At 64.2% G+C, this 112,819-nt stretch carries 106 protein-coding genes, 1 tRNA gene, 2 pseudogenes and 1 riboswitch (1 of these 110 cut by a window edge); of the genes and pseudogenes, 70 read left to right on the top strand and 39 right to left on the bottom strand.

The window, feature by feature from the left end:
• Positions 1–82 precede the first annotated feature (82 nt).
• The 6 genes from exbB (at position 83) to M1E10_RS08770 (ending at position 6,765) form a co-directional block, all read left to right on the top strand.
• Entirely contained in the window at positions 83–1,198 is a 1,116-nt protein-coding gene (gene exbB, locus M1E10_RS08795; protein ID WP_499175977.1) for a tonB-system energizer ExbB, read from the top strand.
• Between the two features lie 3 nt (positions 1,199–1,201).
• Entirely contained in the window at positions 1,202–1,690 is a 489-nt protein-coding gene (exbD, locus tag M1E10_RS08790; RefSeq protein WP_499175976.1) for an ExbD/TolR family protein, read from the top strand.
• Positions 1,687–2,622: a TonB family protein gene (locus M1E10_RS08785; protein ID WP_499175975.1), complete on the top strand. Its 936-nt coding sequence runs from the start codon at positions 1,687–1,689 to the stop codon at positions 2,620–2,622. Before exbD ends, M1E10_RS08785 begins: the two co-directional genes overlap by 4 nt.
• Before the next feature lie 513 nt (positions 2,623–3,135).
• Positions 3,136–3,759: a ribonuclease D gene (locus tag M1E10_RS08780; protein WP_499175974.1), complete on the top strand. Its 624-nt coding sequence runs from the start codon at positions 3,136–3,138 to the stop codon at positions 3,757–3,759.
• Between the two features lie 99 nt (positions 3,760–3,858).
• On the top strand, positions 3,859–4,890 hold the full coding sequence (locus M1E10_RS08775; RefSeq protein ID WP_499175973.1) for a hypothetical protein: 1,032 nt from the start codon (positions 3,859–3,861) through the stop codon (positions 4,888–4,890).
• A 216-nt stretch (positions 4,891–5,106) separates the two neighbouring features.
• Complete coding sequence (locus M1E10_RS08770; RefSeq protein WP_499175972.1) at positions 5,107–6,765, top strand: hypothetical protein; 1,659 nt, start codon at positions 5,107–5,109, stop codon at positions 6,763–6,765.
• A gap of 67 nt (positions 6,766–6,832) precedes the next feature.
• On the opposite strand, the gene rpsA is transcribed toward M1E10_RS08770, so the two are convergent.
• The 3 genes from rpsA to aroA form a co-directional block, all read right to left on the bottom strand.
• Complete coding sequence (gene rpsA / locus M1E10_RS08765; protein WP_499175970.1) at positions 6,833–8,536, bottom strand: 30S ribosomal protein S1; 1,704 nt, start codon at positions 8,534–8,536, stop codon at positions 6,833–6,835.
• A 151-nt stretch (positions 8,537–8,687) separates the two neighbouring features.
• Positions 8,688–9,323 (bottom strand): (d)CMP kinase, encoded by a 636-nt coding sequence (gene cmk, locus M1E10_RS08760; RefSeq protein ID WP_499175969.1) that lies wholly within the window; start codon positions 9,321–9,323, stop codon positions 8,688–8,690.
• A complete protein-coding gene (gene aroA / locus M1E10_RS08755) occupies positions 9,323–10,690 on the bottom strand; it encodes a 3-phosphoshikimate 1-carboxyvinyltransferase (RefSeq protein ID WP_499175968.1) in 1,368 nt (455 codons plus the stop codon). The genes cmk and aroA overlap by 1 nt, the downstream gene beginning before the upstream one ends.
• 222 nt (positions 10,691–10,912) lie before the next feature.
• Here aroA and M1E10_RS08750 point away from each other — a divergent pair, with 222 nt between their 5' ends.
• The gene (locus M1E10_RS08750) at positions 10,913–11,302 is read left to right on the top strand and encodes a TIGR02300 family protein (RefSeq protein ID WP_499175967.1); all 390 of its coding nucleotides are present in this window, start codon (positions 10,913–10,915) and stop codon (positions 11,300–11,302) included.
• Positions 11,303–11,453: 151 nt separating this feature from the next.
• Positions 11,454–11,529, top strand: a tRNA-Ala gene (locus M1E10_RS08745).
• A 22-nt stretch (positions 11,530–11,551) separates the two neighbouring features.
• Here the strand turns inward: M1E10_RS08745 and M1E10_RS08740 are convergent.
• On the bottom strand, positions 11,552–12,547 hold the full coding sequence (locus tag M1E10_RS08740; protein ID WP_499175966.1) for a COG3904 family protein: 996 nt from the start codon (positions 12,545–12,547) through the stop codon (positions 11,552–11,554).
• A gap of 113 nt (positions 12,548–12,660) precedes the next feature.
• On the opposite strand from M1E10_RS08740, the gene M1E10_RS08735 reads away from it, so the two are divergent.
• A complete protein-coding gene (locus tag M1E10_RS08735) occupies positions 12,661–13,920 on the top strand; it encodes an alpha/beta hydrolase (protein ID WP_499175965.1) in 1,260 nt (419 codons plus the stop codon).
• A 4-nt stretch (positions 13,921–13,924) separates the two neighbouring features.
• On the opposite strand, the gene M1E10_RS08730 is transcribed toward M1E10_RS08735, so the two are convergent.
• From M1E10_RS08730 to M1E10_RS08705, 6 genes are all read right to left on the bottom strand, one after another.
• The gene (locus M1E10_RS08730; RefSeq protein ID WP_499175964.1) at positions 13,925–14,929 is read right to left on the bottom strand and encodes an ABC transporter ATP-binding protein; all 1,005 of its coding nucleotides are present in this window, start codon (positions 14,927–14,929) and stop codon (positions 13,925–13,927) included.
• A gap of 28 nt (positions 14,930–14,957) precedes the next feature.
• A complete protein-coding gene (locus M1E10_RS08725) occupies positions 14,958–15,971 on the bottom strand; it encodes a Gfo/Idh/MocA family protein (protein WP_499177126.1) in 1,014 nt (337 codons plus the stop codon).
• 47 nt (positions 15,972–16,018) lie between these two features.
• Entirely contained in the window at positions 16,019–16,858 is an 840-nt protein-coding gene (locus M1E10_RS08720) for a carbohydrate ABC transporter permease (RefSeq protein WP_499175963.1), read from the bottom strand.
• 12 nt (positions 16,859–16,870) lie between these two features.
• On the bottom strand, positions 16,871–17,821 hold the full coding sequence (locus M1E10_RS08715; protein ID WP_499175962.1) for a carbohydrate ABC transporter permease: 951 nt from the start codon (positions 17,819–17,821) through the stop codon (positions 16,871–16,873).
• Positions 17,822–17,992: 171 nt separating this feature from the next.
• Positions 17,993–19,249: an ABC transporter substrate-binding protein gene (locus M1E10_RS08710; RefSeq protein WP_499175961.1), complete on the bottom strand. Its 1,257-nt coding sequence runs from the start codon at positions 19,247–19,249 to the stop codon at positions 17,993–17,995.
• 25 nt (positions 19,250–19,274) lie between these two features.
• A complete protein-coding gene (locus M1E10_RS08705; protein ID WP_499175960.1) occupies positions 19,275–20,189 on the bottom strand; it encodes an N-acetylmuramic acid 6-phosphate etherase in 915 nt (304 codons plus the stop codon).
• Positions 20,190–20,395: 206 nt separating this feature from the next.
• On the opposite strand from M1E10_RS08705, the gene M1E10_RS08700 reads away from it, so the two are divergent.
• Genes M1E10_RS08700 through nagA form a run of 4 tightly spaced genes read left to right on the top strand, consistent with a single transcriptional unit; the run spans position 20,396 to position 24,221 of the window.
• A complete protein-coding gene (locus tag M1E10_RS08700; RefSeq protein WP_499175959.1) occupies positions 20,396–21,283 on the top strand; it encodes a glucosamine kinase nucleotide-binding domain-containing protein in 888 nt (295 codons plus the stop codon).
• Positions 21,280–22,041, top strand: coding sequence for a GntR family transcriptional regulator (locus tag M1E10_RS08695; protein WP_499175958.1), 762 nt, complete (start codon positions 21,280–21,282; stop codon positions 22,039–22,041). The genes M1E10_RS08700 and M1E10_RS08695 overlap by 4 nt, the downstream gene beginning before the upstream one ends.
• A 3-nt stretch (positions 22,042–22,044) precedes the next feature.
• Entirely contained in the window at positions 22,045–23,067 is a 1,023-nt protein-coding gene (locus M1E10_RS08690; RefSeq protein WP_499175957.1) for an SIS domain-containing protein, read from the top strand.
• Positions 23,064–24,221: an N-acetylglucosamine-6-phosphate deacetylase gene (gene nagA, locus M1E10_RS08685; RefSeq protein WP_499175956.1), complete on the top strand. Its 1,158-nt coding sequence runs from the start codon at positions 23,064–23,066 to the stop codon at positions 24,219–24,221. The genes M1E10_RS08690 and nagA overlap by 4 nt, the downstream gene beginning before the upstream one ends.
• Here nagA and M1E10_RS08680 read toward each other — a convergent pair whose 3' ends face one another.
• The 3 genes from M1E10_RS08680 to M1E10_RS08670 form a co-directional block, all read right to left on the bottom strand.
• Complete coding sequence (locus M1E10_RS08680) at positions 24,222–25,622, bottom strand: sensor histidine kinase (protein ID WP_499175955.1); 1,401 nt, start codon at positions 25,620–25,622, stop codon at positions 24,222–24,224.
• Positions 25,619–26,296: a response regulator transcription factor family protein gene (locus M1E10_RS08675; RefSeq protein WP_499175954.1), complete on the bottom strand. Its 678-nt coding sequence runs from the start codon at positions 26,294–26,296 to the stop codon at positions 25,619–25,621. The genes M1E10_RS08680 and M1E10_RS08675 overlap by 4 nt, the downstream gene beginning before the upstream one ends.
• A 65-nt stretch (positions 26,297–26,361) precedes the next feature.
• Positions 26,362–26,871 carry a DUF1993 domain-containing protein gene (locus M1E10_RS08670; protein WP_499175953.1) on the bottom strand — a complete coding sequence of 170 codons (510 nt, stop codon included), beginning with the start codon at positions 26,869–26,871 and terminating at the stop codon, positions 26,362–26,364.
• Between the two features lie 128 nt (positions 26,872–26,999).
• Here M1E10_RS08670 and M1E10_RS08665 point away from each other — a divergent pair, with 128 nt between their 5' ends.
• From M1E10_RS08665 to M1E10_RS08650, 4 genes are all read left to right on the top strand, one after another.
• Positions 27,000–28,073: an ABC transporter substrate-binding protein gene (locus M1E10_RS08665; RefSeq protein ID WP_499175952.1), complete on the top strand. Its 1,074-nt coding sequence runs from the start codon at positions 27,000–27,002 to the stop codon at positions 28,071–28,073.
• Between the two features lie 205 nt (positions 28,074–28,278).
• The gene (locus tag M1E10_RS08660; protein ID WP_499175951.1) at positions 28,279–29,223 is read left to right on the top strand and encodes a Bug family tripartite tricarboxylate transporter substrate binding protein; all 945 of its coding nucleotides are present in this window, start codon (positions 28,279–28,281) and stop codon (positions 29,221–29,223) included.
• Entirely contained in the window at positions 29,220–29,714 is a 495-nt protein-coding gene (locus tag M1E10_RS08655; RefSeq protein WP_499175950.1) for a tripartite tricarboxylate transporter TctB family protein, read from the top strand. Before M1E10_RS08660 ends, M1E10_RS08655 begins: the two co-directional genes overlap by 4 nt.
• 24 nt (positions 29,715–29,738) lie before the next feature.
• Positions 29,739–31,256 (top strand): tripartite tricarboxylate transporter permease, encoded by a 1,518-nt coding sequence (locus M1E10_RS08650; protein ID WP_499175949.1) that lies wholly within the window; start codon positions 29,739–29,741, stop codon positions 31,254–31,256.
• A 70-nt stretch (positions 31,257–31,326) separates the two neighbouring features.
• Here the strand turns inward: M1E10_RS08650 and M1E10_RS08645 are convergent, their stop codons facing one another.
• The gene (locus M1E10_RS08645; protein ID WP_499175948.1) at positions 31,327–32,256 is read right to left on the bottom strand and encodes a glutaminase; all 930 of its coding nucleotides are present in this window, start codon (positions 32,254–32,256) and stop codon (positions 31,327–31,329) included.
• 207 nt (positions 32,257–32,463) lie between these two features.
• On the opposite strand from M1E10_RS08645, the gene M1E10_RS08640 reads away from it, so the two are divergent.
• The 4 genes from M1E10_RS08640 (at position 32,464) to M1E10_RS08625 (ending at position 37,230) form a co-directional block, all read left to right on the top strand.
• The gene (locus M1E10_RS08640) at positions 32,464–34,194 is read left to right on the top strand and encodes a catalase (protein WP_499175947.1); all 1,731 of its coding nucleotides are present in this window, start codon (positions 32,464–32,466) and stop codon (positions 34,192–34,194) included.
• A gap of 152 nt (positions 34,195–34,346) precedes the next feature.
• Complete coding sequence (locus M1E10_RS08635) at positions 34,347–35,558, top strand: Rossmann-fold NAD(P)-binding domain-containing protein (protein WP_499175946.1); 1,212 nt, start codon at positions 34,347–34,349, stop codon at positions 35,556–35,558.
• Between the two features lie 127 nt (positions 35,559–35,685).
• Entirely contained in the window at positions 35,686–36,405 is a 720-nt protein-coding gene (locus tag M1E10_RS08630; protein ID WP_499175945.1) for a YoaK family protein, read from the top strand.
• 33 nt (positions 36,406–36,438) lie between these two features.
• Complete coding sequence (locus tag M1E10_RS08625) at positions 36,439–37,230, top strand: YdcF family protein (RefSeq protein WP_499175944.1); 792 nt, start codon at positions 36,439–36,441, stop codon at positions 37,228–37,230.
• On the opposite strand, the gene M1E10_RS08620 is transcribed toward M1E10_RS08625, so the two are convergent.
• Positions 37,231–37,704, bottom strand: coding sequence for a hypothetical protein (locus M1E10_RS08620; RefSeq protein ID WP_499175943.1), 474 nt, complete (start codon positions 37,702–37,704; stop codon positions 37,231–37,233).
• A 118-nt stretch (positions 37,705–37,822) separates the two neighbouring features.
• Between M1E10_RS08620 and M1E10_RS08615 the strand changes: the two genes are divergently transcribed.
• Positions 37,823–38,467, top strand: coding sequence for a trimeric intracellular cation channel family protein (locus M1E10_RS08615; protein ID WP_499175942.1), 645 nt, complete (start codon positions 37,823–37,825; stop codon positions 38,465–38,467).
• A gap of 8 nt (positions 38,468–38,475) precedes the next feature.
• Here the strand turns inward: M1E10_RS08615 and irrA are convergent, their stop codons facing one another.
• On the bottom strand, positions 38,476–38,892 hold the full coding sequence (irrA, locus tag M1E10_RS08610) for a Fur family transcriptional regulator (RefSeq protein ID WP_499175941.1): 417 nt from the start codon (positions 38,890–38,892) through the stop codon (positions 38,476–38,478).
• A 282-nt stretch (positions 38,893–39,174) separates the two neighbouring features.
• Between irrA and fabA the strand changes: the two genes are divergently transcribed.
• The 3 genes from fabA to fabI are packed head-to-tail and all read left to right on the top strand — an operon-like array spanning position 39,175 to position 41,771.
• The gene (gene fabA / locus M1E10_RS08605) at positions 39,175–39,690 is read left to right on the top strand and encodes a 3-hydroxyacyl-[acyl-carrier-protein] dehydratase FabA (RefSeq protein WP_029618959.1); all 516 of its coding nucleotides are present in this window, start codon (positions 39,175–39,177) and stop codon (positions 39,688–39,690) included.
• A 44-nt stretch (positions 39,691–39,734) separates the two neighbouring features.
• Complete coding sequence (gene fabB, locus M1E10_RS08600; protein ID WP_499175940.1) at positions 39,735–40,958, top strand: beta-ketoacyl-ACP synthase I; 1,224 nt, start codon at positions 39,735–39,737, stop codon at positions 40,956–40,958.
• 6 nt (positions 40,959–40,964) lie between these two features.
• Positions 40,965–41,771: an enoyl-ACP reductase gene (gene fabI / locus M1E10_RS08595; protein WP_499175939.1), complete on the top strand. Its 807-nt coding sequence runs from the start codon at positions 40,965–40,967 to the stop codon at positions 41,769–41,771.
• A gap of 9 nt (positions 41,772–41,780) precedes the next feature.
• On the opposite strand, the gene M1E10_RS08590 is transcribed toward fabI, so the two are convergent.
• The 6 genes from M1E10_RS08590 to rbfA form a co-directional block, all read right to left on the bottom strand.
• Positions 41,781–42,839, bottom strand: a complete 1,059-nt coding sequence (locus M1E10_RS08590; RefSeq protein WP_499175938.1) for an endonuclease/exonuclease/phosphatase family protein — start codon at positions 42,837–42,839, stop codon at positions 41,781–41,783.
• An 86-nt stretch (positions 42,840–42,925) separates the two neighbouring features.
• Positions 42,926–43,933, bottom strand: a complete 1,008-nt coding sequence (locus M1E10_RS08585; RefSeq protein ID WP_499175937.1) for a class I SAM-dependent methyltransferase — start codon at positions 43,931–43,933, stop codon at positions 42,926–42,928.
• 78 nt (positions 43,934–44,011) lie between these two features.
• On the bottom strand, positions 44,012–46,144 hold the full coding sequence (pnp, locus tag M1E10_RS08580; RefSeq protein ID WP_499175936.1) for a polyribonucleotide nucleotidyltransferase: 2,133 nt from the start codon (positions 46,142–46,144) through the stop codon (positions 44,012–44,014).
• A gap of 299 nt (positions 46,145–46,443) precedes the next feature.
• Positions 46,444–46,713: a 30S ribosomal protein S15 gene (gene rpsO / locus M1E10_RS08575; protein WP_029618953.1), complete on the bottom strand. Its 270-nt coding sequence runs from the start codon at positions 46,711–46,713 to the stop codon at positions 46,444–46,446.
• A gap of 167 nt (positions 46,714–46,880) precedes the next feature.
• Positions 46,881–47,810: a tRNA pseudouridine synthase B gene (gene truB / locus M1E10_RS08570; protein WP_499175935.1), complete on the bottom strand. Its 930-nt coding sequence runs from the start codon at positions 47,808–47,810 to the stop codon at positions 46,881–46,883.
• A gap of 9 nt (positions 47,811–47,819) precedes the next feature.
• Positions 47,820–48,230, bottom strand: a complete 411-nt coding sequence (rbfA, locus tag M1E10_RS08565; RefSeq protein WP_499175934.1) for a ribosome-binding factor A — start codon at positions 48,228–48,230, stop codon at positions 47,820–47,822.
• A gap of 418 nt (positions 48,231–48,648) precedes the next feature.
• Between rbfA and M1E10_RS08560 the strand changes: the two genes are divergently transcribed.
• From M1E10_RS08560 to M1E10_RS08540, 5 genes are all read left to right on the top strand, one after another.
• A complete protein-coding gene (locus M1E10_RS08560) occupies positions 48,649–49,734 on the top strand; it encodes a DUF475 domain-containing protein (protein WP_499175933.1) in 1,086 nt (361 codons plus the stop codon).
• Positions 49,735–49,869: 135 nt separating this feature from the next.
• A complete protein-coding gene (locus M1E10_RS08555; RefSeq protein ID WP_499175932.1) occupies positions 49,870–50,526 on the top strand; it encodes a hypothetical protein in 657 nt (218 codons plus the stop codon).
• Between the two features lie 23 nt (positions 50,527–50,549).
• Entirely contained in the window at positions 50,550–51,947 is a 1,398-nt protein-coding gene (locus tag M1E10_RS08550) for an O-antigen ligase family protein (protein WP_499175931.1), read from the top strand.
• Positions 51,947–52,720 carry a metallophosphoesterase family protein gene (locus tag M1E10_RS08545; protein WP_499175930.1) on the top strand — a complete coding sequence of 258 codons (774 nt, stop codon included), beginning with the start codon at positions 51,947–51,949 and terminating at the stop codon, positions 52,718–52,720. Before M1E10_RS08550 ends, M1E10_RS08545 begins: the two co-directional genes overlap by 1 nt.
• A 108-nt stretch (positions 52,721–52,828) precedes the next feature.
• Complete coding sequence (locus M1E10_RS08540; protein WP_499175929.1) at positions 52,829–54,967, top strand: GumC family protein; 2,139 nt, start codon at positions 52,829–52,831, stop codon at positions 54,965–54,967.
• 3 nt (positions 54,968–54,970) lie between these two features.
• On the opposite strand, the gene M1E10_RS08535 is transcribed toward M1E10_RS08540, so the two are convergent.
• Positions 54,971–55,993 (bottom strand): GntR family transcriptional regulator, encoded by a 1,023-nt coding sequence (locus M1E10_RS08535; protein WP_499175928.1) that lies wholly within the window; start codon positions 55,991–55,993, stop codon positions 54,971–54,973.
• Between the two features lie 214 nt (positions 55,994–56,207).
• On the opposite strand from M1E10_RS08535, the gene M1E10_RS08530 reads away from it, so the two are divergent.
• From M1E10_RS08530 to M1E10_RS08505, 6 genes are all read left to right on the top strand, one after another.
• Entirely contained in the window at positions 56,208–56,951 is a 744-nt protein-coding gene (locus tag M1E10_RS08530) for a Rossmann-fold NAD(P)-binding domain-containing protein (protein WP_499175927.1), read from the top strand.
• The gene (locus M1E10_RS08525; protein WP_499175926.1) at positions 56,948–58,036 is read left to right on the top strand and encodes an Ldh family oxidoreductase; all 1,089 of its coding nucleotides are present in this window, start codon (positions 56,948–56,950) and stop codon (positions 58,034–58,036) included. Before M1E10_RS08530 ends, M1E10_RS08525 begins: the two co-directional genes overlap by 4 nt.
• Before the next feature lie 88 nt (positions 58,037–58,124).
• Positions 58,125–59,117: a C4-dicarboxylate TRAP transporter substrate-binding protein gene (locus M1E10_RS08520; protein WP_499175925.1), complete on the top strand. Its 993-nt coding sequence runs from the start codon at positions 58,125–58,127 to the stop codon at positions 59,115–59,117.
• 31 nt (positions 59,118–59,148) lie between these two features.
• Positions 59,149–59,634: a TRAP transporter small permease gene (locus M1E10_RS08515; RefSeq protein ID WP_499175924.1), complete on the top strand. Its 486-nt coding sequence runs from the start codon at positions 59,149–59,151 to the stop codon at positions 59,632–59,634.
• Positions 59,635–59,646: 12 nt separating this feature from the next.
• Complete coding sequence (locus tag M1E10_RS08510) at positions 59,647–60,930, top strand: TRAP transporter large permease (protein ID WP_499175923.1); 1,284 nt, start codon at positions 59,647–59,649, stop codon at positions 60,928–60,930.
• A 407-nt stretch (positions 60,931–61,337) separates the two neighbouring features.
• The gene (locus tag M1E10_RS08505; RefSeq protein ID WP_499175922.1) at positions 61,338–61,685 is read left to right on the top strand and encodes a hypothetical protein; all 348 of its coding nucleotides are present in this window, start codon (positions 61,338–61,340) and stop codon (positions 61,683–61,685) included.
• A 91-nt stretch (positions 61,686–61,776) separates the two neighbouring features.
• On the opposite strand, the gene M1E10_RS08500 is transcribed toward M1E10_RS08505, so the two are convergent.
• Together M1E10_RS08500 and M1E10_RS08495 are read right to left on the bottom strand one after the other, a co-directional pair.
• Positions 61,777–62,343: a transglutaminase-like domain-containing protein gene (locus M1E10_RS08500; RefSeq protein WP_499175921.1), complete on the bottom strand. Its 567-nt coding sequence runs from the start codon at positions 62,341–62,343 to the stop codon at positions 61,777–61,779.
• A 282-nt stretch (positions 62,344–62,625) separates the two neighbouring features.
• Complete coding sequence (locus tag M1E10_RS08495; protein WP_499175920.1) at positions 62,626–64,341, bottom strand: methyl-accepting chemotaxis protein; 1,716 nt, start codon at positions 64,339–64,341, stop codon at positions 62,626–62,628.
• Between the two features lie 325 nt (positions 64,342–64,666).
• Between M1E10_RS08495 and M1E10_RS08490 the strand changes: the two genes are divergently transcribed.
• From M1E10_RS08490 to M1E10_RS08440, 11 genes and pseudogenes are all read left to right on the top strand, one after another.
• A complete protein-coding gene (locus M1E10_RS08490; RefSeq protein WP_499175919.1) occupies positions 64,667–64,996 on the top strand; it encodes an STAS domain-containing protein in 330 nt (109 codons plus the stop codon).
• Entirely contained in the window at positions 64,993–65,361 is a 369-nt protein-coding gene (locus M1E10_RS08485; RefSeq protein ID WP_499175918.1) for a response regulator, read from the top strand. The genes M1E10_RS08490 and M1E10_RS08485 overlap by 4 nt, the downstream gene beginning before the upstream one ends.
• Positions 65,358–67,328, top strand: coding sequence for a chemotaxis protein CheA (locus tag M1E10_RS08480; protein ID WP_499175917.1), 1,971 nt, complete (start codon positions 65,358–65,360; stop codon positions 67,326–67,328). The genes M1E10_RS08485 and M1E10_RS08480 overlap by 4 nt, the downstream gene beginning before the upstream one ends.
• The gene (locus M1E10_RS08475) at positions 67,325–67,840 is read left to right on the top strand and encodes a chemotaxis protein CheW (RefSeq protein ID WP_499175916.1); all 516 of its coding nucleotides are present in this window, start codon (positions 67,325–67,327) and stop codon (positions 67,838–67,840) included. The genes M1E10_RS08480 and M1E10_RS08475 overlap by 4 nt, the downstream gene beginning before the upstream one ends.
• 17 nt (positions 67,841–67,857) lie before the next feature.
• Positions 67,858–68,292: pseudogene (locus M1E10_RS08470) on the top strand (MCP four helix bundle domain-containing protein); the annotation flags it as partial.
• Positions 68,278–69,558 (top strand): annotated as a pseudogene (locus M1E10_RS08465) (methyl-accepting chemotaxis protein); the annotation flags it as partial. The pseudogenes M1E10_RS08470 and M1E10_RS08465, both read left to right, overlap by 15 nt.
• Positions 69,559–69,712: 154 nt before the next feature.
• Positions 69,713–71,623, top strand: a complete 1,911-nt coding sequence (locus tag M1E10_RS08460; protein WP_499175915.1) for a HAMP domain-containing methyl-accepting chemotaxis protein — start codon at positions 69,713–69,715, stop codon at positions 71,621–71,623.
• 2 nt (positions 71,624–71,625) lie between these two features.
• Positions 71,626–72,117: a chemotaxis protein CheW gene (locus M1E10_RS08455; RefSeq protein ID WP_499177125.1), complete on the top strand. Its 492-nt coding sequence runs from the start codon at positions 71,626–71,628 to the stop codon at positions 72,115–72,117.
• The gene (locus M1E10_RS08450; RefSeq protein WP_499175914.1) at positions 72,068–72,988 is read left to right on the top strand and encodes a CheR family methyltransferase; all 921 of its coding nucleotides are present in this window, start codon (positions 72,068–72,070) and stop codon (positions 72,986–72,988) included. The genes M1E10_RS08455 and M1E10_RS08450 overlap by 50 nt, the downstream gene beginning before the upstream one ends.
• A 4-nt stretch (positions 72,989–72,992) precedes the next feature.
• Complete coding sequence (locus M1E10_RS08445; RefSeq protein WP_499175913.1) at positions 72,993–74,075, top strand: protein-glutamate methylesterase/protein-glutamine glutaminase; 1,083 nt, start codon at positions 72,993–72,995, stop codon at positions 74,073–74,075.
• A 115-nt stretch (positions 74,076–74,190) separates the two neighbouring features.
• A complete protein-coding gene (locus M1E10_RS08440; RefSeq protein WP_499175912.1) occupies positions 74,191–74,895 on the top strand; it encodes a ParA family partition ATPase in 705 nt (234 codons plus the stop codon).
• 4 nt (positions 74,896–74,899) lie between these two features.
• Here the strand turns inward: M1E10_RS08440 and M1E10_RS08435 are convergent, their stop codons facing one another.
• Positions 74,900–75,943: an NAD(P)-dependent alcohol dehydrogenase gene (locus M1E10_RS08435; RefSeq protein ID WP_499175911.1), complete on the bottom strand. Its 1,044-nt coding sequence runs from the start codon at positions 75,941–75,943 to the stop codon at positions 74,900–74,902.
• Positions 75,944–76,107: 164 nt separating this feature from the next.
• Here M1E10_RS08435 and M1E10_RS08430 point away from each other — a divergent pair, with 164 nt between their 5' ends.
• From M1E10_RS08430 to M1E10_RS08400, 7 genes are all read left to right on the top strand, one after another.
• The gene (locus tag M1E10_RS08430) at positions 76,108–77,640 is read left to right on the top strand and encodes an acyl-CoA carboxylase subunit beta (protein ID WP_499175910.1); all 1,533 of its coding nucleotides are present in this window, start codon (positions 76,108–76,110) and stop codon (positions 77,638–77,640) included.
• A 9-nt stretch (positions 77,641–77,649) separates the two neighbouring features.
• The gene (locus M1E10_RS08425; protein ID WP_499175909.1) at positions 77,650–77,889 is read left to right on the top strand and encodes a DUF4160 domain-containing protein; all 240 of its coding nucleotides are present in this window, start codon (positions 77,650–77,652) and stop codon (positions 77,887–77,889) included.
• Entirely contained in the window at positions 77,867–78,145 is a 279-nt protein-coding gene (locus M1E10_RS08420) for a DUF2442 domain-containing protein (RefSeq protein WP_499175908.1), read from the top strand. Before M1E10_RS08425 ends, M1E10_RS08420 begins: the two co-directional genes overlap by 23 nt.
• 107 nt (positions 78,146–78,252) lie before the next feature.
• Complete coding sequence (yghU, locus tag M1E10_RS08415; protein WP_499175907.1) at positions 78,253–79,179, top strand: thiol:disulfide oxidoreductase; 927 nt, start codon at positions 78,253–78,255, stop codon at positions 79,177–79,179.
• 11 nt (positions 79,180–79,190) lie between these two features.
• Positions 79,191–79,568: a hypothetical protein gene (locus M1E10_RS08410; protein ID WP_499175906.1), complete on the top strand. Its 378-nt coding sequence runs from the start codon at positions 79,191–79,193 to the stop codon at positions 79,566–79,568.
• A 4-nt stretch (positions 79,569–79,572) separates the two neighbouring features.
• Complete coding sequence (locus tag M1E10_RS08405; RefSeq protein ID WP_499175905.1) at positions 79,573–79,986, top strand: hypothetical protein; 414 nt, start codon at positions 79,573–79,575, stop codon at positions 79,984–79,986.
• Between the two features lie 36 nt (positions 79,987–80,022).
• Complete coding sequence (locus M1E10_RS08400; protein ID WP_499175904.1) at positions 80,023–82,050, top strand: acetyl-CoA carboxylase biotin carboxylase subunit; 2,028 nt, start codon at positions 80,023–80,025, stop codon at positions 82,048–82,050.
• A gap of 46 nt (positions 82,051–82,096) precedes the next feature.
• On the opposite strand, the gene M1E10_RS08395 is transcribed toward M1E10_RS08400, so the two are convergent.
• Together M1E10_RS08395 and M1E10_RS08390 are read right to left on the bottom strand one after the other, a co-directional pair.
• Positions 82,097–82,450, bottom strand: coding sequence for a type II toxin-antitoxin system RelE/ParE family toxin (locus M1E10_RS08395; RefSeq protein ID WP_499175903.1), 354 nt, complete (start codon positions 82,448–82,450; stop codon positions 82,097–82,099).
• Entirely contained in the window at positions 82,440–82,709 is a 270-nt protein-coding gene (locus M1E10_RS08390) for a ribbon-helix-helix domain-containing protein (RefSeq protein ID WP_499175902.1), read from the bottom strand. Before M1E10_RS08390 ends, M1E10_RS08395 begins: the two co-directional genes overlap by 11 nt.
• A 728-nt stretch (positions 82,710–83,437) precedes the next feature.
• Between M1E10_RS08390 and scpA the strand changes: the two genes are divergently transcribed.
• Positions 83,438–85,573: a methylmalonyl-CoA mutase gene (scpA, locus tag M1E10_RS08385; protein WP_499175901.1), complete on the top strand. Its 2,136-nt coding sequence runs from the start codon at positions 83,438–83,440 to the stop codon at positions 85,571–85,573.
• Positions 85,574–85,614: 41 nt separating this feature from the next.
• Here the strand turns inward: scpA and M1E10_RS08380 are convergent, their stop codons facing one another.
• A complete protein-coding gene (locus tag M1E10_RS08380; protein ID WP_499175900.1) occupies positions 85,615–86,007 on the bottom strand; it encodes a hypothetical protein in 393 nt (130 codons plus the stop codon).
• Between the two features lie 64 nt (positions 86,008–86,071).
• Positions 86,072–87,178 (bottom strand): NAD(P)/FAD-dependent oxidoreductase, encoded by a 1,107-nt coding sequence (locus M1E10_RS08375; RefSeq protein WP_499175899.1) that lies wholly within the window; start codon positions 87,176–87,178, stop codon positions 86,072–86,074.
• Between the two features lie 214 nt (positions 87,179–87,392).
• On the opposite strand from M1E10_RS08375, the gene M1E10_RS08370 reads away from it, so the two are divergent.
• The gene (locus tag M1E10_RS08370) at positions 87,393–89,537 is read left to right on the top strand and encodes a DUF294 nucleotidyltransferase-like domain-containing protein (RefSeq protein WP_499175898.1); all 2,145 of its coding nucleotides are present in this window, start codon (positions 87,393–87,395) and stop codon (positions 89,535–89,537) included.
• A gap of 41 nt (positions 89,538–89,578) precedes the next feature.
• Here the strand turns inward: M1E10_RS08370 and M1E10_RS08365 are convergent, their stop codons facing one another.
• From M1E10_RS08365 to M1E10_RS08335, 7 genes are all read right to left on the bottom strand, one after another.
• Entirely contained in the window at positions 89,579–90,580 is a 1,002-nt protein-coding gene (locus M1E10_RS08365) for a TRAP transporter substrate-binding protein (RefSeq protein ID WP_499175897.1), read from the bottom strand.
• 9 nt (positions 90,581–90,589) lie between these two features.
• A complete protein-coding gene (locus tag M1E10_RS08360; protein WP_499177124.1) occupies positions 90,590–92,413 on the bottom strand; it encodes a TRAP transporter large permease subunit in 1,824 nt (607 codons plus the stop codon).
• A gap of 62 nt (positions 92,414–92,475) precedes the next feature.
• A complete protein-coding gene (locus M1E10_RS08355) occupies positions 92,476–93,420 on the bottom strand; it encodes a type 2 periplasmic-binding domain-containing protein (protein ID WP_499175896.1) in 945 nt (314 codons plus the stop codon).
• A complete protein-coding gene (locus M1E10_RS08350) occupies positions 93,417–94,199 on the bottom strand; it encodes an ABC transporter permease (RefSeq protein ID WP_499175895.1) in 783 nt (260 codons plus the stop codon). Before M1E10_RS08350 ends, M1E10_RS08355 begins: the two co-directional genes overlap by 4 nt.
• Positions 94,200–94,337: 138 nt before the next feature.
• A riboswitch (TPP riboswitch) is annotated at positions 94,338–94,441 on the bottom strand.
• An 89-nt stretch (positions 94,442–94,530) separates the two neighbouring features.
• On the bottom strand, positions 94,531–95,034 hold the full coding sequence (locus M1E10_RS08345) for a DUF4142 domain-containing protein (protein WP_499175894.1): 504 nt from the start codon (positions 95,032–95,034) through the stop codon (positions 94,531–94,533).
• Positions 95,035–95,160: 126 nt separating this feature from the next.
• Positions 95,161–95,376, bottom strand: a complete 216-nt coding sequence (locus M1E10_RS08340) for a hypothetical protein (RefSeq protein ID WP_499175893.1) — start codon at positions 95,374–95,376, stop codon at positions 95,161–95,163.
• 86 nt (positions 95,377–95,462) lie between these two features.
• Positions 95,463–95,882 carry a DUF4174 domain-containing protein gene (locus tag M1E10_RS08335; protein WP_499175892.1) on the bottom strand — a complete coding sequence of 140 codons (420 nt, stop codon included), beginning with the start codon at positions 95,880–95,882 and terminating at the stop codon, positions 95,463–95,465.
• Positions 95,883–96,081: 199 nt separating this feature from the next.
• Here M1E10_RS08335 and M1E10_RS08330 point away from each other — a divergent pair, with 199 nt between their 5' ends.
• The 8 genes from M1E10_RS08330 (at position 96,082) to M1E10_RS08295 (ending at position 104,564) form a co-directional block, all read left to right on the top strand.
• Positions 96,082–96,873, top strand: coding sequence for a DeoR/GlpR family DNA-binding transcription regulator (locus M1E10_RS08330; protein WP_499175891.1), 792 nt, complete (start codon positions 96,082–96,084; stop codon positions 96,871–96,873).
• 80 nt (positions 96,874–96,953) lie between these two features.
• Positions 96,954–98,468, top strand: coding sequence for a glycerol-3-phosphate dehydrogenase (gene glpD / locus M1E10_RS08325; protein WP_499175890.1), 1,515 nt, complete (start codon positions 96,954–96,956; stop codon positions 98,466–98,468).
• A gap of 40 nt (positions 98,469–98,508) precedes the next feature.
• Positions 98,509–99,588: an ABC transporter ATP-binding protein gene (locus tag M1E10_RS08320; protein WP_499175889.1), complete on the top strand. Its 1,080-nt coding sequence runs from the start codon at positions 98,509–98,511 to the stop codon at positions 99,586–99,588.
• On the top strand, positions 99,588–100,664 hold the full coding sequence (locus tag M1E10_RS08315; protein ID WP_499175888.1) for an ABC transporter ATP-binding protein: 1,077 nt from the start codon (positions 99,588–99,590) through the stop codon (positions 100,662–100,664). The genes M1E10_RS08320 and M1E10_RS08315 overlap by 1 nt, the downstream gene beginning before the upstream one ends.
• Positions 100,661–101,527, top strand: coding sequence for a carbohydrate ABC transporter permease (locus tag M1E10_RS08310; RefSeq protein ID WP_499175887.1), 867 nt, complete (start codon positions 100,661–100,663; stop codon positions 101,525–101,527). Before M1E10_RS08315 ends, M1E10_RS08310 begins: the two co-directional genes overlap by 4 nt.
• A 9-nt stretch (positions 101,528–101,536) precedes the next feature.
• On the top strand, positions 101,537–102,355 hold the full coding sequence (locus M1E10_RS08305) for a carbohydrate ABC transporter permease (protein WP_499175886.1): 819 nt from the start codon (positions 101,537–101,539) through the stop codon (positions 102,353–102,355).
• Positions 102,355–102,774: a DUF2160 domain-containing protein gene (locus M1E10_RS08300; protein ID WP_499175885.1), complete on the top strand. Its 420-nt coding sequence runs from the start codon at positions 102,355–102,357 to the stop codon at positions 102,772–102,774. The genes M1E10_RS08305 and M1E10_RS08300 overlap by 1 nt, the downstream gene beginning before the upstream one ends.
• A 65-nt stretch (positions 102,775–102,839) precedes the next feature.
• Positions 102,840–104,564: an ABC transporter substrate-binding protein gene (locus M1E10_RS08295; protein WP_499175884.1), complete on the top strand. Its 1,725-nt coding sequence runs from the start codon at positions 102,840–102,842 to the stop codon at positions 104,562–104,564.
• 116 nt (positions 104,565–104,680) lie between these two features.
• Here M1E10_RS08295 and M1E10_RS08290 read toward each other — a convergent pair whose 3' ends face one another.
• On the bottom strand, positions 104,681–104,899 hold the full coding sequence (locus tag M1E10_RS08290; RefSeq protein WP_499175883.1) for a hypothetical protein: 219 nt from the start codon (positions 104,897–104,899) through the stop codon (positions 104,681–104,683).
• 387 nt (positions 104,900–105,286) lie between these two features.
• Here M1E10_RS08290 and M1E10_RS08285 point away from each other — a divergent pair, with 387 nt between their 5' ends.
• A complete protein-coding gene (locus M1E10_RS08285; RefSeq protein ID WP_499175881.1) occupies positions 105,287–106,180 on the top strand; it encodes a helix-turn-helix domain-containing protein in 894 nt (297 codons plus the stop codon).
• A gap of 51 nt (positions 106,181–106,231) precedes the next feature.
• On the opposite strand, the gene M1E10_RS08280 is transcribed toward M1E10_RS08285, so the two are convergent.
• A complete protein-coding gene (locus M1E10_RS08280) occupies positions 106,232–108,346 on the bottom strand; it encodes a TonB-dependent siderophore receptor (RefSeq protein ID WP_499175880.1) in 2,115 nt (704 codons plus the stop codon).
• Between the two features lie 364 nt (positions 108,347–108,710).
• On the opposite strand from M1E10_RS08280, the gene M1E10_RS08275 reads away from it, so the two are divergent.
• The 5 genes from M1E10_RS08275 to M1E10_RS08255 all read left to right on the top strand — a co-directional run.
• Positions 108,711–109,679, top strand: coding sequence for an iron-siderophore ABC transporter substrate-binding protein (locus M1E10_RS08275; RefSeq protein ID WP_499177123.1), 969 nt, complete (start codon positions 108,711–108,713; stop codon positions 109,677–109,679).
• Positions 109,676–110,719 (top strand): FecCD family ABC transporter permease, encoded by a 1,044-nt coding sequence (locus M1E10_RS08270; RefSeq protein ID WP_499175879.1) that lies wholly within the window; start codon positions 109,676–109,678, stop codon positions 110,717–110,719. Before M1E10_RS08275 ends, M1E10_RS08270 begins: the two co-directional genes overlap by 4 nt.
• Positions 110,720–110,721: 2 nt before the next feature.
• The gene (locus M1E10_RS08265) at positions 110,722–111,759 is read left to right on the top strand and encodes a FecCD family ABC transporter permease (protein ID WP_499175878.1); all 1,038 of its coding nucleotides are present in this window, start codon (positions 110,722–110,724) and stop codon (positions 111,757–111,759) included.
• Positions 111,756–112,577, top strand: coding sequence for an ABC transporter ATP-binding protein (locus M1E10_RS08260; RefSeq protein WP_499175877.1), 822 nt, complete (start codon positions 111,756–111,758; stop codon positions 112,575–112,577). Before M1E10_RS08265 ends, M1E10_RS08260 begins: the two co-directional genes overlap by 4 nt.
• Before the next feature lie 64 nt (positions 112,578–112,641).
• A protein-coding gene (locus M1E10_RS08255; RefSeq protein ID WP_499175876.1) for a DUF2218 domain-containing protein crosses the window boundary here: on the top strand, positions 112,642–112,819 show its 5' end (the start). It continues 893 nt past the right edge of the window; only the first 178 of its 1,071 coding nucleotides appear in the window; its start codon is at positions 112,642–112,644; the stop codon falls past the right edge of the window.

The following is a 112,819-nucleotide window of genomic DNA, read 5'->3' as shown; positions in this document are numbered from 1 at the left end:
CCGGGAGCAATCCGGCTGCGACAGTCGTCGGAGCTTTCCGCTTGATAGGTGGCAAAGCTCGCGCATCCGGAGAGCCGCAACCATGCCGACCGCCACCGCCCCCACCTTCTACCTGCGTTGCCGCTCCCTCTCTCTCGCCGCCCCTCTTGCCGCGGTGATGTTGAGTGCGCTGGCCACGGCGCCCGGGATGGCATTCGCCCAACAGCCAGCCCCAGCCGGGGTCCCTGCACCGCAAGCCCAGACCGGTGGCGCGCCCACAGCAGCACAGCCAGCCCAGCCTGCGCCGGCACCAGAGGTTCCCGGCGCAGTCGCCCCCATTGCCCCAGTTGTACAGCCGGACACATTGGAGGCGCCCGCAGAGCCGGTGGCGCCCACGATCACGCAGGCCGCGCCGGAGCAGCCGGTCCCGGACGAACCGGCCACAGAAGAGCCGACCATGCTGGAGCAGCTGCTGCCGTCCGGCCAGCGTACCGACATTCCACATGACCTGTCGCCCTGGGGCATGTTCATGGCCGCGGACTGGGTGGTCAAGGGGGTGATGATCGGTCTCGCCATCGCCTCGCTCATCACCTGGACGGTCTGGCTGGCGAAGACACTCGAGCTTGCCGGCGCCCGTGCCCGTGTCGGCCGCACGCTGAAGGTGATCCGCAATTCCGCAACACTCTCCGAGGCTGTCGGCGGCATCGGCCAGCGCAGCGGGCCGGCGGCGCTGATGCTGCGCTCTGCCGCCGACGAGGTGCGCCTCTCGGAAGCCGCTCTCGATCACGCCGACAACGGCGGCGTCAAGGAGCGGGTCTCCTCCGCCCTCGGCCGCATCGAGTCGGCTGCCGGCCGCCGCATGTCGCGCGGCACCGGGATGCTTGCCACCATCGGCTCGACGGCACCCTTCGTCGGCCTGTTCGGCACCGTCTGGGGTATCATGAATTCCTTCATCGGGATTTCGGAATCCCAGTCCACCAGCCTCGCCGTCGTGGCACCGGGGATCGCGGAAGCGTTGCTTGCCACTGCCATCGGCCTGGTAGCGGCCATTCCGGCTGTCGTCATCTACAACGTCTTTGCCCGCTCCATCACCGGCTATCGCCAGTTGCTGGCCGATGCCGCAGCCGGCGTCGAGCGGCTGGTCAGCCGAGATCTGGACTTTCGCAAGGTGCCCCCGGGCAGCCGCAAGGCACCCGTATCCCTCGTCGCGGGAGAATGATCCATGGCCGGCGGTATTCGCGAAAATTCCGGTGACGAGCTCTCCGAGAACCACGAGATCAACGTCACGCCCTTCATCGACGTGATGCTGGTGCTGCTGATCATCTTCATGGTCGCGGCGCCACTTGCCACCGTGGATGTGAACGTCGACCTTCCCGCCTCCACCGCCCAGCCGGCAGAGCGCCCCGACGAGCCTCTCTACCTCACCGTGACGGAGGACCTCGGCATCAACCTCGGCAACGACCCGATCGACCGGGCGCAGCTGCCGTCCACCCTGGAGCGTGTGACGGAAGGCAACAAGGATACCAGGATCTTCCTGCGTGCCGACAAGGCCATCGAATACGGCCAGTTCATGGAGGTCATGAATCTCCTGCGGGACTCGGGATACCTGAAGATCGCGCTTGTTGGGCTCGAAGGCGTGCCTGCCGCCCCTGCTGCGGCCCCGGCCGCCGGCGCGGCTACCACCGGTCCTGCCGCCGGGAGTAGTCCATGACCTTCACGACACCCCGATCCAGCCGTGCCGGCCGGTTCGGCGAAATGGCGCTATGGTCCACGGCCGGCATCGTCGTGCTGACGGCCCATCTCGCCGCGGCCGCGGTGCTGTTGAAGCAGGAGCCCTCTGCGCCAGCCGACCAAGGACCGCCCGCCGCCATCATGATCGATCTTGCTGCCGAACCGGTGGCCGAGAACACCGAGGAAGATCAGGTATCGACGGAGGAGGTGGAGTCGCAGGAGATCGCCAGTCGGCAGATCGAGCCCGTGGAAGACCCGCTTCCGGAGCCGCTGCCCGAGCCGGTCGAGCCTCCGCCACCGGAAGACGTCGCGGAGCCGGATCCCGTTGAACCGGAGCCCGAGATTGTCGAGCCTGAACCGATCGAACAGCCGGAGCCGGAAGTGACCGAGTCCATTCCCGAGCCAGCCCCGGAACCCGTGGAAGAGATCGATCCGATTGAGCAGCAGATGATCGCGGCGCTCGACAACGTCGAGGTGCCGCTGCCGATCATGCGTCCTCCGCCGCCGCCGGAGCCGAAGAAGGAGCCGCCCAATCGGGCGAAACCGCAGCCGCAGGCGGCCAAGGCGTCGCAGAAGGCGAAGCTGCAGACGCAGAAGGCGGATCGTACGGCGGCAACGCAGACGTCACAGGGAACCTCCACGCCTTCGGTTTCGCCGGCCCGATGGAAGTCCAAGGTGCAGGCCAAGATTGCCCGCAATGCCCGCCGCTGCCCGGGTAACGACACCGGCCTGGCGGCCGTTCGCTTCAGCTTCGATGGCAACGGCAATATCACCAATGTGTCGCTGTCCCGGTCTTCGGGAAATTCGGCGATCGACAGCTACATCGTCTCCGCCGTGAAGCGGGCGTCACCGATCCCGGCGCCGCCTGCCGGTGCACCCAGGTATTTGGATCAAGGCCTGAGATGTGAATGAGCCGGACGACCATGCCGGAGAGTTACGGAAAACCGCTCTTTTAGGCCCATCATCACTGCGGCGGCGATGCAAGTTGTGTGACTGATTGATTCATCGCTGAACAGGACGGGTGCGGCCCGAAGCGGGCTAGCGATGGCGTACGCTCGCCATCTCGGGCCAATCACGCCAGAAGCAGCCGCGACTATCGACAGATTCAGCGTAAAGGACAACAGGCCCCAGAACGGAAAAAGCCCGACGCGGGAGGAGGTGCGTCGGGCTTTAAACTTGATCGGCAATTGGGAGGAGGAGGAGATTGCCGATCTCATCTCACGACGCTGGGAGGAGGAGTGCGTCGCTTCGATGAGACAGATATATGCCCCACCCATCCGGTTGCCAAGAGGACCTGTTGCAATGCAGCAATGCGCGGGGCGCAAAGCTTCATCTATGTCATCGTGAATTTGCCGCTTTCATCGCCGTGCTTGCCGCGAAGCGGGCTCTGTGTCATGCCGTCACCGACAAACAAAGAGGCAGACGATGAGCAGCATTCGCTACCACGAAGGTGATATTTCCCAGGCAGACGCCGCCCGCTACACCGGGGCGATCGCCATCGATACCGAGACGCTGGGACTTGTCCCGCGCCGTGACCGACTCTGCGTCGTGCAGCTTTCGCCGGGCGACGGCACGGCCGACGTGATCCGCATTGCCGCCGGGCAGAAGGAGGCGCCAAACCTCGTGGCGCTGCTGGCAGACACATCGCGCAGCAAGATCTTTCATTACGGCCGGTTCGACATCGCCGTTCTCTTCCATACCTTCGGCGTCACCACCACGCCGGTCTTCTGCACGAAGATTGCATCGCGTCTGGCGCGCACCTATACCGACCGGCACGGACTGAAGGACAATCTGAAGGAAATGCTCGACATCGACGTTTCCAAGGCGCAGCAGCAATCGGACTGGGCGGCGGCGATCCTGTCCCCGGCGCAGCTGGAATATGCGGCCTCGGACGTGCTTCACCTGCATGCGCTTTCCGCCCGTCTCACCGAGCGCCTGAAGCGCGACGGTCGCATGGAGATGGCCACCGCCTGCTTCGAGTTCCTGCCGACCCGCGCCAAGCTCGACCTTCTCGGCTGGGAAGAAACCGATATCTTCGCCCACAGCTGACCACAGATCCGGGGCAGTGGCATCCTGCCGCTCCGGGTTAACGTCCGATTAAGCGGCTCCCCTTAGGCTTCGACGCGAATGTCTGGGGTGGGCGAGACCATGGTACTTCCGACGCAGGCGGCTTTCGGGCTGGCCGCAATCAACCTGATGCAATCGGCCCTCGATACCATCGAGGACCGGCGCAAGCAGGATGAGGAAAAGGCCACCGGAACCAAGAAGGATCCGGTCGCCGAGGCGCGCATGAGCGCCAGCGCGGAAGCCAAGCGGTCCGAGGGCAAGATTGCCGAGGCGCTGTTCAGCATCAACAACGTCGACCCCAACGAATTGAAGATGCAGCTGATCGAACGGCTGGCCGCGAAGCTTGGCATCGACCTGGACGAAAAGCGGTCGAACTACTCGCTCGGCAAGGCCCTCGAGGAGGCGGCCAAGAGCCTCGACAGCACGCAAATCAAGCAGCTTGAGGAAGACCTCGGATTGGAAGCTGCCGGCGTGTCGCTCGCCACCGTGATCGCCGCAATCAAGAACCCCTACGGCGATGACAATGTCCGGCTGATGGACGGTCTAACCAAGGTCGCCAATGGCGGCAAGGCGGGCTTCGACGTTGATCGCGTCATTCAGCGCCTCGAGAACGTGGCGGACCCGAAGACGCTGGAAGAGCTGAAGCTCGGTCCGCAGGGCTATGATCCCGCGCGCGTCGAGGACGCCGAGACTCGTGCCGAGCGCAGGGACGATATCCAGGCGCTGGAGGCGGCCGGAAAGCTCGAGGACGTCCAGGAGATGCAGGACGCGGTCAAGGAGAACAACGACAAGGCGGTCAAGGGTGCGATCCCCGAGGGAACGTCTGCCTCCGACACTGCCGGGGCTGACATGATCCTGCTTCTCGGCGCGACCGTCGAGCAGGCCAGGGACACGGAAGCCGTCACCGGGGGTACGGCAGCGGTCGAGCCTGACGATATTCCAGCATCCGGCGATGTCGCACCCGGCGATGGGGAGGACATCACAGAGGTGAACGCCGAGGCCACGGAAGAGATGGCGGCCGAGGCGCTGGCGGAGGGCGAGATGCCTATCCTGGCCATTTCCGTCGACGACATCGGGCTCTACGAGTTGCTCAAGCAAAAGCTCGCAGCCTGATGCCTGGGTTGGCGGCGAGGCCCCGGCCTGAGCACCCACGCCCCGTTTCCTCCGACTGACAACCCGTCTTAGCGGTTTGTTAACCTTTGTCGGGCAACCTAACCAATCATTCGGCATTTGTGACGCCATGAGGCGTCGCGGTGGCAGCGCGAAACGCTGGGAGCTCCAACCGCTGTAGCCGGACTGTCTTGCCAACGCGAAGACATGGAGCAGGTCATGCTGCCGCCCCTCAGCGCCGTTTCGGGCGCTTCCATCGATTACCAGACAGCCGCACGGCCGGCTGTTCCGGCGCAAGTCGCCCTGGGCATCGCCAACAGCAACCCCTCGCTTCCACTGCCGACGAACCTCCTGAGCGGCGGGCGGATCGACATCCTCTCGCTGTCGGGTCAAATGCAGCTGGCTCAGGGATTGTCCGTCTTCGCCGAAGCGGTCGGCGGCTATTTGAAGATCAGCCGGCGGGAAGGCGAGAGCCTGGTCGACTACGCCCACCGGCTCGCCGAGGCCCTGAAGTCGCTGACCGCCTCGCAGCGGGCGGTGCTGGAGCAGAGCCTCGCCCAGCTCGTTCGCGGGATCACGCTGCGGATGCTGACGGACATCCTGAATAACCCGCTCGGCGCCGAAGCCTCCCGTCTCAATGCCTACCTCGAGACGGCGCAATTGACGGGTCGCGATCCGGCAGCGCGCGCCGTCGTCAGCTCCTATCGCCAGAATGCCGCCGCCGATCTGGTGACGGCGCCCCCGGCAGCCTCAGCGTCGGGAACACCGGGCGCTGCTGACACGCAACACCGCGGCGTGCCGGACAAGACAGGCAGCAACCTTGCGTCCAGCGCCGCTGGCACCCCTCCAGATGCCGCCGGAGGCCGGTCGATTTCCTCGCAGGCGCAGACGCAAGGCACCGCGACCCTTGCCGCTGAGAATATCGCTGAGCCCGCAGTCCCCGGCAGCGTTGCAGACGAAGCCGCAACAACGCACGCTCCAGGGTCGGCGCCGCGGTCGGACGGCGCGGCGCAAGGCCAGGACGCCGCCAAACCTCCCGCACAGCCGGGCGGCCTGTCGTCCCTGGAGCCCATGGCAGATGATGCCTTGGAGCACCTTTCAAAAGCGGCAAACACCGAGGCACGGGGCGCCACGAAGCCTGATTCAACCGGGGCGCCCGGTTCCTCAACTGTCGGCGCACGGGCTGCGGCAGCGGCCGGTCTTGCAGGTGCTGCCGTGATCTACGATGCCACTGCCCTGATCCGAATGGCGCAGCGGGTTCCGGAAGAGGCCGGCAACAGATTCGTGCAGGAGGTTCTCTATCGGACCGCCCATGCGGCGGACCCCGCCGGAACCGCGCCTCCCCTTGCGACAGAAGACGGACCGGGCAGTCTCGCGGCTGCCCCGGTAGCGGTCGAGGCGGAAGACGCCTTGCCTGCGGTCCTGCGGACAGATGCGATGCGGACGACAGCGGGTCTCGAGGGGCTGCAAGCAACACGGGCATCCATGGCGGCCGGCGCGGACACTCTCCCTCCCCTGCCAACGGCCGAAGCCGGCGAAGCGGGCACGCGATCCCCTCTTGCCCAAGCGCCGCTTGAAGCGGCAGCCTTTGTTGCGGCGGCGCCGATGATGGCCCGCGAGGGACTGGTTCAGGCCTTCGTCGCCTATCCGCCGGTGCAGCCGCCGGCGAAGGAAGAGGAGCGCGACGTGGAACGGGTTTCGGCCATCGATGAAGATGGCGGCAACCGGCCTTCGCAACAGGATGCCCAGGGAGACGATCAGGGGGCCGAGGACGACGAGGCGTCTGGCAGCGGCGAAGGGGATGCAGCCGGCGGGGACCATGACGGCCACGCCGACCACGCCGAAAATCTCTACTGGCGCATGGCCGACCTGGCATAATCGAAACCGCGCACGAAAAAGGCCGCCGGATTATCCATCCGGCGGCCTTTATTGTCAGCAACAGCGATTAGTCGGTGTTGCGGTTCTTCAGAGCCGCACCGAGGATGTCGCCGAGCGATGCGCCAGAGTCGGACGAACCGAACTGAGCAACGGCTTCCTTCTCTTCTGCGATCTCGAGAGCCTTGATCGACAGCATGACCTTGCGATCCTTCTTGGAGAAGTTCGTGACGCGGGCGTCAAAAACCTGACCAACCGAGAAACGCTCCGGACGCTGATCGTCGCGATCGCGTGCCAGGTCGTTGCGGCGGATGAAGGAGGTGATGTCGTCGTGAGCGACGAGCTTCACTTCAAGGCCACCGTCGTTGACGGCCGTGACTTCGCACGAGACGACAGCGTTCTTGCGCAGTTCGCCCGAAGCTGCAGCGTCGCCGAGAGCGTCCTTGCCGAGCTGCTTGATGCCGAGCGAGATGCGTTCCTTTTCGACGTCCACATCGAGAACGACGGCCTTGACCATGTCGCCCTTGTTGTATTCCTCGATGACCTGTTCGCCTGGACGGTTCCAGTCGAGGTCGGAGAGGTGGACCATGCCGTCGACGTCGCCTTCGAGGCCGATGAACAGGCCGAACTCGGTCTTGTTCTTGACTTCGCCTTCGACTTCAGTGCCGGCCGGATGGCTGAAGGCAAATGCCTGCCACGGGTTCTCGAGGGTCTGCTTGAGACCGAGCGAGATACGGCGTTTGGACGGATCGACTTCGAGAACGACAACATCGACGTCCTGCGTGGTCGACAGGATCTTGCCGGGGTGTACGTTCTTCTTGGTCCAGGACATTTCCGAGATGTGGATCAGGCCTTCGATGCCAGGCTCCAGCTCGACGAATGCACCGTAGTCGGTGATGTTCGTGACGGTACCGGAGATCTTCTTGCCGATCGGGTACTTGGCCGAGATGCCATCCCACGGATCCGACTCGAGCTGCTTCATGCCGAGCGAGATGCGGTGGGTTTCCTGGTTGATGCGGATGATCTGAACCTTGACCGACTGGCCGATGGACAGGATTTCCGACGGATGGTTGACGCGGCGCCAGGCCATGTCGGTGACGTGCAGCAGACCATCGATGCCGCCGAGGTCGACGAACGCACCGTAGTCGGTGATGTTCTTGACGACGCCGTCGACAACTTGGCCTTCTTCGAGGTTCTGAACGATTTCAGAGCGCTGCTCGGCACGGGACTCTTCGAGCACCGTACGGCGCGAAACGACGATGTTGCCGCGGCGCTTGTCCATCTTGAGGATTTCGAAGGGCTGCGGGTTGTGCATCAGCGGGGTGACGTCGCGGATCGGACGGATGTCGACCTGCGAACGCGGAAGGAAGGCAACGGCGCCATCCAGATCGACGGTGAAGCCACCCTTGACCTGGTTGAAGATAACGCCTTCGACGCGCTCGCCGGCTTCGAACTTGACTTCGAGCTTGACCCAGCTTTCCTCGCGGCGAGCCTTCTCGCGCGACAGAACAGCTTCGCCCAGCGCGTTTTCGATGCGCTCGACATAGACCTCGACTTCGTCGCCGACGTTGAGCAAGCCGTCCTTGCCCTTGGCGCCGAATTCCTTCAGCGGCACGCGGCCTTCGACCTTGAGGCCGACGTCGATGACGGCCATGTCCTTCTCGATGCCGGTGACGATGCCCTTCGTGACATAGCCTTCGGCCAGATCCGTATGACCAAAGGATTCTTCGAGAAGAGCTGCGAAGTCATCCCGCGTTGGGTTAGATAGTGACATGAAATCTCCTGAGAGTGCCCTTGCGGACACGTATGCGCCGGTGGTTCGCGTTAAAGATGCTCGAAGCCAAGCCCGCCTCATCTTTGGAGGCTATCCGGCGCTAGGACTGGCTTACGAGATAGGATGACGCCCGGACAAAACCGGAAGGCCATCAAGCTTTCTTCAGGGCAGCGTCGATGATGGTCTTCGCGCCTTGAAACGCGGCCTCTATACTCATTTCCGAGGTATCTAGCAAGTGTGCATCGGCCGCCGGTTTCAAGGGGCTGTCGGCGCGGCCCATGTCGCGCTCGTCGCGCTTGCGCACATCGGCGAAAATGGCCTCGAAATCCGCCTCCTTGCCGCCTTCGACGATCTCGTCGTAGCGCCGTCGCGCCCGCACCTCGGGAGAGGCCGTGACATAGAGTTTCACCGGCGATGACGGGCAGACGACGGTGCCGATATCGCGGCCGTCGAGGACGGTGCCCGGCTCGCGCTCTGAGAATGCCCGCTGCGCCTCCACCAGGGCGCGCCGCACCGCGGGCATGACGGCGATCCGCGACGCCGCCTCGCCGATCTCGTGGCGCGACAGCACCGACCGGTCGAGCCCGCCGAGATCGACCTCGCGGGCCATCTTCTCGGCCACGTCCTCATCATCCAGCGGCAGGCCGGCGTCGAGCAGCGCCTTGGCGGTCGCCCGATAGGTCAGTCCGGTGTCGAGATGGTGGAAGCCGTAGGTCTCGGCGATCTGCCGAGACAGGGTACCCTTTCCCGCCGCGGCGGGTCCGTCGATGGCGATGACGAATCCCATCAGGCCGCCCTGCTCTCGACCGCCTCGATCCGGGCGCCGAGGCCGGCCATCAGATCCATGAACTCGGGGAAGCTGGTGGCGATGATGCCGGCGTCGTCGACCGTCACCGGATGTTCCGACACCAGGCCGAGCACCAGGAAGCTCATGGCGATGCGGTGATCGAGGTGGGTGGCGACCGCCTCTCCCGCCGCATTGCCGTAACCCTTGCCGCCCGGGCGGCCGCGCACGGTGAGCCTATCCTCGCTCTCGTCGCAATCGACGCCGTTCAGCTTCAGGCCCTCGGCGGTGGCCGACAGCCGGTCGGATTCCTTGACGCGCAGTTCCTCGACACCGAGCATGGTGGTCGTGCCTTCCGCAAAGGCGGCGGCGACGGCCAGCACCGGATATTCGTCGATCATCGAGGGTGCCCGTTCGGCCGGAACGGTGACGCCCTTCAATTGCGAATGGCGGACCCGCAGGTCGGCCACGTCCTCGCCGCCGGCGAGCCGCGCGTTCAGCACCTCGATGTCGGCGCCCATCTCCTGGAGCGTCAGGATCAGGCCCGTGCGGGTCGGGTTCATCAGCACGTTCTCGATCGTCACCTCCGAGCCCGGCACCAGCAGGGCCGAGACCAGCGGGAAGGCCGTGGACGACGGATCGCCCGGCACGTCGATCACCTGCCCCCTCAGTCTTCCGCGGCCCTGCAGGCGGATGGTGCGCACGCCGTCCGCGTCCGTCTCCACCGTCAGGTCGGCGCCGAAACCCTGCAGCATCTTTTCGGTGTGGTCGCGGGTCATCACCGGCTCGATCACCGTCGTGGTGCCGGGCGTGTTGAGACCGGCGAGCAGCACCGCGGATTTCACCTGGGCGGAGGCCATGGGAACCCGGTAGGTGATCGGGTTCGGCGTTGCCGGTCCGCGCAGCGTCACCGGCAGGCGGTCGCCTTCGGCGGCCGTGACCTGCACGCCCATCTCGCGCAGCGGCGCGAGCACGCGGCCCATCGGGCGCTTGGAAAGCGAGGCATCGCCGATGAAGGTGGAATCGAAGTCATAGACGCCGACGAGGCCCATGGTCAGGCGGCAGCCGGTGCCGGCATTGCCGAAATCAAGCGGCGCCTGCGGCGCCAGCAGCGCGCCGTTGCCAGTGCCCTGGATGATCCATTCGGCGCCGACCTTCTCGATCTTGGCGCCCATGGCCTGCATGGCCTTGCCGGTGTTGATGACGTCCTCGCCTTCCAGGAGGCCGGTGATGCGGGTTTCGCCGGAGGCCAGGCCCCCGAACATGAAGGAGCGGTGCGAAATCGACTTGTCGCCCGGAATGCGGACGGTGCCCTTCAGATCGGCGGATTTCAGCGAGCGGGCCGGCTTCAACGCAACACCATGCGACATGGCTTGTCCTTCTGTCTCTTGTCCTGAATTTGCGGGCGTGGTTATCATAAAGGCGCAAGCCGGTCATCCAGCTAATTTCGCCCTCTGCTCTAACGGTCAAGTTTACCTTTGACAGGAAAGGGCGCAGGCCTTAAGGGGACCGGCTAGTTTTCATTACCCGTTGACAGCCGCTCCGGCGGCGGCAAGCCGACCTTGATCGGCCAGACTCACGAGGCTTTCACAGTGGCAAAAGCGGAACTCGGCACCAAGCGCACCGACCCCGATAACGGCAAGAAGTTCTACGACCTCAACCGTAACCCGGTTGTCTCGCCCTATTCCGGCAAATCCTGGCCGCTCTCCTTCTTCGAGGAGAACACGACCCAGAAGAAGATGGAACAGGCAGAAGAGGAAGAGGTCCAGGAAGTCGACGCCGAGAACCCGGAGGTCGAACTGACGACCACCGACGACAGCGACGATTCCAGCGGCGACGATCTGCCGGACATGGGCGACGACGACGTCGAGATCGAAGGCGATGACGACGACGACGACACCTTCCTGGAAGCGGACGAAGACGACGACAACGACGATGTGAGCGGCATCATCGGCGTGACCGGCGACGACGACGAAGTCTGATCCACAATTCCCACGCCCGGCGGACGAGAAAATTCGCCGGGCCATCAAATATGGCTTGCACTCTCCCCAAACCGGAAGTATCAAGCCGCCACTCCGGGCGACACGCTTGGAGTTTCCCAGGACCGGAACGATTTTCCCGGACCACCCTGATGGGGCTATAGCTCAGCTGGGAGAGCGCTTGCATGGCATGCAAGAGGTCAGCGGTTCGATCCCGCTTAGCTCCACCAAATTTTTCCACCCAACGTTTCTTTACGGATTTGCGCTTCTTTCAAGGACCTTTCCGTTCTCTGCTATTATTTTGTAGCCAGCACCCACGCGAAGATAATACTCGAAGGTTGCACTCCCTTTTGCAGATTTTTTCCGGCTGGTATCCAACACAGCCCAGTCATATACGCCCGTGATCCGACAGATGTCTTGAGTGCACGACGACTGGATAGTGGCGGGCCTTGCCGTTGAAGCTCTCATGGGCCAGCGCTCGACATACTTGTATTTGTCCGCCAGAACTTCCTCCTTGGTGACATCCTTTCCGTAGAAATTCACGTTGTCGGCGTAGATGTTGGTGGCCACACCGATCAGTTCGTCACGCGGCAACGATCCGGCCATTATCACTCCAAGTATGAAGGCCTCTGCCATCTTTTCTTGGTTGGCAAAATTTGTAGTTGGCGGATGAGTGGGCACTTGGGTCTCTGACTTCGGTTCCAGAGTGCGGATGAGTCCTAAACTCGCAACTTCGGCATCTGAAAAGACATACATGTCATCCGGTGATGTCCGTAGCATCCGGGTGATGACCGGCTGCGGCACGTCGTACTTCGCGAGGACCTCAAGGATATCTGACAGGTTAAGCTGCGCCTCCTGCAGGTCTCCACCGCCAGATATTTGATGGACCCCCAAGCTTCCTTCAACAATCCGCTGCTGACCAGCGAAGAAGATCAACGAGCAGGCTGAGAGGCACTGCATCTCGGGCAGGATGAGCGTGGCCAGCTTTCGTTCGAACACTTCCTCGGCAATCAGCAGCGCCGCTTGTACGGAGCCCCCGTCACTGCTCAAGACCAAGGTATCGACCTGCGGTCTCGCCGCAAGCGCACGGCGAAAAGCCAAGGGAGCCCGGAAGTTAATCTCGCCGTTGAGAGCTATGACGTTCGGCACCTCGTCCAGAAGAAGGAACGGTGCGTAGTCAGCATCCGTCTGAGCAGCGGCGCTACTTGCAAACAACCAAAGCGAACACGCAATAATCGACTTCCACATTGCCAAGCCCCTCCCCTTATTGCTTTATCCTGCCATAGATACAGCCTTTCACAACCTGCAATTCCCCCACCCCCCAGCATTGACATCCGCCCCCATTCCCGCTGAATACCCCCATGAACACCGGCGCCGCTCCTCACCCACGCCGCCTGCTGGCGCTTCTCCCTCTGCTTCTTGCGGTGAGCCTTTCGGGCTGCGCGGGGCGGCCGGAAGGGGTTTTGATCCCGACGGCGGCGGCAGCGACGGCGCCGGGGGAGCAGGTGGATATCCTGGTGGCCACCACGCGTCAGCCGTCGAAGGATCCGGGTATCCTGTTTTCCGGCGAGCGCGGCCGGGACCTCGAAGCGACCGACATTGCCGTCTCCATTCCGCCCGCAGCCAACCGCGAGGTAGGCGAAGTGCAGTGGCCGAAGCGGCTGCCGGCGAATCCGTCAAAGGAATTCGCCACCGTCCGCGTCGCGCCAGTGAAGGGCGAGGCCGAGGCGGGCCGATGGCTGTCGCAGCACCTGCCGCCGAGCAAGCGGGTCTTCGTCTTCGTGCACGGCTTCAACAACCGGTACGAGGAGGCCGTCTACCGCTTCGCGCAGATCGTCCATGATTCCGGCACCGAGGCGGCGCCCGTGCTCTTCACCTGGCCGTCGCGCGCCTCGATCTTCGACTACAATTACGACAAGGAAAGCGCCAACTACTCCCGCGACGGGCTGGAGGATGTGCTGGACCAGATCGCCGACAATCCGCAGGTCAAGGACATCGTGATCATGGCCCATTCGATGGGCTCCTGGCTGACGGTGGAGGCGCTGCGGCAGATGGCGATCCGCGACGGGCGCGTGGCGCCGAAGATCAGCAACGTCATCCTCGCCTCGCCGGATCTCGACGTCGACGTGTTCGGCCAGCAGCTCGACACCATCGGCAAGCCCGGCCCCAACTTCACGCTGTTCGTCTCGCGCGACGACCGGGCGCTGCAGCTGTCGCGACGCATTTCCGGCAGCATCGACCGGCTGGGCCAGGTCGACCCGACGGTGGAACCCTATCGCACGGAGTTCGAGAAGGCCGGGATCACGGTGCTCGACCTCACCGCGCTGAAGAGCGGCGATACGCTGAACCACGGCAAGTTCGCGCAGAGCCCGCAGGTGGTGCAACTGATCGGATCGCGGCTGCTCGCCGGCCAGGAGATCACCACCTCGGATGTGGCACTCGGCGACCGGCTCGGCGCCATTGCGCTCGGCACCGCGCAGACGGTCGGCGGCGTGGCCAGCGCCACGGTCAGCGCGCCGATCGCGGTCTTCGATCCCAACACGCGGCGGACCTATGGCGAACAGATCAACCGCGTCGGCCGGTCGCTGGAAAACACCATCATCTCGACCGTCGCGGAATAGGGTATCAGCCGCGGATCGCCCTGCCGCCCTCGTCGAAGCGGTGGAGGCTTGCCGTGTCGGGCGTGGCGAAGACCGTGTCGTCGGGCGCGTAGGCGTGTTCGCCGAAGAGGCGCACCGTCAGAAGCCCGGTCTTTTCCGTCTCGATGTAGACGATGGTATCGGCCCCCAGGTGCTCAACGTGCTCGACCCTGCCCTGCCAGGTGCCGCTGTCGCGCGACAGCGCGATGTGCTCCGGGCGGATGCCGACCGTCTTCGCACCCGCCTCGCCGAGGCGCCCCGCCTCGATCAAATTCATCTGCGGCGAGCCGATGAAGCCCGCGACGAAGAGGTTGGCCGGCCGATTGTAGAGCTCCATCGGCGAGCCGATCTGCTCGATGGCGCCGGCGTTCAGCACGACGATCTTGTCGGCAAGCGTCATGGCCTCCACCTGGTCGTGGGTGACGTAGATCATCGTCGCCTTGAGGCGCCGGTGCAGGGCTGCAATCTCCAGCCGCGTCTGCACGCGCAGCGCCGCGTCGAGGTTGGACAGCGGCTCGTCGAACAGGAAAAGCTTCGGCTCGCGGACGATGGCGCGGCCGATCGCGACGCGCTGGCGCTGGCCACCGGAAAGTTCGGAGGGGCGGCGGGCGAGATAGGGATCGAGCGACAGCATGCCCGACGCTTTGGCAACGCGCGCCTCGATGACGCTCTTCTCCTCGCCCGCCTGCTTCAGGCCAAGGCCCATGTTGTCCTTCACCGTCAAGTGCGGATAGAGCGCGTAGGACTGGAACACCATGGCGATGCCGCGCTTGGCGGGCGGTGTGTTGATGACCTCGGCGCCGTCGATCCGGACGCTGCCGGAGGTGGCATCCTCCAGTCCCGCGATCACCCGCAGCAGCGTCGACTTCCCGCAGCCGGAGGGTCCGACGAAGATCACGAACTCGCCGTCCTTGACGTCGAGATCGATCCCCTTCAGCACCTCATGGGTGCCGAAGGCCTTGCGGATGGAGGTCAGTTGCAGCGAACCCAAGGGCGTCTTCCTTCAAACTGTGACCGGCTTACAGAATGACCGGCGCGCCGGTGCGCACGCTCTGGTCCGCCGCCAGGCAGATGCGCAGCGACTGGACGGCATCGTCCATGTGGCGGTCTAGATCGATATCCTCGCGGATGGCTTTGAGCACATAAGCCTGCTCCAGATCGCAGAGGTCCTGGTGCCCTGGCTCGCCGGCCATGGCCAGATCCTCGTCCGGGCGCAGGAACTTGCCGTTTGGGCCGGTCTCGGCGGTGTGGAGGCGGATCACCGAGGTCTTGGTGTGGGTGTCGATGTCGTCGGACTTGGCGTTGGGATCCATGACGATCGAGACGGAGCCCTTCGGCGACATGACATCCTTCACGAAGAAGGCGGTCTCGGAAATCATCGGGCCCCAGCCGGCCTCGTACCAGCCGACGGAGCCGTCGTCGAACATCACCTGCAGATGGCCGTAGTTGTACATGTCGGGTGCCACCTCGTCGGAGAGGCGCAGGCCCATCCCGCGCACCTGCACGGGCCTGGCGTCGGTGATCTGGCACATGACGTCGACATAGTGGACGCCGCAATCGACGATCGGCGAGGTTGTCTGCATCAGCGCCTTGTGGGTCTCCCAGGTGGGGCCCGAGGACTGCTGGTTGAGGTTCATGCGGAAGACGTAAGGCGGCCCGAGCTTGCGGGCCTCCTCGATCAGCCGCATCCAGGACGGGTGATGGCGCAGGATATAGCCGATCACCAGCTTTCGGTCGGCTGCCTTCGCGGCTGCCACGACGCGCTCGGCATCGGCCACCGTGGTTGCCAGCGGTTTTTCCACGAAGACATGGCAGCCGGCCTCGAAGGCGGCAACCGCATAGTCGGCATGGCTGTCGGAATAGGTGCAGATCGAGCAGAGGTCGGGCTTCAGCGCCGCCAGTGCCTCGGGAAAAGTGGGATGGATCGTGTAGCCCTGCAGTTCCTCCGGCAGCGTCACCTCGGACCGGTTGACGAGGCCGACGATCTGAAAGCCCGGATCGTTGTGGTAGGCCAGCGCATGGCTGCGGCCCATGTTGCCGAGGCCGGCGACGAGGACGCGGACGGGTTTGTCTGAAGAACTCACTTCACTGCTCCGGAGGTAATGCCGCGGATCAACTGCCGCGAGAAGATGACGTAGAGGACGAGCACCGGCAGGATCGCCAGCGACAAGGCCGAGAGCACGGCGTTCCAGTTGGTGACGTACTGGCCGATGAACATCTGGGCGCCGAGCGTGATCGTCTTCGTTTCCTCACCCGGTGCCAGGATCAGCGGGAACCAGAGGTCGTTCCAGATCGGGATCATGGTGAAGACGGCGACCGTCGCCATGGCCGGGCGCACCAAGGGCAGCACGAGGCGGAAGAAGATCGCGTATTCCGACAGCCCGTCGATACGGCCGGCGCTTTTCAGGTCGTCGGAGACGGTGCGCATGAACTCCGAGAGGATGAAGATGGCGAGCGGCAGGCCCTGCGCCGTGTAGACGAGGATCAGAGCGGTCAGCGTGTTGACGAGCCCCGTCGCCACCATGCCCTGCAGGATGGCGACCGTGCCGAGGCGGATCGGGATCATGATGCCGAGCGCCAGGTAGAGGCCCAGCAGCGTGTTGCCCCGGAAGCGGTATTCGGACAGCGCGAAGGCCGCCATGGCACCAAACAGAAGCACCAGCGCGATGGAGACCACCGTGACGACCATGCTGTTCTGGAAATAGCCGAGGAAGTCGCCCTGGCTCAACACCGTCTCATAGCCGACGAGGCTGAAGGTCGTGGGCGTCGGCAGCGCCATGGGCTCGCGGAAGATCGCATTGCGGCTCTTCAGCGAGTTCACCAGCGTCAGGAACACCGGAAACAGCGCGATCAGCGTGTAGCTGATCAATGCCAGATGGATGAGGCTGCTGCGGAACGGCGAGGAGCGGGCTTTCGACATCGGCGGCTCCTTCTAGAACTGATAGCGGCGGATGCGCCGCTGGATGACGAAGAGATAGAGCGAGACACCGGCGAGGATGATCAGGAACATCACGGTCGCAATGGTTGCCCCCATCGGCCGGTTGCCCATCTGGTTCTGGAAGCCGAAGAAGGTGCGGTAGAGCAGCGTGCCGAGGATGTCGGTGGCGCCATCGGGTCCGCCGAGCGCGCCCTGCACCGTGTAGATCAGGTCGAAGGCGTTGAAATTGCCGACGAAGGTGAGTACCGAAATAATGCCGATCGAGGGCAGGATCAGCGGCAGCTTGATCTTCCAGAACTGGCTCCAGCCGGTGATTCCGTCGCATTCGGCAGCTTCCAGCACCTCATCGGGAATATTGATGAGGGCGGCATAGATCAGCATCATCGGGATGCCGACATACTGCCAGACGGAGATCAGCGAGACGGCGATCAGCGCGCTCTCCGGCTTGCCGAGCCAGGGGCCGAACAGGAATTTCAGGCCGACGAGATCCATCAGGCCCGGCGCGATGCCCCAGATCGGCGAGAGAATGAGCTTCCAGATGAAGCCGACGATGACGAAGGAGAGAAGCGTCGGCACGAAGATGGCGCTGCGGTAGAAGGCGGCAAAGCGCAGGCCCGGCAGCGACAGCATGGCGGCTAGCGCAATCCCGATCGGGTTCTGCACGGCCATGTGGATGAGGAAGAAGATCGTGTTGTTCCAGAGCGCGTTCCAAAAATCTGCGGCCAGCCGCGGATCGCCGAACAGCCGCCGGAAATTGGCGAGTCCGACGAAACCCATCGTGCCGTCGACGACATTGAAGAGCGACAGCCGCAGCGTCTCGATCAGCGGCAGGATCATCACCGCCGTGTAGACGAGGAAGGCCGGCGCCAGGAACACGAAAATGTGCCAGCGCACGGGGCGCTTCGGCGGAGCGATCGAAGGATCGGCGGTGTCGATGTCGCTCATGTTCGGGTTCCGGATAAGGTCGGTTTGATGGGTAAAGGCTGCCCCTCACCCTAGCCCTCTCCCCGCACGCGGGGAGAGGGGATGCTCGAGATCGCGGCAATTCCCTTCTCCCCGATGTGACGGGGAGAAGGTGCCCGGCAGGGCGGATGAGGGGCTGCCTCTAGAGCAGGTTCAGTTTGCCGGCTTGTACCAGCTGTCGAGACCCTTCTGGGTTTCCTCGGCGGCCTGTTCCGGTGTCATCGTGCCGTTGATGACATTGGCCGACACCCGCCACATCTCCAGGTCGAGGTTCGGTTCGCCGCGACCGACGATCGCCGCGCTCGGGCGGATCGTCGTTTCGCAGTTCTGGCGCCAGGAGACGAATTCCTGGGCGAGCTCATCCTGCATCACGACCGGGGTCGTGTTCAGGCTGAAGAAGCCAGGTGCCGAGTTCGCATAGAGATCGGCAAATTCCGCCGAGGCGACCCAGGTCAGGAAGGTCTTGGCGGCTTCAGCATTACCGCTCTTGGCGTTGAGGCCGATGCCGATGTCGTTGTGGTCGGAGATGTAGCACTGGTCGCCTGCGGCCTTCACCGGCGGCGGGAAGGCGCCCATCTCGAAGTCGGCCTGGCTCTTGAACGGTGCGATCTCCCAGGAACCGGCCGGATAGATGGCGGCGCGGCCGAGCGTGAAGAGGTTCTGGCTGTCTGGATAGGTCTGCGCCTCGAAGCCGTCGCCGAGGTAGTCCTTCCACTTGGCAAGCGTCGCATAGGGCGCGACCCACTGGGCGTCCGTCAGCTTCTGCGTGCCCGCGATCAGAGCCTTGCGGCCTTCCTCGCCTTTCCAGGCGTTCGGGCCGATGTTGTAGTAGCCCATGGTCGCGGCTTCCCACTGGTCCTTGGTGCCCATGGCCAGCGGGATGTAGTTGCCGTCTTCCTTGAACTTCTCCAGCACGGCGAAGAACTCGTCTTCGGTCTTCGGCACCTCGACGCCGACTTCCTCGAAGGCGGCCTTGTTGTATATGAAGCCGTGGATGACGGAGGCCATCGGCACGCAGAAGGTTGTGGCACCATCGTCCGTGGTCCAGGCGGACTTGGCGACGTCGGAGAAGTTCTCCATGCCCGGCAGGTCGTTCAGCGGCGCAAGCTGGCCCTTCTCGAACATGGCGAGCGTCAGGTCGAACGGCCGGCAGGTGATCAGGTCACCGGCGGTGCCGGCCTCGAGCTTTGCATTGACAGCCGAATTGTACTCGGTCGGCGCCATCGGTGCGAAGGTCACCTTGATGTCGGGATGCTTGGCTTCGAAGGCAGGAATGATCTTCTCCTGCCAGATCGGCAGGTCGTCGTTACGCCAGCTCTCGATGGTGAGCGTCGTCTCCTGCGCCCATGCCATGCCGGCCGGGGCCAGCACGGTGGTGGCAAAGAGCATGCCTTTCAGTATGCGGGTCATGTCGTTCTCCCTCTTGTTCGCGCTTTCAGGCGCGTTTGTGGAACTCTTGTGTCTCGTCGAACTCGGCCAGGGCCGGCCTCAGGGCCTCGCCCGACCGGGCAAGTGCAGCGCGGGCGGCATCGGCATCCGGCGCGCCGGAGGCCAGCAGCACCGCCACCTTGACGGAGCCGCCAGCCGTATCCAGCAACTGCGCCGCCCTGCCCTCGTCGACGCCGGCGATTTCCGCCACCATGCGCGCGGCCCGCGCCTGCAGCTTCTCGTTGTCGGGATAAAGATTGACCATGTGGCCATCATGCACATGCCCGAGCTTGATGCCGGCCAGCGTCGAGAGCATGTTGAAGGCGATCTTCTGCGCCGTGCCGGCGCCCATGCGCGTCGAGCCGGCAATCACTTCGGGCGGCGTCTGCAGGAGGATCGAGACGTCCGCCTGCGCAAAAAGCCTGGCGCCCGGATTGTTGGCGAGGGCGACGACCTTGGCACCGCGCCGGCGCGCTTCCTCTGCAATGGCCAGAGCCGAAGGCGTCGAGCCGCTGGCGGAGACGCAGATGACGCAATCACCGGGCTCGACGATCGCCGCATCCCGGCGCGCCTGCTCAACATCGTCCTCGGGTGCACCCGCCAGATCGGTAAGGCTCGACACGCCGCCGGCGAGCAGGATGACGATCTTATCCTTGGCGATGCCGTAGGTGCCGGGCAGCTCGAGGGCATCAGCCATGGCCATCAGACCGGAGCTGCCGGCGCCGGCATAAACGAGCTTGCCGCCGGAGCGAATGGTCTGGGCGACAAGTTCCGCGCCTGCCTCTATGTCGGGAATGGCTGCATCGACGGCCGCGGCGGCAGCCTGCTGGCCGGATGCGAGAAGCGCCAGAATCTCATGGGGAGGCCGGGCATCCAGCCCTACCGCTTCCTCGTGCCTGGCTTCGGTGGCAGTTCTGCTCATCCGTTTCTCCCTCTGGCAAAATGATGCCAAAAAAATACCAATTGTCCAGCTACAAAATTAACATTTATGAAGAAGCGGCTAAGGCCGGTCCTGACGAGGCAAATTCCGCTATTTCTATCAGAGACTTGCCTTCATTAACCAGCTGCGACTCCTATTCGGTATTGGTAATTGGTATTTTTTTGGTATCCTGCCGCCGGAGGTCGATGATGACGGATTACTTTATCGGGATCGATGGTGGCGGCACGAGTTGCCGGGCAGCCGTGGCGGGACGCGACGGACGCATCCTTGGCCGTGGGCGCAGCGGCGCCTCCAATATCCTGACCGATCCCGACACTGCCCTTCGCCATATCGAGGAGGCGGCGCGGCTGGCGCTGGTGGAGGCCGGCCTTGCACCTGATCTCCTGTCGACATGTTCGGCGCTGCTCGGGGTTGCCGGCAACAATGTCGGCGATGCCGTCTCCTACGTCTCCACACGATTGCCCTTCCAGCAGGCGCAGATCGTGTCGGACGGACTGATCGCCCTGCAGGGCGCGGTGGGCGACGCCGATGGCGCCATCGCCATTGTCGGCACCGGCACGATCTTCATCGCCCGCCGTCATGGCATTCTCCACTATCTCGGCGGCTGGGGTTTCCAGGTCGGCGATCTTGGCGGCGGTGCGCGCATCGGCCATGCGGCCCTTCAGGAGAGCCTGCTGGCGCATGACGGGATCCGCCCGACAAGCGCACTCACCACCTCGATCCTCGACGAATTCAGCCACGATCCGACCAAGGTGGTCGATTTCGCGCGATCCGCGCATCCGGGCGAATTCGGTCGCTATGCGCCCCGCGTGGTGCAATTCGCCGCCGACGGCGATCCGACGGCGCTGCGGCTGATGGGCGAGGCGGCAAAGCATGTGGACGACGCGCTGGACGCCGTCGTGGACCTGACGGGCGGCGAAGGGCGGCTCTGCCTGCTCGGCGGTCTGTCGCACATTTATCCGGCCTATCTCGCAGACCGTCATCGCAGCCGTCTCGCCGAACCGCTGGCGGATGCGCTGACCGGCGCCGTGGCCCTTGCCGTGCAGGCCTTCCAGCGGGAGGCTGTCGATCCATGAGCGAGACCCTTTCCGCTATCCTGCCGCTCGCCAGCCTGCAGTCCGCAAGCGCCGGGCCACTCTACCTCAAGCTCCGTCAGACGCTGGAAGAGGCGATCAGTTCCGGCCGGCTCGGCCATGGCGCGGCGCTTCCCGCCGAACGGGATCTCGCCGAATACGCCAGCGTCAGCCGCGTCACCGTCCGCAAGGCGGTGGACGACCTTGTCCGCGACGGGCTTTTGATGCGCCGCCAGGGCTCCGGCACCTTCGTCGTGAAGCCTGTTGCGCGCGTGCAGCAGCCGCTCTCGCAGCTCACCTCGTTCACCGAGGACATGGCGCGCCGCGGCCTCGTGACGCGATCGGAATGGCTGGAGCGAGGCCTCTTCCCGCCGTCGCCGGAGGAGACGATGATGCTTGGCCTGACGGCCGGCACCATGGTGGCGCGGATCGGCCGGCTTCGCATTGCCAACGATCTGCCGCTGGCGATCGAACGGGCAAGCCTCTCGGCTGAATTCCTGCCGGATCCGGATGCGGTCACCTCGTCGCTCTACGCGCAACTGCAGAAGAAGGATGCCCGCCCGGTGCGGGCGATCCAGCGAATTTCCGCCTGCAACCTGAAGGACCCGGACGCCGGGCTGCTGGCCGTGCCTATCGGTGCCGCGGGCCTTTCCATCGAACGCATCTCCTACCTCGCCTCCGGGCGCGTGGTGGAGTTCACGCGGTCCCTTTACCGCGGCGATGCCTATGATTTCGTCGCCGAGCTCACGCTGGGAGAATAAGCAATGCAGACCCATATGCGCCAGGAGATCAACGAGATACCGGAGGCGGTAGCACGGCTGCTCGACCAGTCCGGTGCCGAACTGGCGGCTGCCGGGCGCGCCCTTAGGGAGCGCGATCCCGCCTTCCTCGTCACCATTGCCCGCGGCTCCTCCGACCACGCGGCCACCTTCATCAAATATGCGATCGAACTGACCACCGGCCGGCCGGTCGCCTCGCTCGGGCCGTCGCTCGCTTCCATCTACCACGCGCCGATGAAGCTGGCCGGCGGCGCCGCCATCGCCATCTCGCAGTCGGGCAAGAGCCCGGATATCGTCGCTATGGCGCAGGCGGCCACCGATGCCGGCGCGCTCAGCATCGCGCTCACCAACACGCTGCAATCGCCGATCGCCGATGCCTCCAGCCATGCGATCGACATCCAGGCCGGGCCGGAACTCGCGGTGGCAGCGACGAAATCCTATTTCAATTCGATCGTCGCCGGTCTTGCCGTCCTGGCGGAATGGGTGGATGACGATGCGCTGCGGTCGGCGCTCCGAGATCTTCCCACCGTCTGCCGCAAGGCGGTGGCGCTGGAATGGAACGATCTTGCCGGCCAGCTCGGCGACGCGGAGTCCCTCTTCATGCTCGGCCGCGGTCCGGCCCTTGCGATCGCCAGCGAGGCGGCACTGAAGTTCAAGGAAACCTCCAACATGCATGCGGAGGCCTATTCCTCGGCCGAAGTCCTTCACGGACCCGTGGCGCTCGTGGACTACCGCTTCCCCATCGTCGCCTTCGCCGCGCGCGACGCAGCCGAAGGCTCAGTCGTCGAGATCGCCGACGGCCTTGTCGAGAAGGGAGCGCTGGCCTTCGTCACCTCGAACAATGCCGGCAAGGCGAATGCGCTTCCCTTCGTGGCAACGGGACACCCGCTGACGGACGCGCTCTGCCTCATCCTGCCGTTCTACGGCTTCGTGGAGGCGTGGTCGCGTTCGCGCGGCTTCAACCCCGACGCCCCTGCGGCACTCAAGAAGGTGACGGAGACGAAATGACCCTTTCGGCAATACGCGGCGCGCGCATCTTCGACGGCGAGACTTGGCACGAGGACGCAGCGCTCGTCGTATCCGGTGGCCAGGTGGCGTCCATCGGTCCGGAAACGGACATTCCTGCCGGCGCCGAGATCGTTTCCTGTGAGGGCGGCATCGTCGTACCAGGCTTCGTCGACCTGCAGGTCAACGGCGGCGGCGGCGTGATGCTGAACGACGAGCCGACCGTCGAGGGCCTGCGCACCATCTGCAGCGCCCATGCCCGCTTCGGCACCACCGCCCTCCTGCCGACGCTGATCACGGACACGCCCGAGACGACAGCGGCCGTCATCACCGCCGGACGGCAGGCCGTTGCAGAGAACATGCCGGGCTTTGCCGGCTTGCATCTGGAAGGCCCGCATCTCTCGCTGGCGCGCAAGGGCGCCCATGACCCGGCGCTGATCCGCCCGATGGACACTGCGGACCTCGATCTTCTCCTGTCGTGCCGGGACGTCTTCCCTGCGATGATGATCACGGTTGCGCCGGAGAGCGTCACCGAGGCGCAGGTGTCCCGGCTTGCCGCCGCCGGCTTCATCGTCAGCCTCGGCCATACCGACGCCGGCTTCGACACCGTCGAGCGCTATGCGAAGGCCGGCGCCAGCACGGTGACCCATCTCTTCAACGCCATGAGCCCGCTCGGGCACCGCGAGCCGGGGATGGTCGGGGCAGCGCTCGACAACGGGCACCTACACGCCGGGCTGATCGCCGACGGTATCCACGTCCATCCGGCGGCCATGGGACTTGCGCTGCGAGCAAAGCAGGGGCCTGGCCGGATCTTCGTCGTCACCGACGCGATGTCGCCGATCGGTACCGACCTTACGAGCTTCATGCTCAACGGGCGCGAGATCCTGCGCCGCGACGGTCGGTTGACACTTGCGGACGGCACGCTGGCCGGCGCCGACATCGACATGCTCGCCTCGGTCCGTTTCCTGCACCGGACGCTGGCGCTGCCGCTGGAGGAGGCATTGCGAATGGTCTCGGCCTATCCCGCCGAAGCGGCGCGCCTCGATCAGCGCAAGGGTGCCCTGAAGCCCGGCTCAGATGCCGACTTCGTGCTGCTGACCAACGATCTTGCGATGAAAGGCACCTGGATCGGCGGTGCCGTCGTGCATCGGGCCTAGCTAGGCAGATGCAGCAAAGCGGAGCCTGACCACCAGACCGCGACCAGCCGGTGCGTCGAGCAGCACCAGGCTTGCCCCGTGGAGACGGGCGATCTCCTCGACGATCGGCAGCCCCAGCCCGGAGCCTGCGGCATCACTGCGGTCGCCGCGATCAAAGCGCCTCAGCGCCGCATCGCGCCTGTCCGGCGGGATGCCGGGACCATTGTCCTCGACCTCGAGGACGACCGCGCCTGCGTGTCGCGCCACCCGGACCGTGACCTCTGCACCGCGGCCCGCATAAAGCAGGCTGTTGGTGATCAGGTTCTTCAACAACTCGCCGATCAGGAGCGGTTCGGCCAGCACATGCGCCGCATCCTGCCCTTCGAAACCGAGGTCGATGCCGGCTTCCGCGGCGAGCGGCACATGGTCTGCCGTCAGCGACTGAGCCAGGGCAGAGAGATCCGTGTCCTGCAGCGACGCGGCGCGGGTTGCCGCGTCGATCCTCGCCATCAGCAGCAGTTGCCCCAGGATGCGCTCGCCATCGGCGACGGCGGCATCCGCCTTTGCCACCGCCTCCCTTTCAGCCTGCGGGTCCGGGGCGCGGGCGGCGATCGCCAGTTGCGTGCGGACGATCGCGAGCGGCGTGCGGAGCTGGTGGCTGGCGTTGCCGGTGAAATGGCGCAGTGCCTCGAGCGCCGATTCCAGCCGCACCATGAAGGAGTTGACGGTATCGACGAGCCCCTGCACCTCGCTTGGCACCCGCTCGACGATCGGATGGAGGTCGTCGGGGCTGCGCTGGGCGATCGCCTCGCTGAAGCGGTAGAGCGGCCGCAGCGACACGGTGACCGCCACCCAGACGATCACCGCCGCACCGAGGATCATGAACAGCAGCCTGACCGCCGAGCGGATGAGGATCGTCTGCATCAGCTGCTGACGGGCAATCGTCGTTTCGGCGACCGTCACGAGGAAGGGCACCGAGTTGATACCCGTCGAGGCCGAGCGCGCCAGCGCCGCGACGCGGATCGGCTCGCCGCGGAAGGTGGCGTCTCGAAAGGCGGTCTCCTGTCCCTCCGCGCGCGGTATCGACGGAAGGTTCTGGTAGCCGGTGATGAAGGTGCCCGGCGGTCCATCGACGCGGTAGAAGACCCGGTCCTGAGCGGCCGAGGTCAGCATCTCCAGCGCCACATAGGGAATGTCGACCTCCAGGTCGCCGTTTTCAGAGACGATCACCCGTTCGGCGATCGCCAGCGCCGAGCCCATCAGCACCCGGTCGGACACCTCGTTTGCGGTCTTCACCGCCTCGCGCCAGGTATCGGTGAGCGCCAGCATGCCGATCACGGCGGTGGACAGGAGCAGCCAGGCGAGCAGCCGCCGGCGCAGCGAATAGGCCTGTACTGCGAGAGGCGTCGCCAGTGCGGTCATGACGCGGGCGTGACCGTTTCGAGATAATATCCGATCCCGCGCGCGGTCTTGACCGTCAGCCCGTGCAGGCTGAGGCGGCGACGCAGGCGGCTGACATATTGCTCGATGGCGTTTGCCGAAAGATCATCGCCGAAGCCGGTCAGCGACTGGACGATGGCATCCTTGGAGACGACCTTGCCGGCGCGCAGGAACAGGAGCTCCAGGAGGGCCACTTCGCGCGCCGGGATGTCGAGCGGCACGCCGTCGCTGCTGAAGGTGCGCGACGCGAGATCGAGGGTGACGCCGCCGTGCTGGATGATGGAGGAACGCAGGCCCGCCTGTCGCCGCAGCAGGACGCGGATGCGTGCCTCGAACTCGGCGATATCGAAGGGCTTGATCATGTAGTCGTCGGCGCCGAGGTCGAGACCCCGCACCCGTTCCTCGGGGGTGCCGCGGGCGGTGAGGATCATCACCGCCGCCTTGTTGTGGCGCGCGCGCATGGAGCGCAGCACGTCGAGGCCGTCCATCTCGGGAAGGTTGAGGTCGAGGATCACCAGGTCATAGACCTCGGCGGCGGCGACGGCCTCCGCCGAGGCGCCGTCGGCCACGGCATCGACCGCATAGCCGCTGCCGCGCAGGATCGTCGAGAGACCCTCCGCCAGCGCCTGGTTATCCTCGACTAGAAGTATCCGCACGATCGCTCCCCACTGGTGTCATTCTACCGGGGAGCGCCGGCTCTGTCACGACGTGGCAGCACGCTCTACGAGGTGCGGCCGAGATAGTCCATCTTGCCGATCGGAACGCCCTTGTGCCGCAGCAGGGCGTAGGCCGTAGTGACATGGAAGTAGAAGTTCGGAATGGCAAAGCCGAGGAGATAGTCGCGGCCCGTGAAGGTTCTGGAGCTGTCGCGGCTTTTCAGCACCACCTCAATCTCGTCCTTGCCATCCATGGCATCCGACGGCAGCGAACGCAGAAGAGCGACTGTCTTCTCGATCCGCGCCTGCAGATCCGCAAAACTCGTCTCGTTGTCCTCCATCGGCACATTGTCGATGCCGCCGAGGCGGACGGCGACGAATTTTGCCGTATCGCTGACGCGCTGGATCTGCGCCGTCAGCGGCGCCATGTCGGGAACCAGACGGGCCTCCAGCAGGTCCGAATGGGAAATCGCGTTCTCGTCGGCGAAGGCCTCGCCCTTCTTCAGGATTTCGGAAAGGTTCTGGAAGGCGCGCAGGAAGACGGGGATGCTGACGTCATAGAGCGAGAGCGACATGGGGAGGTCCTTGTTAAAAAAGGCAGCGAGGCTGCGGGACCGGTGACAGGTAATGAGGGCGGCAGCGAAAACAAGCGCCCTGCTGACCCCTTCTTGTCTCGGATACCCTACTGGTGCATGGTCGCGGCATGCCGTTGCTGCTCTTCATCATGGCCCTCTTGGGATTTCTGGACGCTCGTACGGCACAGGCGACGGTGACCGTCTACCCGGCTCTGTCCGGTCGCGGCGATGCCCAAATTCTCGTCGTCTATTCCTCGCTCGACGAGCCGCTGGCCAAGCCGATGATCGCCGGCTTCCAGTCCGCCAACCGGGATGTGGCGGTGCATTACGAGGAAATGCTGACGGGCGAGATCTACGACCGTATCGTGCGGGAAACCGATGCCGGGAAGAAGAGCGCCGATTTCGCCTTCTCGTCGGCGATGGACCTGCAGGTAAAGCTCGCCAACGACGGCTACGCGCAGCGGAGCGAGCTGCCGATGAGCGACCGCTGGCCCGCCTGGGCCAACTGGCGCGACACCGCCTATGCGCTGACCTTCGAACCGGCCGTCTTCGTGTATCACAAGCCGAGCTTCGTGGATGAGGCGCCGCCGTCGACCCGCGCGGAGTTCGTCGAATTCCTCAACCGCCGGGGCGACGCCGTCTATGGCCGGATCGGCACCTACGACATCGAGCGTTCCGGGGTCGGCTTTCTCTTCATGTCGCGCGACCAGGAGCAGTTCGGCGACATCTGGTCGGTGATCCGCACCATGGGCGCGGCCGGCGTCAAGCTCTACTCCACCAGTCAGGCGATCCTGGAAAGGGTAGCCGACGGGCGCTTCGTCCTCGGCTACAATATCCTCGGCTCCTATGCCGCCGACTGGGCCTCGCGCCACCCCGATGTCGGCATCGTGCTGCCGAAGGACTACACCGTGGTGATGTCGCGCATCGGTCTGGTGCCGCAGGCGGCGTCTTCGCCGGAGCTCGGACGCCGCTACCTGGAGTTCTTCATGTCGAAGGAAGGCCAGACGATCATGGCGCGCGAGCTGCAGATCCCGGCGGTCAGCCCGGAGGTTTCCGGCAACAATACCGCCACCACAATGCGCGAGATGCTCGGAGGGCAGCTAAAGCCGGTTCCGGTGAGCCTCGGCCTGATGGTCTATCTCGACCAGGTGAAGCGGGCACGGCTGATTTCGCGCTGGAACGAGGTCCTGCGCCTGCAGTAATGCCCGCTCTGCAGACCTCAGGGGCGAATCGGCTGTCCGATGTCAGGTAGATGTCAGCTAGATGTGATGGCTTAGGTCATTCGGCGTCCGTGGAGGCGGTGCGTCGATGCGATGGGAGGAAGGCCGCGCCATGATCAGGCGACGGAGAGACATCCCTTCGCATAATCAAACTTTCGCGCCCTGAGCGCCTATGGAGGATACACCCTTGAAACAATTCTTTCTCGCATCGATTCTTGCGGGCGCGCTCGCGCTGCCTGCCTATGCCGCCGACTATACCATCATGGCACCGGCAGCCCCCGGCGGCGGCTGGGACCAGACGGCCCGCTCGCTGCAGGCCGCCCTGCAGGAAGAAGGCATCTCCGGCAATGTTCAGGTCGTCAACGTCCCGGGCGCCGGCGGCACCATCGGCATCGCCCAGTTCGCCAGCCAGCAGAAGGGCAATCCGAACGCTCTGATCGTCGGCGGCTACGTCATGGTCGGCGCGATCCTGACGAACCAGGCGCCTGTTACTCTGAAAGATGTCACCCCGATTGCCCGCCTGACCGGCGAATACGAGGCGATCGTCGTTCCGGCATCGTCCGAGATCCAGTCCATCGACCAGCTCGTCGAGGCGCTGAAGGCTGATCCGGGCGCGGTCTCCTGGGCTGGCGGCTCCGCCGGCGGCACCGACCACATCGCTGTCGGCCTGCTGGCCAAGGCTGCCGGCGTTGATCCGACGAAGATCAACTACATCGCCTATTCCGGTGGCGGTGAAGCGCTTGCCGCCATCCTCGGCAGCCAGGTCACGGCCGGCATCTCCAGCTATGGCGAGTTCCAGTCGCAGGTCGAGTCCGGCGCGCTTCGCCTGCTCGCCATCTCCAGCGAAGAGCGCATCAACGGCGTCGACGCGCCGACGCTGAAGGAATCGGGCTACGACGTGGTGCTGCAGAACTGGCGCATGGTTGCCGCCCCTCCCGGCCTCACGGACGAGCAGAAGGCTGCCGTTCTCGCCGACGTCGAAAAGCTTGCCAAGTCCGCAACCTGGCAGGAAACGCTGAAGACCAAGGGCTGGGCCGATACCTATCTCGCAGGCGACGCCTTCGAAGAGCAGCTCGCCAAGGACATCAGCGCTACGGAAACGATCCTGAAGGACATCGGGCTGGTCAAATGAGCTTGGACCATCCTGAAACATCCACCGAAAAGCGTCGCCCTGATTGGGCGGCGTTTGCCATTGCCGCGGTGCTTGCGGTGATTGCGGCCGTGATCTTCTTCGACGTCGCGCGCGTCAAAGGCACGGCGGGCTATTCCCAGGTGGGCCCGGCAACGGTTCCCGAGTGGATCGCTTTTGCCCTGATCGGCCTTGCGGTCTGGACGGCGATCGAAGGCTATCGTGGCGATTTCCCCAAGCGCGATCGGCAGGAGTTCGGGCCGGTGGTCTGGGTCGTTGCCGGACTTGCGGCGCAGATGCTGCTCCTCAAGACCGCCGGTTTCTCCATTGCCACCGGTGTCCTCTTTGCCCTCGTTGCGGCAGGCTTCGGTCGCCGCAAGCTTTGGCTGACGGTGCCGATCGGCATCGCCTTCTGTCTCGTCATCTGGCTGATCTTTGCCGGACTCCTGCAGCTTTCCCTTCCGGCGGGACCCCTGGAACGCCTGTTCCTATGATCGTCGACGCCACGAAAGTCCGCTATGAGCACCTTTGAATTCCTTCTCCAGGGACTGGTTTCGGCATCGCAGCCGATGAACCTGGTCTATGCCCTGATCGGGGTGACGCTTGGCACGGCCGTCGGCGTCCTGCCCGGCATCGGCCCGGCGCTGACGGTGGCCCTGCTTTTGCCGGTCACCTATCGCCTCGACCCCACAGGCTCGCTGATCATGTTCGCCGGCATCTACTACGGCGGCATGTACGGCGGCTCGACGACCTCGATCCTGCTCAACACGCCGGGCGAGAGCGCCTCCATCGTGACCGCCCTGGAGGGCAACAAGATGGCGCGTGCCGGGCGCGGCGGGCCGGCACTGGCGACATCGGCGATCGGCTCCTTCGTGGCTGGTCTCATCGCCACACTGCTCCTCGCCTTCCTCGCCCCTTTCGTGGTGAAGTTTGCCATCCAGTTCGGCCCGCGCGAGTATTTTGCGCTGATGTTGCTGGCCTTCGTGACGGTCTCCTCGGCATTCGGGGATTCGACGCTACGGGGACTGACGGCTCTCTTCGTGGGCCTTGCTTTTTCCGTCGTCGGCATCGACCAGCTGACCGGCCAGGCCCGGCTTTCCTTCGGTGTCCCCGACCTGCTCGACGGCATCGAGGTGACGACCATGGCCGTTGCCATGTTCGCGATTGGCGAAACGCTGTTCATCGCGGCGCAGGGCTTTCGCGGTCCGGAGATCGTCCAGGCGGTCAAGGGATCGGTGTGGATGAACCGTGAGGACTGGGCCCGTTCCTGGAAGCCCTGGCTGCGCGGTACCTTCATCGGGTTCCCGATCGGCGCCATGCCAGCCGGCGGCGCCGAAATCGGCACCTTCCTCTCCTATGCGGCGGAGCAACGGCTAACCAAGCATCCGGAAGAGTTCGGCCATGGCGCCATCGAAGGCGTTGCCGGCCCGGAAGCGGCCAACAACGCGTCGGCCGCAGGCACGCTCGTTCCGCTCCTAACGCTTGGCCTGCCGACGACGGCGACCGCCGCGATCATGCTCGCCGGTTTCCAGCAGTACGGCCTGCAGCCCGGTCCGCTGCTGTTTGCCACCAACCCGCAGCTGGTCTGGGGCCTGATCGCCTCGCTTCTGATCGCCAACGGCATGCTGCTGATCCTGAACCTGCCGCTGATCGGCCTCTGGGTGAAGCTCCTGACGATCCCGAAGCCCTGGCTCTATTCCGGCATCCTCGTGTTTGCGACGCTCGGCACCATCGGCGCCAATCCTTCGGTCTTCGAGCTCGGCATGCTGCTGGCCTTCGGCCTGCTCGGCTACGTCATGCGGGTGTTCGGCTATCCGATCGCGCCGGTCGTCGTCGGGCTGATCCTCGGGCCGCTGGCCGAACAGCAGCTCCGCCGGGCGCTGGCCATCAGCCAGGGTGACGTCACCTACCTCTTCACATCGCCGATTGCCGTCGTGCTCTTCGTCGTTGCGGCCCTTGCCTTCATCGTGCCGCTGATCATGCGCGCCCGCGGCCGCGGCGAGGTTCTGTCGCAGATGGCAGCGAACGAAGACTGAGATAGTCCTCCCAGGACGGAAAGGGGGCGCGGCTTCGGTCGCGCTCCCTTTTTTTTGTGCGCCGACAGGGTCAGGGGCCGAACACGGACCAGCCGGTGCGATGCGCCAGCATCTCCAGTGCCAGGGAGCCGAGCAGCGAGTTGCCGTTGTGGTTCAGCCCCGGGGACCAGACGGCCATCGAGGCCTTGCCCGGCGCCACGGCCAGGATGCCGCCGCCGACACCGCTCTTGCCCGGCAGACCGACGCGATAGGCGAAATCGCCCGAGCCATCGTAGTGGCCGCAGGTCAGCATCAGCGCGTTGATGCGCCGCGCCCGCTCTCGCGACACCACCGTGTGGCCGGTCAGCGGATTGCGCCCGGCAGCGGCGAGGAAGAGGCCGGCATGGGCGAGCTGCGTGCAGGTCATCGCCAGCGCGCAGTGGTGGAAATAGACCCCAACCACATGGTCCACCGGGTGATCGAGCCTGCCGAAGCTGCGCATGAAGTTGGCAAGCGCTATGTTGCGGTAGCCGGTGGCAAGCTCGGATTTGGCCACAGCCGGATCGATCGCGATCTGTTCGTCATTGGCGAGATACTGCACGAAGCGGACGATCTCGCCGATTGCTTCGCGCGGCGTATGGCCAGCCAGCACCAGGTCGCTGATGGCGATGGCGCCGGCGTTGATGAAGGGATTGCGCGGCTTGCCCTCCTCGTTCTCCAGCTGAACGATCGAGTTGAAGGAGGAGCCAGAAGGCTCGCGGCCGACGCGCCGCCAGACATTTTCGCCGTGTTTTCCGAGCGCCAACGTCAGCGTGAACACCTTGGACACGCTCTGGATGGAAAAGGCCTCATCGCAGTCCCCCGCCTTGTAGACGGAGCCGTCGACATCGACGACGGCGAGGCCAAGTTTTCGCGGGTCGACATGCGCCAGCTGCGGGATGTAGTCGGCAACCCTGCCCTCGCCCAGCCGCGGGGTCAGCGCTTCGTAAATCTCGTCGACTACGCCCTGCAGATCCGCCATTCCAGCTCCATCGGCAACCGGCGCGACAGACCGTGCAAGGTCCCGCATCCCGTCTTTTCCGTCAGCACAACTACGAAGCGTCCATGCGATTGTCAAAGGGCGCAGTTCCTGGAACTGTTCGCGATCCCACTGGTTTCTCTCCCGACGGGGTGCGTGCGACGCGCTCGCCCCAAGCCACGGCCAATCCGAGATCTAGGAGCGAACACGATGGACAAGAACAACATGTCTCAGGGCGGCAGCGACATGCGCCCCGGCACCGAGGACCGGGTCCTGACCAACCGCCAGGGCCATCCGGTCAGCAACAACCAGTCCCAGCGCACCGTGGGGTCGCGCGGACCGGCGACGCTGGAGAACTACCAGTTCCTGGAGAAGATCACCCATTTCGACCGCGAGCGCATTCCTGAGCGTGTGGTGCATGCCCGCGGCTTCGTCTGTTACGGCGAGCTGGAGGTCACCGGCAAGATCGGCGACGAGCCGGCCTCCACCTACACGCGCGCGAAGCTCTTCCAGCAGGCGGGCAAGAAGACGCCGCTCGCAATCCGCTTCTCGACCGTCATCGGCGGCCGCGATTCGTCGGAGACCGCCCGCGACCCGCGCGGCTTTGCCGTGAAGTTCTATACCGAAGACGGCAACTGGGATCTCGTCGGCAACAATCTCGCCGTCTTCTTCATTCGCGACGCCATCAAGTTCCCCGACGTCATCCACTCGCTGAAGCCCGATCCGGTCACCTTCCGCCAGGAGCCGAACCGGATCTTCGACTTCATGAGCCAGACGCCCGAATCCATGCACATGCTGACGCATCTGTTTTCGCCGCGCGGCATTCCGGCGAGCTACCGGCACATGGAAGGCTTCGGCGTCAACACCTACAAGATGGTCAACGAGAAGGGCGACACCTTCCTGGTGAAGTATCACTTCCACCCGCGCGCCGGGCTCGCCAGCCTGACGGCCGAGGAAGCCGCCAAGGTACAGGGCCAGGACTTCGGCTCGGCCTCCAAGGACCTCTTCACCGCCATCGAGCGCGGCGAATATCCGCAGTGGGACATGTTCGTGCAGATCATGGAGGATCACGATCATCCCGAGCTCGAGTGGGATCCCCTCGACGACACGAAGATCTGGCCGGAGAAGGATTTTCCGCTGCGCCACGTCGGGACGATGACGCTGAACCGCAACGTCGAGGATTTCTTCAACGAGAACGAGCAGATCGCCATGGGCACGGGCGTCCTCGTCGACGGCCTCGACTTCTCCGACGACAAGATGCTGGTCGGTCGGACGTTCTCCTACTCCGACACGCAGCGCTACCGCGTCGGCACCAACTATCTGCAGCTGCCGGTCAATCAGCCGAAGAGCGCCAAGGTCTCGACCAATCTCTCGGGCGGCCAGATGAGCTTTCAGCGTGATCTTGCGCCGGGTCAGAACCCGCATGTGAACTACGAGCCGTCGATCCATGACGGCCTCCAGGAAAGCCCGGTCGAACAGCCCAACAATCCGCCGGAGATCAAGGGGCAGCTGACCCGCAGCGTCATCGAGCGGCGCAACGACTATGTGCAGGCGCGCGGCCGCTTCTGCACGATGATGGACTGGGAACGCGACGACCTGATCTTCAACATGGGCGATCTGCTCGGCCAGTGCGAGCGCGACGTGCAGGAACGCATGGTCTGGCACTTCTTCCTGGTCCATGACGACTACGGCCGGCGCGTTGGCGAGAAGCTCGGCATCTCCGCCGCCGACGTGGCGAAACTCGGCCCATTGTCGAAGCAGGTGTTGACCGAGGAAGACCAGCGCCGCCTGCAGAACCTCGGCAGCAACGGCGACACGATCGATCCGTCGATCTGGGGCCAGTGGACGAGCTCGGTGAAGAACCACAAGGCGTCCGCCGAAGAGGTGCTGATGGGCAAGCTGCCGCGTGAAAACGCGGCGCAGAGCCAGGCGGCCGAATAAGAAACCACCTGGGCCGGCATCACCAAGGTGCCGGCCCTTCCTCCTACTGCCTACTGCCCATTACCTGCCCCCTCTCCCCTTCCCCTTGCCGACAAAACCACCTGCCATCGTCCCGCGGCCCGTGATAGGCAGGCGCGACGAAGGGTTTGGACATGAGTGGAAACAGGATCGCGATCATTGGCGGCGGACCGGCAGGACTGATGGCCGCCGAAGTGCTTGCCGCGGCAGGTCATGCCGTAAGCGTCTACGAGGCGATGCCGACGCTCGGCCGCAAGTTCCTGCTCGCCGGCAAGTCCGGACTCAACATTACCCATTCCGAAGATTTCGACACCTTCCGCACCCGTTTCTTCGCTGCGTCCAAACGGCTGGGGCCGGTGCTCGATGCCTTCACACCGGACCACGTCCGAGCGTGGACCGCAGAACTCGGGACCGAAACCTTCGTGGGCTCCTCCGGCCGCGTCTTTCCAACCGCCATGAAGGCCTCGCCGCTCCTGCGTGCCTGGCTTGGCCGGCTCGAGAGCATGGGTGTCCAGCTCCTGAAGCGTCACCGATGGACAGGCTTCGAGGACGACGGCCTCGCGTTCGATGCCCCGGAAGGCCGTCTCGTCATCCGTCCGGATGCGACGCTGCTGGCGCTGGGCGGCGCCAGCTGGCCGCGGCTTGGCTCCGACGCCGCCTGGGTGCCGTGGCTCCACGACAAGGGCGTCGAGATCAACCCGTTCAGACCCGCCAACTGCGGCTTCGACGTCGCCTGGAGCGACAGCTTTCGCGAGCGGTTTGCAGGCGCGCCGCTGAAGTCTGTTGTCACCGGCTCCCCGGCCGGCATCTTTCAGGGTGAATTCGTCATCTCGCAGCACGGGATCGAGGGAAGCCTCGTCTATGCCCATTCGGCGGCGCTGCGGGAGGAGCTTTCCCGTCATGGACAGGCAGCACTCCTGGTCGACCTTACCCCCGGCCGCAGCGAGGAGAGGCTCGCGCGAGACCTGGCCCGCCAGGGCAGCAAGACGAGCTTCTCCAACCGGCTGCGCAAGGGTGCGGGACTTGAGGGCGTCAAGGCCGCACTGCTGCGGGAACTGCTGCCGGAGGCCCCGCGCATGACGTGGGACGCGCTGGCAAAGACGATCAAGTCCCTGCCGATCCCGCTCCTGCGGCCGCGGCCGATCGCGGAGGCCATCTCGTCGGCCGGCGGCATCGCGTGGCCGGAGATCGACGCCCGTTTCATGCTGACGCGCATGCCGGGTGTCTTCGTCGCCGGCGAGATGATCGACTGGGAGGCGCCGACCGGCGGCTATCTGCTTACCGCCTGCCTTGCGACCGGACAGGCTGCGGGCAAGGGCATGAGTGACTGGCTTTCCAGGCGCTGATTGCACCGCCCGGCCCGCGACAAGACGTCATACCTTGGAATGGCTTTCAAACCAGGCTGATCCCTGTCTAGAGTGGCTCGGGCGGCAACCGAATTCTGCGTTGCCGTACCCGGGGGGACGACAACGCATGACCCTTGCCAGACGACGACACCTGGTTCGCAGGCGGCGCACCGTGACGGGGCTCGTCCTGGTCGCGGCCATTTCCTTCGTCGCCGGCATGACCGATGCTGTCGGACTGCTGCTTTCCGGCGACTTCGTGTCCTTCATGACCGGCAATACCACGCGGGCGGCGCTGTTCTTCGCGGAAGGCGACTATGGCCATGCGCTGATCCTGTTCCTCGCGCTCTGGGTCTTCGTCATCGGCAATGCACTGGGCATCATCCTGGCCTATACACTCTCCAGCCGCCGGACATTCGTGGTCCTGACCGGTGTCGCCCTGACCATCGCCCTGGCCGCGCTGGTGCCGGGCGAGGGATATCCCCGCGTGCAATTCTATCTCATCGTCCTCGCCATGGGGATGATCAACGCCACTGTCGAGCATATCGAGGGGCTGCCGATCGGCCTCACCTACATCACCGGCGCGCTGTCGCGCTTCGGTCGCGGCATCGGGCGGTGGTTCATGGGCGACCGCAACCCGACGGGCTGGGTGATCCAGACGGTGCCCTGGACCGGCATGGCCTGCGGGGCGGTGACCGGCGCCTTCCTGACGAACGCGCTCGGCAGGGACGCGCTCTGGGTGGTGGCGCTGTCGATCGTCGGCGTTGCGGTTGCCACGGTCTTCCTGCCGCGCCCGCTGCATCTGCATTTCCAGCAACGGATCGATACGGGCGCGCCACGCCGGCGTTGACAGGCGCCGCGGATTGTTGCGACAGGGTGCGGCATGTTCCTTCTCTCAAAGATCTTCTGGCTGGCGGCACAGCCGCTCTCGCTCGCCTTCCTGCTCTGCGTGCTTGGGGCACTCGTCGCCTTTTCTGGCTGGCGCCGCACCGGCGCGGCTTTCTCCGGTCTTGCGGCCCTGCTCCTCTTCGTCGTGCTCTATACGACGGCAGGCGGCGTGGCGCTGCAGGTGCTGGAAGCGCGGTTCGCCAAGCCTGCCAATGATCCCGGCGAGATCTCCTGCATCATCGTGCTCGGCGGTGCTTTGGAAAACGAGGTGACAACGAGCCGCGGCGGCATCGAGCTCAACCAGGCCGGCGAGCGGTTTCTCGAAACCCTCCGCCTGGCGATCCGGCATCCGAACGCCCGCATCGTCGTCTCCGGCGGCGACGGCTCGATCACCGGCGACTACGAAGGCGAGGCCGTGGCGTCGGAACGATTTTTCACCGCCTTCGGCGTTTCTCCCGAGCGGCTTGTGAAGGAGAACGCCTCCCGTACGACCTATGAGAACTCGCTCCAGACGAAGGATGTTCTGGCCCGCGAAGGCCTGACCGACTGCCTGCTCGTCACCTCCGCCTTTCACATGCCGCGTTCGATGGGGCTGTTTCGGAAGGCCGGCATTCCGGTCACCCCCTGGCCGGTCGATTACCGGACGAGCGGCATCCTCAGCCTCGGCGTCGATTTCAGCCAACCGACGTCCAATGCACAGATCACCTCGACGGCGGTGCGCGAATGGATCGGCCTCGTCGCCTATTATCTCACCGGCCGGATCGACACCGTTTTTCCGGTCGATTGACTATTTCGAGGAGATGGTAACGAAACGCCCGCCGCGCACGCGCACCGTCGTCTCGCATGGCTTCTCGTCGGTCCGCTCGCAGAAGCGCGGGTGCATCTTCAGCACGAAAACCATGTTGCCGAAGCGCTTGATGAAGTCGTAGCCATAGATGCGGGCGGTGGCGATCATGAAGTAGCCGCCCTCCTTGACCCGCAGGTAGAAATTGTAGGGGCAGCCGTCCTCGTTGCAGTCCTTGCCGCGCACGCCGTTGCAGGTGAGTTCGCCATGGTTGGTCAAGGCATCGACGATTCCGTCATTGTTGATGTCGAGGCGGGTGAGGAAGCCGCTGCCGAACTGCGCGGTCGTGCATTGCTTGCGGAAATGATCCTTCTCGTAGATCTCCGGATCGTTCAGCAGCTCCTGCTGGGCCGATGCGGCGGCAGGCAGCAGGGCCAGAATGAGGATTTGGGCGGCGATCAGCAGGTATTTTTTCATGGCGACAGCTCCTTGACCCTCTTCGCCTCAGTCGACAGCACGCGTAAGAAGGCAAATTCTAATCTGCAGGCTAGCACCCCGCACTTGCGCGACGCTGGTGGCCTGAAGCCGTTCGGAGGTGGAAGTGCTGACTGTCCTCAACTACGCAGGCGTCGTCGTGTTTGCGGCGACCGGCGCGCTGGCCGCGTCGCGCAAGCAACTAGACCTCATCGGCTTCCTGTTTCTCGCCGCCGTCACCGGCGTCGGTGGCGGGACGCTGCGGGACCTGCTGCTTGGCCAGGGGCCTGTCTTCTGGGTCGCCGAGCCTGACTATATCGTCGTCTGCGTCGCGACGGCCGTGGTGGTATTCTTCACCGCACATCTGATCGAATGGAGATACCGGCTGCTGATCTGGCTGGATGCGATAGGACTGGCCGCCTATTGCGTGATGGGTGCAGCACTCGGCCTGGCCGCCACCGGATCGCCGACAATCGCCATGGTCACGGGAACGCTGACGGCCACCTGCGGGGGTGTGCTGCGCGATCTTCTGGCCGAAGAGCCTTCTGTGCTGCTGCGGCCCGAAATCTACATCTCGGCGGCGCTTGCCGGCGCCGGCGCCTTCACGGCGGCCGATGCGCTGGGGCTTCCCGCCCATGTCAGTTCTGCGGTAGGGTTTGCCGTGGCGCTTGCCCTGCGCGGTGGCGCGATCCACTACGGATGGACGATCCCGCGCTATAGGCCGCGGCCCGGTCGGGATCCCGACGATGCCTTGAAGAAACGATGAAGGCCGCTTCAGGCCTTCTTTTCGCGCAACCGGATCACGACATCCACGTGGGCGATTTCCATCCCCTCCGGCGCGTCCGGCAGATTGCCGATCTCGATATTGTTGACCGGGATGTCGAGCACCTCGTTTCGGCCTTCGACAAAGAAGTGATGGTGGTCGGAGACATTGGTGTCGAAATAGGTGCGTGCGCCTTCCACGGCGAGAACGCGGATCAGGCCGGCCTCCGTGAACTGGTGCAGCGTGTTGTAGACGGTGGCAAGCGATACGGGGACATCGGCACCGATGGCCTCGTCGTGCAGTTCCTCCACGGTCAGATGACGGTCGCCCTTGGCGAAGAGAAGATCGGCAAGCGCCACGCGCTGACGGGTCGGCCGCAGGCCGCAGTCGCGCAATCTCGTCTCGATGCTGATCATGGCATCTGCCATCTTGCCGTTATGCCCCACGTCTGTCCGCCATACGCTATCTTGACTAGCGGATATAACTTTTGCGGGCGCAGCTTTCAATAGCCTGCGAGGGCAGCAAAAAATGCATAATTGACGCGGAGCCTCTGGTTTGGCCTGCAGGCTTCCTATATGCGAACGAAAGATCGCGGCCTGTCGCGCTCGCATCCCTGCGAGAACCGTTGGCCGCGGAACGATCGTTGTGCTTCAATTTCTGCCGATTTTGCAATAAAGGTCGCACATCGGCATGAGGGGGACCTGATTTACATGACAGAGAGACAGTCGAGCTTCAGCTACGAAGAGATCCTTGCCTGCGGACGCGGCGAGCTGTTCGGTCAAGGCAATGCGCAGCTTCCGCTGCCGCCGATGCTGATGGTCCACCGCATCACAGATATTTCCGAGACCGGTGGTGCTTTCGACAAGGGCTATATCCGCGCCGAATACGACGTTCGTCCGGACGACTGGTATTTCCCCTGCCATTTCCAGGGCAATCCGATCATGCCCGGCTGCCTCGGCCTCGACGGCATGTGGCAGCTGACCGGCTTCTTCCTTGGCTGGCTCGGCGAGCCGGGCCGCGGCATGGCGCTTTCCACCGGAGAAGTGAAGTTCAAGGGCATGGTTCGCCCCGAGACCAAGCTTTTGGAATACGGCATCGACTTCAAGCGCGTCATGCGCGGCCGCCTGGTGCTCGGCACCGCGGACGGCTGGCTGAAGGCGGACGGAGAAACGATCTATCAAGCATCCGACCTGCGCGTCGGTCTGTCAAAAGACAAAGACGCCTGAGCGTCCCTGCGCCATGGTTCTAGCAAGCAGAAAAGGTCCATAAGATGAGACGGGTTGTAGTCACGGGTCTTGGCATCGTGTCCTCCATTGGAAACGACGCCTCCGAAGTCACCGAATCTCTTCGCCAGGCAAAGTCCGGCATCTCCTTTGCGCCGGATTTCGCCGAGCACGGGTTCCGCTGCCAGGTCTGGGGCAAGCCTGACCTCGACCCGACGGATCTCGTCGACCGGCGCGCCATGCGCTTCCTGAGCCAAGGCGGAGCCTGGAACCACGTTGCCATGAAGCAGGCTCTGGCGGATTCGGGACTGGAGGAGAAGGACTACAGCGAGAACGAGCGCACCGGCATCATCATGGGCTCGGGCGGCCCCTCCACCCGCACCCTCATCGAAGCCGCCGACATCACCATCAAGAACGGCAGCCCGAAGCGCATCGGACCGTTCGCCGTGCCGAAGGCCATGTCGTCCACGGCGTCCGCGACACTCGCCACCTGGTTCAAGATCCACGGCGTCAACTATTCGATCTCGTCGGCCTGCTCGACGTCTGCGCATTGCATCGGCAATGCCGCCGAGATGATCCAGTGGGGCAAGCAGGACGTGATGTTTGCCGGCGGCCATGAGGATCTCGACTGGACGATGTCGAACCTGTTCGACGCCATGGGCGCCATGTCCTCGAAGTACAATGACACGCCCGCGACCGCATCGCGCGCCTATGACGTCTCGCGCGATGGCTTCGTCATCGCCGGCGGTGCCGGTGTGCTCGTCCTCGAGGAGCTTGAGCATGCCAAGGCCCGCGGCGCCAAGATCTACGCCGAGATCGTCGGCTATGGCGCCACCTCCGACGGCTACGACATGGTCGCCCCCTCGGGCGAAGGTGCCATGCGCTGCATGCGCCAGGCGCTCGCCACGGTGAAGGGCGACGTCGACTACATCAACACCCACGGCACCTCCACGCCGGTCGGCGACAGCAAGGAAATTGGCGCCATCCGCCAGGTGTTCGGCGACAAGATCCCGCACATCCAGTCGACGAAGTCGCTGACGGGGCATTCGCTCGGCGCCGCCGGGGTGCAGGAATCGATCTATGGCCTCCTGATGATGCAGGAAAAGTTCATCGGCGAAAGCGCCCACATCGAGACGCTGGATCCGGAGTTCGACGGCGTGCCGATCGTGCGCAAGCGCATCGATGACGCCAAGATCGACACCGTACTCTCCAATTCCTTCGGCTTCGGCGGCACCAATGCCACGCTCGTCTTCCAGCGCATGAACGGATAAGATTTGATGACGGGTATCATGCAGGGAAAGCGCGGCCTGATCATGGGGGTCGCCAACAACCACTCTATCGCCTGGGGTATTTCCAAGGCGCTCGCCGCCCAGGGGGCGGAACTGGCATTCACCTATCAGGGCGAAGCCCTGGGCAAGCGGGTCAAGCCGCTCGCCGCCGAGCTCCAGTCGGACTTCCTGCTGCCTTGCGACGTGGAAGACCTGGCCACCGTCGACGCCGCATTCGACGCCATCAAGGAGCGCTGGGGCAAGCTCGACTTCGTCGTTCATGCCATCGGCTTTTCCGACAAGAACGAGCTGAAGGGCCTCTACGCCGATACGTCCCGCGAGAACTTTTCGCGGACCATGGTCATCTCGTGCTTCTCCTTCACGGAGATCGCCAAGCGCGCCGCCGGCCTGATGACCGATGGCGGAGCCATGCTGACCCTGACCTATGGCGGCTCGACCCGGGTGATCCCGAACTACAACGTCATGGGTGTTGCCAAGGCAGCGCTGGAATCCTCCGTGCGCTACCTGGCGGCCGACTACGGCCCGCAGGACATTCGCGTCAACGCCATCTCCGCAGGCCCGGTCCGGACGCTTGCCGGCGCCGGCATTTCGGATGCCCGCGCCATGTACTCCTGGAACAAGCAGAACGCGCCGCTGCGGCGCACGGCGACGATCGAGGACATCGGCGGATCGGCGCTCTACCTGCTCTCCGACCTGTCGCGCGGCGTCACCGGCGAGATCCACTATGTCGACGCCGGCTACAACATCACCTCGCTGCCGATCCTCGAGCGCCTGCGCAAGGCAGACGTCGAGTAACCGCGGCCATCAGTTTGGTGCGTCGTCGACGATCGCCTCGGCCTCTGCCTTGATCGGCTTGTACTTGAAGGTAGCACAGACGATACCGTGATCGTTCGTGCCGCTTTCCTTGTGGTCGTCGTAGTGCAGGTGGTCGTTGTTGATCGTCAGCCCGTCGAACATCCAGATCCGGCGCCGGCTGTTGTCGTAGAATTCCTCGCTGACGAAGATGTGGTCGAGAGATTCCATCGCATCCTGATAGATGTGCGTGTAATAGATGTCGCGGGTGCTCCGATACTCCTGCAGCGTCTGCGCCGTGTAGAGGGAAACATCGCCTCCCCCCAGCGAATCGCCGACCAGGAAGCGCGGCTGGCCGGTCAGGATATTGGCCGTATTGCTGAGCTGCCCGTCGTTGACGTCTCCCAGGACAATGACACCGGTTCTCGTGCCCTTCATCTGCTCCGTCAGCATGAAGCGCAATGCAGCCGCTTCGGCCGTGCGCCGGATCGTGGAGATTGCCGAGCCCAGCGCCGTGGCGTGCTTGCTGTAGGCCGGATTGTCCTTGAACCAGTCTTCCCGGCCGACCTGCGTCGGTGCCTTGGACTTGAAATGGCAGACGTAGACATGGACATCGCTGTGTTCGTCGCGCGGCCGTATCGTTAGATGCAGCACCGGTCGAGAAAAACTGTCGATGCTGACGCTGATGGCGGGCGTCTGCGCGTCATCGCCGGAACTCTGCAGCACGAAATCCTCGGGGAACTGCACGATCCAGTCGGGCTGACCCGACATCAGCCCCTTGCGGACAAGTGCGGCACAGACGATGCGCCCGCCATCGGCATCTGGCGGAACGACGAGATCATAGTCGGCCTTGAGACCTGATGCCTCGAGGGCGTCCGACAGCGCCTGCGCGTGCCAGAGCTCCTGGAAGCCGAAGACATCCGCCCGCAGCTGCCGGATCGCCCGCTGCGTCCAGTCGATCTTCAGGTCGTACTGGTCCTGGGTCCAGCCTTTGCCGGTATAGATCGGCAGGCCGGGCTGGTTGAGATTGTAGAGATTGAACGTCGCGATGCGCAGCTGTTTCAACTTCATGGGCTTGTCCTCCCGCACCCTCTTCCACTTCTGCGGGAGAATGCTGTCAGAGAACGTCTACACCCGTGTGACAGCTTTCACCGGGTCTACTTGCGTGCCTGCAGGATCTTGAAGCGGGCATTGCGGCAGAGCTCGCCGCTCTCCTTGAACACCTCTGCCATGACGGACTCATAGGGCAAGCCGCGGTTTGCAACCAGCATCAGCCGGCCACCGCTGCGCAAGGCCCCGGCTGCCGCCCGGATCATAGCCTTGCCGAGTTCCGGATCGGCCGCCTGCGCCTCGTGGAACGGCGGGTTCATGATCACCAGGTCGTATTTTTCCTTCGGCGGCTCGCTGCTCAGATCCTGCCAGAAGAAGCGGGCCTGCAACTGCGGGCAATTGCGGGCCATGTTGACCTTGGCGAACTCCAGCGCCCGGTAATCGGCCTCGAAGAGATCGATGCGGTTGACGCGCGGCGAGACCTTGGCCAAGGCGACCGACAGGTAACCCCAGCCGGCGCCGAAATCGGCGGCATTGCCGTCGAAATCGGTCGGCAGACGACTCACCAGGAGCTCGGAGCCCGGATCGATCCGGTCGTGCGAGAACATGCCGGGCGCGGCCTCGAAGCGGCCCTCGATCTGAACATTCGGCTTCGTCAATGCCGTCATTGCGGCCTCGACGTGCTTTGGCCGCGCAAACCAGATCGCGACACCGTGGTATTTCGGCGTGTAGTCGAGATCGATCTCCAGTTTCAGCAGCGTCGTGCGCAGCGTCTGGATACCGTCTTCCTTGCCGCCGGCGATGACGATCATGCCGCCTTCGGCCACACGCTGCAGCGCCTCGGCGACGCGCGCCTCGTTCTCGCCGCGGTGCTTGCCGCACAGCACCAGCGCCATGTCGTAGCCCTCGCCTTCGGCCAAGGGTACTGCTCCCTCGCCCAGGGTCCGAAACAGCGGCCGGAAGGGCTGTACGGCAGAGACGGCTCCGGCGAAGCCCTCCGGCAGCGGGTGGCCGCCTTCGGCGCCGAGGAACAACACGCGGTCGCCTTCGGCCGGCACGGGAACCGTGCCGGTTGCGAAAGGATGGAACAGGGTCTTCAGGGCGTCACGGCTCATCGCGGCTGGCTTTCAATGGATAGATACAGAAAAGGCGCGGAAATTCTCCCGCGCCTCCAGGGTTGGAAACGAGACGCCTTACTCGGCAGCTTCGCCTTCAGCCTTCTTGATTTCCTGGCCGGTGGCCTGGTCAACGACCTTCATGGACAGGCGAACCTTGCCGCGCTCGTCGAAGCCCATCAGCTTGACCCAGACCTTCTGGCCTTCCTTGACCACGTCCTGGGTCTTGGCGACACGATCGGAGGCGAGCTGCGAGATGTGCACGAGACCGTCACGGGCGCCGAAGAAGTTGACGAAGGCGCCGAAGTCGGCCGTCTTCACAACCGTGCCTTCATAGATGGCGCCGACTTCAGGCTCGGCCACGATCGAGTGGATCCACTTGCGGGCTGCTTCGATCTCCTTGGCCGAGGAGGAGGCGATCTTGATGGTGCCCTCGTCGTCGATGTTGATCTTGGCGCCGGTCTTCTCGACGATCTCGCGGATGACCTTGCCGCCGGATCCGATGACTTCACGGATCTTGTCGACCGGGATCTGCATGACTTCGATGCGTGGCGCGAATTCGCCGAGCTGGCCGCGGCTCTCGGTGATGGCATTGGCCATTTCATCGAGGATGTACTTGCGGCCGCCCTGTGCCTGGCCGAGTGCGACCTTCATGATCTCTTCGGTGATACCGGCGATCTTGATGTCCATCTGCAGCGACGTGATGCCGTCAGCGGTACCGGCAACCTTGAAGTCCATGTCGCCGAGGTGATCTTCGTCGCCGAGGATGTCGGAGAGAACCGCAAAGCGCTCGCCTTCAAGGATGAGGCCCATGGCAATGCCGGCAACCGGCTTGGCCAGCGGAACGCCGGCGTCCATCAGTGCAAGCGAGGTGCCGCAGACGGTGGCCATCGAGGACGAGCCGTTCGACTCGGTGATCTCGGAGACGACACGCAGCGTGTAGGGGAACTGCTCCGGCGTCGGCAGCATCGGACGAATGGCGCGCCATGCAAGCTTGCCGTGGCCGATTTCGCGGCGACCCGGGGAGCCCATGCGGCCGGTCTCACCGACCGAATAGGGAGGGAAGTTGTAATGCAGAAGGAAGCGTTCCTTGTACATGCCGGTCAGGCTGTCGACGTACTGCTCGTCTTCGCCGGTGCCGAGGGTGGCGACGACGATCGCCTGGGTCTCGCCGCGGGTAAAGAGGGCCGAACCGTGGGTGCGCGGCAGGATGCCGACTTCCGAGACGATGGCGCGGACCGTATCGAGGTCACGACCGTCGATGCGGCTCTTGGTGTCGAGGATGTTCCAGCGAACGATCTTCGCCTGCAGGTGCTTGAAGACGGCGCCGATCACTTCGCTCGGATACTTCGGCTCTACACCTTCCGGGAAGAAGTGAGCCTTGACCTTCGCCTTGACGGCGTCGACGGCGGCATAGCGCTCTGCCTTCTGCGTGTTCTTGTAGGCAGCGCGCAGTTCGGTTTCAAAGTGCTGCAGCATTTCTGCTTCGAGCGCGGAATGATCTTCCGGTTCGAATTCGCGCGGCTCCTTGGCTGCCACTTCGGCAAGCTTGATGATCGCGTCGATCACCGGCTGGAAGCCGCGGTGGCCGAACATGACGGCGCCGAGCATGATGTCTTCGTTGAGTTCCTTGGCTTCCGATTCCACCATCAAAACCGCATCGCCAGTGCCGGCAACGACCAGGTCGAGGGTCGATTCATCCATCTCGTCGAGATGCGGGTTCAGAACATATTCGCCGTTGATGTAGCCGACGCGCGCGCCGCCGATCGGGCCCATGAAGGGAACGCCCGAGAGGGTGAGCGCTGCCGAAGCGGCAACCATCGACAGGACGTCGGGATCGTTCTCGAGGTCATGCTGGACGACGGTGACGACGACCTGGGTCTCGTTCTTGTAGCCGTCCGGGAAGAGCGGGCGGATCGGACGGTCGATCAGGCGGGAAACCAGCGTTTCCTTTTCCGACGGACGACCTTCGCGCTTGAAGTAGCCGCCCGGGATCTTGCCGGCAGCATAGGTCTTTTCCTGGTAGTTGACGGTCAGCGGGAAGAAATCCTGGCCGGGCTTGGCGGACTTGGCCGACACGACGGTGGCCAGAACGACGGTTTCGCCGTAGGTGGCGAGAACGGCGCCATCAGCCTGACGGGCGATCTTGCCGGTTTCCAGCTTCAGCGGGCGGCCTGCCCACTCGATTTCAACGGAATGCGAATTGAACATATCTTGTCCTCTAAGACGCTGCCGATGCCACAAACACGGCACGGCGCGCAGTGTTGACGCGACACGGGCAAGACAACGGGAGGCTTTCTGCAGATGGAGGCTCGAGGCGCATCCAATCATCGGCGCCAGGCAGAGCCTGGCGAAAGCATCCGGCAATCCTGCCCCATGGCAGGTCAGCGGTTGATTTGGCGAAGCCGGCCCATCCGGTTCTCGCCAGTCGTGGCCTCTGGGGCCACCCTCCGGTTTCCCGAAGATCGAGAAAGGCGGGCGCCTTTTGAAGAGGCGCCCGCCAGAAATCGTTAGCGGCGAATACCGAGGCTACCAATCAGCTTGGTGTAACGGCCTTCGTCCTTCTTCTTGAGGTAGTCAAGAAGCGAGCGACGGCTGGACACCATCGCGAGCAGGCCGCGACGGGAGTGGTTGTCCTTCTTGTGGCCCTTGAAGTGTTCGGTCAGGTTGTTGATGCGCTCGGTGAGGATCGCAACCTGGACTTCCGGCGAACCGGTGTCGCCTTCGACAGTTCCATATTCCTTGATCAGCGCAGTCTTGCGCTCAGCAGTAATCGACATCGGAAGGTCCTTTCTTAATGAGGATCATAGGGTCGCCAAGGGCCGGGATGTCGTCCAGCCGTGGCCGTGGAAGCAAAGGGAAATGCCATGGGCTTGTGGCCCGGGCACGCCATGCTGGCGCTGCCTATACTCCATTAACCCCCGGAATGGAAGGGGCCAGCGGCAGTTCAGCCGAAGACCCGCTTCGGGCGGAATTCGCCCTGGCCGATCTCGCCGATCGCAATCAGCCGGCCGCGCGCCGTCGCATAGGCGTCGGCCTCCTCGAGCGGCGCATCACGCCCGCGCACGATGATCGGATTGCCCATGCGCAGCCGATGGGCCTGATCGTCGGTGATGGGAAGATGCGGCAGGCTGGAGAGCGCTTCCGCGGTATCGATGAGATAGGTGTCGAGAGCCGCCAGGCGCTCGTCGCGGTCCTCGATCTCCTCGAGCGCCACGAGATCGGCGAGCGGCACCATGCGCTCTTCCGAAAAGGGTGCGACAAAGGTCCGGCGCAGCTGCGAAACATGGCCGTAGCAGCCGAGATCGCGGCCGAAATCGCGCGCCAGCGAACGGACATAGGTGCCCTTGCCGCATTCGACCTCGAACAGGGCACGGTCCGTATCCGCCTTCAGCAGCGTGATGCGATGGATCTCGACCTCGCGGGAGGGGATCTCGACGGTCTCGCCGTCGCGGGCCAGATCATAGGCGCGCTCGCCGGCAATCTTGATCGCCGAAAACTGCGGCGGCACCTGGTTGATCGCGCCGGTGTAATTGGGGAGCAGCGCGTTGATCTCCGCTTCGGTCGGGCGCTTGTCGGAGGTGAGCGTCGCTTCGCCCTCGAGATCGTCCGTCGTGCGCTCCTCACCCCAGCTGACGGCGAACTCATAGACCTTGCGGCCGTCCATCACGTAGGGAACGGTCTTGGTCGCATCGCCGAGCGCAATCGGCAGCATGCCGGAGGCCAGCGGGTCGAGCGTGCCGGCATGACCGCACTTTTGGGCGTTGAACAGCCACTTGATCTTGGAAACGGCTTCCGTCGAGCCGAAGTCTTCGGGCTTGTCGAGGATCAGCCATCCCGAGACGGGGCGGCCCTTGGGTTTGCGCGGCTTGGACATCTTGTCTTCTTATTCTTCGTCTTCGGAGGTCGTGCCATCGAGGTCGCGTCGGACCTCGGGCGACCGCAGCAACTGGTCGATCTTCTGGTAGTTATCGAAGCTGGTGTCGTCGCGGAAGCGAACCTCTGGCATGTACTTCATCTGTCGCAGCTGGCCGGAGAGCCGGCCACGAATGAACTTGGCATTTTTGTTCAACGCTGCGATCACGGCCTTGTGATCAGGAATACCCAGCGGCGTAACATAGGCGGTGGCGACCCTCAGGTCCGTCGACATGCGCACCTCGGAGACGGAAATGACCGTCTTTTCCAGGAGATCGTCGCGAACCTCGCCGCGCTGCAGCACCTGCGTGATAGCGGCTCTTACCTGCTCGCCAACACGAAGCATGCGCTGGGATGGCGCCGAGGAGGTGGCTTTGGTCATTGTAATTCTCTTCCGGAGCGATTTCGCGGTGCCCAGCCCGAAGGCGGCACAACGCTCATGTCAAGTAAAGGCGTCAATGACTCGTGGCGGGGCAAAGGTCAAGGACGGTCTGTCATCCAAATGTCATTCCGCCGCTCAAAAGCCATGACTTGCCCCACCTGCATCTGCTGCCATCTTGACGACCGGCCGGAAATGGACAAGTACAGCATCGTCTCCGTGCCTTAAATCGCGTGGATCAGACTATGGTGCCGGGCCCCTCTGGCGAGAGTTTTACGGCGCTCTCGCGATGTCGGTACCGCCTGCAATAAGCCGGCGGACTTAAAATCATGAAAAGCAATTCTCTGCTCTGCAGCACAGCCAATGGCGGCGTTGCTGCATCCTTCTTCTCGTATCGGTCCTTCACCGGGGAGGCACAGGCATGAGCCAGCCGCATTCCCACACCTCGATCTATGGCTACTTCAAATGGTCGTTCATCGTGACCGTCGTCGGCCTCCTGCTGGGAGCCCTGCTCGGATGGCAGTCCACCGGCACCATCGGCGGCATGCTGACGATCTTCTTCATCTGCGCCGTGCTGGCCGTCCTGGAAATCTCGCTTTCCTTCGACAATGCCATCGTCAACGCCAACAAGCTGAAGGACATGACCCCCGTCTGGCAGCAACGCTTTCTGACCTGGGGCATCCTGATTGCCGTCTTCGGCATGCGGATCGTGTTCCCCCTGCTGATCGTCGTGGTTGCCGCGGGAATTGGCCCCGTCGATGCCCTCGTTCTCGCCGCAAGCCGGCCGGACGAATACGCCCGCATCATGAATGATGCGCATCTGCCCATCGCCGCCTTTGGCGGCACCTTCCTGATGATGGTCGGCCTCACCTATTTCTTCAACCACGAGAAGGACATCCACTGGATCACCGTCATCGAGAAGCACATGTCACGCTACTCGACGATCAAAGGTATCGAGATCGCCTTTGTCCTGCTGCTTGTTCTGCTCTTCTCCAGAATGCTCGACGGCGACGACGCGTCGACCTTCGTGATGTCTGCAATCTATGGTCTTCTCACCTTCCTGGCGGTGGAAGTGGTCGGCGGCCTGCTGGATGCCTCTCAGAAAACCATGACTGAAGCGGCACGCGGAGGCCTGGGCGCCTTCATCTACCTTGAGGTTCTCGACGCCAGCTTCTCCTTCGACGGCGTCATCGGGGCCTTTGCCCTGACACAGAACCTGTTCGTGATCGCGATCGGTCTTGGAATCGGCGCCATGTACGTCCGGTCGATGACCATCATGCTGGTGGAGAAAGAGACGCTGACGCACTATCGCTACCTGGAGCACGGCGCCTTTTACGCGATCCTGATCCTGTCGGTGATCATGTATGTGCAGACGCTCTACCATATTCCGGAAGTCATCACCGGTCTTGGTGGCGCCACCCTCATCGGCATCTCGCTGTGGTCCTCGCTTCGCTACAACAAGCAGGAGCGACAAAGGGAAACAGATCTTGCCCGCGGCCAGATCTGACGGTTATACGAATGTTTGACGATAAGAAGGGGTCCTCGGGCCCCTTCTTACTGTCTTGACTTGACAAACATTATTCAAAAGCTTTGCTGATCTGAGACAGGTCTTGAGAGAAGCGAAGCCGGTCACGGAGGCTGGATGCGTCGACTGAAACTGTTGTCTATGTCGTTTGCCTGCCTCCTTGCAGCGCTTGCCAGCGTATCGCTTCTTCTCCAGGAAGTCCGGGTGCTGTTTCAGCCGCAACGGGCAGAAGCCGGGTTTTACGACCACATCGCTTCGGGCAGCATGCAGTATGCGCCTTCCAGCTATTCGCGAAAACTGGTGCTCGGCGACTGCAGCTTCGCCCTCCTCAACATGTCACGCGCCGGCGGGGTGAACCAGCAATCGGCCCTGGCGCGGACGTGCGAGAACATCAGCCGCGAGATCGCCGGCGTGATGCCGACGAATTCGCAGGCGTGGTACGTCAACGCCCTGGCCCATGCGCGGCTTGGAGACGTAGGCAATTTCCGGGCGAGCTACAGGCGTTCGCGGGAAACCGGACCCAACGAACAATGGATCGCGGAAAACCGCGCGCGGCTGGCGGAAGACATGTTTGCTGAGCTCGACGCCGATAGTCTCGCCTATCACGAGGCAGACCTGACGATGCTTGCCAGCAGCCGCCGCGGCACCCGAACGCTCGCAGAGCGCTACGCTTCGGACGAGGATTTCCGAGAGCGGATCATCAATGTCGTCTCAAGGATGCCGCCCGAGAGACAAAGAGCCTTTTTGAACAACGTGCGGCGCGTCGTCCGGTAAGAACTGCCACGGGGATTGAAGGAATGAGGGGAACTGCCAGTTCGACCTTGCGCTACCGGCTCAACAACTGGAGCGCTGGCGTTGTTGCCGCCGTCGTCCTGCTGACGCCCGTCGCACTGGGCGGCAACCGACCGGCGATCTGGGCGCTGTCGGCGCTTTGCCTCTTCGCCTGGAGCATGGTCTATTTCGCGCGGCTCGGGTTTGCAGAAGCAAACCTGAGGGCAACGGCATCGCTCTATGCGGTCCTTGCCTGGCTCTTCTGGATACTGGCGGGCTACATGGTGTTGCAGTTTCTGCCGATTGCAGACCTTCTCCCCCAATCCTGGCTCTACCTTCCCGGTGGCGTCGACGCGGGCACGCGGATCTCGCTCACCCCCGGAGACACCCTGCTCGGCCTGCTTCGCTGGCTGAGCTATGGCCTGATGTTTTATCTCTGCCTCCAGATCGCCGCCAACAGTTCTCGATCGACCGCCTTCCTGAAGGTGCTGTTCTGGATCGTCGTCGCGCATGCGGCCTTCGGGCTTCTGCTGTTCTTCGAGTTCGAGGACGCCATCCTGTTCATCCAGAAATGGGCCTACCGCGGATCGGCCACCGGCGGCTTCGTCAATCGCAACTCCTATGCCACCTTTCTAGCCATCGGTGCGGTGATCGGTGCCAGCCTGCTGGGCAACACCCTGTTTTCGCCACGGGAGGCGGGGCGCCAGAACCGGCTGCTCGAAATCATCGAGGGAAAGAACGGGGTCATCCTGACGGTCGCGGGATGCCTCGTCATCGGCGTCACCCTTGCCCTCACCACATCTCGCATGGGGTTTGCAGCGGCCGTCTGCGGTGTCGCCGTCGTCCTGCTTCTCAGCGCCTGGCAGGGCCAGCGGCATCTCACCATAGGGGCGCTCTGCATCGGCGCGGTCGCTATCGCCGCCCTGCTGGCAGCCCTTCTCTTCCTCTATGGCGGGAGCCTGGTGGAGCGCCTGGATTCGGTGGAGTCCTCGGCAAACGTCCGGGCAGACCTCTATTGGCAGATCTGGTCGATGATCGGCGACAGGCCGCTTCTCGGCTTCGGCGGCAGTAGCTTCGAATACGCCTATCCGCTCTATCATCAGGCGCCGGTCAACTTCGACATGGTCTGGGACAAGACCCACTCGACCTATCTGGCGCTCTGGACAGGCTACGGTCTGTTGTTTGGCAGCATTCCGCTGGTAATGGTCGGCTGGTGCCTGTTCCAGCTCATCGGCATCCTCCGGCGCCGCCTTGTGGAGGATCCGGGGACGGTGGCAGCCTTCGGTGCCGTCGTCGTGGCAGCCGTTCATTCCATCGTCGACTTCAGCCTGGAGATCCAGGGCGTCACCTACCTCTTCGTCGCCGTGCTCGCCGCCGGCCTTGGCCCACTGGCGCGCCGCAGCCGGATCGCGGAGAGCGCCTGATGGTCCGCAGATTGCTGGAAAGCTTGGCACGCTGGCGTTCCCGTCCCTTCGAGGAAAGTCGGCCCCGGCTCTTCTTCGATGAGGCCCCCGAAGTGGTCTATGCCGTCGGCGACATCCATGGATGCTACCAGCTGCTGCGTAAGATGGAGACGCGGATCGCCGAAGATGCCGCCGCAATCACGGGCGAAAAATGGATCGTCCTCCTTGGCGACTATCTGGACCGCGGCCCACAGAGCGCCGATGTGCTGGATCACCTTCTTCTGCCGCCGCCGGCTGGCTTCACACGGCATTGCTTGGCGGGCAACCATGAGGAGCTGATGCTGTCCTACCTGAGCGAGCCGGACGCGGGCCACATGTGGCTCGGGTTAGGCGGTCAGGACACCTTGCGCTCCTACGGGCTGGACGAGACCGCCGCGAAGCGGTCGTCGGCGAAAGCACTCCTGGCAAGCCATATCCCCCTGGAACACATCGACTTCCTGCGCCAGGCGCCCTCGCTCGTCTCCATCCCGGGGTTCGTTTTCGTTCATGCTGGCTTGCGCTCGGGCGTGCCGCTTCGGCAGCAGTCGGACCAGGACCTGATGTGGATCCGGCCGGACGACAGCAACAATCCTCCCTCGCCCGATTTCGTCACGGTCCATGGCCATACGCCGGTTCCCAGCGTGGAATCCCGGCCCGGCAGAATCAATGTCGACACCGGCGCCTTTGCAACCGGAATATTATCATGCGTAAGAATTGACCGAAGAGGCAAGATTGTTAAGCTTGCCGTGCGATAGATAAGGGGCTGACAATAATGAAGATACTCTCGTTTTCCTGCACCTATCAGGGCTCCGATCAATAAATAGCCTGCCGACAGAAGTTTGAACGGATCCTCGAGGAATAGTATGGAAAGCGAAATTGACCTCCGCAGCCTGCTCGGCATGGTGCGCCGCCAGATCTGGCTGATCCTGTCCCTGGTGATCAGCCTTACCGCCATCACCGCCATCGTCACCTATTCCCTGGAGCCGCGGTATTCGGCTTCCGCTCTTGTGTTCGTCGATACCTCTACTCAAAACATCCTCGAGTCCGACGCCGCCGCGCAAAACGGCAGCACCGACAATGCGCGCGTCGAGAGCGAGGTGGCAATCCTGCGATCGAACGGCGTGCTTGTCGATGTGGTCAACAGCCAGAACCTCGTGGCGGACGATGAGTTCGGGGTGAAGGTCGGAATGCTGGACCGGATCCTGCAGATGATTCGGCTGAAGACGGTCGAACCACCGGATCCATCCGAGGCGGTTGCCGGTGTGCTCAACAACTTTCGCGATGCGATCGCGATCAGCCGGGATGGCCCGACCTACCTGATCAGCGTGACCGTCACCTCCAAGAGCCGGGAAAAGGCAGCTCGGCTCGCGAATGCCTTGACCGAAACCTACATCCGTCGGCAGGTCGATTCGAAGGTTGCAGCCACGGTGGCCTCGCGCGACACGCTGCAGAAGCAGGTCGACAACGCCCGCTCCACCATTGCCGCCAGTGCCCGCAACGTGGATGAATTCATCCTCAGCAACATCAACGACCTGAGGGAGCAGGGCTCCTCCAGTGTCGGTACCCTCTACGACCAGTTGACCAGCATTCAGCAGGAACGTCGCGCCGGACTGTCGCGGGTCGAGACGATCGACGAGACGCTGAAGCGCAACGATCTGGCCACCCTGGTGCAGAATCTGGAGAGCCAGGCGGCCCAGGAGCTTGCACGACAGCGCGAGGCGCTTTCAGCTCAGTTGAGCTCCGCCTCGCCGGACACCACCGCGGCCTTCGACCTGCGGGAAGAACTGCAGAGACTGGACGAGGCGATTGCAGAAGAGGGGCGCCGGGCACTCAGTTCGCTGCGCTCGGACGTTCGCAACTTCGAACAGCAGGAATCATCGGTCAGTACCAACCTGATCAATGCCGTTCTGGAGAGCGATCTGCCGGACGAAACGCTCTCGGCCATCTACGGCCTGCGACAGACGGCCGAGGGGGCAAGACGCGAATTCGACGACCTTTCCGCGCGCCTGCAACGGCTCGACACGCTGGCGGCGCTGCAGATGGCCGACAGCCGAGTCGTCTCAGAGGCGCTTGCGCCGCGCACACCGTCCTACCCGAAAAAGCAGCTGATCCTGCCGCTGGCCGCCATCATGGCCCTGGCATTAGGGGTGGGGCTTGCCTTCGTGCGCGAACATTTCGTCGGCGGCTTCACCAACGAGGACCAGGTGTCGACGGTCCTGCGCCTTCCTCTGGCCTCGATCACGCCTAGGGAGACGGATGAGCCCGCGCGCAAGGAAGATGGCGGACAAAGCCTTTCCGACATCGTCATCCGCTCACCGCTATCGATGTTTGCGGAATCGGTGCGCCGCATCCGGGTGGCAATCGACCGCCATCTCTATAAGACGCATGGCATCCCCGGAGAGGGCAGCGGCGGCACCGTCATCATGGTTTCCTCCGCCTTGCCGAACGAGGGGAAGTCGACGATCGCCCTGTCGCTGGCCCGGACCTACGCCCTCTCGGGCAAACGCACCCTGATCATCGACTGCGACCTGCGCAAGCCGAGCCTGCACCGCCATCTGGGGCTGGAACCCAGCACCGGCTTCGTCGACTTCCTCCGCGGCTCCGACACGGCCGCGACGCTGCCCAAGCTGACGGTGACCGATGTGCCGACAGGGCTGACCGTCCTGCTCGCCGGACGGCGCGGCAACTTTGCGACCGACGAGCTGTTCATGGGGTCCGAAATGGCGAAGATGATCGCGGTCGCCCGCCGCAACTTCGACTATGTGGTTCTCGACACGCCGCCGGTGGAGCCGGTCGTCGACGGGCTTTATCTTGCACGTTACGCCGACGTCATCGCCTTTGTGGTGAAATGGGCGGTGACGCCGCAGACGAGCGCCAAACGCGCCGTGGCAGCCTTGCAGGAAAGCGCGCCGGACGGCACGCCGATCATCGCGGTGCTCAACCAGCAGGAGCGCGCCAAGCTGTTTGGCTACTCCTCCTATTCGGGCTACTACGTGGAATAGGCCTCAATCGAGCTTGTCGAGATAGGGAAGGTTTTCGGGCTGGACCTCCCGCGTCACCCGCTGAATGCGATCGATGGCGCGGTCTCGGGAAATCTGCAGGTGCAGGCGCAATGCGTCTGCCGCCTCGTCTGTCTTTCCCGCCTCCAGCTTTTCGATGATGTCCATGTGTTCGGGCAGGAAGGGCTCGGTTCCATAGAGCCTCGGCATCCATCGGTAGAGGAACCGGTGGGCCACCAGGAGCGCCTGCGGCAGGCTGATCGCCTGCATCAGCGAGCTGTTGCCGCAGTGTCCCAGGAGCGTGATGTGCAGATCCTCTTCCAGATGGTCGAGGTCGGGGCCCGTCAGAACCCCTGCCTGGGCAATTGCGGTCTCCAGCCGGCAGCGTATCGCCGGCAGCAGATCCTCGGGAAGCCGCGACGCCGCCTTCTGAAGGGCGGCCGGTTCCAGGAGCCAGCGCAACTCGTAGAGCTCGCCGACATGATCGGGTGTCATCGCCGGTGCGATCCAGCGTGAACGCTCGTCTTTTCGCACCAGTCCTCGCTGCTGCAGGCGCGCGACCACGTCACGGGCAACGGTGCGGCTGACATCGTAGTAGCGGGCCAGTTCGGTCTCGTTGACGCGCCATCCGGCAAAGGAGGTTCGGGCTGCAATTTCGCTTTCGACCTCACCATAGATGCGCGACCATGTGGAAAGCTGCTTGAGCCGGAGGTCCATTTCGGGAACGACCCCCGCGACCACCCCCGTCGACGCCGTCCCCTTCTGGCGTTTCACCTGATAGCCGCGGCCGCTGCCTTTGTTGAGCAGACCCATGCGCTCCAGCTCCGCCAGCGCCTGGCGCGCCGGGGCGCGGCTGATCCCGAACTGCTCGGCAACCCCCGATTCGCTGAGACGAACGCCTTCCTGCAGAACCCCTTGCGCAATCTGCGCCGCCACAATCTCGAAGACCTGCTGGTAAAGCCGCGGCACCGTTCCGCCCGGACTTCTCACAGTAGATGGGTCCAGCCCAGCCTTGGCACCCGGTGTCATCCTGCCTCCGATCCCTGCAATCCGGCTCCTTTGGATCGTCCAAGGTCCAGTTGCTCGCCCCTTGCCCAACTTAACAGGTTGGCCCTAGGCCTTCAAACACCTCGGGTGATTTTCCGACGCGTTATTCGGAGACGAGAAAGAGACTTGTCAAAGCCATTTTATCGCATAGTGTACACACAAGACGTTGTGCAGCTGGCCTCGGGAGGATGGACGGATGGGAGGACGCCTGACGGATAGACGTGCCTTCGTGACAGGCGCCGGTCAAGGCATCGGTCGCGCCATCGCCCTTGCCATGGCAGCCGAAGGTGCGCACGTCGTGGCCACCAGCCGCACGCTTTCCAAATTGGAAGATCTTCCTCGATTGTCATCTCAGATCCGCATCGCGGAGCTCGATGTGACGGACGGCGACATGATCCGAAAGCGGATTTCAGACGCCGGTCGGCTCGATATCCTCGTCAACTGCGCCGGCTGGGTGCACAACGGCTCTATCCTCACCTGCGAGGAGGAAGACTGGCACAAGAGCCTTGAGCAGAACGCCACCTCGGCCTTCCGGACGATGAAGGCCGTCCTGCCGCAGATGGTCGAGCGCGGGCGCGGCGCGATCGTCAATGTCGCCTCGGTGGCGTCCAGCATCACCGGCGTTGCGGACCGGCTCGGCTACGGTGCCAGCAAGGCGGCGATGATCGGCCTGACCAAGGCCGCCGCCCGTGACCTGATCCGCACCGGCGTTCGCGTCAACGCGCTGTGCCCCGGCACAACCCTCTCTCCCTCACTGCAGGGCCGCATCGACGCCAGCCCCGACCCCGAGGAGATGCAGCGCACCTTCATCTCCCGCCAGCCGATGGGACGGCTCGGCACGGTCGAGGAGATGGCCGCAGCGGCCGTCTATCTCGCCAGCGACGAGACCGCTTTCATGACCGGACAGATCTTGATCATCGATGGAGGCCAGACTTTATGAATGCATCCCCTACCCCACCAGCCGGCGAACCGGTCGTCCATGCGTCCATCGAGGCGGTGGACCGCTTCTGCCGCGCCGTCTTTGCCGCGACAGGTGCGGACGAAGCGACGGCGGATGCCGCCACCCGCGCCATGATGCATGGCTCGCGCCTCGGCGTGGACAGCCATGGGGTTCGGCTGCTCGGGCATTACGTCAAGGTGATGGAAGGCGGACGCGTCAACCGCACGCCAAATATCCGCATCGTCCAGTCCTTGGGAGCGGTCGCCTCGCTCGATACCGACGACGGCCACGGTGCACTTGGGGCCTATCGCGCCATGGAGCACGCCGTAGACTTGGCCGACCAGTTCGGGATCGGCGCGGTCTCCATCCGCAACAGCTCGCATTTCGGTCCGGCCGGCGCCTATGCGATGGCCGCCGCCGCCCGCGGCTTCGTCGGCTTTGCCGTCTGCAACTCCGACAGCTTCGTGCGCCTGCACGACGGCGCCATGCGCTTCCACGGCACCAATCCGATCGCCTTTGCCGTGCCGGTGGACGGTGACGACCCCTGGTTGCTCGACATGGCGACCAGCGCCGTTCCCTACAACCGGGTACAGCTCTACCGCAGCCTCGGCGTGCAGCTTCCGGAGGGCGTGGCCTCGGAGGCGGACGGTCGCGACACGCGCGATCCCTCTCTGGTCGAAATGCTGGCGCCGGTGGGCGGCGAGTTCGGTTTCAAGGGGGCGGGCCTGGCTGGGCTTGCCGAGATCCTGAGTGCGGTGTTTTCTGGCATGAAGCTCAGCTTCGACATCCTGCCGATGAACGGGCCGGATCTTTCCACGCCGCGCGGGCTCGGCGCCTTCGTAATGGCGTTGAAGCCCGGCGCCTTCGTCAGCCAGGAGACCTTCCAGGCCGGCATGCAGCGCTACGTCGAAGTGCTGCGGGCATCGCCTGCCCGTGACGGGCTGACGGTGATGGCACCCGGCGACCGGGAATGGAAGGTTGCGCGGGAGCGCGAACGGATCGGTGTGCCCCTCGATCCGGCGACGCGTGAGGCCTTTGCCACGCTCGCTGAACGCCACGGCCTGACGCCGCCGTTCGACCTTTAGACGGATACCGGCAGGCTCCTGCCGACCGCAGATCCCGCCCTTGGAAGCGGCGGGGACATGTCGAAACCGACAACAAGAGGAGGAGAGCATGCGCAAGTTCATAAAGAGACTGCTGCCCTTGCTGGCGGCCGCCAGTATTGCCGTGGTGGCCGGGCAGACGGCAAAGGCCCAGGACACCTACACGCTACGCTTCAACCATGTTCTGGGACCGGGCGAGCCCTTCCACGAGGGCTTCATGAACTGGGCAAAGCGCGTCGAGGAACGCACCGACGGCGGCTTAAAGATGGAGGTCTACCACAGTGCCCAGCTCGGCGTGGAGGAGGACATCATCGAGCAGATCCGGCAGGGTGCCAATGTCGGACAGAATACCGACTCCGCCCGCCTCGGCAACTACGTGCCCGGCATCGCCGCCTTGAATGGTCCCTACCTGGTGGATTCGCTGGACGAGGTCTGGAAGCTGTCGGACTCCCCGACCGTCCAGGGCTGGGAGGAGGAGCTCGCGACCCAGCATGGGCTCAAGGTGGTCTGCTTCGACTGGGTGCAGGGCTTCCGCCACTTCTTCACCAACACGCCGATTCGCAGCCCCGAGGATCTTGCGGGCCTGCGCATCCGCACCCCGCCCGCACCGATCTGGCAGGAATCGATCCGGTCGCTGGGCGCGGCCCCGACAGCCATGGCCTTCGGCGACATGTATCCGGCCCTGCAGCAGCAGGCGATCGACGGGGTTGAACTCGTCTATGCCAACATCCCCGGCGGCCGCTTCTACGAAGTGCTGAAATACGCCAACGAAACGAAGCACATCATGCTGATCAACTTCCAGGTGGTGAGCGCGCAGTGGTTCGACAGGCTGCCGGCGGATTATCAGACGGCGCTGACCGAGGAATGCCGGGCCGCTGGCCGCGAGACCTCGCAGAAGATCCAGGACATGGCAGAGACGATCAAGGCTGATCTGCAGTCGAAGGGCATGGAAGTCGTCACCGACGTCGATCTGGAGGCCTTCAGGACGGCCGGTCAAAAGGCCTATGAGGCGCTCGGCATCACCGAAGCGAAGAACGCCATCCAGGCTGAACTCGGCAAGTAATCCAACGACGTCCCGGCCGCAGGAAACACCGATGCGCAAGATCTACGACATGATAGGCAAGCTTGAGGCGGTGGTGGCCGGGATCTTCCTGATCCTGATGGTGTTGCTGATCTTTGCGGGTGGGCTTGCGCGCCTGGCGGCCCACCCGCTCAACTGGACGATCGATTTCGCCACCTGCTTCTTCGCCTGGGCCTGCTTCATCTGTGCCGATATCGCCTGGCGGCGTGACGGACTGATGTCCATCGACCTGCTGACCGACCGGTTGCCGGCGCGCGCCCAGCGTGCGCTCACCTCTCTGAACTACGTGATCCTCATGGCCTTCCTGCTGTTCATCGTCATCTACGGGACGCAGCTGGCATGGACGAGCCGGGCGCGCAGCTTCCAGGGGATTTCCTGGATCAGCTATTCCTGGGTCACCGCCAGCCTTCCCTTCGGAGCCCTGCTCCTGACGATGACGACGATCGTCAAGTTCATCGACCTTCGCCGCGGCGGCCATGCCGCCGGCACGACCGCTTGAGGGACAACTCCGATGCTTCTCGTCACCATCGCCTTCATCGTCCTGATGCTGATCGGCATGCCGGTGGCTTTCGCGATCGGAATCTCCGGTGTCGTCTTCTTCCTGCAGCATCCGGAACTGCCGATCACGATCCCGCTGCAGCAGACGATCTCGACGACCCAGAACTTCGCCCTGCTGGCGATCCCGCTCTTCATCATGGCCGGCAACCTGATGAATGCCTCCGGCATCACCGAACGGCTGCTTGATCTCGCCTCGGTGATCGCCGGACGCATGAAGGGCGGCCTGGCGCAGATGTCGCTCGCATTGTCGGCGCTGATGGGCGGCGTGTCCGGCTCGGCGATCGCCGATGCGGCCATGCAGAGCCGCATGCTCGGCAACGAGATGATCGGCCGCGGCATGTCGAAAGGGTTTACGGCCGGCGTGCTGTCCTTCGGGGCGATCCTGACGCCGATCATCCCGCCGGGCCTCGGCTTCATCATCTACGGCACGATCGGTCAGGTATCGATCGGACGCCTGTTTGCAGCCGGCTTCGTTCCCGCCTTCCTGCTCTGGGCAGCCCTCGCCTTCACCGTCGCCATGGTCTCCAGGAGACGGAACTATCCCGCGGCGCGCAGCACCAGGGCTTCCGCACCGGAGGTTGCCGGAGCGCTCCGCGGCGGCATCTGGGCCATCCTGTTTCCGATCATCCTGCTTGCCGGATTGCGCTTCGGCATCTTCACCCCGTCCGAAATCGGTGCCTTCGCCGTCATCTACGCGGTGCTCGTCGGCACGCTCGCCTATCGCAAGCTGAAGCTCACCTCGTTTCGCGACGCGCTCGAGGGCAGCCTCTCTGATGTGGGGGCGGTAATGTTCCTGATCGCGCTGTCGGCGATCTTCAGCTACGGCATTGTCCTGGAGAGGGTGCCCGAACTAATCTCCGGCGCCATTCTTTCCATTACCGACAGTTTCTACGGCGTGCTGACGCTCATCGTGCTGTTCATCGTCGCCTGCGGCTTCTTCATCGATGCGACGGTGCTGATCATCATGCTGACGCCGATATTCCTGCCGCTGATCCGCAACGTCGGTGGCGATCCGGTCCATTTCGGCGTGGTCTTCGTAGTTGCGGCAACCATCGGCAACTTCACGCCGCCGGTGGGCGCCGCCATGTATGCCGTCTGCTCTATCCTGAAGGTGAAGATCGGCGAATACACACGCGAATCGCTGCCTCTTTTCGTCGCGGTCAGCCTTGTCACGCTTCTCTTGGTCTTCGTTCCACAGCTTGTCTTGTTTCTGCCCAACCTGCTGTTTCTTCGTTAGATTATGCTTATGATCGAATACGATGCATTCATATGCGCCGCAAGTCTCGCATTAGCGCCTCTACTTTCCGACCTTCTATCGGAAAACTGTCGCCTGCGATCCTGCCCGTATATATTTTCGTGCCGACAGTAGAGTATTGATTTCTACTAAGGAATGTGCGATTAGCTATGTTAATTAGTGATTAACGCAGGAACAACTTGATTTCCCCTTCGTTATCATGTGTCCATCAAGTGCGCGGCTTCGCATCCCGGAAGCCCCCCCTTACCGAGGAATGTCGAACATGAATGCATTCACGAAAACACGTCTTGCTCTCTCCACGGCCGCCCTTGGCGGCGTGCTGATGTTTGCACCTCTTGCTCACGCCCAGGAGCCAAGCACGCCTGCAGCCGTTGAAGCAGCTGTCGCCGATGCGGTCGCTGACGGTGCCTCTTCTGCGGAGATTGCTGCCATCGTCCAGGCCGCAGTGGCAAGAAACCCGGCTGCTGCCGCGGCTATTGCCGCCGCCGCAGCCGCTGTTGCGCCAGGTGCTGCCGCGCAGGTTGCCGCTGCCGCTGCAGCTGCCGCCCCAGCGGCTGCTGCCGAGATTGCGGCAGCCGTTTCCGCTGCGGCTCCATCCGCTGATGCCGATGAGGTCGCTTCGGCCGCGGCCGCAGGCGCTACTGGTGGCGGCGGTGGAACCGCAGCCGGTGGTGCTGGCGCAGGCGGTGGTGCTGGTGCAGGCGGTGGCGCAGGTGCTGGTGACGGCGGTGGCGTGAACGGAGAAGCCAGCGAAACGCCTTCCGACCCCGAGTTCTCGTCACCAACCTGATCTCAGCGCCTTTGCTGCCTCGTGTCCGGCCGTCAGATCTAGATCTCGCGGCCGGATTTTGCGTTCTGCCAGACGGCAGGATTGCTTGTTGCAATGGTCAGGAAGCGATATCCGGATTGCGCGCGAGTGACGATGCTGGTGCGGATATTGTCCAGCACAAAGTCACCCTTGTCCGTCTTGACGACAAGCACCGCATGAAGCTCGCCCTTGCGTGTCCGTGCCGTTGCCATGCGCAGCGCACCAGCGGGGATACCAGCACTGATGAGACGCTTGCGCTTCGTCAGCGCATAATCCTCGCAATCACCGGCAGACACGCCGACCTTCCAGACTTCGCCTTTGTCTGAACGGTAGCTGACGGACCGATTGACCTGATCGTTGACCCGACGCAGCAGCGCAGCCGTCTTGGATGAATAGGATACGGACGAAACTTCGCTACTGCGGCACTCCCCTTTGAAACGGAGGCAAAAGATCTGGTATCCCACCGGCGCAGCCAGTGTCTGCGAAGCCTTCGGCTTCAGGGCCCGCGTTGCGCCGAGATTGATGGCATCTGCGGAAGTGGCCATGGCAGCAAGGGCTGCGAATGTGAATGCAATCTTCCTGAACATGTTGCTTGTCCTGCCTGTTGAGCTGTTTCTTGTTGTTGGACCGGCTCATCCGGCAGTTATGGCGTCATGCCCTGAGGTAACTCCTCAGCTGTGAACCATCATATCGAATGCTCATCTTCAGCGGCTTAAACTGAACCGTAAAATTGCATGCAACTGCGCGTTTTTGGGTCATCCGGGCAAATACCCGCCAGCATTCCGTAGACGCGCGAGCGGACCGCCGCGCGTGCCGCTTCACTTCCAGCCGCTCCGTGGACGCTTCTTTGGTAGGGCCGAGAGGTGTGATCAGAACAGCGCGTCCATCAGGTCATCGTCGAGGTCATCGGCGACCTTGGGGGCAGCGGGCTCGCTACCGGCGCCGAAGATCTTGGCATGCAGTTCGCGCTCGGCAGCCATGGTGTAGAGCTTCAGGATGCGTTGCCCGACGGTAGCAAAGCCGTTGTTGCCGCCCAGGAAGACAAGCGACCTGCTATTGACGGCCAGGATTTCGACGCAGCTGCGCAGCACATCGCCCAGTTCGGCATCGAAATCCAGACGGGCCAGATGGTCACCGGTTTCCGATTGCGCCGTTTCGCTCTGGGCCGTCAGGCGCAGCAGGCCGTCTTCCATCTTCTCTGCCGCCTCGCGAATAGAGGCCAGCGCACTGGAAAGACGATGGTCCAGCGACGCTCCGTCAGCCTCTTGCGGGGTAACAAGCTCCCCTGCCGCCGTCTCCAGCTCCCGCAGGGCGACCAGAACCCGCTCCGCCGTCTCATCCAGTTGGGCCGCAAAATTGCGCAGCTCCGCCGCAACCACGTTGATAGCCTTGCCGTCCTCGCCGATACGGCTGCAGCGAAGGTTCGTGTTAAGCGCCATGTAATGAATATCGGTGCGCACCAGCTGGATCATGCCGATGCCCGCGGCCAGTTCGGCAACCGTGTCGGCAGTGCTGCGGCTCAATTGGGATGCTTCAAGCGTCACAGCCTCCACTTGCTGGACGGCTGTCCGGGCTGCATCGACTGCAAGTTCCAGGGCTCTTAGCACGCTGTCGCCGTCCCCGTCGCCGCTCATCAGCCGGCGCAGGGCGCCGATCTCCTCAAGATCCGAGCGGAAGCTTGCGACCGTTGCGACGATCTTCTTCGTGTCCCGTGCGAAGTCGCGCGTTGCCTGGTCGAGCTGCAGCGAAACCAGCTGTCGCACCGCAGTGGCCAGCTGCTGCCGTTCGTCTGCGTGCAGATCGGGAGAGGCGAGAGCCTCTTCCAGAATCCCCAGGCTTGCCTGGCAGTGCTCGATCCGCTGGCGCGTCGCGTCGCCGATCTGCATGGCCGAGAGGGCGGAGCCAAGCTTCGTCTGGATCCGTGCGGCGACCGCCTTCACGCTCGCGGCATGCGCGGCAAGCTGCAGGTGGTGATGGGAAATTCGGCCGACGCCTTCCGTGAGACTTGAGACGATCGCCGGGATCGAGCCGCGGTAGCTCTGCAGGATGGTCTGGCCCCGGGTGATCACCGGCCCGAGCCCCTTGCCCAATAGGTCGAGCTTGCCCGACAGGTCGTCGACCTGAACGCGGCCGTCCTGGATCCGCTGCAGGATCTCTTCGGCAAATCCGGAGAATTCGGGAACGCTGGCGCCGGTGATCTTGGCCGTCACCGCGAAGGTGCGCAGGTAACGCAGGGTTTCCTGCATCCGACCGACCTCCGGGCGGAGTTCCTTCTGCGAGTCCAGGATGACCTGGAAACTCTCCTGCCGCGCCGATTCCAGATCAGTGAGTTCCGCCAGTCTGTGCGCGGTTCTCTCAAGTTCATCGGCCGTCTGCTCGGCGGTTTGGGTATCGAGCGAGGTGGTCAGGTGATCGAGCGACTGCACCAGCGCCGTCAGCACGTCCATGATGGACAGCACGGCATTGCCGCCATCCAGGAACCTCTCCTCGATCCGGCCGCGGGCATTTTCGAGGTGCTGAACCAGGAGTGCCAGGTCCGGATCCGGGATGGCCTCGATCGTGATTTGTTGTGCAGTCGCTGCCACTGTGTCCTCGCATCGGCAGCGAGCGCTGCCATCTTGAAATGGGACGGTTTTGACTGTCTGCCTGCGCCTCGGATCAGCCGCAGCGAGACGTAGACCTGCCCCAGAGTTGTGCAGCACGTTTCACCGACGAGAGTTAATTCCTCGACAACCCCGAAGTGGAACCGGCCTGGGTGGTTAACGACTCCATGGCGCCGCAGTGCGAGATGCCACAGGCCATTAGTACATCCCAAGAAGTGAGCCCTGCGACTTAGCATTCCCTTAAGGCTGCCGAAGCGAGTGTGGCCGCAGATCTGCAAGCTGCCATTCACGGCGATCGGAAACAAAGATGTCGTCCCCAGAACCTCTCCCCAACCGCCTTTCGCTCCCCGAAAATCTCACGGTGCGAAGTGCAGGTGACGTGAAGGATCGGATCCTTCTTTCCCTGGCTGGTCATCCCTCCACGGAACTCGAGATCTCAGGCGGTGCCACCGTCGATCTGAGTTTCGTGCAGATCATCGAGGCGGCGCGCCTGCATGCCGACCAGTCCGGAAAGCATCTCTCTCTTTCCCGAAGGGCCGATGGCGCGTTGCTCGGCGTCTTGGACCGTGGCGGCTTCATGGAAGGCATGTCTGCGGACGACAAACAGTTTTGGCTCCACCAGGGAGAAACACAGTGACTGCCAGCATTCTCACAGTAGACGATTCCGCCAGCATCCGGCTGACAACCCGCGTGGCGCTCAGCAATGCCGGCTACACGGTGACGGAAGCCGTCGATGGCAAGGACGGGTTGGCCAAGCTCAACGGCGGACAGTTCGACATCATCGTCACCGATCTCAACATGCCCAACATGGACGGGCTGACCATGATCCGGGAGCTTCGCAAGCTGCCGGCGCACACCGGCGTGCCGGTCATCTTCCTGACGACGGAATCCGATGCGGAGATCAAGCAGCAGGCGAAGGCCGCCGGCGCGACCGGATGGCTCACCAAGCCCTTCGACCCGGAAAGCCTGGTCAAGATCGTCCGCAAGGTTCTCGGCCGATGAGCTTTCCCGATCCGATTGCCGTCTTCCGTATCGAGGCCGCCGAACTCCTCGAACTGATCGAGGCGGGCCTTCTGGATCTCAATGTGAACCTCGGCGACAAGGATCAGGTCGATACCGTCTTCCGCAGCCTGCACACGCTGAAGGGCTCCGGCGCCATGTTCGGCTTCGATGCGCTCGCTGCCTTCACCCATCACTGCGAAACGGCCTTCGACCGGGTGCGCAAGGGCGAGGTTCCGGCCACTCACGATCTCGTGGGTGCCGTTCTGGAAGCCAAGGACCATATGCGCCTGCTCGTCGATGTCCCGGTCGGCGACCATGAGGCGGCCAGCGAAGCACTGCTGGCCAATCTTCGACGGGCCGTGGACGGCGCCGGCACCCCGGCAACCCAGGCTGATCCCGGCACGACCCATTATACCATCCGGTTCTCGCTGCCGCAGGACGCCATGGCGAACGGCACCAATCCGCTCGGGCTGCTCGATGAGCTGCGCGACCTCGGAGACTGCCGGATCGTCGTCGATCGGTCCGCCATCCCCGCGCTCGACCAGCTCAACCCGGTCGATCTTCACCTGTCCTGGACGGTGGAGCTGACCACTTCGGAGCCAAGGTCGGCCATCGACGACGTCTTCATCTTCGTGATGGACGACATGCAGCTTGTGGTGACCGCAGTCCAGGACGAACCGCAGGCCGCGCCCGCCAAGGCCGAGGCCGTGGTCATGGCAAGCGAACAGACTGCCCCTGCCCCCAAAGCCCTTGCGAAGGGTCCCGCGACGGTCGACGCAAAGGCCGCCAAGGCCGCCGAGAACGTTCGCGTACCGGCCGAACGGCTCGACGAGCTGATGGACCGCGTCGGCGAACTGGTGATCGCCCAGTCGCGCCTCAGTCAGCTGGCCGGCGGTAGCGGCGATCTTCAGCTGCGGGCGGTCTCGGAGGACGTGGAGCGCCTGTCGGGTGAGCTGCGCGACACGATGATGGTCCTGCGCATGGTTCCGGTGACGCAGCTTTTCGGCCGCTTCCGGCGGCTGGTGCATGACCTTGCCAATGAAACCGGCAAGATGATCGAACTGGTCACCGAAGGCGAGACCACCGAAGTCGACAAGAGCGTCATCGAACGTCTCGCCGACCCGATGATCCATCTCGTGCGCAATTCCTGCGACCACGGGTTGGAAACCGCCGAGGAACGATTGGCTGCCGGCAAGCCGGCTGCGGGCAAGATCTTCCTCTCCGCCCGCCAGCAGGCCGGCGAAGTGATCATCACCATCAAGGACGACGGTCGCGGCATCGACAAGGAGCGGGTTCGCGCCAAGGCCGAGTCCTCGGGCCTGATCGCGGCCAATGCAAGCCTGTCGGACCAGGACCTCTACCAGCTGATCTTCCAGCCGGGCTTTTCCACGGCGCAGCAGGTGACCAATCTCTCCGGGCGCGGCGTCGGCATGGACGTCGTCAAGCGCACCATCGATGCCCTGCGCGGCACGATCAATGTCGTCAGCCGTCCGGGCCAGGGCTCCGAGATCTCGCTGGCAATCCCGCTGACGCTCGCCATCATCGACGGGCTTCTCGTGCGGGTGGGCTCCGGCCGCTACGTGATCCCGCTGTCGGCGGTCGAGGAATGCCTCGAGCTGTCGATCGAGGAGGACATGCGCTCGCGGGGACGCAGCTTCATCTCGCTGCGCGACAGTCTCGTACCCTTCATCCGGCTGCGGGATCTCTTCCGCACCGGCACGACGCCCGATCCCTTCCAGAAGGTGGTGGTGATCTCGACCGGCTCCGAGCGGGTCGGTCTCGTCGTCGACCAGATCATCGGCGACCACCAGACGGTGATCAAGAGCATGTCGAAGCTCCACCAGGACGTCGGAACCTTTTCCGGCGCGACCATCCTCGGGGACGGCAACGTCGCCCTTATTCTCGACGTCGGCCATCTGGTCTCCGAAGGACAGCAACAGGAGGCGCAATTGCGCGCAGCAGGATGAGCGAAGCAGTCAGAACACTTCCCGACGCGCTCTGGGATGGGCGCGACGAGATTGAGGTGGTCACCTTCGATATAGCCGGAGAGGTCTTCGCGCTCGAAGCCGCGGCTGTTCAGGAAATCCTCGATCTCCTGCCGGAAACCTCTGTCCCCGGCGCCAAGGCCTTCGTCGGCAGCGTCATCAATTTCCGCGGCAAGGTCATTCCGCTGGCGGACATCCGGCTTGCCTTCGGCATGGAGGCCACGCAGCCCACGATCGACAGCCGGATCGTCGTCATCGAACTCGACATCGAAGGCGAGCCGACCCTCACCGGGATCCGGACCGACAAGGTTCACGAGGTTACGACCCTGGTGCGCAGCGCCGGTGAACCGCCCCCAAGCGTCGGCATGCGCTGGCGGCCCGATTTCATCGATTGCCTGGTCAAGCGGGGAAGCGACTTCATCATCCTTCCCAACCTCCAGGCCATTTTCTTTGCCAATCACGAGCACCGGAAATCCGGCTCCAGCACCAATTAAGTCGAAGAGGCACTGCAATGCGCGCGACGATCAAATTCAAACTGGGAGCCGCCTTCGGCTTCGTCATCCTGATGCTGCTGGCTACGGCGGGCTATGGCATTTTCAGCCTGAGCAACCTCAATCAAACGCTCGAATCCGTGATCCAGGGGCCCGCCGAGCGACTGAAACTTGCCCAGGAGCTCAGCAACGAGCAGCTTCAGCAGATCCGCCACCAGAAGAACCTGCTGCTGGCAAGCAATAGTCAGGAGATGCGTGACAGCATCGCCAAGGGGGACGATGCCCGCAGCAAGTTTGACGAGAGCTTTTCTGCCGTCACGTTGCTCGCAACCGAACAGGGCAAGCTGCTCTGGGGCAAGCTGGACGGCTTCACCACGGAGTTCCGCAAGCAGGACGACCAGATCCGTTCGCTGATGCTGGCCGGCAATACGGCGATGGCGATGCAGATCTCCAGCAATGAGGCCCGCGCCGTTACCAATGAGATCGACGCGCTCCTCAACGAGGTGGTGGCCCTCGAAGGAACACGGCTCCGGGATGCCGACCTGAGTGCGGACGAGGATTATGCCCAGACCCGCCTGGTGATGATCGCCGTTGCTGCCACAGCCCTTCTGATCGCCCTGGCTGCCGCCTTCTGGATCGCCATCAGCATCAACCGGGGCCTGCGCACCGCCACCCAGGCCGTTCAGAACGTGGCCGACGGCGATCTCACCCGCTTTGCCGACATCACCAGCCGTGACGAGATCGGCGACATGCTGGGCTACGTCAACACGATGATCGAACGACTACGCGGCGTCGTCGGCGACGCGCTTGCGGCGTCCGACAACGTCTCTTCCGGCAGCCAGGAACTCTCGGCCAGCTCCGAAACCCTGTCGCAGGGCGCCACGGAGCAGGCCTCGTCCGCTGAAGAGGCCTCCGCCTCGATGGAGGAGATGGCCTCCAACATCAAGCAGAACGCCGACAATGCCGCCCAGACCGAGAAGATCGCCCGTCAGTCGTCGCTCGATGCACAGGCCTCCGGCCAGGCCGTCAACCGCGCCGTCGGTGCCATGCGCACGATCGCCGAGAAGATCTCCATCGTTCAGGAGATCGCCCGTCAGACCGACCTGCTGGCGCTCAATGCCGCCGTCGAGGCAGCGCGTGCCGGCGAACACGGCAAGGGCTTTGCGGTCGTTGCCTCGGAAGTCCGCAAGCTGGCCGAACGCTCACAGGCCGCCGCTGCCGAAATCAGCGCGCTGTCGGGCGAGACGGTGACGGTTGCGACCGAAGCCGGCGAGATGCTGAACCGGCTGGTGCCGGATATCCAGAAGACCGCCGAACTGGTCTCGGAGATCTCTGCCGCCTGCCGCGAGCAGGACATTGGCGCCTCGCAGATCAACGAGGCGATCCAGCAGCTCGACAAGGTGACCCAGCAGAACGCCGGCGCTTCGGAAGAAATGTCGGCGACATCGGAAGAGCTTGCTTCGCAGGCGGAGGAACTGCAGGCCTCGATCGCCTTCTTCCGCGTCGATGCGACGGGCGGAAAGGCTGCGAAGACCGCCACGGCGACACAGGTCAGGGCGCCTGCCCAACCCATGTCGCGGCAAGTCGCTCGTCCGGCGCCCAAGGTCCAGAGGCCCGGCCAGTCGGTGACGGCCCAGCAGTCGCGTGCCAAGGGCTTCGCGCTCGACATGTCGATGGGTGGACCCGATGCCGACGACGCCCACTTCCGCGAAAGCGCCTGAGACTTCTGCCGGGCCCTGAGCGGCCCGGCAACCCTCCGCCGCATGTAGCGGCGGATCATCCCTTCGGGGAGCCGCTGGCTGGTGAATGGAGTCGCCCGTCAAGGCATATCATTTCAAGCACCTGGTTTGTCAGAAGACACCAGAGGAGGGCTCCATGCGCTTTACCATCAAGCTGAAACTCGGCCTGGCTTTCGGCCTCCTGATCCTCCTGAGCTGCGGCTCGGCGGCATTCGGAATTCTGGGTGTCCGGGACATCAACGCCGTCCGCAATGCGATGATCGAAGGTCCGGTTCATCAGGATGACTACGCCAACGACCTTGCCGCCGCATTCGACGGGATAGCCCTTGCGGAAGCGGACCTGCTGATGGCCACGACGCTCGAGCGCTCCAACAAGGCGCGCAGTGTGATCGCGGAGGAGAAGCATGCCTTCGAACAGGCGCTGAATGACGGACAGAACCACGCGCCGGACACCTTCAAAGCCGAATGGCAGAAGATCCGGGATTTCAGCGAGGACTATTTCGCCATCAGTGACCGCATCGTGACATTGGCCCTCAACGGCCAGAGGGAACTGGCAACGGAGCTTTACATGACCGAGGGTCATGAGGCGGCCAGTCAGATGGACAGCCTGTCGGAAACCATGGCCGAACTGACGGAAGCTGCCATCAAGGCGTCCGACGCCACGGCCGACGCCGATTATGAAGCGACCTTTGCCGCCCTGTCCGCCCTGGCCATCGGCTCACTGGTGATTGCGGTCGCCGCAGCGCTCTGGATCGCGCTCGGCATCAACCGGGGCCTCGGCAAGATTGGGACAGCCGTTCAGGCCGTCTCCATCGGCGACCTGGACCAGAAGATCGAGATCCGCACCAACGACGAGATCAAGGATCTCGTCGACAGGATCAACATCATGACCGGCAACCTGCGCGACACGGCAGAGATGGCCGACCGCATCGCGGAGGGTGATCTTTCCGTGGAGCCGAAGCCGCTGTCCGACAAGGACAAGCTCGGCATCTCGATGCGCAGCATGGTGATGAACCTGCGCGAGACTTCGGTCATCGCCGACAGGATTGCCGGCGGCGACCTGATGGTGACACCGAAGCCACGCTCCGACCGCGACACCCTCGGGCTTGCGTTGCAGAGCATGGTCGAGCGCCTTCGCACCGTGGTCGCCGACGCACTGGCCGCATCCGACAACGTGTCGATCGGCAGCCAGGAGCTCTCGTCGAGTTCGGAAACCCTGTCCCAGGGTGCGACCGAACAGGCGTCCGCCGCCGAGGAGGCTTCCGCCTCGATGGAGCAGATGGCCGCCAACATCAAGCAGAACGCCGATAACGCCGCCCAGACGGAGAAGATCGCTCGCCAGTCGTCGCGCGACGCAGAAACCTCCGGCCAGGCCGTCAACCGTGCCGTCTCCGCCATGCGCACGATCGCCCAGAAGATCTCTATCGTCCAGGAAATCGCCCGCCAGACGGACCTGCTCGCCCTCAATGCCGCGGTGGAAGCCGCCCGCGCCGGCGAGCACGGCAAGGGCTTTGCGGTCGTCGCCTCGGAGGTCCGCAAGCTGGCGGAACGCTCGCAGGCCGCCGCTGCCGAGATCAGCACCCTGTCGGGCGAAACCGTGCAGGTTGCGACCGAAGCCGGTGAAATGCTGGGCCGGCTGGTGCCGGACATCCAGAAGACCGCCGAACTGGTCTCGGAGATCTCCGCGGCCTGCCGCGAGCAGGACATCGGTGCATCGCAGATCAACGAGGCGATCCAGCAGCTCGACAAGGTGACCCAGCAGAACGCCGGCGCCTCGGAAGAGATGTCCTCCACCTCCGAAGAGCTCGCGGCCCAGGCCGAGGAACTGCAGGCCTCGATCGCCTTCTTCCGGGTGGATACCGGCAGCATGAGGAGCCAGCGTCAGACGGGGGCCCAGGCGCCCGCCGGGAAGGCTCGTCCGGCAGCGGCGGCGAGATCATCCGCCCACAGCGTCACGGCGCAGCAGTCGCGCGCCAAGGGATTTGCGCTCGACATGTCGATGGGCGGCCCTGATGCGGACGACGCAGACTTCAGGGAGAGCGCATGACCATGACCGCACCATCTGCAGAACTCCAATTCGTCACCTTCAGTCTCGGCGAGGAACTCTTCGCCGTGCCTGTCGGGGTGGTTCGGGAAATCCTCGATCACGAGGAGGCCTTCAAGATCCCGCACGGGCCGGACTATCTGCTCGGGCTGCGCGACGTGCGCGGCCAGGGCGTGCCGGTGATCGACCTGCGCCTGCGGCTCGGGATGAGCGCGACGGTGAAGACCCCGCACACCCGCATCCTCGTCCTCGACGTGCCGATCGGCGACCGCGTCCTGGCGCTCGGTCTCGTTGCCGACCGGGTCTACGAGGTCGTGCCGTTCCGGCAGGAGCAGATCGAGCCGGCGCCCGACATCGGCATCCGCTGGCGTTCCGACTACATTGCCGGGGTCGTGCGGCGCGACCAGAGCTTCGTTGTCATCGTCGATCTTGCGCGGCTGTTCTCCGATGCCGGACCCGCCCTGTCCGGTGTCGCACCAGCTGCCCGCGTGGCCTGATCGGAGCCTCTGCTTGAGTACCGCATTGAAGAGCCAGCCTCTCGACGACCGCCTGAGCCAGCGGAATTTCAATCGACTGGCGAAATACATCTACGACTACAGCGGCATCAAGATGCCGCCCAACAAGGTGACGATGCTGGAGGGCCGGTTGCGCCGGCGCCTGCGTGTGACCGGATTCGACAACTTCGACGCCTATTGCGATCATCTCTTCGAAGGCGACGGTCTGGCGAGTGAATCGCTGCATCTGATCGATTCGGTCACCACCAACAAGACCGACTTCTTTCGCGAGCCGAAGCATTTCGACTATCTGTTGGAAACCGGCCTGCCCGACCTCCTCAAAAGCTTTGCCGACCGGCGGATCCGGACCTGGAGCTCGGCCTGCTCGACGGGTGCCGAGCCCTACACCATGGCGATGGTGCTCTCCGATTTCCTGGCGGCTTCGGCGCCGGAGCGCGATTTCTTCGTGCTGGCGACCGACCTCTCCACGGAAGTCCTGCAGAAGGCGCACAAGGGCATCTATACCGCCGACCTGCTGCAACCGGTGCCGCCGGCCATGATGCAGAAATACGTCATGCGCTCGTCGAACCGACAGCGCAACGAGGTGCGGATCGCGCCGCAGCTGCGCTCACGGGTCGGCTTTGCCCGGCTCAACCTGATGGATGCCTCCTATCCGGTCGGCGACCTGATGCACGTGATCTTCTGCCGCAACGTGATGATCTATTTCGACAAGCCGACGCAGCAGCGGGTGCTGTCGCGGCTCTGCGACTGCCTGTTGCCAGGGGGCTATCTGCTGATCGGCCACTCCGAAACGGTCTCTGGTCTTGACCTGCCGCTTCGACAGGTCGCCAATACCATCTTCAAGCGCGTGTGAGTTCATGATCAAGAAGATCCGGGTCCTCATCGTCGACGATTCCGCCAGCGTCCGGCAGACGCTGACGGCGGTTCTGTCCGCGGATCCGGAGATCGAGGTGATCGGGACGGCCAACGACCCCTTCATGGCCGCCCGCAAGATCCGCGACGACGTCCCCGACGTGATCACGCTCGATGTCGAGATGCCGCAGATGGACGGCATCACCTTCCTGCGCAAGCTGATGAGCCAGCACCCCATTCCGGTGGTCATGTGCTCCTCGCTGACCGAAGCCGGCTCGCAAACGCTGATGCAGGCGCTCGAAGCGGGTGCGGTCGACGTCATCCTGAAGCCGAAGATCGGTGCGGCCGACCATCTGGCCGAATCGGGCGAACGCATCCGCACCGTGGTCAAATCGGCGGCGCGGGCACAGGTCGGCAAGCTGCGGCGCTACAAGCCGGCCGAGGTCTCCAGCGCCAGACTGACCGCCGATGCGGTGCTGCCGCCGCCGAGAGCCGGCGCCATGGCGAAAACCACCGAGATGGTCGTCTGCGTCGGCGCCTCCACCGGCGGCACGGAGGCGCTGCGGGAAATGCTGGAGGCGCTGCCGGCCAATGCGCCCGGCATGGTCATCGTCCAGCACATGCCGGAGAAGTTCACGGCCGCCTTCGCCAACCGGCTGAACGGCCTCTGTGCCGTGGAGATCAAGGAAGCCGCCGACGGAGACCCGGTCTTGCGCGGCCATGTGCTGATCGCTCCCGGGGGCGAGAAGCATACGCTGCTCGAGCGTCGCGGCGCCCGCTATCAGGTCTCGGTGCGGACCGGCCCGCTCGTCAGCCGCCATCGCCCCTCGGTCGACGTGCTGTTCCGATCCGCCGCACGCGCCGCCGGCGGCAATGCCGTCGGGGTGATCATGACCGGCATGGGAGACGACGGCGCCCGCGGCATGCTCGAGATGCATGAAGCCGGTGCCTTCACCCTCGCCCAGGACGAGGCCAGCTCCGTCGTCTTCGGCATGCCGAAGGAGGCGATCGCGCGCGGCGGCGTCGATCGGGTCGTGCCGCTGGAGCAGATTGCCCGCGAAATCCTCGCTGCCGACCGTCGGCATTAGCCTCAACATCCGACCCTTCATGCTTTGTTAACCATGTTCTGGAACATTGCGTTCAACGGCGTCATGAGGGTGCCCGCTCGGAGCATGAGGCTCGGGATCGCCTCTGGGGACCGAAATGCCAGTCATAACCTTTGCCAACACCAAGGGTGGCGCCGGTAAGACCACCGCCGTGCTGCTGCTCGCGACCGAACTTGCGCAACAAGGTTATCGCGTCACTATTCTCGACGCTGACCCGCAGCAGTGGATCACCCGCTGGCACAAGCTGTCGCCGCCCAACGGCCTGATCACCGTCATCCCCTACGTGAACACCAGCACCATCGAGCGCACCATCGTCGATGGTCGCGAGACGACGGACTATTTCATCATCGACCTGCCGGGCGCGCGCACCTCGCTGCTGGCCACCGCCATCGGCCTTTCCGACCATGTGCTGATTCCGATCCAGGGCTGCGCCATGGATGCCCAGGGCGGCGCCAATGTTCTGGAACTGCTGCAGTACCTGGAACGCCGGGCCGGCATCAAGGTCGCCCATTCGGTGGTGCTGACGCGGGTCAACCCGATGGTCACCACCCGGGCGCTTCTCGCCGTAAAAGGTCTTCTGGCGCAACGTCAGGTCAATGTGCTGAACACCCCGATCGTCGAACGCGCCGCCTTCCGCGATGTCTTCGACTGCGGCGGCTCGCTGCACACGATGGACGAGACACAGGTCAGCAACCTCGACAAGGCGCGCGAGAACGCCCGGATGTTTGCTGACGAGATGGTGCTGCGCGTGCCCCTGCCCGTACGGCAGGCCAAGCCCCGCCGCAGCCGCCGCGCGGCCTGAGGCCTCAGGTCCGCTCGCCGACCCTGATCTGCAGCTTCACGTCGGAGGGATCGCCCCGGGCGGCGCGCTCGAAGGCTTCGATCGAGCGGTCGAAGTCGAAGGTCCCCGTGATCAGCGGCTTCAGGTCCACCTTGCCCGAAGCGATCAGTTCGAGCGCCCGGTCGAACATGTTGGAGTAGCGGAAGACGGTCTCGATGCGCACCTCCTTGGAGATCGCAGCGGCCACGTCGAACTCCACCTTGTGGACCGGCAGGCCGACCAGCACCACCGCGCCGCCTGGCCGCACCAGGCCGAACAGCCCGTCGAAGGCCCGAGGGCTGCCGCTTGCCTCGAACACCACGTCCGCCCCCCAGCCGCCGGTTGCCTCGGTGAGAACCTCGGCGAAGGGGCGCTCGGTGATGTTGACCGGGACGATCCCCGGATACTGGCCGGCGATCGAAAGCTTCTCGGCGCTCAAATCGGAGATGAAGACGCGGGCGCAGCCGCCGGCGAGTGCCGCCAGCGCCACCATGATGCCGATCGGGCCGCAGCCGATGACGGCCGCCACGTCGCCCGGCTTGATGCGCGCGCGCGCAGCCGCCTGCATGCCGATGGCGAAGGGCTCGACCATCGCTCCTTCGGCGAAGGAAACGGTATCGGGCAGTTTGTAGGTGAAGGCGGCGGGATGGACGGCGTAGGGCGCCAGCACGCCGTGGATCGGCGGCGTCGCCCAGAAGCGCACGTCGGGATCGACATTGTAGAGCCCGAGCTTGGTCGCCCGCGAGGACATGTTGGGAATGCCGGGCTCCATGCAGACGCGGTCGCCGACCTTCAGGTCCCTCACCTCGGCGCCGACCTCGACCACCGTCCCAGCCGCCTCATGGCCGAGCACCATCGGTTCGCGCAGCACGAAGGGGCCGATGGCGCCGTGGGTGTAGTAATGCACGTCGCTGCCGCAGACGCCGACGGTGTGGATGGCGATCTTCACGTCCCCCGGCCCGACGGCAAGCGGCAGATCGATCTCCCGCAGCGAGAGCACACCCTTTTCTTCCAGAACCAGCGCCTGCATGTCGTAAACTCTCCTTGTCTTGCGCTTTCACAATTAATCCCTGCCTGCGTCGATACCAAGGTAGCGGATGCGAAGTGGCGACAAATATTCATACTCCCGGCAGGGATAAGTTTGCGCCGGCGCCGCAAGCGGATACAAAAGAAAAAAGACATTCGGGAGGACGCATGCGCGCAGTGATGCAGGAGTTGGAACGGCGCCGGGCGGAGGCAAGGCTCGGCGGCGGCGACGCACGGATCGCCGCCCAGCACGGCAAGGGCAAGCTGACGGCCCGCGAGCGCATCGATGTCCTGCTCGACGAGGACTCCTTCGAGGAGTTCGACATGTATGTCACCCACCGGGCAGTCGATTTCGGCATGGACGGCCAGAAGATCGCCGGCGACGGCGTCGTCACCGGCTGGGGCACCATCAACGGCCGCCAGGTCTATGTCTTCTCCCAGGACTTCACCGTGCTCGGCGGCTCGCTGTCGGAGACGCACGCCCAGAAGATCTGCAAGATCATGGACATGGCCGTGCGGGTCGGGGCGCCGGTGATCGGCCTCAATGATTCCGGCGGCGCGCGCATCCAGGAAGGCGTCGCCTCGCTCGCCGGCTATGCGGAGGTCTTCCGGCGCAATGCCGAGGCGTCCGGCGTCATCCCGCAGATCTCCGTCATCATGGGCCCCTGCGCCGGTGGCGCCGTCTATTCGCCGGCGATGACCGACTTCATCTTCATGGTGCGCGATAGCTCCTACATGTTCGTGACCGGCCCGGACGTGGTGAAGACCGTCACCAACGAGATCGTCACCGCGGAAGAACTCGGCGGCGCCTCGACCCATACGAAGAAATCCTCCGTCGCCGACGCTGCCTTCGAGAACGATGTCGAGGCGCTGGAGGCGGTGCGGCTGCTCTTCGACTTCCTGCCCTTGAACAACCGCGAGAAGGCGCCGGTCAGGCCCTTCCACGACGATCCGTCGCGGCTCGAAATGCGGCTCGACAGCCTGATCCCCGACAGCGCCGCGACGCCCTACGACATGAAGGAGCTGATCGCTGCGATCGCCGACGAGGGCGATTTCTTCGAGATCCAGGGGGCCTATGCCAAGAACATCATCACCGGCTTCATCCGGATCGAGGGCCAGAGCGTCGGCGTCGTCGCCAACCAGCCGATGGTGCTGGCCGGCTGCCTCGACATCGATTCGTCACGGAAGGCTGCCCGTTTCGTGCGCTTCTGCGACGCCTTTTCCATCCCGATCCTGACGCTCGTCGACGTGCCGGGCTTCCTGCCGGGCGTGGCGCAGGAGCATAGTGGCGTCATCAAGCACGGCGCCAAGCTCCTGTTTGCCTATTCTGAGGCGACCGTGCCGATGGTGACGCTGATCACCCGCAAGGCCTATGGCGGCGCCTATGACGTGATGGCGTCGAAGCACATCGGCGCCGACATCAACTACGCCTGGCCGACGGCCGAGATCGCGGTGATGGGCGCCAAGGGCGCGACGGAAATCCTCTACCGCTCCGAGCTCGGCGACGCGGAGAAGATTGCGGGACGTACGGAGGAATACGAGGCGCGCTTCGCCAATCCCTTCGTCGCCGCCGAGCGCGGCTTCATCGACGAGGTGATCATGCCGCATTCGTCCCGCCGCCGCATCGCCCGCGCCTTCGCCTCGCTCAGGAACAAGCAGGTGACGACGCACTGGAAAAAGCATGACACGATCCCGCTCTAGGGGGCGACGATGCCAAAGGTGTTCGAGTGGCGAGGTTGGAGATTTGAATTCTACAGTCTTGATCGTGATGAACCCCCTCACGTACATATCCGCAAGGATCGCAAGGAAACCAAGATCTGGATTGAACGACTTGCGATCGCGCGGAATAAGCGTTGTACCGATCAGGAACTCAACGATCTCCTCAGGGTCGTAAAGGATCATCAGCAGGAATTTCTGGAGAAGTGGAATGAGCACTTTGGAAATCGATGACGATCTGCTGGAGCCGAAGGGCGCCCACTGCACGGCCACCGAGCTCGTCGTGGAACTTGTCGATGGAGCCGTCTTGTCGACGCCGCTGTGGTGGTACCCGCCGCTCCTTGCTGCAACACCGGAGCAGCGAAACAGGATCGAGCTGTCTCCCTATGGTGTCCACTGGCCCGATCTCGACGAAGATCTGAGTATCGAGGGGATGCTGAAGGGAAAGAAATACCCGGGCGCCAAGCCGCCGGCGGAGGCGGCTGAATAATTTGAACGAAGCATCAAAAGCATTTCAGCCTGCGGCAGGGTGCAGCCACCCTACCTATATTCTCTCCGTCACCCGCTGACGCCCCCGATCAGAAGGACACATTTTTCATGACCGACACCAAATTCCCCCCTGAAAATAACCTTCCCGCCGGCTATGTGCCGCCCAAGGTCTGGACCTGGGACAGCGAGAGCGGCGGCACCTTCGCCAGCATCAACCGGCCGATCGCCGGCCCGACGCGCGAGAAGGAACTGCCGGTCGGCAAACACCCGCTGCAGCTCTATTCGCTCGGCACGCCGAACGGCGTCAAGGTGACGATTATGCTCGAGGAGCTGCTCGCCGCCGGCCATTCCGACGCCGACTACGATGCCTGGCTGATCCGGATCGGCGATGGCGACCAGTTCGGTTCGGGCTTCGTCGAGATCAACCCGAATTCCAAGATCCCGGCGCTGATGGACCATGCGCCGAAGGACGGCGGCAAGCCTCTGCGCCTCTTTGAATCCGGTTCCATCCTCGTCTATCTTGCGGAAAAATTCGGTGCCTTCCTGCCGGCCGATCTGCGCGGTCGCACCGAAGCGATGAACTGGCTGTTCTGGCAGATGGGCTCGGCGCCCTTCCTCGGCGGCGGCTTCGGCCATTTCTACGCCTATGCGCCGATGAAGATCGAATATGCGATCAACCGCTACGCCATGGAGGTGAAGCGCCAGATGGATGTGCTCAACCGGCATCTGGCGGAGAACGAATATATGGCCGGCGCCGACTACACGGTGGCCGACATGGCGATCTGGCCCTGGTACGGCCGGCTTGCGCAGAAGGACGCCTATAACGACGCGGGCGACTTCCTCTCCGTCGACGAGTATGCGCATGTGCAGCGCTGGACGAAGCAGGTCGGCGAACGGCGCGGCGTGCAGCGCGGCGCCATGGTCAACCGCACCTCCGGCGATCCTTCCACCCAATTGCACGAGCGCCACGACGCCGCCGATTTCGACACCAAGACGCAGGACAAGATCGGCCAGAACATGGCCGGCAAGGCCTGAGGAGCATACGCATGGCAACCCTGCCCGACATGACCAAACACCGCGGCTTTCCATCCGGCATGCCGGGCACAGGCGTGCAGTTCACGATCCGCCGCGCCAATCCGAAGGGGGTGACGCCGATCAAGGCGCTGCCGCGGCACGCCCATACGGGCACCGCCGAGCGCAGGATCGATGCCGCCTTCCTGCATGCGCTCTGGCACCATTTCGGCGACGAACCCTTCGAGCGCGGCAATCTCGACGCCGCCCGCCTCAATCTGCTGTTCGGCCGCGAAGTGATCGCGGCCGAGAAGAACTTCGATCCGCAATCCTATGAAGCCATGCTGATGATCGACGAAAAGGTGGCGCGCCAGAACTTTCCGGAATCCTTCGAAGACGTGTTCGAGGTGTGATGCGATGGCAAAAGATCCGATCATGCCCAAGCATCAGGGCTTTCCGCCGGGCCTGCCCGGAACGCAATGGCAATACACGCTGCGCCGGCCAAACCCCAAGGTGACGCCGCTTACCAACTGGCCTCGTCATCGCACCATGGACCCGACGGTCGCGCTGGCCGACCTCGGCTTCGTTCAGGCGCTCTGGCAGTTCTTCGGCACGGAAGCCTTCGAGCGCGGAAATCTGGATGGCGAACGCCTCTGCCGCCTGTTCGGGCGCGAAATCATCGCGGCCGAACGCGGCTTCGATCCGCAATCCTATTTCGCCAAGCTGAAGCTGAACGAAGGGCTCGCCCGCAAGAATTTTCCTGAAGCGTTTGGTGAGGTGAACAACGAGCAGAGCGTGGCGAAGGGCCTGAGAAAAGCGGCCAGGGAATAGCGGCTAAGGGAGTGGGATCGCTGGGAGTGAATTCACATGATACGTAAAATCCTCATCGCCAACCGTGGCGAAATTGCCTGCCGGGTGATCAGGACGGCGAAGGCGATGGGCATTGCGACCGTCGCGGTCTATTCCGATGCCGACGCCACTGCGCTGCATGTGCGCATGGCCGACGAAGCGGTGCATATCGGGCCTGCCCCCTCCTCGCAGTCCTATATCGTCATCGAGAAGATCCTCGACGCCATCCGAAAGACCGGCGCCGATGCGGTGCATCCGGGCTACGGCTTCCTCTCGGAAAACCCGCTGTTTGCCGAGGCGCTCGAGAAGGAAGGCATCATCTTCATCGGCCCGCCGGTCAACGCCATCCAGGCGATGGGCGACAAGATCACCTCCAAGAAGCTTGCGGCGGAAGCGGGCGTTTCTACCGTGCCCGGCCACATGGGGCTGATCGCGGATGCCGAGGAGGCGGTGACGATTTCCAGCCAGATCGGCTATCCGGTGATGATCAAGGCGTCAGCCGGCGGCGGCGGCAAGGGCATGCGGATCGCCTGGAACGATGCCGAGGCCCGCGAGGGCTTCCAGTCGTCGAAGAACGAGGCGAAAAGCTCGTTCGGCGACGACCGCATCTTCATCGAGAAGTTCGTCACCGATCCGCGCCACATCGAGATCCAGGTGCTCGGCGACACGCATGGGACCGTGCTCTATCTCGGCGAGCGGGAATGCTCCATCCAGCGCCGCAACCAGAAGGTCATCGAGGAAGCCCCCTCGCCTTTCCTCGACGAGGCCACGCGCCGCGCCATGGGCGAGCAGGCCGTCGCTCTGGCCAAGGCGGTCGGCTACCATTCGGCCGGCACGGTGGAATTCATCGTCGATGGCGCACGCAATTTCTATTTTCTCGAAATGAACACCCGTCTGCAGGTAGAGCACCCGGTCACCGAACTGGTCACCGGCATCGATCTCGTCGAACAGATGATCCGCGTCGCGGCCGGCGAACGACTGTCGTTTGGCCAGGAGGACGTGACGCTGAACGGCTGGGCCCTCGAAAGCCGGCTCTATGCGGAAGACCCCTATCGCAACTTCCTGCCGTCGATCGGGCGCCTCAGCCGCTACCGGCCGCCGGCGGAGGGCGAGCGCGGCGACGGCACCATCGTCCGCAACGATACCGGCGTCTTCGAGGGCGGCGAGATCTCGATGTATTACGACCCGATGATCGCCAAGCTCTGCACCTGGGGCAAGGACCGCGACACGGCCATCGCGGCGATGGGCGACGCGCTCGACGGTTTCGAGGTCGAGGGCATCGGCCACAACCTGCCGTTCCTGTCGGCGGTGATGGCGCACCCACGCTTCCGCTCCGGCAAGATCACCACGGCCTTCATCGCGGAGGAATTTCCCGAGGGCTTCTCCGGCGTCGCGCCCGACGAGGCGGCGCTGCACCAGCTGGCCGCCATCGCCATGGTGATCCACCAGACGCTGCAGCAGCGTGCCTCGCAGATCTCCGGCACGATCGGCAACCATCGTCGCGTCGTCGGAAAGGACTGGGTGGTGACGCTCGCAGGCGCCGAAATCGCCGGCTCCATCGAGACTGTTGCCAAGGGCACGGCCGGAAGAACAGCACAGGGCTCCAGGGTGCGTCTTGCCGAGGGCGAGCCGCTGTCGGTGGAGACCGACTGGCTGCCTGGGCAGACGCTTTCGCATTTCCACGTCGGCGGCCAGGCCATGGGCGTCAAGGTCGAGCTCAGCGGCACAGCGATCCGGCTGCGCTGGCGCGGCATGGACGTGACCGCCCGGGTGCGCAGCCCCCGCGTCGCCTCGCTGGCGCGGCTGATGCCGGTGAAACTGCCGCCCGATACCTCCCGCATGCTGCTCTGCCCGATGCCGGGCGTGATCACCTCCGTGCTGGTGAAGGAGGGCGACGCCGTCGAGGCCGGCCAGACGCTGGCGAGCGTCGAGGCCATGAAGATGGAGAACGTCCTGAAGGCGGAGCGCAAGGGCGTCGTCAAACGCGTCGCCGCCACCGCCGGCCAGAGCCTTGCCGTCGACGAGCTGATCATGGAGTTCGAATGATGCTTCGCTCCATGATGCGCCTTGCGCGAATGCTGCGTTTCTATCGCTATCGTTTCCCAGGCGCCAGTCGTGCCAGCATGTGGCGGTGATGATCTTGCCCACCGAAGAAGACGGCAAGCACGTGGACGACTCTTCCGGCATCATTCACGTGGAAGTAGAAGATAGCCCGGTTCTTTGTCACGTGGCGCAGCCCAGGCAGGATCTCCGGGTCGAGGTTCCCCTTGTGGGGCATTCGCGCCAGGGCATCCATGTCGGATCTGATCAGGTTCAATCTCTGAGCCGCGCGTTCGAACGCCACCGCAGCCGGCTCCCCGAGCGCAATATAGGATTGGAGAAGATGGTCGAAGATCAGATCGAGATCCTGTGTGACTCCAGCCGCGCGGCGAATGTCATAGGCCAAGATCAGCCTTCTTCTTTGCGATCATCGCATCGATCCGTCGGTCGCTCTCTTCCATGGTCAGGAATTCGCCGGCCATACGCTCGTCGATCAGTGCCTTCAACGCAGCATGGTCGGGGCTCTCCAGCTCCGTCTCCTCGCGCAGCAGTTCCAGCCCATGCTGCACCACCGCACTCAGGCTGGCGTATCGACCATCTTCCACCAGCGTGCGGGCGAAGGCATCCTGCTGTTCGGTGATTGAGACAGACGTTTTCACGGACATGGGACGTCCCTCCATGTCTTGAGAATAATCCTGGGCAGGATCAGGGTCAACGGCAGGGATGACCTCCGGCATTTGCAGGATGATCCGGTTCGAAACGCGAGGAAGCAAGCGACACTCAAATTGCGGGGAAGACTTTCTGCAGCGGATTCAGGAAAATCAACGGCTTGAGAAAAATCAATGTCGAAATTTTCCACACCGTCAGATTGTGAGGCAGACTGGTGCCGTTCCGCTCTCGGATACACCGGCAGGCGTGCCGGCGAGGCGGGGCCGGCGCCGATGGTGGAGAAACGACGTAAGTCTCCATCCTCGGGGTTCGCGGAAAATGGTCTCCCTCCGGCGACACGGGGAGAGGCGCGGGTTTCGGACCGGACCCTCGTCTCTTGAAGCCCGAAAGAGCGCGCCGGGCGTGCCTGTGCGGCACACAGGGGGGTCTCGGGGATTGGTGTCGCCGGATGAATACGTCCGTCGCGACAGCGAGCGTTCGGCGAAGGTGCCTTAGGTGTTGGCGGTAAATCGGTCCGCCCGTGCTTTTGGCAACCAGACGAACACCATTCCCGAAGACCCTTGCAGAGGGACCGAAGTCGCGGGCAATAACCGCCGAACGGGGTGCTGAGAGGTGCCACATAAAATATAACTTACGAGGCAGCTTTCAGCGCCCCGTCCGAACACTAGCTTTAAGCCACGGCGGAGATCTCCGCGCGTGAACACCGGCGTATGAGGGAGATCCGATGTCCGAGAAGACCCTGAAGGATTGGGAGCAGCTGGCCGAGAAGGAGCTGAAGGCGCCGCCGGAGACGCTCCTCTGGCGCACCGTCGAGGGCATCGACGTCAAGCCGCTCTATACGGCGCAGGATCTCGAAGGGGTCAACCACCTCGACAGCCTGCCGGGATTTGCCCCCTTCGTGCGCGGCCCGCGCGCCACCATGTATGCCGGGCGCCCCTGGACGATCCGCCAATATGCCGGCTTCTCGACGGCGGAAGCCTCCAATGCCTTCTACCGCCGCAATCTCGCCGCCGGCCAGAAAGGCCTCTCCGTTGCCTTCGATCTCGCCACCCACCGCGGCTATGACAGCGACCACCCGCGCGTCGAGGGCGATGTCGGCAAGGCGGGTGTGGCGATCGACAGCGTCGAGGACATGAAGATCCTGTTCGACGGCATTCCCCTGAAGGAGATGTCCGTCTCGATGACGATGAACGGCGCGGTGATCCCGATCCTCGCCTCCTTCATCGTCGCCGGCGAGGAACAGGGCTGCTCGCGCGCCGAACTGTCGGGCACGATCCAGAACGACATCCTCAAGGAGTTCATGGTCCGCAACACCTATATCTATCCGCCCGAACCCTCGATGCGGATCGTCGCCGACATCATCGCATACACGGCGAGGGAAATGCCGCGCTTCAACTCGATCTCGATCTCCGGCTACCACATGCAGGAAGCGGGCGCGACGCTGGTGCAGGAGCTTGCCTTCACGCTGGCCGACGGTCGAGAATATGTTCGCGCCGCGCTCGCCAAGGGCCTCAACGTCGACGAGTTCGCCGGACGCCTCTCCTTCTTCTTCGCCATCGGCATGAACTTCTTCATGGAGATTGCCAAGCTGCGCGCTGCACGCCTGCTCTGGTCGTCGATCATGCAGGAGTTCAAGCCGCAGAAGCCCGGCTCGCTGATGCTGCGCACCCATTGCCAGACCTCGGGCGTCTCGCTGCAGGAGCAGGATCCCTACAACAACGTCATCCGCACGGCTTACGAGGCGATGTCGGCCGTGCTCGGCGGCACGCAGTCGCTGCACACCAATGCGCTGGACGAGGCCATGGCGCTGCCGACGGAGTTCTCCGCCCGCATCGCCCGCAACACGCAGCTCATCCTTTCCCACGAGACCGGCGTCACCAAGGTCGTCGATCCGCTCGCCGGCTCCTACTACATCGAGAGCCTGACCAATGAGCTGGCGGAAAAGGCCTGGGCGCTGATCGAGGAGGTGGAAAAGCTCGGCGGCATGACGAAGGCCGTGGCCGACGGCCTGCCGAAGCGGCTGATCGAAGAGGCCGCCACCAAGCGGCAGGCGGCCGTCGACCGCGGCGAGGAGGTCATCGTCGGCGTCAACCGGTTCCGGCTGGAGACCGAGGAAGACATCGACATCCTGGCGATCGACAATTCCGCCGTCCGCACCTCGCAGATCAAGCGGCTCGAAACCGTCCGTCGCCAGCGCGATCCGAAGGCGGTCGAGGAGACACTCGCCTCCCTCACCGAGATCGCCCGCTCCGGCGATGGCAATCTGCTTGCCGCCGCCGTCGAGGCGGCCCGGGCGCGTGCCACCGTCGGCGAGATTTCGGACGCCATGCGCGCCGTCTTCGGTGACCACACGGCGGTGCCGGAGGTGGTTTCCGACATCTACGGCGCGGCCTATGCGGACGACCCGGAGTACAAGACGCTCGCTAATCGCTTAGCCGGCTATTCAAATGCCTCGGGCGCACCGAAGATCATGGTCGCCAAGCTCGGTCAGGACGGCCACGACCGGGGCGCCAAGGTGATCGCATCGGCCTTCGGTGACATCGGCTTTACGGTGCTGGCCGGGCCGCTGTTCCAGACGCCCGAGGAGGCCGCCGATCTGGCGGTCGCGGAAAAGGTGCAGGTGGTCGGCATGTCGTCGCTTGCCGCCGGCCACCGGACGCTGGCGCCGCAGCTCGTGCAGGCGCTGAAGGCCAAGGGTGCGGAAAACGTCATCGTCGTCGTCGGCGGCGTCGTGCCGCGACAGGACTACGACTATCTGCTGGAGAACGGCGTTGCCGCCGTCTTCGGCCCCGGCACCAATGTGCTCGAGGCGGCCAACAGGCTTCTCGATCTTCTGGAGGGCAAGCGCCGCAATATCTGACGCGGGTCGCCGCCTCAGGCACGGCGGCGCGCAGCTTCGGCTCAGCGATCGCGGAAGTCGCGTCCCCGATCGTCGTCGCGTCTCCGGTCATCATCGCGGCCGCGGCGGTCGTCGGAGCGCTCCACGGCGCGATCTGGGCCCTGCAACCGGTCGAGGACCTGCAGGAGAAGATCGGCGCAGTCCTGCGCGGGCTCTCCATCGGGGCAGCGGAAGGAGATCTTCATCCGGCCGTTCTGGATCCGGTAATGCGCGCCCCGCTCCCGGCGGTCGCCACGACCGGCCATAGGGCGGTCGCGGTGACGGTCGGGACCCGGCATGTGCGCCGCCGGCGGCCCGGCATCCCGGCCCCCCAGGTCGGTGATGGACTGCGCGGTCGCGACCTGCGGCAGGGACAGCGCGAGCGTGGCGGCGGCCATCGCGATCAGACGTCTCATGGTTAACACTCCGTTCTTCGAGGGAAGAACAGCAGGGTGACGGGTTTGTTCCGGTGTAAGGCCCTCAGCCGGTCAAGACCATCGCCGCGACATGGTCGCCGATTGCCAGGCAGGCGGTGAGGCCGGGCGATTCGATGCCGAACAGGTTGACGAGCCCCGCGACACCATGGTTCCGCGGCCCCTGGATACAAAAATCCTGGGCGGCGATCTCCGGCGGCACGATCTTCGGGCGGATGCCGGAATAGGCCGGGATCAGCGCGCCCTCCGCAAGACCCGGATAGTAACGGCGGATGCCGCGGTAGAAGCTCTCCGCCCTTTGCGGGTCCACCGCATACTGCAGCCCGTCGACCCATTCGACGTCCGGGCCGAAGCGCGCCTGTCCGGCCATGTCGAGCGTCAGGTGAATGCCGAGCCCGCCCTTGACCGGCACCGGATAGATCAGCCGCGAAAAGGGTGTCCGGCCGGTCATGGAGAAATAGCTGCCCTTGGCGAAATAGGCCTGCGGAACCTGCCCGGGCGGCATGCCGGAAATGGCGCGGGCAAGCCCGGGTGCGCCGTGGCCGGCGGCGTTCACCAGCAGCCGGGTCCGCAGCGTCATCGGCGCCTCGCCACCGACGTCGATCTCGATCCCCGCGGAGGTCGCCCGGCCCGAGACGACCGGGGCCCTGACGGCGAGCAGTGCACCATGGTTCTCGGCATCGCCAAGAAGCGCGGTCATCAGCGCATGGCTATCGATGATGCCGGTGGAGGGCGACAGCAGCGCGCCGGTCGCAGACAATGCCGGCTCGAGCTCCAGCGCTTCTTCCGCCGAAATCTGCCGCAGGTCCGAGACGCCGTTGGCCACCGCCCGTGCGGCGATCCCCGGCAGCATGGCAAGCTCGTCTGCCGAGGTGGCGACGATCAGCTTGCCGCAGTTGCGGTGCGACAGCCCGCGCTCCCCGCAGTAGCGATAGAGGGCCACCCTGCCGTGCACGCAGAGTTCCGCCATCAGGCTGCCGGCCGGATAGTAGATGCCGGCGTGGATGACCTCGCTGTTGCGGGCCGAGGTCTGGGTGCCGATCGCCTCCTCGGCCTCGAGGATCATCACCTCTCGGCCCTCAAGGCTCAAGGCCCGGGCAATGGCGAGCCCGACCACACCCGCACCGACGACCACGCAATCGACGTCATCCACGTCTCTCTCCCCTCTGCTACACTCGGCTCAACAGATAGCGGACGCTGAAGGAAGGACAAAGCATGCATGTGAGATCGAGTGGCGCTGCCTGCGCCTTAAGTCTACTTGCCGAAGCTCTTGATCCGGCCGAACCTGCACCCGAAAGCATGATTCCGCGTGCCGTCACTCCAGGCGCGGCCAGGGATCTGGGAGGCAGGATGGAGACCATGGCGTGATGCCGCGAACTTCAGGGGACGCGGCGGCGGGAGCGAGTGCGCCGCTGATCGCGCTCGATGTCGTCGTCCTCGACACCGAAACCACCGGCCTCGACGTGCGCCAGGACCGGATCATCCAGATCGGCGCGGTGCGCATGCATGGCGCCGATATCCTGGAGAGCCAGGTCTTCGACGTGATCGTCGATCCCGGCATCCCGATCCCGGCCGGATCGAGCCGGGTGCACGGGCTTTTGGATACGGACGTCGCCGGCAAGCCGCGCTTCGCGGAGGTTGCCGGTGACCTCCTCGACTTCATCGGCCATGCGGTCGTCGTCGGGCATTCCATCAATTTCGACCTCGCCGTTTTGCGTAACGAGGCGCACCGCCATGGCGTGGCGTGGAAGGAACCGCGCTGGCTCGACGTGGCGCTGATGTCGGTGGCAATCACGCCCGGGCTCGTCAGCCCGTCGCTGGACAATCTGGCGCTCACCTATGGCGTGACGATCGAGGGGCGTCATACGGCGCTCGGCGACGCCCGCGCCACCGCCGGCGTCTACGCTGCCATGCAGCCGCGGCTTCTGGAAAAAGGCGTGCGGACGCTCGGAGAGGCGGAAAACCTCGGCCGGGCCGCGACCGCGCTCGTCGCCCAGCAGCAGGGCGTCGGCTGGTTCGAGCGGCCAGCGGGCAAGGCGGAGTTCGAGCCGGCGGCAATCCAGACCGGCAGCCGCAGGGCGATCGACAGCTTTCTCTACCGGCAGCGGCTGGAAGACGTGATGAGCAGCCCGCCGATCTGCATCGACGCCGACTGTTCGCTGCGCGAGGCGTCGCGGCTGATGGTGGAGAAGGGCATCGGCTGCGCGATCGTTACCGGCGCCGACGGCAACCATGGCATTCTCAGCGAGCGCGACATCCTGCGGGCGCTGGCCGACAAGGGCGCGAAGGCGAGTACCGTTGCCGCAGGGACGGTCATGACCGTGCCGGTGATCGCCGCCCCCGGAGACACCTTCCTGTACCGGGCGCTCGGGCTGATGGCACGCAAGAACCTGCGCTACCTCGGCGTCACCGGCGCCTCGGGAGAGCTTGTCGGCGTCTTCACGCTGCGCACGCTGTTGCGCGAGCGGGCGCTGGCTACCCTGACGCTCGGCGACGAGATCGCCGCCGCCAGCCGGCCCCGCGAGCTTGCCCGCGTCCAGGCCGAGCTTCCCTCGCTGGCCGCCGGCCTCCTCAGCGACGGGCTCGACGCGCGCGCCGTGGCGGCCGTCATCTCTGCCGAACGGCGCGCCATGGCGACACGAGCGGCCGAGATCGCCGAAGGCGAGTTGATCGCGGCCGGGCATGGCGCGGCACCGGCGGACTACGCACTGCTGGTGCTCGGATCGGCGGGCCGGGGCGAAAGCCTGCTGGCGCCGGACCAGGACAATGCGCTGGTGATCGCCGACGGCTACCGGGGCGACCTCGGATCGGCTGACGACTGGTTCACCCGCCTTGCCACAAGGGTCAACGAGATCCTCGACCGCGCCGGCATTCCCTATTGCGACAACGGGGTGATGGCCCGCAACCGGATCTGGCGCCGGCGCCTGTCGGAGTGGCTGGACGAGGTGCGCGGCTGGGGGGAGCATCCGACGCCGAAGGTGCTCGAGAATGTCGATATCTTCTTCGACTTAACGCCGGTGCATGTGTCTTCCACGGCCGGCGCGCGCCTGGCCGAAACGCTGCGCACCGAGGCCTCCGCGATCGTACGGGCGGCGCCCGCGCTCCTGACGGCGATGAGCGACGGGGCCAGTGGCCGCAATGCAGCGCTCGGCCTGTTCGGTCGCATCCGCAAGGACGGGTCCGGCCGCACCGACCTGAAGGCCGCCATGCTGCCGATCGTCGCCGGCGCCCGCACCGCCGTACTCAGACGGGGAATCGGCAGCCTGCCGACCGCACAGAGGATCCGCGAGGTGGCAGCGGCGGCCGGCTATCCGGAGGCTGACGCCGCCCTGCTCCTCGACATTCACGGCTTCCTGATGCGGCTGATCCTTACCCAGCAGATCGCCGACATCGAGGCCGGGGTGAAGCCGAGCAACCGGGTGGATCTCAACATCCTGCGGCGCCAGGATCGCGAGCGCCTGCACGACGCGCTGCACCGCGTCGGCATGATCCGCGAACTGCTGCAGACATGAGCGTCGGGGCCCGGCGGAGCGGGCCACACTGCTCGGCCGGATCAGCCGGTCTGGCGGATGGCGTCGATGACGTCGCGGCCACCGACCACATCCTCGAACTGCGACCAGACGGACTGGGCGCCCCTCTGCCATTCCACCAGTGCGTCCGGTTCCAGCACCTGTCCGCCGTGCGTCCGGGCGACCTCCAGGGAGGCTGCCTCGTCCGCCTGCATCAGGCCGTTGAAGTAACCGGCTGCGTCACCCGAAATCTCCGTCAGCACCGCCTTCTCCTCGTCTCCGAGGCCATCCCAGAAGCTGCCCGCGTAGAAGATCACGCCAGAGGAGCGGATGTGGGCGGTGCGGGTGAGGTAAGGCACCACCTCGTAGAGCTTGAACCCAGCATAGGCGGAAGCGGTGAGATCCATGGCATCGGCGACGCCGGTCGACAGTGCATTGTAGGTCTCGGTGATCGGGATGCCGACCGGCACGGCGCCGAAGGCGCTCCACAGGCTGGTGTGCAGCCGGCTCTGGATGACGCGCATGGTCTTGCCGGCCAGTTGCTCCGGCCGCGTGATTGCCTCGCGGGCAAGGAGATGACGGGCGCCATAGTCGATGAACCCGCCGACGACGAACCCTTCGCCGGCAAGGCGGGCCTTCAGGTCTTCACCCAGCGGTCCCGAAACCACGCGGCTCAGGTGGTCGGCGTCGCGAAACAGGAACGGCAGGTCGAGCACCTGGAGTTCCGGCACCCAGGCCGACAGGGTCGAGACGGTCGAGAGGCTGGCCTGGATCGATCCGAGGCGGGCGCCGTCGGCGACCTCCTTCTCGCCGCCGAGTGCTGCATTGGGGACTATCCGCAGCCGGAAACGTCCCGGCAGGCGCTCCTCCAGCCTGTCCGCAATCCAGTGCCAGACCTGGGTCTCGGGCTTGTCCTCGCCGAGCAGCGAGGCGACCGTCAGCACCGAGGTGCGGGCAAAGGCTGGCCGGACAAGGGCGGGTGCTGCAAGGGCCGGCGCGAGCGCTGCGGCGGCGGCGATGAAGGTGCGGCGGGTGAAGGGGGGCATGGAAACCTCTCAGACAGTGAGTGCGACAAGGCAGAGGACAAGAAGCGCCACGAGCAGCGCGGCGAGATAGGGCAGGACGGCCCGAAACAGATGGGCGGCATCGACCCCGGTGAGGCCGCTGACCACCAGCACGAGCATGCCGACCGGCGGTGTCAGGCCGCCGATCATCAGGTTGACGACGATGATGACGCCGAAGACAACCGGATCGATGCCGGCAGCAACGGCGGCCGGCAGCAGGATCGGGGCGAGCAGCAGGATGGCGGCGCCGATATCGAGCACCAGCCCCGCGCCGAGCAGGACGAGGTTGCAGAGCAGCAGCACCTGAAGTGGATGATTGCCGAAGCCGGTGACGAGAGCGGTGACCGTTCCGGCCACATCATCGACCGCCAGAAGGAAGGCGATGGGTGCGGCGGCGCCGATCAGCAGTCCGATGGCGGCGGCCTCGCCGGCGGCCTGACGGAAGGCGGCGGCGATAGTGCCGAGACTTGGGCGGCGGGCGAGCGCCAGCAGCAGGGCATAGCCTGCGGCAAGGGCTGCGGCTTCCGTGGTGGTGACGATGCCGATCCGGATGCCGGTGACGACGACCACCACCAAGCCAAGCGCCGGAAGCGCCGCGACCAGCGCCTGCCGGCGCTGTCGCCAGCGCGCGGCTGGCATGGGCGGCGTGTGGCGATGGACGAGGTGGATGGCAAAGCCGAGGCAAAGCGCCATCAGCAGGCCGGCATAGGCACCCCCGACGAGCAGCGCTCCGACGGAAAGATCGGTTGCGGCGGCCAGCAGCAGGAAGGCGATCGAGGGCGGGATGACGTTGTCGAGGACCGAGGTCGCGGCAATCAGGGCACCGGCATCCGCCCGCCGGTAGCCGTGGCGGAGAAGCTGCGGGAAGAAGGTGCTGGCGCCGAAGGCGGCATTGGCGACGGAGGAGCCGGAGGCGCCGGAGAAGAGGACGCTGGTGAGCAGCGTCGTCTGGGCAAGGCCGGCGGGCCGGTGGCCGACGAGACTTGCGGCCAGCCGCACCAGCCGCTCCGCCGCACCGGAGAGGGTGAGCAGCACGCCGGTCAGCAGGAAGAAGGGAATGGCGAGCAGCAGGAAGCGCGACAGGCCGCTCGCCGCCGTCGCGACGATGGCAGGCTCAGGGAGGCTGCTGCCGAAGGGAACGGCAAGCGCTGCCCCGGCGAGGAGACAATGGGCCAGGGGCGCGCCGAGCAGCAGGCCAAAGCCGGCGATCAGCAGCGCGAGCAGACCCGGGGGCCAGAGACCGGGGGACCAGAGGCTCTCGAGGATGATCTCTGCCGGCAGAAGATGAACCGCAAGGCCGAGGAGGCAGGACAACAGGGCCGACGTGCCCTTCCCTTCGACGATGCGGCGAAGGACCAGCAGGACCAGCAGCAATCCGGCGCCTGTGCTCAGGGCTGCCGGCCGCAGCCAGTCCGGCAGGCCGAGCACGACGGAGGTGGAGCCCATCATGCCGGCGGCGGCAGCGCCGCCGCTGACGAAAGCGAGTGCGGCGACGACCGTGACGGCATCGGCCGCCAGATGCAGCGCCGGGCCAAGGGCCGCGGGCGCTGCACGGCGTGCGAGATCAAGGCGCATGGCCAGCGCGCCCGACAGGGTGAGCGGCAGGCCCAGTGCGACCAGCAGCAGGAAGAGCCACAGCGCCGCCTCCTCCGCACCGACCATGCCGGTCGAGAAGAGGTAGCGCAGGACGACCGAGGCCAGCACCAGCGCAAGAAGGATCGCCAAGACGACCGCTGCTATGCTCGAGAGCGCCGCTTCGATGGCTTCCGCAGCGCGCCCGCTCTTCTGCTGCCGACCGCCAGCACGAGGCGGCAGTAGTGGCGGGGCGGCGCCAGCCTTCGCTTGCGGCGGCAACGGGCCTCTTCCCTCGCCTCGTCTCACCGCAGTTCGACGGCCAGATCGTCGACGGCCGGGGCGCTGTCGATCAGCCCGCTTTCGGCCATGAAGGCGCCGAAGCGCTCGTAGCGGCCACGGTCGAGGGCCGCAGGGCGCTTGGCAAAGCGCGGCAGCGTGTCGGTGAAGGCCTGGCGGTTCAGCGCATCGTCGAGGTCCGGATAGGCCTTGATGAAGAGCTCCCAGGCTTCCTGCGGGTGGTTGGTGAGGAAGATGGCGGCATCCTCGACGGCCTTCAGGAAGCGGGGAAGCCGATCGTCGCCGGCCATGTCCCTGTGGGCGACGAAGATCAGTTCGTCGTAGACCGGAACGCCGTGCTCTTCGGGGAAGAAGGCGCGGGGCTCGCCGCCTTCGAGACGGATCTGGGTCAGCTCGAAGTTGCGGAAGCCGCCGACGGTCGCATCCACCTGGCCGCCGAGCAGCGAGGCGGTCAGCGCGAAGTTGACGTTGACGAGCTCCACGTCATCGAGCGACAGGCCTTCCGCCTCCAGGATGCGCTTCAGCATGGCATCCTCGAAACCGGACACCGAAAAGCCGATCTTCCTGCCCTTCAGGTCGGCCAAGGACTTGATCGGGCCATCGGCGAGAACCGTGATCGTGTTGAGCGGCGTCTCGACGAGCGTGCCGAAGCGAACGAGCGGCAGGCCGGCGGCGTGATCGAGATAGAGGTTCGGCTGGTAATGCACGCCGATGTCGGCCTGACCGGCGGCGACGAGCCGCGGCACGGACGACGGGTCGGCCGGCGGCAGCAGTTCGACCTCGAGGCCCTGCTCGGCAAAGAGGCCCCGCTCCTGGGCGACCACCATGGTTGCGTGATCCGGATTCACGAACCATTCGAGCATCACGGTCAGCTTGTCGGCGGCCTGCGCTGGCAGGGGAAGCGCCAGGAGGGCAAGGGCTCCGAGGAGGGGGAGCAGGCGTCTAATCATGAGTTAATTCTCCGGCTAATTAAATTGACGGGGCGGGGTTCGGATTCCGGGGCCCAGGGGACGAGCGGCGCGGTGAGGCGGTCCACGGCGGCGCGCAGAAGGAGCGTCATGGCCGCAAGAAGCGCCATGGCGGCAAAGACGGTGTCGGTCTGCATGCGGGCATTCGCCTGCACCATGACGAAGCCGAGGCCTGCCGAGGCGCCGACCCATTCGCCGACCACGGCGCCGATCGGCGCCAGCGGCGCGGCGACGCGCAGGCCGGAGACGAGCGCCGGCAGCGCCAGCGGCAGGCGGATGTGGCGCAGCACCTGCCAGTGGCTGGCCCTGGTGAGCGCGGCGGCATCGAGCAGGACGGGATCGGTGCGGCGCAGGCCATCGGCGAAGGCCGAGGCGACCGGAAAGAAGATGATGATCGTTGCCATCACCGCCTTGGAGGCCATGCCGAAGCCGAACCAGAGGACGAGAATGGGGGCAAGGACGAAGACCGGCAGCGCCTGCAGGACCAGCAGCATCGGCCAGGCGAGGCGCCCGAGCCGCGGAAACGCCGCCATCGACAGGGCGGCGGCAAAGCCCAGCAGCGTGCCGCAGGCGAGACCGACGAGGATCTCCGACAGGGTGATCAGCCCGTTGCGCAGCAGGAACTCCGGCTGGCGGACCAGTGCTGCCGCCACCTGCAGCGGCGCGGGCAAAATGTAGCGGGGAACCGCGACCAGCCAGACGACGGCCTGCCAGAGGGCGATCAGACCCAGGAGGCCCGGTCCCATGTGCTTCAACGACATGGCGGGGTGCTACCGCGCCGGAGCCCGGTCGCGACGCGACCGCGTTCTGTCACGGATACTGGTGCTGGATGCCATCAAACGATCTCCCGACGGTTACATCACGGAGATCCAGGTAAAGCGGAGAAGAGAATTGGCGCCTGATATGGCCGTTTCCGTTCCTACGCCGGTATGACCCGGATCAGGTTCAAGGGTCCGGCTCACCGCCATCTCAGCACCGTTACGATGCCCCCCTCGGAATTTCGTCATGTTTTGCGCAGACCCGCGTCAATGTCAATCGCCCTTGAGCGGGCGCAAGGCCGACAGAGGCGGCGGGTCGCTCAAGCGGACCGCATCACGGAACCGACAGGTCCTGGGCGCGAAGGTAAAGCGTGCGGGTGCCGCCGATGTGATTGGTGGCGAATGTCTTCAGCGAACCTTCCGGGCCGGTTTCGGCGTAATCCTTCATCAGCTGGATCATGCTTTCCAGGGCGATTACCTGGGCGGAGAAATAGGCGTTGTCGAACTGGTTCGGGATCGCCGTCTCCAGCGCCTGAAGCGCGTTGCGATCCTGCTCGCTCAGGTCCGCCGCCGGATCCACGCCCTCCTCGACGAGCGCCTCTCTCAACTCCGCCACAAACCGGCGCTGGTTCTCCGTCACCGTCTCGGCGAAGGCGCGCACAGACTCCTCCTGCCCACGGGAAAGCGCCAGCTCCGCCGATTCCACGAGGAAGTGGCTCAGGCTGGCCAACCGCCCGGAGAAGGACTGCCTTAGGTCCTCCTGCGCTGCGGACTGCAAGGCGCTGAGTGGCAAGAGCAGGATCGCAAGCATGAGTATCCGGGATGCTGATCTGGCCATGGGGGATCCTTTCCTGCTGGCAAACGGCCGTATGCGCGAGACGGCGGCGCCTGAGCGGCGCTTCCTCGCCTCGAACCGCAGATCTTTGTCGAAGTTCCCGCTGCCGCGCCGAAAGGGGGAAGGACACTACTGCGCAGGCTCGCTTGGCTCGTCGACGAGGGCGGGATGGCTCGTCTGATCCTCCACGCCGCCCGGTGGCGCTTCGTCCGTGCGCAGGTAGGGCTCCTCGACGACCACAGTCGAGGTCGAGGCAAGATTCTGGACAAAGATGAAGAAGCCCCCCACGACCACGACGATCACCGCCGCGGCGATGACCATGAATTTTTTGGTGCGACTATCCATGCCTCGCTCCATTTGCTGTGGATTTCTCCAACCATAGAACGCTGAGGAAGTTTCAAGGTATTTCTCCGTAGCGGCTTCTCCGAGGATCAGTCTTGCTCGGCGCGACGCATGGGCATGCGGTCGATGAGGCCAAACAGGGCCTGGCTGTCGACGAACTCGCCGCTCTTCAGTTTCGCGCCTCCGTCCTTGCCGATCAGAACCACCTGAAACTCGCCGGGCGCCACGCCCGCCCGCCGTCGAAGCGCGTCAGCGTCGAGGTTGCCGATGCTGCCATAGACGGCTTTCGCGGAATCTTCCGTCACCCCCACGACAACCATGTCGCGATCGGCGAGTGCCTCATTGGAGCGCGTGAACTCCGCCAGCTGCCGCTGCAGCCGCGTCTCGCCCGCTGCGCCGAAGACGAGGGCGATGCGGTTCTTCCAGGTGAGCTGCGACAGGCTATCCATGGCGGAAACCTGTAGCGGAACCAGCAGGACCAGCGCGGCCGCCAGCTTGAAACTGCGCATCTGCATCTCCCATCGGCTCTCGACCTTGTCCTTCTGGCGGTGTGTGCGTCGGTCTTTCAACGCCGGTTCTGCCGACAAGGTTCACCTGGTCGGAAAAAGTTGCAGGACCGGTCACGCCGGGCCACCGTAGTCTGGCTTTCGTTCTTATTCTCCTTCATGCTGTCGCGGCAGGCATCGAAAGCAGAACGAAAGGCACCAGATGTTTCTTACGTCCCGGCAGTCGGAGATCGTCGAGCTGGCGAAGTCGCATGGTCGCGTTCTGGTGGAAGAGCTGGCGGGCCGGTTCGCGGTCTCGCCGCAGACGATCCGCAAGGACCTGAACGACCTTTGCGACCAGCGGCTGCTCAACCGCATCCATGGCGGTGCGACGTTTCCGAGCAGCACGGAAAACATGCAGTACGAGGCGCGCCGGCAGATTGCGGCACAGGAGAAGCAGGCGATCGGACTGGCCGCTGCCCGGCTGATCCCCAACAACGCCTCCCTCTTCATCAACATCGGCACCACGACGGAAGCCGTCGGCGAGGCTCTGGTCGATCATCACGAAATGATGGTGATCACCAACAACATCAATGTCGCCAATCGCTTGCGCCTTCTGCCCGCGATGGAGGTGGTGATCGCGGGCGGCGTCGTGCGCGCTTCCGACGGCGGCATCGTCGGCGAGGCCGCTGTCGATTTCATCCGCCAGTTCAAGGTCGATTTCGCCGTGATCGGCACCTCGGCCATCGATGCGGACGGCGCCCTGCTGGATTTCGATTTTCGCGAAGTGAAGGTGGCGCAGGCCATCATCGCCAATGCGCGCCACGTCATTCTGGTGGCGGATTCCACCAAGTTCGAGCGCACGGCGCCGGTGCGGATCGCCCAGATCTCGCAGGTCCACAGCTTCATCACCGATCACTGCCCGCTGCCGTCGTTCCGGCGGATCTGCGCCGACAACAATGTCGAGCTTATCGAAACCGACATGGCAGTTGATGACGCAGAAGCTTTCGTTTGACATTCATTTCATCTTCGGATCAACTCGCCAATGTTCCGGCATCGGATTTATCAATACCATCCGAAGCATGCGAGGTGACTGTGACTGAGCCCGACATCGACATTTTCGTCATCGGCGGCGGCATCAACGGATGCGGCATCGCGCGTGACGCTGCGGGACGGGGATACAGGGTTGCGCTGGCAGAGATGAACGACTTCGGCTCCGGCACCTCGTCCGGATCGACCAAGCTGATCCATGGCGGACTTCGCTATCTCGAACACTATGAATTCCGCCTCGTGAGAGAGGCGCTGATGGAGCGCGAAGTGCTCTGGGCGATGGCGCCGCACATCATCTGGCCGATGCGCTTCGTGCTGCCGTTCCAGAAGGGCGGCGTGCGCCCGGCATGGCTGATCCGCCTCGGCCTGTTTCTCTACGACCACCTCGGCGGCCGCAAGCTGCTGCCGCCGACAAAGAGCCTCGACATGCGGAGCGACCCGGCGGGCAAGCCGTTGAAGCCGATCTTCACCAAGGCCTTCGAGTATTCGGACGGCTGGGTGGACGATGCGCGCCTGGTGGTGCTGAACGCGCGCGACGCCGCCGGACGCGGCGCGCAGATCCTGGCGCGCACCAAGGTGATCCGGGCAGAACACCGCGACGGCTGCTGGTCGATCGAGCTCGAGGACACCCGCAGCGGCGCCCGCCGCACGGTGACGGCGCGCATGCTGGTGAATGCGGCCGGCCCCTGGGTGGATCAGGTTCTGTCGCGGGCGATGGGGCACAACGGCCGGGCGAAGGTCCGCCTGGTGCAGGGCAGCCATATCGTCGTGAAGAAGAAGTTCGACGACCCGCGGGCCTATTTCTTCCAGAATCCGGACAACCGGATCATCTTTGCCATTCCCTACCAGCAGGACTACACGCTGATCGGCACCACCGATCGCGACTTCGGCAGCGATCCGACGAATATCCATATCAGCCAGGAAGAAACCGATTACCTCTGCTCTGCCGCCAGCGAATATTTCCGCGAGCCGGTCCGGCCGGAAGACATCGTCTGGACCTATTCCGCCGTGCGCCCCCTGTACGACGATGGCGCTTCGAAGGCGCAGGAGGCGACGCGCGACTACGTGCTGAAGACGGACGAGACCGAAGGGGCACCGCTGCTCAACGTCTTCGGCGGCAAGCTGACCACCTATCGCCGGCTTGCCGAACACGCGCTGGAGAAGATCGGCGACGCCATCGGCGTCAAGGGAAGCCCCTGGACCGCCGGCAGCCACCTGCCGGGCGGCGATTTTCCGCCCACCGGCTACGAGGCGCTTGTCGCCCGGCTTCTGGGGCGTTTTCCATTTCTCATGGATGCCCATGCCCGGCGCCTGGTCCGCGCCTATGGCACCGACACCTTCGAGATGCTGGCGGGCGCCGCATCGCCGGCTGATCTGGGCGCTCTCTTCGGCGGCGATCTCTATGCCCGCGAGGTCGACTGGCTGATTGCCCGCGAATGGGCCCATGGGGCAGACGATATTCTGTGGCGCAGGACGAAACAGGGCCTGCGCCTTACGACAGATCAAGCACATGCACTGGAGGAGTACATGGCGGCTATCCCAGCGAGGTCGGTGGGATAGCGCATGTGGTCCCCGCGGAGGAGGAGGCCCGGGAACCTGAATGCTGGAATTGCGAAACATCGAAAAGCTTGTCGGGGAGGAGCATCACATCCACCCCACCAGCCTCGTGCTTGAACGGGGAACGTTGAACGTCCTTCTGGGACCGACGCTTTCCGGCAAGACGTCGCTGATGCGGCTGATGGCGGGGCTCGACGTGCCGACCGCCGGCTCCATCCATTTCGATGGCCAGGACGTCACCGGCGTCCGGGTGCAGGATCGCCATATCGCGATGGTCTACCAGCAGTTCATCAACTACCCGGCCATGACGGTCTACGAGAACATCGCGTCGCCGATGCGGGTTGCCGGCAAGGACAAGGCGACGATCGACCGGGAGGTGCGCAAGGCCGCAGAACTCCTGAAGCTGACGCCCTATCTCGACCGGACACCCCTCAACCTCTCCGGCGGGCAGCAGCAGCGGACGGCGCTCGCACGGGCGCTCGTCAAGAACGCCAGCCTCGTCCTCCTGGACGAGCCGTTGGCCAATCTCGACTACAAGCTGCGGGAAGAACTGCGCGAGGAGTTGCCGCGGATCTTCTCCCAGTCGGGCGCCGTCTTCGTCTATGCCACCACAGAACCGACGGAGGCACTGCTTCTGGGCGGCCGGACCGCAACGCTGAGCCAGGGGCGGGTGACGCAGTACGGCGAGACGATCGCGGTCTACCGGCGGCCGGCCGATCTGCTGACGGCGAAAACATTCGCCGATCCGCCGCTCAACACGATCGCAATGACGAAGACGGGGCACGGGCTTCACGTCGACGCGCAGCAGGCGATTCCGGTGCCGCCGCATCTCGTTTCAGTGCCGGATGGCCCGGTGACGATCGCCTTCCATCCGCATCACCTGTCGGTGCAACCGGTGTCTGACGCAGCCGCCCGGCTTTCCGTCCAGGCGCTGATCTCCGAGATCGCCGGCTCCGAGAGCTTCGTCCACATCGACTATCGCGGCAACCGCTGGGTGATGCTGCAGCACGGCGTGCACGAGGTCGAACCGGATACCATGATCGACGTCCATCTCGATACGCGCCACCTGATGGCGTTCGGCCACGACGGTCGGTCCCTCCATGCCATGACGGGAGATGCATGATGGCCCGGATCACGCTCGACCACATCCGTCATGCCTACGGGGCAAAGCCATCGGCGGACAAGGACTATGCGCTGAAGGAAGTGCATCACGAGTGGGACGACGGCGGCGCCTACGCGCTTCTGGGGCCATCCGGCTGCGGCAAGACCACCCTGCTCAACATCATCTCGGGCCTGCTCACGCCGTCGGAAGGAAAGATCCTCTTCGACGGCACCGACGTCACCCAGCTGCCGACCGAGAAGCGCAACATCGCGCAGGTCTTCCAGTTTCCGGTGATCTACGACACGATGACAGTCTACGACAACCTCGCCTTCCCGTTGCGCAACCGCAAACTGCCGGAGGCCGAGGTGGACAAGCGCGTGCGCGATATCCTGTCGATGATCGACCTTTCCGACTGGGCCGGCCGCAAGGCGCAGGGGTTGACCGCCGACCAGAAGCAGAAGATCTCGCTCGGCCGGGGGCTGGTGCGCAGCGACGTCAACGCGATTCTCTTCGACGAGCCGCTGACGGTGATCGACCCGCACATGAAGTGGGTGCTGCGCTCGCAGCTGAAGCGGCTTCACCGACGCTCCGGCTTCACTATGGTCTATGTGACCCACGACCAGACCGAGGCGCTCACCTTCGCCGACAAGGTGGTGGTCATGTACGAGGGCGAGATCGTCCAGATCGGCACGCCGGTGGAGCTCTTCGAGCGGCCACGCCATACCTTCGTCGGCTATTTCATCGGCTCGCCGGGCATGAACTTCCTGCCGGCAGCGCTTGCAGGCTCGATCATCACCGTGGGCCACCAGCAGATCGCGCTGGCGCACCGACCGGAGATCGCGCCGAATGCGAAGCTCGAGCTCGGCATCCGGCCGGAATTCGTGAAGCTGTCGCGGGAGGGGATGCCGATCTCGATCTCCAAGGTGGAGGACGTGGGCCGCCAGAAGATCGTGCGTGCCACCTTCCAGGGCCATCCGCTCTCCGCCGTCGTGCCGGAGGACACGGAGATCCCGGCCGACCCTCGCGTGGCGTTTGAGCCGGGCGCCCTCAACCTCTATGCCAATTCGTGGCGCGTCGAGACGGGAGCCCGACCATGAACAAGACATGGAACAACAAGGCCTGGTTCCTGGTGTTGCCGGTGCTGCTGCTCGTCGCGTTTTCCGCCATCATCCCGCTGATGACGGTGGTCAATTATTCGATGCAGGACACCTTCGGCAACAACCAGTTCTTCTGGGCGGGGACCGACTGGTTCACCGACGTCCTCCACTCCGACCGCTTCTGGAATGCTCTTGCCCGCAACCTGATCTTCTCCTTCGTGATCCTCGCCATCGAGATCCCGCTCGGCATCTTCGTGGCGCTGAACATGCCGAAGAAGGGCATCGGCGTGCCGGTCTGCCTGGTGCTGATGGCCCTGCCGTTGCTGATCCCGTGGAATGTGGTCGGCACCATCTGGCAGGTCTTCGGCCGCGTCGACATCGGCCTTCTCGGCCACTACCTGCGCGTCCTCGGGGTCGACTACAACTATACGCAGGACCCGGTCGATGCCTGGGCGACCGTCATCGTCATGGACGTCTGGCACTGGACAAGCCTCGTCGTGCTCCTGTGCTACGCCGGCCTGGTGTCAATCCCGGACGCCTACTACCAGGCGGCCAAGATCGATGGCGCCTCGCGCTGGTCGGTGTTCCGCTACATCCAGCTGCCGAAGATGAAGCGGGTGCTGCTGATCGCCGTGCTGCTGCGCTTCATGGACAGTTTCATGATCTACACGGAGCCCTTCGTCGTCACCGGCGGCGGGCCGGGCAATTCGACGACCTTCCTGTCGATCGATCTGGTGAAGATGGCAGTCGGCCAGTTCGACCTGGGCCCGGCGGCGGCGATGTCGATCATCTACTTCCTGATCATCCTGCTCCTGTCATGGGTCTTCTACACCGTGATGACGAGCCAGGACGCGAAAGGCTAGGGGGCGACCATGAGCACGTCAGACACCAACAGAAGCTGGTCCTGGGTCATCCCGACCCTCTACATCCTGTTCCTGATCGTGCCGATCTACTGGCTGGTCAACATGAGCTTCAAGAGCAATTCGGAGATCCTCGGGAACTTCTCGCTCTGGCCGCAAAGCCCGACGATCCGCAACTACATGGTGATCTTCACCGATCCGTCCTGGTACAATGGCTACATCAACTCGATCCTCTACGTGGTGATGAACACGGTGATCTCGGTGACTGCCGCGCTGCCGGCTGCCTATGCCTTTTCCCGCTACCGGTTCCTCGGCGACAAGCATCTGTTCTTCTGGCTGCTGACCAACCGCATGGCGCCGCCGGCGGTCTTTGCCCTGCCGTTCTTCCAGCTCTATTCCGCCTTCGGCCTCATCGACACGCATATCGCGGTTGCCATCGCCCACTGCCTCTTCAACGTGCCGCTGGCGGTGTGGATCCTGGAGGGCTTCATGTCGGGCGTGCCGAAGGAGATCGACGAGACGGCCTATATCGACGGCTATTCCTTCCCGCGGTTCTTCGTGAAGATCTTCATGCCGCTGATCGCGTCCGGCATCGGCGTTGCCGCCTTCTTCTGCTTCATGTTCTCGTGGGTGGAACTGCTGATCGCGCGGACGCTGACCACCACGGACGCAAAACCGATTGCGGCGACGATGACCCGTACCGTCTCTGCCTCGGGCATGGACTGGGGCGTGCTGGCGGCTGCCGGCGTGCTGACGATCATTCCGGGAGCGCTCGTCATCTATTTCGTCCGCAACTACATTGCCAAGGGCTTTGCCCTGGGGAGGGTCTGATGGCCGCCATATCCAGACGCAGCCGCCGCTGGCCCATCGCGCTGGCCTGCATCCTGGCGATCTACGGCGCAGCCGCCGGTTCGCTCGCCCTTTCCCTGCCGGTCGAGGACGGCGCACGCGACTGGTTTGCGCCGCTTTCCCCGGGTGGCTGGATGGCATGGTCCTTCCCTTCGGCGATGTTCTTCCTGACGATCCTGGCGCTCCTCTGCCTGATGGCGGTCTGGGAATATGCCCGGCCGGGCGGCCACCCGAGGGTCGGCATCCTCGGGTTCGAGACAACCCGCGGCGACCGGCTCTTCATTTCGCTGCTGGGATCGGCCTTTATCAATCTCGCATGGCTGGGGCTGATCGGCTCCAGCCTGTGGTGGTCTCTTGCGCTCAGCCTGATCTACGCGTTCGCGGTGTTCAGGACCGTCTGAGGCAAGTCGATGGGGTGCCTCGCGGCATCTCGTGAATTCGTGCAATCGCAACCTGGGAGGATGATATGCGACGGCATCTTATGACGACAACGGCAGCTGTGCTGCTGGCGATGACCGGCAGTGCCTTTGCCGGAATGGAGGAGGCAAAACAGTTCCTCGACGCGGAGATCGGCGACATGTCGGTCCTGTCCCGCGCCGAGCAGGAACAGGAAATGCAATGGTTCATGGACGCGGCGCAGCCTTTCGCCGGCATGGACATCAAGGTGGTGTCGGAGACGATCACGACCCACGAGTATGAATCGAAGGTGCTGGCGCCGGCGTTTACGGCCATCACCGGCATCAAGATCACCCACGATCTGATCGGCGAAGGCGATGTCGTCGAGAAGCTGCAGACGCAGATGCAGTCGGGCGAGAACATCTACGACGCCTATGTCAACGACAGCGACCTGATCGGCACCCACTGGCGCTACCAGCAGGCCCGCTCGCTGACCGACTGGATGGCCAACGAAGGCAAGGACGTCACCAATCCGGGCCTGGATCTCGAGGACTTCATCGGCCTGAAGTTCACGACCGCGCCGGACGGCGACCTCTACCAGCTGCCGGACCAGCAGTTCGCCAACCTCTACTGGTTCCGGTACGACTGGTTCAACGACGAGAAGAACCAGGCGGACTTCAAGGAGAAGTACGGCTACGACCTTGGCGTGCCGGTCAACTGGTCGGCCTATGAGGACATCGCCGAGTTCTTCACCGGCCGTGAGATCGACGGCAAGAAGGTCTATGGCCACATGGACTACGGCAAGAAGGACCCGTCGCTCGGCTGGCGCTTCACCGATGCCTGGCTTTCGATGGCCGGCAACGGCGACAAGGGCCTTCCGAACGGTCTTCCCGTCGACGAATGGGGCATCAAGGTCGACGAGAACTCGCGGCCCGTCGGCTCCTGCGTTGCACGCGGCGGCGACACGAACGGACCGGCCGCCGTCTATTCGATCCAGAAATACCTGGACTGGATGAAGGCCTATGCGCCGGCTGCCGCTCAGGGCATGACCTTCTCGGAGTCCGGACCCGTGCCGGCCCAGGGCGAGATTGCCCAGCAGATGTTCATGTACACGGCGTTTACCGCCGACATGGTCAAGGACGGCCTGCCGGTGGTCAACGAGGACGGGACGCCGAAGTGGCGGTTCGCGCCGTCTCCGCATGGCGTCTACTGGAAGGACGGCATGAAGCTCGGCTATCAGGACGTGGGTTCGTGGACGCTCTTGAAGTCGACGCCCGACGACCGCGCGAAGGCGGCCTGGCTCTACGCCCAGTTCGTTACCTCCAAGACCGTAGACGTGAAGAAAAGCCATGTGGGGCTGACGCTCATTCGCGAAAGCACCATCCAGCATGACAGCTTCACCGAACGTGCGCCGAAGCTGGGCGGCCTGATCGAGTTCTATCGCTCGCCGGCCCGCGTCCAGTGGTCGCCGACCGGTACCAATGTCCCCGACTATCCGAAGCTGGCACAGCTCTGGTGGCAGGCCATCGGCGATGCGGCTTCCGGTGCCAAGACCCCGCAGGAGGCGATGGATTCGCTGTGCGAAGAGCAGGAGAAGGTGCTTGAACGTCTCGAACGCGCCGGCGTTCAGGGCGAGATGGGACCGAAACTCGCCGAGGAGCACGACATCGAGTACTGGAATGCAGAAGCCGTGAAGGCCGGCAATCTCGCGCCTCAGCTGAAGATCGAGAACGAGAAGGAAAAGCCGATTACGGTCAATTACGACGAGCTGGTGAAGAGCTGGCAGACAAACTAGGCCAATCGAGGAGGGGGCTGGGCCTCAGCCCCCTCTTCCCCGCATGACTGACCCGCGATCCAGCCATCTTCGCAATCACAACCTGAATGTCAGAGGCGGGCCGGCCAACAGCCAGTTCACAACTGCTGCTGCTGCGACGCCCGCTCCAGAGCCTCGACACGCATCCTCTGTCCTGTTGCCCAGGACCGCGCAAACTGCTCGTGCTCAAAGCTCTTTTCGGTAATTTCGCCATCTTCACGAATGCGGACGATGAACTTGTCATCCTCTCGGACAATCCATACGGAACTTCGCTCCATCACGCTACTCCGTACCCGGCTCTTGAGGTCTTTGGCCATCAAGAGCGCCTTCCATCAGTCAAGCTTAATGTACCGCCAGCCTCTGCATAGTGTGATTTCTTGCACTTTGAGGAACCGTCCGGCACCGTACGAAAAATGTCGAGGATCATCCAAGGTCGCGACAGGGATTGGGCGCGGAGGGCGGTGGCCTTGCGGTGGCGGCAGCAGATTGTAGCTATGGAGATGACCGAGCGGAGAGGCATCAATTGTCTTGCCATTGCATCGAAACATGATAACTCGCTTCAGGTTAAAGGAGCCGGCCATCGAGACCGTATGGCAGTTGGCTCCCAACGCCATGGAGATGCCGGCTGTCATGACACGCTTTGTCGCGATGCCTCCTCATGCAGGCAGAAACCCTATTCTTCCATACGCGGGCGGACTGCGGCATTGAGCTATCAACATTCAATGACCTGCCATATGGACGGCATCCGTGCACTTGCTCCGGCAAAGTGGCGTGGGCTCGACGGGCTGATGAGCGTGTTCTGGGACGCGGAAGGCCAGGCCGGCGCCCATGCCTACTACCTGTCTCCGGATCCGCGTATCGTGATCTTCTTCAACGACGTCTCGTCGCAGATCCGCATGTCGAACCGGGAGAACGGTTTTGGACACCATGACCGCCCCATGACGCGGGCCGTCTATGTCCCTGCCGGCGTTCCCCTGTGGACGAAGTTCACCGCCGGGCACCGGTTCTCGCATCTGGACCTGCATCTGCACAAGGACCGGCTGCTGCGCTTCCTGTCGCCATCGGTCGGTACTTCTGCCGCCCGATCGGCGGTGCGGCGCCCGGTGGAGATCCAGGATATCTCGGCCATCGGCGCCCTGGCCAACCTGCTGGTCGGCGAGGTCTCGACCCCCTCGAAACACCCGGTCTATGCGGAAAGCCTCGTCGGCAGCATCGTGACCGGCCTGCTCGACATTCCCGAGCAGGACGGCGAGCAGGCGAGCGGCCGGCTGACACAGGCGCAGATCAACAAGCTGATCGCCCGCTTCAACGGCCAGGGCGATTGCCGCCTCAGCGTAGCCGAAATGGCCGAGACGGTCGGCCTGTCCGAGAGCTGGTTTGCGCATGTCTTCAAGCAGACGACGGGAAAGACGCCGCTGCAATGGCAGCTCGGACGGCGCATCGAGCTGGCGCAGCAACTCCTGCTGGAGAGCGGCCTGACCGTGGCCAGCATCGCCGCCCAACTGGGTTTTTCCGATCAGGCGCATCTGACGAAAGCCTTCCGGCAGATTGCCGGAGACACGCCTGCCGCCTGGCGCCGCCTCCAACTCCTCCGCTGATCGGTCTTAGACTGGTCCCACCCGGAGAGGCTCCGGGTGGGACCAGTTGCTTTACCAGGTCTGGCGCAGCGTCGCGTAGATGGCGCGGCCGGGGTTGTAGTATACGCCGCCACTGTCCTGGCTGGCGACATGCTTCTCGTCGAAGAGATTGCTGGCGTTCAGCTGGAAGGTCGTGTTCTCCTGGATCTTGTAGCTGAAGGACGCATCAAACACGACGGCGCTTTCCGAGGAGATCGTGTTGGTGATGTTGGTGAAGTAGGAGTCCGTGTAGCGCGCTCCGAGCCCGAAGGTCATGTCTCCACGGGCACCCTCGCCTGCCAAGGTATAGGTGCCCCAGAGCGACGCCACATGCTTTGGAACCCGCATCAGGCGGTTGCCGTCGTTTGTGCCACCCGGCTCTTCGATCTTGGAGTCGATGTAGGTGTAGGCGGCAATGACTTCGATGTTGTCCGTCACCTCGGCCTTCGCCTCAAGCTCGATGCCCCGATGCCGAACCTCTTCAACGGTCTGCGGCAGATAGGTGACGCTGTCGTAGACGGTGATGTTGCCCTTCGTCAGATCGTAAATGGAGGCGGTGAACAGGGCGGGGAAGGCATCCGGACGGTATTTGATGCCGGCTTCATATTGCTTGCCGGTCGTCGGTTCGCTCCCGATGCTGGGAGGTGCGGCGGATTCGGCGTAGCTGGCAAAAGCGGCCAGTTCTTCGGTGAACTTGTAGCTCAGGCCGAAGCGACCGGTGAACTCGCTGTGATCATCAGCGCGCGTGACACCGGTGAAGAGGTTCGTCTCGCTCAGATCAAGCCAGTCGTTGCGCAGGCCCGCACTGACGGTCAATCTGTCGGAGAAGGTCAGATCCTGCTGCAGATAGATTGCGTTGGTCTTCTGGTCGTTCGACGTTCCGGAATTCGGAGCCGTCGAGGCAGGTCCGCCGGAATAGACCGGGTTAACCCAGTTGATGGACGGAGCGGCCGGATTGTAGAGACCGTAATTGACCGACTTGAAATCGCTATAATCGACGCCAACGAGCGTGCGACTCTCGACGTTATTGAAGTTGGTCTCATAAATCAGGTTGGCGTCAATTGCGAACTGCTCGGTCGACTTGTCGCTGCCGAAGAAATAGCGGTCGGCGATGTTCGAGCCATCCGTGCGTGTCCTGGAGAGATAGGCACTGCCGAAAGCATCATCGGAATTGGTGTAGCGGGCATTGGAACCGAAGGTCAGGCCATTGCCGAAATCATGGTCGAACATGACGCTGTAGGTGTTGCGGTTGGTCGAGCGGAAATAGTAATCCGGCTCGCCGAAAAAGCGGTCGCGATCGAAGTCCGTGCCGAGCGGCTGCCCGCCGCTGCCGGGAACGCCGTCCATGTTGAGGTGATCGAAGACGAAGGAGAGGCTCGTCACATCCGTCGGGCGCCACGTCAGGCCGCCCATGATGAACTTCTTGTCGTCCTCCGAATAGTCATACTCCCCGTCCGCCCCCTGGAGCTTGCCTGTGAGGCGATAGGAGAGCGTGTCATCCTCGGTGATGTTGTCGCCGAAATCCAGACCGACTTCCTTGTGGTTGTATGATCCGCCGGTGCCATAGACTTCGCCGAACCGTTCGCTCTTCGGCAGCTTGGTGACGTAGTTCACCGAGCCGCCGGGTTCGGCAGCTCCGAAGCCCGCCGAGCTTGCACCCTTCAGCACTTCGATGCGCTCGAAGGCAAAGGGCTCTTCGCGGGTTCCGCCAAAGGTGCGGCCGATCGCCAGACCGTCGCGGTAGGTGTAGGGCGTGAAACCACGGATGTCGAAGTAGTCGTAGCGGTCATCCGAGCCGTAGAAGTCGGTCACCACGCCGGCGGTGTATTGCACGACCTGCTCGATGCTCTCGGCGCCACGGTCCTGGATCTCCTTCGAGGTGATGACGGAGACCGAGGCAGGGGCGACGAGGATGTCGGTCGGCAGTTTGCCGACGCCCGTCGTCCTCTTGGCAACGACGGATCGTGCATCATCATCGGCACCGGTGCCTTCGACGACGATCGTTTCGAGGACGGTCGCGCCATCGGCGTCCTGCGCCGACGAATGGATCGGAGCGAAGGCGACGAGGGCCGTGCAGCCCAGAAGCAGTGCCGTCCTGTACCCGAGGGGAGCGCGCCTGGTGTTGCCGTCAGTTGTGTCGATGTGCATGGATCCGGTTCCAAAATTGCTGTTGCTGTTGCCGGCCGACCGCAGGAGCGCCGGCATCGCCTTAAGAGTGATTGCGGGTCCATCGGCAGAAACCGCCCCTTGCCGGCAAATCGGATTGGCATCCGGCTTGCCGTGCGGAAGGATTGGCTGAATTGACGTCCCCTAGCCTCCCTACATAACTTGAGGATTTATATCCAGTATTGTAAAATCCATCGTTCTTGTAGGAATCCATGGAAACTTCGCCCCCTGCGGCGACGGGGCCCTCCGAGCCGACTTGACGCCGACCGGTGAACCTGAGACGTGAGGTCCACTTTTAATCATGGAGATTTCGCCGATGCTGCGGTTCTTCCGTTTCGCCGTGCCGATGGTCGCCACCTGCTTCTCCCTGATCGTCGCCAGTGACGTTCGGGCCGATGAGGCGACCCGCTATCCCATCACCATCCCGCATGCGCTCGGCACCACGACCATCGCCAGGAAGCCCGAGCGCGTGGCCACGGTGGCCTGGGCCAACCATGAGGTTCCTCTGGCGCTCGGGATCGTTCCCGTCGGCATGGCTGCGGCCAATTTCGGCGACGATGACGGGGACGGACTGCTGCCCTGGGTGGCCGAGAAGCTGGCGGCGCTTGGCGGCGAGACGCCGGTGCTCTTCGACGAGGGAGACGGGATCGATTTCGAGGCGGTGGCCGCCACCAACCCCGACGTGATCCTCGCCTCCTATTCCGGCCTCAGCCAGTCCGACTACGATACGCTGAGCCAGATCGCTCCGGTGGTGGCCTATCCGCAATCGCCCTGGGCGACGGATTGGCGCGAGATGATCCGCCTCAACAGCGCCGGGCTCGGCATGGCTGCCGAGGGCAACAAGCTGATCGCCGACATCGAGGCCGAGATTGCCCAGGTCGTTGCCGGCTATCCCGAACTTCAAGGCAAGTCGGCGATGTTCGTTACCCATCTGGACGCAACCGATCTCAGCACGGTCAACTTCTATACGATGGACGACACCCGAGTGCGGTTCTTTACCGACCTGGGCCTGACTTCGCCGAAAAGCGTCGTCGAGGCCTCAACGACCGGTCGCTTCTCGGGCTCCATCAGCGCCGAGCGAGTCGACGCCTTCGACGACGTCGACATCCTCGTGACCTATGGCACCCAAGACCTGCTTGATGCCATGAAAGGCAACCCGCTGATGTCGCGGATGCCGGCCGTGGCGCATGATGCGGTCGTCATGCTGGGCCGCAATCCGCTCGGCACCGCCGCGAACCCGACCCCGCTGTCGATTTCCTGGGTGCTGAAGGACTATGTGGCGCTGCTGGCAAATGCCACCCGGAAGACCGAATGAGGGTTGACGGCGTACAGCGCGGTGGCCCGGCCTCCTATCGCGCGCCCTCGCGCAGCGGCCGGACCCTCTGGCTCGGCGCGCTGATTGTGTTGCTGGCCATACTGTGTGTGCTGTCGGTCGCCGTCGGGACGCGGACGGTGGCCTGGCCGGATATTATGGCGGCGCTCGGCGGCCAGGTCGACAGCATCGGTCAGGCGGCCGTCGCCGTGCGCATTCCACGTACGCTGCTGGCCCTGCTTGCGGGAGCGGCACTCGGGCTGGCCGGGGCGATCATGCAGGGGGTGACGCGCAATCCGCTCGCCGATCCGGGCATTCTGGGCGTCAACATGGGCGCGTCGCTGGCTGTCGTCATCGGCGTCGCCTGGTTCAGCATCGCCTCGGCCCAGGCCTATATCTGGATCGCCATCCTAGGCGCCGGTGTCACCGCCGTCTTCGTCTATACCATCGGCTCGCTGGGGCGCGGCGGGGCAACGCCCCTGAAGCTGGCGCTGGCCGGCGCCGCCACCTCGGTCGCCTTCTCCTCGCTGGTGATCGCCGTGGTTCTGCCGCGCAACGATATCGCCGGAGGCATCCGATCCTGGCAGATCGGCGGCATCGGCGGCGCGACCTTCGAGCGCATCGGATATGTGGTGCCGTTTCTCGCCGTCGGCTTCGCCATCAGCCTGCTTTCCGCCCGCAGGCTGAATTCGCTGGCGCTGGGCGACGAGTTGGCGGTCGGGCTGGGCGAGCGGGTTGCGGTGGCGCGCGCTACAGCGGCGCTGGGGGCGATCCTGCTGTCGGGCGCGACCACCGCCATCTGCGGCCCGATCGGCTTCGTCGGTCTGGTCGTGCCGCATGTCTGCCGCCTGCTGGTGGGGGTCGATCATCGCTGGCTGCTGCCGTTTTCCGCGCTCGGCGGCGCCTGCCTGCTCGTGATTGCCGATATCGTCGGGCGGATCATCGCGCGCCCGGGCGAGCTCGACGTCGGCATCGTCACGGCGCTTGTGGGGGCGCCTTTCTTCATCTGGATCGTCCGACGCCAGCGGGTGCGGGAGCTGTGACCATGCTGCTGTCTCCTGCCACCGATCTGGTCCTCCACCATCGCCGCCACCGGGCGCGGCGGCACCGTCTCGTCATCGTGGTTCTCGTCACCCTCGTCGCTGCAACCTTCGCCCTGACCCTCTCGCTCGGCCAATCCTTTACGCCGCCGGGAGACGTGCTGCGCGTGCTGCTGGGAGACGACGTCGCCGGTGCGACCTTCACAGTCGGGCAGTTGCGGTTGCCGCGGGCCGTGCTCGCGGTGCTGGCGGGTTTAAGTTTCGGGCTGGGCGGTGTCGCCTTCCAGATCATGCTGCGCAATCCGCTTGCCAGTCCCGACATCATCGGGATCAGTTCGGGTGCGAGCGCGGCGGCGGTGTTTGCCATCGTCGTTCTGTCGCTGAGCGGGCCGATCGTGTCGATCATCGCCGTTATCGCCGGGTTGACCATCGCACTGCTGGTCTACGGCCTGTCGTTTTCGAACGGCATGGCCGGGACGCGGCTGATTCTCGTGGGGATCGGCGTTTCGGCCATGCTGGAAAGCGTCATCGCCTATATTCTTTCCCAGGCGCCCGCCTGGAGCCTGCAGGAGGCGATGCGCTGGCTGACCGGCAGCGTCAACGGGGCCCAACTCGACAAGTCCCTGCCGCTTCTTCTGGGTCTTCTCGTCTTCGGAACGCTGCTCATCAGCCGCGGTCGCGACCTCGAGGCGCTGAGGCTCGGCGACGACACCGCCGCCGGTCTCGGCGTGCGGGTTGCAAGGGCACGGGTCATCGTCATCGTCGCGGCCGTCGGCCTGATCGCCTCGGCGACGGCGGTCACGGGGCCGATCGCCTTTGTCGCGTTCCTGTCCGGACCGATCGCTGCCCGCCTCATCGGCAGCAACGGCTCCCTCCTCTTATCTTCGGCGCTGGTGGGAGCGACGCTGGTGCTGGTGGGAGATTACGCCGGCCAGTTCCTGCTGCCCGGGCGCTATCCGGTCGGCGTCATCACCGGCGCACTGGGGGCGCCCTACCTGATTTTCCTGATCGTCCGCGTCAACCGGGCCGGAGGTTCGCTTTGACCCGTCACTCCCTTACCGTCAGCCAGCTTGCCGCCGGCTACGACGGCCCCGCCATCTTCAGCGATCTCGACCTTGCCATTCCCCCCGGCCAGATCACCGTCATCGTCGGTGCCAATGCCTGCGGCAAGTCCACGCTGCTGCGTGCCATGTCGCGGCTTCTCACGCCGCGCCAGGGGCATGTGCTGCTCGACGGAAAATCGATCCACCGGACGCCGCCGAAGGAACTTGCACGGACGCTCGGCCTGCTGCCGCAGTCGCCGGTTGCCCCGGAGGGCATCACGGTGGCTGACCTCGTCGGTCGTGGCCGGCACCCTCACCAGGGGATGTTCTCGCGCTGGACGCGCCAGGACGACGAGGCGGTGGCTGCGGCATTGACGGCGACCAAGACGCTCGAGCTTGCCGAACGCCCCGTGGACGAGCTGTCGGGCGGACAACGCCAGCGGGTCTGGATCGCCATGGCCTTGGCGCAGCAGACGCAGATCCTGCTTCTCGACGAGCCGACCACCTTTCTCGACATCAGCCATCAGATCGAGGTGCTGGACCTGCTGATCGACCTCAACAGGACCCAGGACACCACGATCGTCATGGTGCTGCACGATCTCAATCTGGCCGCTCGTTACGCCGACCATCTCGTTGCCATGGCCGGCGGGCGGCTGCACATCTGCGGTCGCCCGGAGGAGGTTCTGAGCGAACAGACGGTTCGCGAGGTCTTCGGGCTGGAGAGCCGCATCATCACCGACCCGACTTCCGGCCGCCCGATCATGCTTCCGATCGGCCGGCATCGGATGGCAACAGGCGACGTCGAACCGGCCTCATGATCATACCCGCACCAAAGCCATGCCTCTCTTGCCGCACCCGAAATTTCCAGAAGGATGACCGCCCATGAACGCAATCCAGGAATTCAAGCTCTCGGGCATTGCCCTCCCGAAGGACGCCGGGAGCATGCTCGACGAGATCTGCGAGCACTTCGTCGAACATTCCGAAGTGCAGCGCACTGGCAACCGGGTGCTGCTGAAGAGCGACACCGGCACGGCGGGTATTCGCGAGCACGACGGCAGGC

The organism is Rhizobium sp. PK7-22 (assembly GCF_056530405.1).
Note: the sequence above shows the minus strand (reverse complement) of the source record. Positions and strands in the feature narration are given on the sequence as shown.

What these genes read in the sequence shown, in the direction of transcription:
- M1E10_RS08520 (WP_499175925.1), top strand. Translation starts at nt 58,125, where the DNA reads ATGCGCAAGTTCATAAAGAGACTGCTGCCCTTGCTGGCGGCCGCCAGT.
- rpsA (WP_499175970.1), bottom strand. Translation starts at nt 8,536, where the DNA reads ATGTCACTATCTAACCCAACGCGGGATGACTTCGCAGCTCTTCTCGAA.
- M1E10_RS08620 (WP_499175943.1), bottom strand. Translation starts at nt 37,704, where the DNA reads ATGAAAAAATACCTGCTGATCGCCGCCCAAATCCTCATTCTGGCCCTG.
- M1E10_RS08300 (WP_499175885.1), top strand. Translation starts at nt 102,355, where the DNA reads ATGGCCGCCATATCCAGACGCAGCCGCCGCTGGCCCATCGCGCTGGCC.
- M1E10_RS08315 (WP_499175888.1), top strand. Translation starts at nt 99,588, where the DNA reads ATGGCCCGGATCACGCTCGACCACATCCGTCATGCCTACGGGGCAAAG.
- M1E10_RS08710 (WP_499175961.1), bottom strand. Translation starts at nt 19,249, where the DNA reads ATGACCCGCATACTGAAAGGCATGCTCTTTGCCACCACCGTGCTGGCC.
- M1E10_RS08340 (WP_499175893.1), bottom strand. Translation starts at nt 95,376, where the DNA reads ATGGATAGTCGCACCAAAAAATTCATGGTCATCGCCGCGGCGGTGATC.
- exbB (WP_499175977.1), top strand. Translation starts at nt 83, where the DNA reads ATGCCGACCGCCACCGCCCCCACCTTCTACCTGCGTTGCCGCTCCCTC.
- pnp (WP_499175936.1), bottom strand. Translation starts at nt 46,144, where the DNA reads ATGTTCAATTCGCATTCCGTTGAAATCGAGTGGGCAGGCCGCCCGCTG.
- M1E10_RS08290 (WP_499175883.1), bottom strand. Translation starts at nt 104,899, where the DNA reads ATGGCCAAAGACCTCAAGAGCCGGGTACGGAGTAGCGTGATGGAGCGA.
- M1E10_RS08680 (WP_499175955.1), bottom strand. Translation starts at nt 25,622, where the DNA reads ATGACCGCACTGGCGACGCCTCTCGCAGTACAGGCCTATTCGCTGCGC.
- nagA (WP_499175956.1), top strand. Translation starts at nt 23,064, where the DNA reads ATGACCCTTTCGGCAATACGCGGCGCGCGCATCTTCGACGGCGAGACT.
- fabI (WP_499175939.1), top strand. Translation starts at nt 40,965, where the DNA reads ATGACGGGTATCATGCAGGGAAAGCGCGGCCTGATCATGGGGGTCGCC.
- M1E10_RS08530 (WP_499175927.1), top strand. Translation starts at nt 56,208, where the DNA reads ATGGGAGGACGCCTGACGGATAGACGTGCCTTCGTGACAGGCGCCGGT.
- M1E10_RS08295 (WP_499175884.1), top strand. Translation starts at nt 102,840, where the DNA reads ATGCGACGGCATCTTATGACGACAACGGCAGCTGTGCTGCTGGCGATG.
- M1E10_RS08515 (WP_499175924.1), top strand. Translation starts at nt 59,149, where the DNA reads ATGCGCAAGATCTACGACATGATAGGCAAGCTTGAGGCGGTGGTGGCC.
- fabB (WP_499175940.1), top strand. Translation starts at nt 39,735, where the DNA reads ATGAGACGGGTTGTAGTCACGGGTCTTGGCATCGTGTCCTCCATTGGA.
- M1E10_RS08445 (WP_499175913.1), top strand. Translation starts at nt 72,993, where the DNA reads ATGATCAAGAAGATCCGGGTCCTCATCGTCGACGATTCCGCCAGCGTC.
- M1E10_RS08670 (WP_499175953.1), bottom strand. Translation starts at nt 26,871, where the DNA reads ATGTCGCTCTCGCTCTATGACGTCAGCATCCCCGTCTTCCTGCGCGCC.
- M1E10_RS08435 (WP_499175911.1), bottom strand. Translation starts at nt 75,943, where the DNA reads ATGCAGGCGCTGGTTCTGGAAGAAAAGGGTGTGCTCTCGCTGCGGGAG.
- M1E10_RS08690 (WP_499175957.1), top strand. Translation starts at nt 22,045, where the DNA reads ATGCAGACCCATATGCGCCAGGAGATCAACGAGATACCGGAGGCGGTA.
- M1E10_RS08280 (WP_499175880.1), bottom strand. Translation starts at nt 108,346, where the DNA reads ATGCACATCGACACAACTGACGGCAACACCAGGCGCGCTCCCCTCGGG.
- fabA (WP_029618959.1), top strand. Translation starts at nt 39,175, where the DNA reads ATGACAGAGAGACAGTCGAGCTTCAGCTACGAAGAGATCCTTGCCTGC.
- M1E10_RS08740 (WP_499175966.1), bottom strand. Translation starts at nt 12,547, where the DNA reads ATGTGGAAGTCGATTATTGCGTGTTCGCTTTGGTTGTTTGCAAGTAGC.
- M1E10_RS08560 (WP_499175933.1), top strand. Translation starts at nt 48,649, where the DNA reads ATGAGCCAGCCGCATTCCCACACCTCGATCTATGGCTACTTCAAATGG.
- yghU (WP_499175907.1), top strand. Translation starts at nt 78,253, where the DNA reads ATGACCGACACCAAATTCCCCCCTGAAAATAACCTTCCCGCCGGCTAT.
- M1E10_RS08695 (WP_499175958.1), top strand. Translation starts at nt 21,280, where the DNA reads ATGAGCGAGACCCTTTCCGCTATCCTGCCGCTCGCCAGCCTGCAGTCC.
- M1E10_RS08785 (WP_499175975.1), top strand. Translation starts at nt 1,687, where the DNA reads ATGACCTTCACGACACCCCGATCCAGCCGTGCCGGCCGGTTCGGCGAA.
- M1E10_RS08350 (WP_499175895.1), bottom strand. Translation starts at nt 94,199, where the DNA reads ATGTCGTTGAAGCACATGGGACCGGGCCTCCTGGGTCTGATCGCCCTC.
- M1E10_RS08585 (WP_499175937.1), bottom strand. Translation starts at nt 43,933, where the DNA reads ATGAGCCGTGACGCCCTGAAGACCCTGTTCCATCCTTTCGCAACCGGC.
- M1E10_RS08310 (WP_499175887.1), top strand. Translation starts at nt 100,661, where the DNA reads ATGAACAAGACATGGAACAACAAGGCCTGGTTCCTGGTGTTGCCGGTG.
- M1E10_RS08440 (WP_499175912.1), top strand. Translation starts at nt 74,191, where the DNA reads ATGCCAGTCATAACCTTTGCCAACACCAAGGGTGGCGCCGGTAAGACC.
- scpA (WP_499175901.1), top strand. Translation starts at nt 83,438, where the DNA reads ATGTCCGAGAAGACCCTGAAGGATTGGGAGCAGCTGGCCGAGAAGGAG.
- M1E10_RS08715 (WP_499175962.1), bottom strand. Translation starts at nt 17,821, where the DNA reads ATGAGCGACATCGACACCGCCGATCCTTCGATCGCTCCGCCGAAGCGC.
- M1E10_RS08665 (WP_499175952.1), top strand. Translation starts at nt 27,000, where the DNA reads ATGCCGTTGCTGCTCTTCATCATGGCCCTCTTGGGATTTCTGGACGCT.
- M1E10_RS08625 (WP_499175944.1), top strand. Translation starts at nt 36,439, where the DNA reads ATGTTCCTTCTCTCAAAGATCTTCTGGCTGGCGGCACAGCCGCTCTCG.
- aroA (WP_499175968.1), bottom strand. Translation starts at nt 10,690, where the DNA reads ATGTCGCATGGTGTTGCGTTGAAGCCGGCCCGCTCGCTGAAATCCGCC.
- M1E10_RS08265 (WP_499175878.1), top strand. Translation starts at nt 110,722, where the DNA reads ATGCTGCTGTCTCCTGCCACCGATCTGGTCCTCCACCATCGCCGCCAC.
- truB (WP_499175935.1), bottom strand. Translation starts at nt 47,810, where the DNA reads ATGTCCAAGCCGCGCAAACCCAAGGGCCGCCCCGTCTCGGGATGGCTG.
- M1E10_RS08650 (WP_499175949.1), top strand. Translation starts at nt 29,739, where the DNA reads ATGAGCACCTTTGAATTCCTTCTCCAGGGACTGGTTTCGGCATCGCAG.
- M1E10_RS08545 (WP_499175930.1), top strand. Translation starts at nt 51,947, where the DNA reads ATGGTCCGCAGATTGCTGGAAAGCTTGGCACGCTGGCGTTCCCGTCCC.
- M1E10_RS08770 (WP_499175972.1), top strand. Translation starts at nt 5,107, where the DNA reads ATGCTGCCGCCCCTCAGCGCCGTTTCGGGCGCTTCCATCGATTACCAG.
- M1E10_RS08455 (WP_499177125.1), top strand. Translation starts at nt 71,626, where the DNA reads ATGACCGCACCATCTGCAGAACTCCAATTCGTCACCTTCAGTCTCGGC.
- M1E10_RS08655 (WP_499175950.1), top strand. Translation starts at nt 29,220, where the DNA reads ATGAGCTTGGACCATCCTGAAACATCCACCGAAAAGCGTCGCCCTGAT.
- M1E10_RS08330 (WP_499175891.1), top strand. Translation starts at nt 96,082, where the DNA reads ATGTTTCTTACGTCCCGGCAGTCGGAGATCGTCGAGCTGGCGAAGTCG.
- cmk (WP_499175969.1), bottom strand. Translation starts at nt 9,323, where the DNA reads ATGGGATTCGTCATCGCCATCGACGGACCCGCCGCGGCGGGAAAGGGT.
- M1E10_RS08370 (WP_499175898.1), top strand. Translation starts at nt 87,393, where the DNA reads ATGCCGCGAACTTCAGGGGACGCGGCGGCGGGAGCGAGTGCGCCGCTG.
- M1E10_RS08510 (WP_499175923.1), top strand. Translation starts at nt 59,647, where the DNA reads ATGCTTCTCGTCACCATCGCCTTCATCGTCCTGATGCTGATCGGCATG.
- M1E10_RS08355 (WP_499175896.1), bottom strand. Translation starts at nt 93,420, where the DNA reads ATGATTAGACGCCTGCTCCCCCTCCTCGGAGCCCTTGCCCTCCTGGCG.
- M1E10_RS08390 (WP_499175902.1), bottom strand. Translation starts at nt 82,709, where the DNA reads ATGTCCGTGAAAACGTCTGTCTCAATCACCGAACAGCAGGATGCCTTC.
- M1E10_RS08630 (WP_499175945.1), top strand. Translation starts at nt 35,686, where the DNA reads ATGACCCTTGCCAGACGACGACACCTGGTTCGCAGGCGGCGCACCGTG.
- M1E10_RS08490 (WP_499175919.1), top strand. Translation starts at nt 64,667, where the DNA reads ATGTCGTCCCCAGAACCTCTCCCCAACCGCCTTTCGCTCCCCGAAAAT.
- M1E10_RS08635 (WP_499175946.1), top strand. Translation starts at nt 34,347, where the DNA reads ATGAGTGGAAACAGGATCGCGATCATTGGCGGCGGACCGGCAGGACTG.
- M1E10_RS08380 (WP_499175900.1), bottom strand. Translation starts at nt 86,007, where the DNA reads ATGAGACGTCTGATCGCGATGGCCGCCGCCACGCTCGCGCTGTCCCTG.
- M1E10_RS08640 (WP_499175947.1), top strand. Translation starts at nt 32,464, where the DNA reads ATGGACAAGAACAACATGTCTCAGGGCGGCAGCGACATGCGCCCCGGC.
- M1E10_RS08725 (WP_499177126.1), bottom strand. Translation starts at nt 15,971, where the DNA reads ATGGGCCGCAGCCATGCGCTGGCCTACCACAACGATCCGGGCTTTCAG.
- M1E10_RS08425 (WP_499175909.1), top strand. Translation starts at nt 77,650, where the DNA reads ATGCCAAAGGTGTTCGAGTGGCGAGGTTGGAGATTTGAATTCTACAGT.
- M1E10_RS08320 (WP_499175889.1), top strand. Translation starts at nt 98,509, where the DNA reads ATGCTGGAATTGCGAAACATCGAAAAGCTTGTCGGGGAGGAGCATCAC.
- M1E10_RS08405 (WP_499175905.1), top strand. Translation starts at nt 79,573, where the DNA reads ATGGCAAAAGATCCGATCATGCCCAAGCATCAGGGCTTTCCGCCGGGC.
- irrA (WP_499175941.1), bottom strand. Translation starts at nt 38,892, where the DNA reads ATGGCAGATGCCATGATCAGCATCGAGACGAGATTGCGCGACTGCGGC.
- M1E10_RS08505 (WP_499175922.1), top strand. Translation starts at nt 61,338, where the DNA reads ATGCGGTCGCTGACGGTGCCTCTTCTGCGGAGATTGCTGCCATCGTCC.
- M1E10_RS08480 (WP_499175917.1), top strand. Translation starts at nt 65,358, where the DNA reads ATGAGCTTTCCCGATCCGATTGCCGTCTTCCGTATCGAGGCCGCCGAA.
- M1E10_RS08460 (WP_499175915.1), top strand. Translation starts at nt 69,713, where the DNA reads ATGCGCTTTACCATCAAGCTGAAACTCGGCCTGGCTTTCGGCCTCCTG.
- M1E10_RS08305 (WP_499175886.1), top strand. Translation starts at nt 101,537, where the DNA reads ATGAGCACGTCAGACACCAACAGAAGCTGGTCCTGGGTCATCCCGACC.
- M1E10_RS08535 (WP_499175928.1), bottom strand. Translation starts at nt 55,993, where the DNA reads ATGACACCGGGTGCCAAGGCTGGGCTGGACCCATCTACTGTGAGAAGT.
- M1E10_RS08430 (WP_499175910.1), top strand. Translation starts at nt 76,108, where the DNA reads ATGCGCGCAGTGATGCAGGAGTTGGAACGGCGCCGGGCGGAGGCAAGG.
- M1E10_RS08475 (WP_499175916.1), top strand. Translation starts at nt 67,325, where the DNA reads ATGAGCGAAGCAGTCAGAACACTTCCCGACGCGCTCTGGGATGGGCGC.
- rpsO (WP_029618953.1), bottom strand. Translation starts at nt 46,713, where the DNA reads ATGTCGATTACTGCTGAGCGCAAGACTGCGCTGATCAAGGAATATGGA.
- M1E10_RS08345 (WP_499175894.1), bottom strand. Translation starts at nt 95,034, where the DNA reads ATGGCCAGATCAGCATCCCGGATACTCATGCTTGCGATCCTGCTCTTG.
- M1E10_RS08780 (WP_499175974.1), top strand. Translation starts at nt 3,136, where the DNA reads ATGAGCAGCATTCGCTACCACGAAGGTGATATTTCCCAGGCAGACGCC.
- M1E10_RS08365 (WP_499175897.1), bottom strand. Translation starts at nt 90,580, where the DNA reads ATGCCCCCCTTCACCCGCCGCACCTTCATCGCCGCCGCCGCAGCGCTC.
- M1E10_RS08410 (WP_499175906.1), top strand. Translation starts at nt 79,191, where the DNA reads ATGGCAACCCTGCCCGACATGACCAAACACCGCGGCTTTCCATCCGGC.
- M1E10_RS08590 (WP_499175938.1), bottom strand. Translation starts at nt 42,839, where the DNA reads ATGAAGTTGAAACAGCTGCGCATCGCGACGTTCAATCTCTACAATCTC.
- M1E10_RS08555 (WP_499175932.1), top strand. Translation starts at nt 49,870, where the DNA reads ATGCGTCGACTGAAACTGTTGTCTATGTCGTTTGCCTGCCTCCTTGCA.
- M1E10_RS08275 (WP_499177123.1), top strand. Translation starts at nt 108,711, where the DNA reads ATGGTCGCCACCTGCTTCTCCCTGATCGTCGCCAGTGACGTTCGGGCC.
- M1E10_RS08700 (WP_499175959.1), top strand. Translation starts at nt 20,396, where the DNA reads ATGACGGATTACTTTATCGGGATCGATGGTGGCGGCACGAGTTGCCGG.
- M1E10_RS08270 (WP_499175879.1), top strand. Translation starts at nt 109,676, where the DNA reads ATGAGGGTTGACGGCGTACAGCGCGGTGGCCCGGCCTCCTATCGCGCG.
- M1E10_RS08775 (WP_499175973.1), top strand. Translation starts at nt 3,859, where the DNA reads ATGGTACTTCCGACGCAGGCGGCTTTCGGGCTGGCCGCAATCAACCTG.
- M1E10_RS08525 (WP_499175926.1), top strand. Translation starts at nt 56,948, where the DNA reads ATGAATGCATCCCCTACCCCACCAGCCGGCGAACCGGTCGTCCATGCG.
- M1E10_RS08550 (WP_499175931.1), top strand. Translation starts at nt 50,550, where the DNA reads ATGAGGGGAACTGCCAGTTCGACCTTGCGCTACCGGCTCAACAACTGG.
- M1E10_RS08335 (WP_499175892.1), bottom strand. Translation starts at nt 95,882, where the DNA reads ATGCGCAGTTTCAAGCTGGCGGCCGCGCTGGTCCTGCTGGTTCCGCTA.
- M1E10_RS08420 (WP_499175908.1), top strand. Translation starts at nt 77,867, where the DNA reads ATGAGCACTTTGGAAATCGATGACGATCTGCTGGAGCCGAAGGGCGCC.
- rbfA (WP_499175934.1), bottom strand. Translation starts at nt 48,230, where the DNA reads ATGACCAAAGCCACCTCCTCGGCGCCATCCCAGCGCATGCTTCGTGTT.
- M1E10_RS08735 (WP_499175965.1), top strand. Translation starts at nt 12,661, where the DNA reads ATGAACACCGGCGCCGCTCCTCACCCACGCCGCCTGCTGGCGCTTCTC.
- M1E10_RS08645 (WP_499175948.1), bottom strand. Translation starts at nt 32,256, where the DNA reads ATGGCGGATCTGCAGGGCGTAGTCGACGAGATTTACGAAGCGCTGACC.
- exbD (WP_499175976.1), top strand. Translation starts at nt 1,202, where the DNA reads ATGGCCGGCGGTATTCGCGAAAATTCCGGTGACGAGCTCTCCGAGAAC.
- M1E10_RS08705 (WP_499175960.1), bottom strand. Translation starts at nt 20,189, where the DNA reads ATGAGCAGAACTGCCACCGAAGCCAGGCACGAGGAAGCGGTAGGGCTG.
- M1E10_RS08400 (WP_499175904.1), top strand. Translation starts at nt 80,023, where the DNA reads ATGATACGTAAAATCCTCATCGCCAACCGTGGCGAAATTGCCTGCCGG.
- M1E10_RS08450 (WP_499175914.1), top strand. Translation starts at nt 72,068, where the DNA reads ATGCCGGACCCGCCCTGTCCGGTGTCGCACCAGCTGCCCGCGTGGCCT.
- M1E10_RS08500 (WP_499175921.1), bottom strand. Translation starts at nt 62,343, where the DNA reads ATGTTCAGGAAGATTGCATTCACATTCGCAGCCCTTGCTGCCATGGCC.
- M1E10_RS08540 (WP_499175929.1), top strand. Translation starts at nt 52,829, where the DNA reads ATGGAAAGCGAAATTGACCTCCGCAGCCTGCTCGGCATGGTGCGCCGC.
- M1E10_RS08720 (WP_499175963.1), bottom strand. Translation starts at nt 16,858, where the DNA reads ATGTCGAAAGCCCGCTCCTCGCCGTTCCGCAGCAGCCTCATCCATCTG.